Origin of the sequence: Streptomyces actuosus, from assembly GCF_016921115.1 — a bacterium.
GTDB lineage: Bacteria > Actinomycetota > Actinomycetes > Streptomycetales > Streptomycetaceae > Streptomyces > Streptomyces actuosus_A.
The window spans coordinates 57,672-170,379 of sequence record NZ_JAFFZS010000017.1 but is presented as its reverse complement, the minus strand read 5'-3'; the positions used below and the strand labels follow the sequence as shown (position 1 = coordinate 170,379).

103 protein-coding genes, 1 pseudogene and 1 riboswitch (2 of these 105 only partly in view) are annotated in these 112,708 nt (G+C 72.4%); of the genes and pseudogenes, 32 read left to right on the top strand and 72 right to left on the bottom strand.

What is annotated here, in order from left to right; all coding sequences use genetic code 11:
- Window positions 1-111 carry the final stretch of an APC family permease gene (locus JS756_RS21785; protein WP_205384829.1) on the top strand. The gene continues 1,140 nt to the left of window position 1, outside the view, so the window shows 111 of its 1,251 coding nt (coding positions 1,141-1,251); its start codon lies beyond the left edge, outside the window; its stop codon occupies window positions 109-111.
- 369 nt (window positions 112-480) lie between these two features.
- On the opposite strand, the gene JS756_RS21780 is transcribed toward JS756_RS21785, so the two are convergent.
- From JS756_RS21780 to JS756_RS21725, 12 genes are all read right to left on the bottom strand, one after another.
- Entirely contained in the window at window positions 481-873 is a 393-nt protein-coding gene (locus tag JS756_RS21780) for a YccF domain-containing protein (protein WP_205384828.1), read from the bottom strand.
- Window positions 870-1,730: a zinc metalloprotease HtpX gene (gene htpX, locus JS756_RS21775; protein WP_205384827.1), complete on the bottom strand. Its 861-nt coding sequence runs from the start codon at window positions 1,728-1,730 to the stop codon at window positions 870-872. The genes JS756_RS21780 and htpX overlap by 4 nt, the downstream gene beginning before the upstream one ends.
- Window positions 1,731-1,955: 225 nt before the next feature.
- Window positions 1,956-3,479 carry an NADH-quinone oxidoreductase subunit N gene (locus JS756_RS21770; protein ID WP_205384826.1) on the bottom strand — a complete coding sequence of 508 codons (1,524 nt, stop codon included), beginning with the start codon at window positions 3,477-3,479 and terminating at the stop codon, window positions 1,956-1,958.
- The gene (locus JS756_RS21765) at window positions 3,476-5,050 is read right to left on the bottom strand and encodes a complex I subunit 4 family protein (protein ID WP_205384825.1); all 1,575 of its coding nucleotides are present in this window, start codon (window positions 5,048-5,050) and stop codon (window positions 3,476-3,478) included. The genes JS756_RS21770 and JS756_RS21765 overlap by 4 nt, the downstream gene beginning before the upstream one ends.
- A 6-nt stretch (window positions 5,051-5,056) precedes the next feature.
- The gene (locus tag JS756_RS21760; protein WP_205384824.1) at window positions 5,057-7,051 is read right to left on the bottom strand and encodes an NADH-quinone oxidoreductase subunit 5 family protein; all 1,995 of its coding nucleotides are present in this window, start codon (window positions 7,049-7,051) and stop codon (window positions 5,057-5,059) included.
- A complete protein-coding gene (nuoK, locus tag JS756_RS21755; RefSeq protein ID WP_205384823.1) occupies window positions 7,048-7,437 on the bottom strand; it encodes an NADH-quinone oxidoreductase subunit NuoK in 390 nt (129 codons plus the stop codon). The genes JS756_RS21760 and nuoK (JS756_RS21755) overlap by 4 nt, the downstream gene beginning before the upstream one ends.
- On the bottom strand, window positions 7,437-8,111 hold the full coding sequence (locus tag JS756_RS21750) for an NADH-quinone oxidoreductase subunit J family protein (protein WP_205384822.1): 675 nt from the start codon (window positions 8,109-8,111) through the stop codon (window positions 7,437-7,439). Before JS756_RS21750 ends, nuoK (JS756_RS21755) begins: the two co-directional genes overlap by 1 nt.
- On the bottom strand, window positions 8,108-8,887 hold the full coding sequence (locus JS756_RS21745; protein ID WP_205384821.1) for a NuoI/complex I 23 kDa subunit family protein: 780 nt from the start codon (window positions 8,885-8,887) through the stop codon (window positions 8,108-8,110). Before JS756_RS21745 ends, JS756_RS21750 begins: the two co-directional genes overlap by 4 nt.
- 2 nt (window positions 8,888-8,889) lie before the next feature.
- Window positions 8,890-9,858 carry a complex I subunit 1/NuoH family protein gene (locus JS756_RS21740; protein ID WP_205384820.1) on the bottom strand — a complete coding sequence of 323 codons (969 nt, stop codon included), beginning with the start codon at window positions 9,856-9,858 and terminating at the stop codon, window positions 8,890-8,892.
- The gene (locus JS756_RS21735) at window positions 9,855-11,729 is read right to left on the bottom strand and encodes an NADH-quinone oxidoreductase subunit C (protein WP_205384819.1); all 1,875 of its coding nucleotides are present in this window, start codon (window positions 11,727-11,729) and stop codon (window positions 9,855-9,857) included. Before JS756_RS21735 ends, JS756_RS21740 begins: the two co-directional genes overlap by 4 nt.
- Window positions 11,726-12,370: an NADH-quinone oxidoreductase subunit B gene (locus JS756_RS21730; protein WP_205384818.1), complete on the bottom strand. Its 645-nt coding sequence runs from the start codon at window positions 12,368-12,370 to the stop codon at window positions 11,726-11,728. The genes JS756_RS21735 and JS756_RS21730 overlap by 4 nt, the downstream gene beginning before the upstream one ends.
- Window positions 12,361-12,753 carry an NADH-quinone oxidoreductase subunit A gene (locus JS756_RS21725; RefSeq protein WP_205384842.1) on the bottom strand — a complete coding sequence of 131 codons (393 nt, stop codon included), beginning with the start codon at window positions 12,751-12,753 and terminating at the stop codon, window positions 12,361-12,363. Before JS756_RS21725 ends, JS756_RS21730 begins: the two co-directional genes overlap by 10 nt.
- Window positions 12,754-12,960: 207 nt before the next feature.
- On the opposite strand from JS756_RS21725, the gene JS756_RS21720 reads away from it, so the two are divergent.
- The 5 genes from JS756_RS21720 to JS756_RS21700 all read left to right on the top strand — a co-directional run bounded on the left by JS756_RS21720 (window position 12,961) and on the right by JS756_RS21700 (window position 20,844).
- The gene (locus JS756_RS21720) at window positions 12,961-14,214 is read left to right on the top strand and encodes a sensor histidine kinase (protein WP_205384817.1); all 1,254 of its coding nucleotides are present in this window, start codon (window positions 12,961-12,963) and stop codon (window positions 14,212-14,214) included.
- A gap of 230 nt (window positions 14,215-14,444) precedes the next feature.
- Window positions 14,445-15,791 carry a sensor histidine kinase gene (locus JS756_RS21715; protein WP_205384816.1) on the top strand — a complete coding sequence of 449 codons (1,347 nt, stop codon included), beginning with the start codon at window positions 14,445-14,447 and terminating at the stop codon, window positions 15,789-15,791.
- A gap of 563 nt (window positions 15,792-16,354) precedes the next feature.
- Window positions 16,355-17,014 carry a LuxR C-terminal-related transcriptional regulator gene (locus JS756_RS21710; protein WP_307790880.1) on the top strand — a complete coding sequence of 220 codons (660 nt, stop codon included), beginning with the start codon at window positions 16,355-16,357 and terminating at the stop codon, window positions 17,012-17,014.
- Window positions 17,015-17,828: 814 nt separating this feature from the next.
- Window positions 17,829-19,760 carry a 2-oxoacid:acceptor oxidoreductase subunit alpha gene (locus tag JS756_RS21705; RefSeq protein ID WP_205384815.1) on the top strand — a complete coding sequence of 644 codons (1,932 nt, stop codon included), beginning with the start codon at window positions 17,829-17,831 and terminating at the stop codon, window positions 19,758-19,760.
- Window positions 19,753-20,844 carry a 2-oxoacid:ferredoxin oxidoreductase subunit beta gene (locus JS756_RS21700; protein ID WP_205384814.1) on the top strand — a complete coding sequence of 364 codons (1,092 nt, stop codon included), beginning with the start codon at window positions 19,753-19,755 and terminating at the stop codon, window positions 20,842-20,844. Before JS756_RS21705 ends, JS756_RS21700 begins: the two co-directional genes overlap by 8 nt.
- Window positions 20,845-20,952: 108 nt before the next feature.
- Here the strand turns inward: JS756_RS21700 and JS756_RS21695 are convergent, their stop codons facing one another.
- A complete protein-coding gene (locus JS756_RS21695; RefSeq protein ID WP_205384813.1) occupies window positions 20,953-21,357 on the bottom strand; it encodes a winged helix-turn-helix transcriptional regulator in 405 nt (134 codons plus the stop codon).
- Between the two features lie 99 nt (window positions 21,358-21,456).
- Here JS756_RS21695 and JS756_RS21690 point away from each other — a divergent pair, with 99 nt between their 5' ends.
- Together JS756_RS21690 and rarD are read left to right on the top strand one after the other, a co-directional pair.
- Entirely contained in the window at window positions 21,457-22,311 is an 855-nt protein-coding gene (locus JS756_RS21690) for an SDR family oxidoreductase (protein WP_205384812.1), read from the top strand.
- A 167-nt stretch (window positions 22,312-22,478) separates the two neighbouring features.
- Entirely contained in the window at window positions 22,479-23,501 is a 1,023-nt protein-coding gene (gene rarD, locus JS756_RS21685; protein WP_205384840.1) for an EamA family transporter RarD, read from the top strand.
- Window positions 23,502-23,695: 194 nt separating this feature from the next.
- Here the strand turns inward: rarD and JS756_RS21680 are convergent, their stop codons facing one another.
- The gene (locus tag JS756_RS21680; protein ID WP_205384811.1) at window positions 23,696-24,394 is read right to left on the bottom strand and encodes a CGNR zinc finger domain-containing protein; all 699 of its coding nucleotides are present in this window, start codon (window positions 24,392-24,394) and stop codon (window positions 23,696-23,698) included.
- A gap of 21 nt (window positions 24,395-24,415) precedes the next feature.
- Here JS756_RS21680 and JS756_RS21675 point away from each other — a divergent pair, with 21 nt between their 5' ends.
- A complete protein-coding gene (locus JS756_RS21675; protein ID WP_205384810.1) occupies window positions 24,416-24,880 on the top strand; it encodes a VOC family protein in 465 nt (154 codons plus the stop codon).
- A gap of 86 nt (window positions 24,881-24,966) precedes the next feature.
- Here the strand turns inward: JS756_RS21675 and JS756_RS21670 are convergent, their stop codons facing one another.
- The 5 genes from JS756_RS21670 to JS756_RS21650 form a co-directional block, all read right to left on the bottom strand.
- Complete coding sequence (locus JS756_RS21670; protein WP_205384809.1) at window positions 24,967-26,139, bottom strand: tetratricopeptide repeat protein; 1,173 nt, start codon at window positions 26,137-26,139, stop codon at window positions 24,967-24,969.
- Between the two features lie 532 nt (window positions 26,140-26,671).
- Entirely contained in the window at window positions 26,672-27,565 is an 894-nt protein-coding gene (locus JS756_RS21665) for an ABC transporter permease (protein WP_205384808.1), read from the bottom strand.
- A complete protein-coding gene (locus JS756_RS21660) occupies window positions 27,552-28,526 on the bottom strand; it encodes an ABC transporter ATP-binding protein (protein WP_205384807.1) in 975 nt (324 codons plus the stop codon). The genes JS756_RS21665 and JS756_RS21660 overlap by 14 nt, the downstream gene beginning before the upstream one ends.
- Before the next feature lie 62 nt (window positions 28,527-28,588).
- Entirely contained in the window at window positions 28,589-29,845 is a 1,257-nt protein-coding gene (locus tag JS756_RS21655) for a LolA family protein (RefSeq protein WP_205384839.1), read from the bottom strand.
- 788 nt (window positions 29,846-30,633) lie between these two features.
- On the bottom strand, window positions 30,634-31,644 hold the full coding sequence (locus tag JS756_RS21650; RefSeq protein WP_205384806.1) for a polyprenyl synthetase family protein: 1,011 nt from the start codon (window positions 31,642-31,644) through the stop codon (window positions 30,634-30,636).
- A gap of 596 nt (window positions 31,645-32,240) precedes the next feature.
- Window positions 32,241-32,426: riboswitch (cyclic di-AMP (ydaO/yuaA leader) on the top strand.
- Between the two features lie 3 nt (window positions 32,427-32,429).
- On the opposite strand from JS756_RS21650, the gene JS756_RS21645 reads away from it, so the two are divergent.
- Complete coding sequence (locus tag JS756_RS21645; protein ID WP_205384805.1) at window positions 32,430-32,933, top strand: transglycosylase SLT domain-containing protein; 504 nt, start codon at window positions 32,430-32,432, stop codon at window positions 32,931-32,933.
- Window positions 32,934-33,005: 72 nt separating this feature from the next.
- Here the strand turns inward: JS756_RS21645 and JS756_RS21640 are convergent, their stop codons facing one another.
- The 3 genes from JS756_RS21640 to JS756_RS21630 all read right to left on the bottom strand — a co-directional run bounded on the left by JS756_RS21640 (window position 33,006) and on the right by JS756_RS21630 (window position 36,811).
- The gene (locus JS756_RS21640) at window positions 33,006-33,812 is read right to left on the bottom strand and encodes an HAD family hydrolase (RefSeq protein ID WP_205384804.1); all 807 of its coding nucleotides are present in this window, start codon (window positions 33,810-33,812) and stop codon (window positions 33,006-33,008) included.
- Between the two features lie 457 nt (window positions 33,813-34,269).
- Window positions 34,270-35,469, bottom strand: coding sequence for an FAD-dependent oxidoreductase (locus JS756_RS21635; RefSeq protein WP_205384803.1), 1,200 nt, complete (start codon window positions 35,467-35,469; stop codon window positions 34,270-34,272).
- 73 nt (window positions 35,470-35,542) lie between these two features.
- Window positions 35,543-36,811 (bottom strand): carboxylate--amine ligase, encoded by a 1,269-nt coding sequence (locus JS756_RS21630; RefSeq protein WP_205384802.1) that lies wholly within the window; start codon window positions 36,809-36,811, stop codon window positions 35,543-35,545.
- A gap of 223 nt (window positions 36,812-37,034) precedes the next feature.
- On the opposite strand from JS756_RS21630, the gene fahA reads away from it, so the two are divergent.
- Window positions 37,035-38,249 carry a fumarylacetoacetase gene (gene fahA / locus JS756_RS21625; RefSeq protein WP_205384801.1) on the top strand — a complete coding sequence of 405 codons (1,215 nt, stop codon included), beginning with the start codon at window positions 37,035-37,037 and terminating at the stop codon, window positions 38,247-38,249.
- Window positions 38,250-38,527: 278 nt separating this feature from the next.
- Entirely contained in the window at window positions 38,528-39,466 is a 939-nt protein-coding gene (locus JS756_RS21620; protein ID WP_205384800.1) for a M56 family metallopeptidase, read from the top strand.
- A 46-nt stretch (window positions 39,467-39,512) separates the two neighbouring features.
- Here the strand turns inward: JS756_RS21620 and recQ are convergent, their stop codons facing one another.
- Entirely contained in the window at window positions 39,513-41,537 is a 2,025-nt protein-coding gene (gene recQ / locus JS756_RS21615) for a DNA helicase RecQ (RefSeq protein ID WP_240204153.1), read from the bottom strand.
- 229 nt (window positions 41,538-41,766) lie between these two features.
- Here recQ and JS756_RS21610 point away from each other — a divergent pair, with 229 nt between their 5' ends.
- Window positions 41,767-42,414, top strand: coding sequence for a hypothetical protein (locus JS756_RS21610; RefSeq protein WP_205384799.1), 648 nt, complete (start codon window positions 41,767-41,769; stop codon window positions 42,412-42,414).
- 76 nt (window positions 42,415-42,490) lie between these two features.
- Here the strand turns inward: JS756_RS21610 and nuoN are convergent, their stop codons facing one another.
- From nuoN to JS756_RS21540, 14 genes are read right to left on the bottom strand one after another with little or no spacing between them, the layout of a single operon-like run.
- Window positions 42,491-44,140, bottom strand: a complete 1,650-nt coding sequence (nuoN, locus tag JS756_RS21605) for an NADH-quinone oxidoreductase subunit NuoN (RefSeq protein ID WP_205384798.1) — start codon at window positions 44,138-44,140, stop codon at window positions 42,491-42,493.
- Window positions 44,137-45,708 carry an NADH-quinone oxidoreductase subunit M gene (locus JS756_RS21600; RefSeq protein ID WP_205384797.1) on the bottom strand — a complete coding sequence of 524 codons (1,572 nt, stop codon included), beginning with the start codon at window positions 45,706-45,708 and terminating at the stop codon, window positions 44,137-44,139. Before JS756_RS21600 ends, nuoN begins: the two co-directional genes overlap by 4 nt.
- A 5-nt stretch (window positions 45,709-45,713) precedes the next feature.
- Window positions 45,714-47,627, bottom strand: coding sequence for an NADH-quinone oxidoreductase subunit L (nuoL, locus tag JS756_RS21595; protein ID WP_205384796.1), 1,914 nt, complete (start codon window positions 47,625-47,627; stop codon window positions 45,714-45,716).
- A gap of 15 nt (window positions 47,628-47,642) precedes the next feature.
- Window positions 47,643-47,942: an NADH-quinone oxidoreductase subunit NuoK gene (gene nuoK / locus JS756_RS21590; RefSeq protein ID WP_205384795.1), complete on the bottom strand. Its 300-nt coding sequence runs from the start codon at window positions 47,940-47,942 to the stop codon at window positions 47,643-47,645.
- Complete coding sequence (locus tag JS756_RS21585; RefSeq protein WP_205384794.1) at window positions 47,939-48,781, bottom strand: NADH-quinone oxidoreductase subunit J; 843 nt, start codon at window positions 48,779-48,781, stop codon at window positions 47,939-47,941. Before JS756_RS21585 ends, nuoK (JS756_RS21590) begins: the two co-directional genes overlap by 4 nt.
- Window positions 48,778-49,413, bottom strand: a complete 636-nt coding sequence (nuoI, locus tag JS756_RS21580; protein WP_205384793.1) for an NADH-quinone oxidoreductase subunit NuoI — start codon at window positions 49,411-49,413, stop codon at window positions 48,778-48,780. Before nuoI ends, JS756_RS21585 begins: the two co-directional genes overlap by 4 nt.
- A complete protein-coding gene (gene nuoH, locus JS756_RS21575; protein ID WP_205384792.1) occupies window positions 49,406-50,770 on the bottom strand; it encodes an NADH-quinone oxidoreductase subunit NuoH in 1,365 nt (454 codons plus the stop codon). The genes nuoI and nuoH overlap by 8 nt, the downstream gene beginning before the upstream one ends.
- The gene (locus tag JS756_RS21570) at window positions 50,767-53,271 is read right to left on the bottom strand and encodes an NADH-quinone oxidoreductase subunit G (protein WP_205384791.1); all 2,505 of its coding nucleotides are present in this window, start codon (window positions 53,269-53,271) and stop codon (window positions 50,767-50,769) included. The genes nuoH and JS756_RS21570 overlap by 4 nt, the downstream gene beginning before the upstream one ends.
- A complete protein-coding gene (gene nuoF, locus JS756_RS21565) occupies window positions 53,268-54,614 on the bottom strand; it encodes an NADH-quinone oxidoreductase subunit NuoF (RefSeq protein WP_240204123.1) in 1,347 nt (448 codons plus the stop codon). Before nuoF ends, JS756_RS21570 begins: the two co-directional genes overlap by 4 nt.
- Window positions 54,614-55,486: an NADH-quinone oxidoreductase subunit NuoE gene (gene nuoE / locus JS756_RS21560; protein WP_205384789.1), complete on the bottom strand. Its 873-nt coding sequence runs from the start codon at window positions 55,484-55,486 to the stop codon at window positions 54,614-54,616. The genes nuoF and nuoE overlap by 1 nt, the downstream gene beginning before the upstream one ends.
- The gene (locus JS756_RS21555; RefSeq protein ID WP_205384788.1) at window positions 55,483-56,829 is read right to left on the bottom strand and encodes an NADH-quinone oxidoreductase subunit D; all 1,347 of its coding nucleotides are present in this window, start codon (window positions 56,827-56,829) and stop codon (window positions 55,483-55,485) included. The genes nuoE and JS756_RS21555 overlap by 4 nt, the downstream gene beginning before the upstream one ends.
- Window positions 56,826-57,566: an NADH-quinone oxidoreductase subunit C gene (locus JS756_RS21550; protein ID WP_205384787.1), complete on the bottom strand. Its 741-nt coding sequence runs from the start codon at window positions 57,564-57,566 to the stop codon at window positions 56,826-56,828. Before JS756_RS21550 ends, JS756_RS21555 begins: the two co-directional genes overlap by 4 nt.
- Window positions 57,563-58,117, bottom strand: coding sequence for a NuoB/complex I 20 kDa subunit family protein (locus JS756_RS21545; protein ID WP_141309540.1), 555 nt, complete (start codon window positions 58,115-58,117; stop codon window positions 57,563-57,565). Before JS756_RS21545 ends, JS756_RS21550 begins: the two co-directional genes overlap by 4 nt.
- A gap of 13 nt (window positions 58,118-58,130) precedes the next feature.
- Window positions 58,131-58,490, bottom strand: coding sequence for an NADH-quinone oxidoreductase subunit A (locus tag JS756_RS21540; RefSeq protein ID WP_007383963.1), 360 nt, complete (start codon window positions 58,488-58,490; stop codon window positions 58,131-58,133).
- A gap of 798 nt (window positions 58,491-59,288) precedes the next feature.
- Here JS756_RS21540 and JS756_RS21535 point away from each other — a divergent pair.
- Entirely contained in the window at window positions 59,289-60,101 is an 813-nt protein-coding gene (locus JS756_RS21535) for a C40 family peptidase (protein ID WP_205384786.1), read from the top strand.
- Window positions 60,102-60,221: 120 nt separating this feature from the next.
- Here JS756_RS21535 and JS756_RS21530 read toward each other — a convergent pair whose 3' ends face one another.
- A complete protein-coding gene (locus JS756_RS21530) occupies window positions 60,222-61,514 on the bottom strand; it encodes a geranylgeranyl reductase family protein (protein WP_205384785.1) in 1,293 nt (430 codons plus the stop codon).
- A gap of 97 nt (window positions 61,515-61,611) precedes the next feature.
- Between JS756_RS21530 and JS756_RS21525 the strand changes: the two genes are divergently transcribed.
- Window positions 61,612-62,118 (top strand): GNAT family N-acetyltransferase, encoded by a 507-nt coding sequence (locus JS756_RS21525; protein WP_205384784.1) that lies wholly within the window; start codon window positions 61,612-61,614, stop codon window positions 62,116-62,118.
- A 120-nt stretch (window positions 62,119-62,238) separates the two neighbouring features.
- On the top strand, window positions 62,239-62,550 hold the full coding sequence (locus tag JS756_RS21520; RefSeq protein WP_205384783.1) for a PASTA domain-containing protein: 312 nt from the start codon (window positions 62,239-62,241) through the stop codon (window positions 62,548-62,550).
- A gap of 206 nt (window positions 62,551-62,756) precedes the next feature.
- Here JS756_RS21520 and JS756_RS21515 read toward each other — a convergent pair whose 3' ends face one another.
- From JS756_RS21515 to JS756_RS21490, 6 genes are all read right to left on the bottom strand, one after another.
- The gene (locus JS756_RS21515; protein WP_205384782.1) at window positions 62,757-63,452 is read right to left on the bottom strand and encodes a demethylmenaquinone methyltransferase; all 696 of its coding nucleotides are present in this window, start codon (window positions 63,450-63,452) and stop codon (window positions 62,757-62,759) included.
- A gap of 218 nt (window positions 63,453-63,670) precedes the next feature.
- Entirely contained in the window at window positions 63,671-64,117 is a 447-nt protein-coding gene (locus tag JS756_RS21510; RefSeq protein ID WP_205384781.1) for an imidazolonepropionase-like domain-containing protein, read from the bottom strand.
- A gap of 17 nt (window positions 64,118-64,134) precedes the next feature.
- Window positions 64,135-65,334 carry a cyclic dehypoxanthinyl futalosine synthase gene (gene mqnC, locus JS756_RS21505; protein WP_205384780.1) on the bottom strand — a complete coding sequence of 400 codons (1,200 nt, stop codon included), beginning with the start codon at window positions 65,332-65,334 and terminating at the stop codon, window positions 64,135-64,137.
- An 81-nt stretch (window positions 65,335-65,415) separates the two neighbouring features.
- Entirely contained in the window at window positions 65,416-66,150 is a 735-nt protein-coding gene (locus tag JS756_RS21500; protein ID WP_205384779.1) for a prepilin peptidase, read from the bottom strand.
- A gap of 99 nt (window positions 66,151-66,249) precedes the next feature.
- Window positions 66,250-68,100: a serine/threonine-protein kinase gene (locus JS756_RS21495; RefSeq protein ID WP_205384778.1), complete on the bottom strand. Its 1,851-nt coding sequence runs from the start codon at window positions 68,098-68,100 to the stop codon at window positions 66,250-66,252.
- A gap of 136 nt (window positions 68,101-68,236) precedes the next feature.
- Window positions 68,237-69,085: a menaquinone biosynthetic enzyme MqnA/MqnD family protein gene (locus JS756_RS21490; RefSeq protein WP_205384777.1), complete on the bottom strand. Its 849-nt coding sequence runs from the start codon at window positions 69,083-69,085 to the stop codon at window positions 68,237-68,239.
- Between the two features lie 289 nt (window positions 69,086-69,374).
- On the opposite strand from JS756_RS21490, the gene JS756_RS21485 reads away from it, so the two are divergent.
- Window positions 69,375-69,578, top strand: a complete 204-nt coding sequence (locus JS756_RS21485; RefSeq protein ID WP_003992177.1) for a cold-shock protein — start codon at window positions 69,375-69,377, stop codon at window positions 69,576-69,578.
- 147 nt (window positions 69,579-69,725) lie between these two features.
- Window positions 69,726-70,056 (top strand): annotated as a pseudogene (locus JS756_RS36890) (methyltransferase domain-containing protein); the annotation flags it as partial.
- Here JS756_RS36890 and JS756_RS21475 read toward each other — a convergent pair.
- Window positions 70,055-70,612: a DUF6817 domain-containing protein gene (locus tag JS756_RS21475; protein ID WP_205384775.1), complete on the bottom strand. Its 558-nt coding sequence runs from the start codon at window positions 70,610-70,612 to the stop codon at window positions 70,055-70,057. The pseudogene JS756_RS36890 and the gene JS756_RS21475 sit on opposite strands and share 2 nt — an antisense overlap.
- A 216-nt stretch (window positions 70,613-70,828) precedes the next feature.
- Here JS756_RS21475 and JS756_RS21470 point away from each other — a divergent pair, with 216 nt between their 5' ends.
- Window positions 70,829-71,719: a LysR family transcriptional regulator gene (locus JS756_RS21470; protein ID WP_205384774.1), complete on the top strand. Its 891-nt coding sequence runs from the start codon at window positions 70,829-70,831 to the stop codon at window positions 71,717-71,719.
- Window positions 71,720-71,731: 12 nt separating this feature from the next.
- On the opposite strand, the gene JS756_RS21465 is transcribed toward JS756_RS21470, so the two are convergent.
- A complete protein-coding gene (locus tag JS756_RS21465; RefSeq protein ID WP_205384773.1) occupies window positions 71,732-73,660 on the bottom strand; it encodes an AMP-dependent synthetase/ligase in 1,929 nt (642 codons plus the stop codon).
- Window positions 73,661-74,251: 591 nt separating this feature from the next.
- Here JS756_RS21465 and JS756_RS21460 point away from each other — a divergent pair.
- Window positions 74,252-75,109 (top strand): MaoC family dehydratase, encoded by an 858-nt coding sequence (locus JS756_RS21460; RefSeq protein ID WP_205384772.1) that lies wholly within the window; start codon window positions 74,252-74,254, stop codon window positions 75,107-75,109.
- Here JS756_RS21460 and JS756_RS21455 read toward each other — a convergent pair.
- The 8 genes from JS756_RS21455 to JS756_RS21420 all read right to left on the bottom strand — a co-directional run bounded on the left by JS756_RS21455 (window position 75,092) and on the right by JS756_RS21420 (window position 81,585).
- Complete coding sequence (locus JS756_RS21455) at window positions 75,092-75,775, bottom strand: TetR/AcrR family transcriptional regulator (protein ID WP_205384771.1); 684 nt, start codon at window positions 75,773-75,775, stop codon at window positions 75,092-75,094. The genes JS756_RS21460 and JS756_RS21455 overlap by 18 nt on opposite strands.
- 13 nt (window positions 75,776-75,788) lie before the next feature.
- Window positions 75,789-76,085: a DUF4229 domain-containing protein gene (locus tag JS756_RS21450; protein WP_205384770.1), complete on the bottom strand. Its 297-nt coding sequence runs from the start codon at window positions 76,083-76,085 to the stop codon at window positions 75,789-75,791.
- A 61-nt stretch (window positions 76,086-76,146) separates the two neighbouring features.
- The gene (locus JS756_RS21445) at window positions 76,147-76,686 is read right to left on the bottom strand and encodes a GNAT family N-acetyltransferase (protein ID WP_205384769.1); all 540 of its coding nucleotides are present in this window, start codon (window positions 76,684-76,686) and stop codon (window positions 76,147-76,149) included.
- A 50-nt stretch (window positions 76,687-76,736) separates the two neighbouring features.
- Window positions 76,737-77,900, bottom strand: coding sequence for an aminofutalosine synthase MqnE (mqnE, locus tag JS756_RS21440; protein ID WP_205384768.1), 1,164 nt, complete (start codon window positions 77,898-77,900; stop codon window positions 76,737-76,739).
- Window positions 77,901-77,980: 80 nt separating this feature from the next.
- Entirely contained in the window at window positions 77,981-78,436 is a 456-nt protein-coding gene (locus tag JS756_RS21435; protein ID WP_205384767.1) for an Lrp/AsnC family transcriptional regulator, read from the bottom strand.
- Window positions 78,437-78,522: 86 nt separating this feature from the next.
- On the bottom strand, window positions 78,523-79,197 hold the full coding sequence (locus tag JS756_RS21430) for a UbiX family flavin prenyltransferase (protein ID WP_205384766.1): 675 nt from the start codon (window positions 79,195-79,197) through the stop codon (window positions 78,523-78,525).
- Window positions 79,198-79,228: 31 nt separating this feature from the next.
- Window positions 79,229-80,131, bottom strand: a complete 903-nt coding sequence (mqnP, locus tag JS756_RS21425) for a menaquinone biosynthesis prenyltransferase MqnP (RefSeq protein WP_205384765.1) — start codon at window positions 80,129-80,131, stop codon at window positions 79,229-79,231.
- Window positions 80,128-81,585 (bottom strand): menaquinone biosynthesis decarboxylase, encoded by a 1,458-nt coding sequence (locus tag JS756_RS21420; protein WP_205384764.1) that lies wholly within the window; start codon window positions 81,583-81,585, stop codon window positions 80,128-80,130. Before JS756_RS21420 ends, mqnP begins: the two co-directional genes overlap by 4 nt.
- Before the next feature lie 87 nt (window positions 81,586-81,672).
- Here JS756_RS21420 and JS756_RS21415 point away from each other — a divergent pair, with 87 nt between their 5' ends.
- Together JS756_RS21415 and JS756_RS21410 are read left to right on the top strand one after the other, a co-directional pair.
- On the top strand, window positions 81,673-82,071 hold the full coding sequence (locus JS756_RS21415) for a PLD nuclease N-terminal domain-containing protein (protein ID WP_205384763.1): 399 nt from the start codon (window positions 81,673-81,675) through the stop codon (window positions 82,069-82,071).
- A gap of 55 nt (window positions 82,072-82,126) precedes the next feature.
- Entirely contained in the window at window positions 82,127-83,008 is an 882-nt protein-coding gene (locus JS756_RS21410; RefSeq protein ID WP_205384762.1) for a LysR family transcriptional regulator, read from the top strand.
- Here the strand turns inward: JS756_RS21410 and JS756_RS21405 are convergent.
- Both JS756_RS21405 and JS756_RS21400 read right to left on the bottom strand, forming a co-directional pair.
- Window positions 82,905-83,888, bottom strand: coding sequence for a DMT family transporter (locus tag JS756_RS21405; protein ID WP_205384761.1), 984 nt, complete (start codon window positions 83,886-83,888; stop codon window positions 82,905-82,907). The genes JS756_RS21410 and JS756_RS21405 overlap by 104 nt on opposite strands.
- A gap of 398 nt (window positions 83,889-84,286) precedes the next feature.
- Window positions 84,287-84,868, bottom strand: coding sequence for a hypothetical protein (locus JS756_RS21400; protein ID WP_205384760.1), 582 nt, complete (start codon window positions 84,866-84,868; stop codon window positions 84,287-84,289).
- 484 nt (window positions 84,869-85,352) lie between these two features.
- Between JS756_RS21400 and JS756_RS21395 the strand changes: the two genes are divergently transcribed.
- From JS756_RS21395 to JS756_RS21385, 3 genes are all read left to right on the top strand, one after another.
- Complete coding sequence (locus JS756_RS21395; protein WP_205384759.1) at window positions 85,353-87,500, top strand: hypothetical protein; 2,148 nt, start codon at window positions 85,353-85,355, stop codon at window positions 87,498-87,500.
- Window positions 87,500-89,086 carry a type 1 periplasmic-binding domain-containing protein gene (locus JS756_RS21390; RefSeq protein WP_205384758.1) on the top strand — a complete coding sequence of 529 codons (1,587 nt, stop codon included), beginning with the start codon at window positions 87,500-87,502 and terminating at the stop codon, window positions 89,084-89,086. Before JS756_RS21395 ends, JS756_RS21390 begins: the two co-directional genes overlap by 1 nt.
- Window positions 89,087-89,159: 73 nt before the next feature.
- Window positions 89,160-89,600 (top strand): hypothetical protein, encoded by a 441-nt coding sequence (locus tag JS756_RS21385; protein WP_438817336.1) that lies wholly within the window; start codon window positions 89,160-89,162, stop codon window positions 89,598-89,600.
- A 201-nt stretch (window positions 89,601-89,801) separates the two neighbouring features.
- Here JS756_RS21385 and JS756_RS21380 read toward each other — a convergent pair whose 3' ends face one another.
- From JS756_RS21380 to hemL, 8 genes are all read right to left on the bottom strand, one after another.
- Entirely contained in the window at window positions 89,802-90,269 is a 468-nt protein-coding gene (locus tag JS756_RS21380) for an SRPBCC domain-containing protein (RefSeq protein WP_205384757.1), read from the bottom strand.
- Window positions 90,270-90,582: 313 nt separating this feature from the next.
- Window positions 90,583-91,671 carry a c-type cytochrome biogenesis protein CcsB gene (gene ccsB / locus JS756_RS21375; RefSeq protein WP_205384756.1) on the bottom strand — a complete coding sequence of 363 codons (1,089 nt, stop codon included), beginning with the start codon at window positions 91,669-91,671 and terminating at the stop codon, window positions 90,583-90,585.
- A complete protein-coding gene (gene resB, locus JS756_RS21370; protein WP_205384755.1) occupies window positions 91,668-93,362 on the bottom strand; it encodes a cytochrome c biogenesis protein ResB in 1,695 nt (564 codons plus the stop codon). The genes ccsB and resB overlap by 4 nt, the downstream gene beginning before the upstream one ends.
- Window positions 93,363-93,365: 3 nt before the next feature.
- Entirely contained in the window at window positions 93,366-94,136 is a 771-nt protein-coding gene (locus tag JS756_RS21365; protein ID WP_205384754.1) for a cytochrome c biogenesis CcdA family protein, read from the bottom strand.
- A 1-nt stretch (window position 94,137) separates the two neighbouring features.
- Entirely contained in the window at window positions 94,138-94,767 is a 630-nt protein-coding gene (locus JS756_RS21360) for a TlpA family protein disulfide reductase (RefSeq protein ID WP_205384753.1), read from the bottom strand.
- A gap of 66 nt (window positions 94,768-94,833) precedes the next feature.
- Complete coding sequence (locus tag JS756_RS21355; RefSeq protein WP_205384752.1) at window positions 94,834-96,141, bottom strand: polysaccharide deacetylase family protein; 1,308 nt, start codon at window positions 96,139-96,141, stop codon at window positions 94,834-94,836.
- Window positions 96,142-96,331: 190 nt separating this feature from the next.
- Window positions 96,332-97,027 (bottom strand): histidine phosphatase family protein, encoded by a 696-nt coding sequence (locus JS756_RS21350; RefSeq protein WP_205384751.1) that lies wholly within the window; start codon window positions 97,025-97,027, stop codon window positions 96,332-96,334.
- Window positions 97,024-98,370, bottom strand: a complete 1,347-nt coding sequence (hemL, locus tag JS756_RS21345; RefSeq protein WP_205384750.1) for a glutamate-1-semialdehyde 2,1-aminomutase — start codon at window positions 98,368-98,370, stop codon at window positions 97,024-97,026. The genes JS756_RS21350 and hemL overlap by 4 nt, the downstream gene beginning before the upstream one ends.
- Before the next feature lie 384 nt (window positions 98,371-98,754).
- Here hemL and JS756_RS21340 point away from each other — a divergent pair, with 384 nt between their 5' ends.
- On the top strand, window positions 98,755-99,426 hold the full coding sequence (locus tag JS756_RS21340) for a hypothetical protein (protein ID WP_205384749.1): 672 nt from the start codon (window positions 98,755-98,757) through the stop codon (window positions 99,424-99,426).
- A 239-nt stretch (window positions 99,427-99,665) separates the two neighbouring features.
- On the opposite strand, the gene JS756_RS21335 is transcribed toward JS756_RS21340, so the two are convergent.
- From JS756_RS21335 to JS756_RS21320, 4 genes are all read right to left on the bottom strand, one after another.
- Window positions 99,666-100,514, bottom strand: a complete 849-nt coding sequence (locus JS756_RS21335; RefSeq protein WP_205384748.1) for a DMT family transporter — start codon at window positions 100,512-100,514, stop codon at window positions 99,666-99,668.
- 134 nt (window positions 100,515-100,648) lie between these two features.
- Entirely contained in the window at window positions 100,649-103,348 is a 2,700-nt protein-coding gene (locus JS756_RS21330; protein ID WP_307790870.1) for an HAD-IC family P-type ATPase, read from the bottom strand.
- A 34-nt stretch (window positions 103,349-103,382) separates the two neighbouring features.
- A complete protein-coding gene (locus JS756_RS21325) occupies window positions 103,383-103,547 on the bottom strand; it encodes a hypothetical protein (RefSeq protein ID WP_205384746.1) in 165 nt (54 codons plus the stop codon).
- 328 nt (window positions 103,548-103,875) lie between these two features.
- A complete protein-coding gene (locus JS756_RS21320) occupies window positions 103,876-104,319 on the bottom strand; it encodes a DUF7144 family membrane protein (RefSeq protein WP_205384745.1) in 444 nt (147 codons plus the stop codon).
- Window positions 104,320-104,584: 265 nt separating this feature from the next.
- Between JS756_RS21320 and JS756_RS21315 the strand changes: the two genes are divergently transcribed.
- On the top strand, window positions 104,585-105,106 hold the full coding sequence (locus JS756_RS21315) for a hypothetical protein (RefSeq protein ID WP_240204122.1): 522 nt from the start codon (window positions 104,585-104,587) through the stop codon (window positions 105,104-105,106).
- 364 nt (window positions 105,107-105,470) lie between these two features.
- Here JS756_RS21315 and JS756_RS21310 read toward each other — a convergent pair whose 3' ends face one another.
- Window positions 105,471-106,796 (bottom strand): hypothetical protein, encoded by a 1,326-nt coding sequence (locus tag JS756_RS21310; protein ID WP_205384744.1) that lies wholly within the window; start codon window positions 106,794-106,796, stop codon window positions 105,471-105,473.
- Between the two features lie 286 nt (window positions 106,797-107,082).
- On the opposite strand from JS756_RS21310, the gene JS756_RS21305 reads away from it, so the two are divergent.
- Genes JS756_RS21305 through JS756_RS38080 form a run of 3 tightly spaced genes read left to right on the top strand, consistent with a single transcriptional unit; the run spans window position 107,083 to window position 108,263 of the window.
- On the top strand, window positions 107,083-107,568 hold the full coding sequence (locus JS756_RS21305; protein WP_205384743.1) for a DUF1269 domain-containing protein: 486 nt from the start codon (window positions 107,083-107,085) through the stop codon (window positions 107,566-107,568).
- 13 nt (window positions 107,569-107,581) lie between these two features.
- The gene (locus JS756_RS21300) at window positions 107,582-108,130 is read left to right on the top strand and encodes a GAP family protein (RefSeq protein WP_307790869.1); all 549 of its coding nucleotides are present in this window, start codon (window positions 107,582-107,584) and stop codon (window positions 108,128-108,130) included.
- Entirely contained in the window at window positions 108,111-108,263 is a 153-nt protein-coding gene (locus tag JS756_RS38080) for a sulfite exporter TauE/SafE family protein (RefSeq protein WP_368861107.1), read from the top strand. The genes JS756_RS21300 and JS756_RS38080 overlap by 20 nt, the downstream gene beginning before the upstream one ends.
- On the opposite strand, the gene JS756_RS21295 is transcribed toward JS756_RS38080, so the two are convergent.
- Window positions 108,226-108,504, bottom strand: coding sequence for a hypothetical protein (locus tag JS756_RS21295; protein ID WP_205384742.1), 279 nt, complete (start codon window positions 108,502-108,504; stop codon window positions 108,226-108,228). The two genes, JS756_RS38080 and JS756_RS21295, sit on opposite strands and share 38 nt — an antisense overlap.
- Before the next feature lie 310 nt (window positions 108,505-108,814).
- Between JS756_RS21295 and JS756_RS21290 the strand changes: the two genes are divergently transcribed.
- Window positions 108,815-109,675 carry a YhjD/YihY/BrkB family envelope integrity protein gene (locus JS756_RS21290; RefSeq protein WP_205384741.1) on the top strand — a complete coding sequence of 287 codons (861 nt, stop codon included), beginning with the start codon at window positions 108,815-108,817 and terminating at the stop codon, window positions 109,673-109,675.
- On the opposite strand, the gene JS756_RS21285 is transcribed toward JS756_RS21290, so the two are convergent.
- Window positions 109,663-110,961: an MFS transporter gene (locus JS756_RS21285; protein ID WP_205384740.1), complete on the bottom strand. Its 1,299-nt coding sequence runs from the start codon at window positions 110,959-110,961 to the stop codon at window positions 109,663-109,665. The genes JS756_RS21290 and JS756_RS21285 overlap by 13 nt on opposite strands.
- Entirely contained in the window at window positions 110,958-111,884 is a 927-nt protein-coding gene (locus JS756_RS21280; RefSeq protein WP_240204121.1) for an ArsR/SmtB family transcription factor, read from the bottom strand. The genes JS756_RS21285 and JS756_RS21280 overlap by 4 nt, the downstream gene beginning before the upstream one ends.
- 289 nt (window positions 111,885-112,173) lie before the next feature.
- Between JS756_RS21280 and JS756_RS21275 the strand changes: the two genes are divergently transcribed.
- Window positions 112,174-112,708 carry the 5' end (the start) of an MFS transporter gene (locus JS756_RS21275; RefSeq protein WP_205384739.1) on the top strand. 842 nt of this gene lie beyond the right edge of the window, so only the first 535 of its 1,377 coding nucleotides appear in the window; it begins with the start codon at window positions 112,174-112,176; its stop codon lies beyond the right edge, outside the window.

The following is a 112,708-nucleotide window of genomic DNA, read 5'->3' as shown; positions in this document are numbered from 1 at the left end:
TGCGGGGTCCTGGCGTTCTCGCTGCCGGGGGTCTCCGTGGCCGTGGGCGCGGGGATCCTGGCGGTCGGTGTGATCGCGTACGGGGTGCGGGGCAGACTCGGGCGGCTCTGAGCGCTCCGCCGGCAGTGCCGTGACACGACGTCCGTCGACCGCATTGCCGTCGTGGCGGGTCGCGCGGCCGTCCGTGCCCCTGCGGGGTGCTGCCGCCGGGGCTCAGGGGATTTCGCCCCCGCTGCTTGGCGGCCGGCCTGCCCCGGCGACGTCGAGGCACCCTGTCGACACCGGCTGATTGCGCTGTGCTGTCCTGCGATCGCTCTGGGTCATGCGTCCATGATGCGTGCCGCCGCTGACAACCGGGGAGCCCTGTGGACAGTCGGCCGCCTGTGGAGAACCAGCCGGACGACGAGGCCGGCACGCGCGGGGGCGCGGTCGACGCCTCCCGCGCCCCCGTCGAGCGGGCTGCGGGGTGGACGGCTCCGCTCAGCGGCCCGCGAAGGGCTGGTCCGTGCGGACGATCTCGCGGCCCAGCGGGAACAGGGAGACCGGGATCAGCTTGAAGTTGGCGATGCCGAACGGGATGCCGATGATCGTGATGCAGAGCATGAGCCCGGTGACGATGTGACCGAGCGCCAGCCACCAGCCGGCGAGAAGGAGCCACAGTACGTTGCCCAGGCACGACGGGGCGCCGGCGTCGTGGCGTTCGACCGTGGTGTATCCGAAGGGCCAGAGGGCGTAGACGCCGATGCGGAACGCGGCGATACCGAACGGGATGCCGATGATCGTGATGCAGAGCAGGATGCCGGCGGCCAGGTAGCCGAGGAACAGCCAGAACCCGCTCAGGACGAGCCAAATGACGTTCAGGATGGTCTTCACAACGGTCTGCCTGCCATCTTCTCGAGCCGGGCGATACGGTCCGCCATCGGCGGGTGGGTGGAGAACATCCTGGACATCCCCTGACCCGGCCGGAACGGGTTCGCGATCATCATGTGACTCGCGGTCTCGATGCGGGGTTCCGGAGGCAGCGGGAGCTGCTTGGTGCCGGCCTCCAGCTTGCGCAGCGCGCTGGCGAGGGCGAGCGGGTCGCCGGTGATCCGGGCACCGGAGGCATCCGCCTCGTACTCGCGCGAGCGGCTGATGGCCAACTGGATCAGGGAGGCGGCGATCGGACCCAGGATCATGATCAGCAGGAGGCCGAGCAGGCCGGGACCGTCGTCGTCGTCGCGGCCGATGGGGATCAGCCAGGCGAAGTTGACCAGGAACATGATCACCGAGGCTAGCGCACCGGCGACCGAGGAGATCAGGATGTCGCGGTTGTAGACGTGGCTGAGTTCGTGGCCGATGACTCCGCGCAGTTCGCGCTCGTCGAGGATGCGCAGGATGCCTTCGGTGCAGCACACGGCGGCGTTGCGCGGATTGCGGCCGGTGGCGAAGGCGTTCGGCGCCTCCGTCGGGGAGATGTACAGCCGGGGCATGGGCTGCCGCGCCTGTGTGGAGAGGTCCCGGACCATGCGGTACAGCGCGGGCGCCTCGAACTCGCTCACCGGGCGGGCACGCATCGCGCGCAGGGCCAGCTTGTCGCTGTTCCAGTACGCGTACGCGTTGGTGCCGAGTGCCACCAGGACCGCGACGATCAGGCCCGTACGGCCGAAGAAGCTGCCGATGACGATGATGAGTGCGGACAGTCCCCCGAGGAGTACGGCGGTCCTGAGCCCGTTGTGCCGGCGGTGCACGGTACGCCCTCCAAGTCGTGCCGCAGGGGAACCCTTTGCTGGTCGATCTGCGATGCCACTGGCCTCGTGCTGTCACGTCCAGTGGACCCTCCCGTACTGGTCAACGCCAGGCGAGGGGCACTAGTTCCCTTGTGCGGACGGGGGCGGGCGTGGGCCGTCCGGGTGATGGACGGCCCACGGCGGGCCACGGGACCGAGCGCGGCCCGGGAGGGAGATCGACGCGGGCTAGAACAGGCCGGCGCCGGCGAAACGCAGCACCGTCTCGGGCGCGCCCGAGAGAGCGACGGCAAGGACGCCCGTCAGGGTGATGGCTGCCGTCAAAGGGGCGGGAACCCGGTGCGCGACCGGTTCACCCTCCGGCGCGCGGAAGAGCAGCGCCGTCCACTGCAGGTAGTAGAACAGCGCGATCACGACGTTGACCGCCATGGCCACCGCGAGCCAGCCCAGGCCCGCGTCGACCGCCGCGGAGAAGACGGCGACCTTCGCGAAGAGGCCGATGACGCCGGGCGGCAGTCCGGCGAGGCAGAGCAGGAAGAAGGCCAGGAGCAGGGCCGCGAGCGGGTTCTTCGCGTACAGGCCCCGGTAGTCGGTGAGGCGGTTCGCCTCCCGCGCACGGCCCACCAGGGCGGCCACCGCGAAGGCGCCGAGGTTCACCACGCCGTACATGAGGGCGTAGGCGACGGTGGAGCCGACGGCGTTTTCGGCGTCGTCGGTGTAGGCGGAGGCGGCGATCGGGACGAGGAGGTAGCCCGCCTGACCGACCGACGACCAGGCCAGCAGCCGTACCGCACTGTACGCGCGTGTGGGCTGCTGGCGCAGGGCGCCGACGTTGCCGACGGTCATGGTGAGCACCGCCAGCGCGGCCAGGGCCGGACCCCATACGTCGGCGTACGACGGCAGGCCGACGACGGTGACGAGGATGAGGCCGGAGAAGCCGACCGCCTTGCCGACGACGGACAGGTAGGCCGCGATCGGCAGCGGCGCACCCACGTACGTGTCGGGCACCCAGAAGTGGAAGGGCACCGCGGCCGTCTTGAAGGCGAAGCCGACGAGGGTGAGGACGACACCGGTCTGGGCGAGGGTGTGCAGTTGTCCGTCGACGTGCGGGATCCGGTCGGCGACCTGGGTGAGGTAGACGGTTCCGGTGGAGGCGTAGACGAAGCTGACGCCCATCAGGCTGACCGCGGTCGCGGTGACCGAGGACAGGAAGAACTTCAAGGCCGCCTCGGAGGACCGCTTGTCGCCGTGCCGGAGGCCGACGAGGGCGAAGGCGGGCAGGGAGGCGACCTCCAGAGCGACGATCAGCGTGGCGAGGTCCCGGGAGGCGGGCAGGAGGGCGGCGCCCGCGGCGGAGGACAGCAGCAGGAACCAGAATTCGCCCGCGGGAAGCCGCCTTCGCGCGTCCTTCAGCGTGGTGATCGACAGCAGTGCGGTGAGAAGGGCGCCGCCGAGGACCAGGAGCTGGATGACGAGGGTGAAGCGGTCCGCGGTGTAACTGCACGCGTGCGGGTCGCCGGTCAGGCAGAAGGTGGAGCGGTCGCCGTCGAGCAGCGGCAGCAGCAGGAGCGCGGAGGCGGCCAGGCCGGCCACCGACAGCCGGCCGAGCAGCGCCTTCCTCTCCTCGGGGAGGAACAGGTCGGCCACCAGGACGGTCAGCGCGACGACCGCGGTGACGGTGGGCGGGGCAATGGCGAGCCAGTCGACGGACTGGACCAGGGACGCGGCCAGGGGCTGGACCGGGGAGCTCATCGGGTGCCTCCTGCGAGGAGCTGCTGCACGGCCGGGTCGGTCAGGCCGAGGAGGGTCTTGGGCCACAGGCCGGCGACGACGGTGAGGGCGACGAGCGGGGTCCAGGCCGCGAACTCGTAGCCGCGGACGTCGGTGAGCTTCGGGACGTCCCGTGGGAGGGCGCCCATGCAGACGCGGCGGACCACGACGAGCATGTACGCGGCCGTGAGCAGGGTGCCGAACGCGGCGATCGCCATGAAGGTGAGGAACGCGCCGCGGTCGAGGTCGGCTGCGGGGCGGAACGCGCCGAACAGCGCGAGCATCTCGCCCCAGAACCCGGCGAGTCCGGGCAGGCCGAGCGAGGCGACGGCACCGAAGGCGAGGAGGCCGCCGAGGCGTGGCGCCTTCCCGTAGAGCGCGGCTCCGGTCTCCTCGGCCAGCGTGTCGAGGTCGGTGGTGCCGGTGCGGTCCTTCAGCGCGCCCACGAGGAAGAAGAGCAGGCCGGTGATGAGGCCGTGGGCGATGTTGGCGAACAGCGCGCCGTTGACGCCGGTGGGCGTGGTGCTGGCGATGCCGAGCAGGACGAAGCCCATGTGGCCGACGGAGGAGTAGGCGATGAGCCGCTTGAGGTCACCCCGGGCGCCCTGCCTGGCGAGGGCGAGGCAGGCCAGGGATCCATAGATGATCCCGACGACGCCGAACGCGGCGAGGTAGGGCGCGAAGGTGTGGAAACCGTCGGGCGCGACAGGAAGAACGATCCGCACGAATCCGTACGTCCCCATCTTCAGCAGGACGCCCGCCAGCAGGACCGAGCCGACGGTCGGCGCGGCGGTGTGCGCGTCGGGCAGCCAGGTGTGCAGGGGCCACATCGGGGTCTTGACCGCAAGCCCGATCCCGATCGCCAGAGCTGCGGTGACCTGCACGGATGTGGTCAGCGACCCGCCGTTGTCAGTGGCGAGTGCCACCATGTCGAACGTGCCCGCCTTGATTCCGATCAGGAGCAGGCCGAGCAGCATGACGACCGAGCCGAGCAGTGTGTAGAGGATGAACTTCCAGGCGGCCTGGGCCCGTCCCCTGCCGCCCCAGCGGGCGATGAGGAAGTACATCGGGATCAGGACGGTCTCGAAGGCGAGGAAGAACAGCAGGAGGTCGAGGACGGCGAAGGTGGCGAGGGTGCCGGACTCCAGGACGAGCAGCAGCGGGACGAAGGCCTTGGGGCTGGGGCCTGCCGGCATGTTGAAGTAGGAGTACAGCGCGCTCAGGAAGGTCAGCAGCGCGGTGAGGACCAGAAGGGGGAGGGAGATGCCGTCGACGCCGAGGTGGATCCGCACGTCGAGTGCGGGGATCCAGCTGATGTCGGTCGTGGCCTGCATCCTCGACGGATGGTCGTGGTCGAAGCCGAGCACGAGGACGATCGCGGCGACGAGGACCGCACCGGTCACGGTCACACCGTGCCGGAGCACGGCCTGCTCGGGCGACTTCCCCTTCAGCCCGGGCGGGGCCGGCAGAAGGGCTGCGGCGGCGCCGAGAAGCGGGCCGACGACGACGAACGCCAGAAGAAACTGCATCACGGACTCGTTGATATCGATCACGCCTGCTCACGCTCCCGTGGCGACGAGGACGACGGCGACCGCGAGGACGACGGTGCCGGCGAGCAGCGCGCTCACATAGGTCTGCAGATTGCCGGTCTGGGCGCGCCGCACGGCGTCCCCGAGCCCACGCGCCAGGGCACCGGCGCCGCGTACGTAGGTGTCGACGACCTCGCGGTCCAGGAATCGCACGAGACGCGCCGCAGCCTCCACCGGGCGGACGAACAACACCCGGTAGACGGCGTCGAGATGGAAGCCGACGGCCGCGGGCCGGTGCAGCGGGCCGAGCAGCAGCCGCCCGGGGTCGGCCGGGTCGGGGGCGTCGGCTACGTCGCCGTAGGCGGCCGCGTGGCTGGCGATGGCCTCGGCCTCGACCAGGCCCGCGTCGCCCTCCGGGTGGGCGGCGACCGCGCCCAGGGGCACGCGGGCGGCGAGCGCCGTGGTGTGCCGCCAGGCGGCGTAGGTCACGACGACGCCGACCAGCGCCACACCGGTGCCGACGACGGAGGTGGTCAGCGTCGGAGCCAGGTCGTGGCCGTCGAACCAGTCGGGCAGCACGCGGTAGGCGAGCCCGCCGAAGGCCAGGGACGGCACGGCGAGGACCCACAGCACCACGGTCATCGTCAGGGGCTGCCGGCCGTGGTCGGGGGCCTCGACCCCCCGGCCGCGGAAGGCCAGCAGCCACAGGCGGGTCGCGTAGGCGGCGGTGAGGAGGGCGGTGAGCAACCCGGAGACGAGGACGAGCCAGCCCGCGGCGGCGGGCACGGACGCGGTGTGCCCTGCGGAGGCCTGCTCGGCGGCTCCGAGGACGGACTCCTTGGAGAAGAATCCGCTGAAGGGCGGGATGGCGGCGAGCGCGAGCAGCGCCACCGTCATCGTCCAGTACGCGTCGGGGACCCGGTCGCGCAGGTGGCCCATGCGGGACATGGCGGCCAGCGAGTTGGTGCCGGCGGCGTGGATGATCACGCCGGCGGCGAGGAACAGCAGCGCCTTGAAGGCGCCGTGCGACAGGAGGTGGAAGACGGCGGCACCGCGGTCGCCGACGGCGAGGGCGCCGGTCATGTAGCCGAGCTGGCCGATCGTCGAGTAGGCGAGGACCCGCTTGATGTCGTCCTGGGCGAGCGCGGCGAGTCCGGAGCCGGCCATCGTCACCGCGGCCATGGCGGCGAGGACCACGACGGCGGCCGAGGAGGCCTGGAAGACGGGGAGGAGGCGGGCGACGAAGTAGACGCCGGCGGCGACCATCGTCGCGGCGTGGATCAGAGCGGAGACGGGTGTGGGGCCCGCCATCGCGTCGGGAAGCCAGGTGTGCAGCGGGAACTGCGCCGACTTGCCGGCCACGCCCGCGAGCAGCAGCAGCGCGATCAGCGTCGGGTGGTCGAGGCCGCCGTTCGCGACGGTTCCGAGGATCTCGGTGATGCGGAAGGAACCGGTGTCCCCGGCGAGGGCGAACAGGCCGACGAGGAAGGGCACGTCGCCGAGCTTGGTGACGAGGAAGGCCTTGATGGAGGCGGCGCGGGCCTCGGGGGTCTCCCAGTAGTGGCCGACCAGGAAGTACGAGCAGATGCCCATGACCTCCCAGCCGACGAGCAGCACGATCAGGTCGCCGGAGTAGACGACGAGGAACATCGCGGAGGTGAACAGGGAGACCAGGGCGGCGTAGGACGGGTAGCGGGGGTCGTCGCGCAGATAGCCCGTCGAGTAGATCTGCACGCAGGAGGCGACGACGCCGACGAGCACGGCGACCAGCGCGGCGAAGCCGTCGATGTACAGGGCGAGGTCGATGGGCACCGAGCCGGTCGGGGTGAGCTCGGTGGCGGAGTTCACGGCCGCGTCCCCGCCCTGGCGCACGGCGACCACGACGGCGAGCACGAGGGAGGTGAGGGTCGGCAGGACGGCGAGGGGGCGCACGAGTCCGGGCACGGTGCGGCCCAGGAGGAGTCCGGCGGTCGCACCGAGGAACGGCAGGACGGGGACGAGGACGGCGAGGGTGGTCGTGGTCACGCGGAGGCCTCAGCCTTCTCGGCCCGCTCGGCCGCGAGGGCGTCGCTGTCGGAGTCGTCGGGGCCGGGGCCCTCGGCGGTGTCGCGGAGCTTGTCGATGTCGGAGGTGCCGCGGTTGCGGTACACGGCGAGGACGATGGCCAGTCCGATGCCGATCTCGGCGGCGGCGACGGCGATGGTGAACAGGGTGAGCGCCTGGCCGGAGTGCAGGGTGTCCTCGGCGGTACTGCTGAGCCAGACGTCGAAGGCGACCAGGTTGAGGTTGACGGCGTTGAGCATCAGCTCGACCGACATCAGTACGAGGATCGCGTTGCGCCGGGCCAGCACACCGTAGAGCCCGGTGCAGAACAGCAGGGCGGACAGGACGGCGGGAAGGGCGAGGTGCATCAGAGGGCGCCTTCCTGCTCGATCGGGTGATTCCGGGAATCCGGGACGGACGGGGAACTTCCGGCGCCGGCGTGGGAGTTCACAGGGGGAGGGCTCGGCTCCTCCTTCGCCTTGCGGGACAGCACGATGGCGCCGACCAGGGCCGCGAGGAGGAGGACGGAGAGGCCTTCGAAGGGCAGGACCCAGTTCCGGAACAGGCTCTCGCCGGTGACCTCGGTGGAGCCGGCCGGGGCACCGTCCAGATCGATCCAGGTGGCGCGGAAGGCGTCGGCGACGACCCAGACCAGGGTGGCCGCCGCGGCGACCGCCACGATCAGGGCGACCCAGCGGTTGCCCGAGTCGGCGTCCGGCGAGCGGCCGATGGGCGCCTTGGTGAGCATCAGACCGAACAGGAGGAGCACCACGACGGATCCGACGTAGATGAGCACCTGCACCCAGGCGATGAACTCGGCACTGAGCAGGAGGTATTCGACGGCGAGGCCCCCGAGGGCGACCACGAGCCACAGGGCGGCGTGCACCAGTTGCCTGGTGGTGACGGTGACCAGGGCGGCGCCGAAGGTGAGCAGGCCGACGAGCAGGAAGGCGACCTCGACACCCGTCGGAGAGAGGAAGCCGTGGCCCTCGGCGGACGGGGCGGTGGTGGAAGCGGCGGCGACCGCCGCAGTGAGCGTCATACCTGGCCTTCCTGTCCCGGCTCAGGGGTTTCGGAGTCGCGCGGTGCACGGTCGGACCGGGACCGGTCGGGCCGCGGCCTGTCGGACCGCTGCTCGGGGTCACGCGGCTGTTCGGGTTCACCCGGTTGTTCCGAGGCCTTCGGCTTCTCGGAGTCGCCCTGCGCACCGGAGGGCTGCTCGGGGGTGCGGGCCTGCTCGGCGGCGGGCCGCTCGGGACGGGCCGGGGCGGACTCGGGGGGCGGGGTGGTCTCCCGCTGGGCCGCCAGCTTCTCGGCGGTCTTGCGGGCCGCGGTGACCTCCTTCGGTTCCTCCGCGGCGGCGTCGAGGGCGGGCGGGGCCGGGACGGTCCACATCCACTCGCGGAGCTTGTCCCGCTCGTGGGTGAGGTCGCGGATGTCGGTCTCGGCGTACTCGAACTCGGGGGACCAGAACAGCGCGTCGAAGGGACAGACCTCGATGCAGATACCGCAGTACATGCACAGGGAGAAGTCGATGGCGAACCGGTCGAGGACGTTGCGGCTGCGTTCCCGGCCCCCCGGGGTCGCCGCCGGGACCGTCTCCTTGTGGGAGTCGATGTAGATGCACCAGTCCGGGCACTCACGGGCGCACAGCATGCAGACCGTGCAGTTCTCCTCGAACAGGCCGATCACGCCGCGGGTGCGGGGCGGGAGGTCGGGCTGTGTGTCCGGGTACTGCTCGGTGACGGACTTCCTCGTCATCGTGCGGAGGGTGACGGCGAGGCCCTTGGCCAGGCCGGAGCCGGGGAAGGGAGCCATGGCTACCGGATCACCACCTTGACGATGCCGGTGAGGGCGATCTGAACGAGGGAGAGGGGGACGAGGAGGGTCCACGAGAGTTTCTGGAGCTGGTCCTCGCGCAGACGGGGATAGGTCACGCGGAGCCAGATGACGACGAACGCGAGGACGGCCGTCTTCAGCAGGGTCCACACCCAGCCGAGACCGTCGGCACCCCAGGGACCGTGCCAGCCGCCCAGGAACAGGACGGTCGTCAGGCCGCACAGGACGATGATCCCGGCGTACTCGGCGAGGAGGAACAGGGCGAAACGCAGACCGGTGTACTCGGTGTAGGCGCCGAAGATGATCTCCGAGTCCGCGACGGGCATGTCGAACGGAGGGCGCTGCAGCTCGGCGAGGCCGGCGACGAAGAAGACGACCGCGCCGACGATCTGCCACGGCAGCCACCACCACTCGAAGGCGTCGAGGATGCCGGGCAGCGAGACCGTGCCGGCCGCCATCGCCACGGAGGCGGCGGCGAGCAGCATCGGGAGTTCGTAGGCGAGCAGTTGGGCGGCGGTGCGCAGGCCGCCAAGGAGGGAGAACTTGTTGGCACTGGCCCATCCGGCCATGAGCGAACCGAGGACACCGACGCCCATCACGGCGAGGACGAAGAAGATGCCCGCGTCGATCACCTCGCCCACCGCGCCCTCGCCCGGGCCGATGGGGATGGCGAGGAGGACCAGCAGGTAGGGCAGGAGCGCCACGGCGGGAGCCAACTGGAAGATGCGGCGGTCCGCGCCCGCGGGGACGACGTCCTCCTTCTGCGCGAACTTCACACCGTCCGCCACCAGCTGGGCCCAGCCGTGGAAGCCTCCGGCGTACATCGGGCCGAGGCGGCCCTGCATGTGGGCCATCACCTTGTGCTCGGTCTGACCCACGATCAGGGGGAAGGTGAGGAAGACGACGAAGACGACGAGGAGTCGCAGGGCGACGTCGAGCGCGTCGTTCACTGCGGGCCTCCTGCCGGGTGGTCGGGGTCGGGGGTCGACTCAGCCGGACGGTCCGGTGCGGGGTTCTCCGGCGCGGGGTTCTCCGAGTCGGCGGCGTCCCGCACGGGACCGCCCGAAGCGGGGTTCTCCGGCTCGCCTTCCGGCAGACCGCTGTCCGGTGCGGGGGCGTCCGAGTCGGCGGCGTCCCGCACAGCGCCGTCCGAAGCCGGCGTCTCCCGCACGGAGTCGTCCGAGCCGGCGCCGTTCGGAGCCGGGGTGCCCGCAGCAGGTGTCTCCTGCTCGGGGGTGGCCGGCTCGGGCGTGGCCGGCTCGGGGCTCTTCGGAGCGCGGCCTTCCGCGGGCGGGGTGGGCTTCGCCTCCTGGGAGAGGGGCGTTCCCGAGGCTGCGTCCTCCGGGCGGGGGGCGTCCACTGCGGACTGCTCCGCCGGCCTCGGCTCTCCTGCCCCAGGCTTCGGCTCTTCCGCCCCGGGCACCTGCTGCCGCGATTCCGGCGCCGTCCGGTCCGCCTCGGGCTCGATCCGCTGCGGAGCGGGCTCCTGTCGCCCTGCTTCCGGCTCCGCCCGGTCCGCCGATGCCTCCGGCTTCGCCGTGTCCGCCTCGGGCTTCGGGGGTTTCCGTTCCCCCGGTTCCGCCCGGTCGAAGGCCGGGCGGGCGTGGTGCCAGGGGGCGTCGGAGCTGCGGGGTGCTGCCGGGCGGCGGCCGGGCGTGGGCGTCGCCGCAGGGGGCCCGGGCTGCTCCGAGGCCGAGGCGGCGTTGGTCCGGTCCGACCCCGTCGGTGCGCCCGCGTCCGGCGAAGCCGGTGCCGAGGGCGTCCCGGGCTCCGCCGGTGCCGAGGACGCCCCGCTCGCCGTGGGCAGGGCGGGCTCGTCCGGGCCGGTCGCCGTGCCGGCCGCCTCATCCGCCTCGGCGCGCTGGGAGGCCGAGCCCTCGCCGGCGCTTCGGGCGCGCCGGGTGCCGGACGCGCGCTGGGTCGCCGAGCCCTCGGAGGCGCTGCGTGCCCGGCCTGGGCGGGCGGCCGCGTCGGGTGACGAGGTCGGGGCGGCGCCGGCCGGGGTGGCTGTCGGTTCGGTGGACGCGGTGTCGTCGGCGGCGGCCGGTGTCCCGGCAGCGGCGCTCGTGGCCCGGCCCGCGGTCTGGCTCGCCGAGCCCTGCGCGGCGGAGCGCGTGCGCCGGGCGGGCCGCTCCCCTGCGGCTCCCGTGGCCCCGGTGGCTCCCGCCGCTCCTGCCGCACGACCGGCACGGCCGGCACGCCCCGCCGGGCCCGCGCCGCGCGCCGGACGGGAGGGGGCCTCGGGGAGCTGCCCCTTCAAGGGGCCCCACTCGTTGGGGTCGGGGACCCCCGGGGGGAGCATCTGGCGGCGCTTGGGGCCGCCGTGCTCGGACTCCCCCGGTTCCTTGGCGCCGGGCCAGGCCTTGGCCACGCGGGCGGCGAGGACGAAGTCCTTGCGCAGCGGGTGTCCCTCGAACGTGTCGGGCAGGAGGAGGTGGTCCAGCGCGGGGTGTCCGTCGAAGACGACACCGAACATCTCGTGGGTCTCCCGCTCGTGCCATGCGGCACCGGCGTAGACGTCGACGGCCGACGGCAGGGTCGGCGCCTCGTGCGGGACGGTGGTGCGCAGCAGGAGCCGGTGTACCGGGGAGGGCGGCAGGGCGGCGACGTGGGCGGCGACGCGGAAGCCCGTTCCCGGCTCGTCCACCGCGCTCAGCCAGTCGAAGTAGGTGCAGCCGAGCCGGTCGCGGGCCGTCTCCAGCGCCGTGAGCCAGGACGCCGGCGGGACGTCGACGGTGAGGAGGTCGTAGGACTCCTCGGCCGTGGCGTCGGGGCCGAACAGGTCCTCGGTCGCGGCGGGCAGCCAGCCGACTTCCGTCATCGCGTCTCCCCCTGGGGTGCCGGCGGCTGCACCAGTCCGCTCTGCAGCGCCGCGGTGGAGGGGCGTGGCGTTCCGGGGGTGGCGCCACCGTCGCCGTACCGCTCGCCGAGCGACTCGCGGGCGATCTTCTCCTGGAGCTTGAGGATGCCCTGGAGCAGCGCCTCGGGCCGGGGCGGGCAGCCGGGTACGTAGACGTCGACGGGGATGATCTGGTCGACGCCCTTGGTCACGGAGTAGGAGTCCCAGTAGGGGCCGCCGCAGTTGGAGCAGGCGCCGAAGGAGATGACGTACTTCGGCTCGGGCATCTGCTCGTACAGCCGCTTGACGGCCGGGGCCATCTTGTCCGTGACGGTGCCCGAGACGATCATGAGGTCGGCCTGGCGCGGGCCCGGCGCGAACGGGATCACACCGAGGCGGATGAAGTCGTGGCGCGCCATCGACGCGGCGATGAACTCGATCGCGCAGCAGGCGAGGCCGAAGTTGAAGACCCAGAGCGAGTACCGGCGACCCCAGTTCAGGACCACCTTCATCGGTTCGGGGGCCAGTCGGGCCAACGGGCCCAGCCTCCCCCTGCCGGGTGCGGGGGGACCGACGGGATCCGGGAGGAGGACAGGCTCGGGCACCGAGGGGTTCACGTCCATGTCAGGACGCCCTTCTTGTATGCGTACAGCAGTCCCACGGCCAGGAAGCCGAGGAAGATGAACATCTCCACGAGCGTCGTCGCCCCGTAGCCGCGGTCGGCGAAGACCGTCGCCCAGGGGAACAGGAAGATCGAGTCGATCGCGAAGATGACGTACAGGAACGCGTAGACGTAGTAGCGGACCTGGGTGTGGGCCCAGCCCTCGCCGACGGGGTCGACGCCGCACTCGTACGTGAGGAGCTTCTCGGGGGTGGGTACGACGGGGCGCAGCAGGCGGCTCGCACCGAAGGCGACGGCCACGAACAGCACGCCGACGACGGCCAGCAGGCCGACCACCGCGTACGACTGGTAGTAGTCCGCCGCGACGACGGTCGGCTCTCGCAGCGTCTCCCGCAACGTCCGCCCCTCGCTCTCTGCCTTCGACACGTTCGACGATCTGTACGCACGGGAGTCTAGGCCCTGATAAAGAGGCGGTAAGCAGCCCGTCACGGCTTGAGATGCCGGTTCGCGGCAAGGGTGGGGTTTTCCCCCGCCGGCGGAGGGCGGTCGACCTCATGGCGTGGCGCCGGAGCACACGGCACGCTGACCCCTATGACCGCAACCCCGCCGCGCCCACAGCACCCCCCGCGTGATCTGCCGCAGCCGCCGCGCCCGTCGTATCCGCCCCTCCCGGCGGACGGCGGCGAGGAGCGACTGCCGCCCGCGCGCTTCGCGTTCGACGTGCGGACGTGGAAGGAGATCGCGCATCTCCTGGCGAACCTGCCGATGGCGCTGGCGGGCTTCGTCTACGTGACGACGGTGCTGCTGGTCGGCGGTGCACTGACGATCACAGTGGTCGGTCTCCCGCTGCTGGCCCTCGCTCTGACGGGTACACGGCTGCTGGGCCGATTCGAGCGGGGCAGGGCACGGATCCTGCTCGGGGTGCGGATCGAGGAGCCGAGCCGACTGCCGCTGCGCCGGGCGGACGGGGCCCTGGGCCGCCTGTGGATGGCACTGAAGGACCCGGTGGCCTGGCGGACGGCACTGTACGACCTGATCCGGCTGCCGTGGGGCGTACTCACCTTCGTCATCGTCCTGACCTCGCTGTTCGTGCTGTGGCCGGTGCTGCCGTTCCTGGCGCGCGCGCTCAGCAACGTGGACCGGGCGATGGTGCGCGGGCTGCTGGCACCCTCGGACGAGTTGGAGCGCCGTATCGCCGAGCTGGAGTCCGACCGGGGTGTCGTGGTGGACACCGCCGCCGCCGATCTGCGCCGCATCGAGCGGGACCTGCACGACGGGGCGCAGGCCCGGCTGGTCAACCTGGCGATGGGGCTGGGCCTGGCCAAGGAGAAGCTGACGGAGGATCCCGACGCGGCGGCGGCGATGGTCGACGAGGCGCACGGCGAGGTGAAGCTGGCGCTGCAGGAACTGCGGGACCTGGCCCGGGGCATCCATCCGGCCGTGCTCACCGACCGCGGCCTGGACGCGGCGCTGTCCTCGGTCGCCTCCCGCTGCACGGTGCCGGTGAAGGTGACCGCGGACCTGCCGTCGCGGCCCGCCGCGGCCATCGAGGGCATCGCGTACTTCACCGTCTCGGAGCTGCTGCAGAACGTCAGCAAGCACAGCGGTGCGCGCTCGGCGTCGGTGGACGTGTGGCGGTCGGAGAACCGGTTGCTGATCCAGGTGTGGGACGACGGCCGCGGCGGTGCGTCGCTGGACGGCGGGACGGGGATGCGGGGCTTGGCGGAGCGGCTGGACGCCGTGGACGGTCTGTTCGTCGTCGACTCCCCCGCAGGCGGCCCGACGACCGTCACGGCGGAGCTGCCCTGGCGGGACCGGTCCCCCGACCGGGGCTCTCCTTCGTAGGAGGTGGGGAAAACCCCCCGTCCGGAACGCCGACGGACTCCATGGTCCGCCGCCCCCCGACACAGCAGGGTGGGAGGTACGGCAGACGGACCGCCCCGCGGCCGGACCGCGCGCCGGCCGCCCCGCACGACGGCGGACAGCGACACCGCACGACGGACGGCAGGACGGCAGGCGCGGGGACGACGGCGGGCCGGGCGACGGGCGCACGACGAGCAGAACGGACGACGGCGATGGCCATGGGGTACGGAGAGCGGCACCACCGGCAGGGATTCCAGGACGGCGGCGCCCGGCGGCACCGGCTGCCGGCCGCGCTGCGGGCGCCGTTCGAGGCACGAAGCCGGCGCGAGTTCGCGTACGTCATGCTGAACCTGCCGATGGGCGTCCTGCTGTTCACGTACGCGGTGACGATGGTCGCGCTCGGCGCGGGCCTGCTCGTGACCTTCCTCGGCGTTCCGGTGCTGGCGGCGGCGCTGGCCGGCTGCCGTGCTCTCGGGAGGGTCGAGCGGGCGCGGGCGCGCGGGCTGCTGGGGCTGGAGGTGGGCGAGCCGGAGCCGCTGCGGGTGCGTGGAACCGGCCCGATGGGCTGGACGGTCGCGGTCCTCAAGAGCGGCACGTCGTGGCGGCACCTGCTGTACGCGGTGCTGCACTTCCCGTGGGCGGTGTTCTCCTTCTCCGTCGCGGTCACCGTGTGGGCGTACGGCTGGGCGCTGCTGACGTACCCGCTGTGGTTCTGGCTCTTCCCGGTGTACGGCGGCCAGGGCGGCCTGCAGCTGTACGGCGACGAGCAGCACAGCGTCTACCTGGACAACCCGTTCGAGATCACGGTGACGGCGCTGGTGGGGCTGCTGTTCACGCTGGCGTCGCCGTGGATCGTGCGGGCGCTGACGACGGTGGACCGGTTGCTCGTGCACGGGTTGCTCGGGCCGTCTCGGCTGGCGTCGCGGGTGGTGGAGCTGGAGTCCGACCGGGGGGTCGTGGTGGACACGGCGGCCGCGGACCTGCGGCGCATCGAGCGGGACCTGCACGACGGGGCGCAGGCCCGGCTGGTCAACCTGGCGATGGACCTGGGGCTCGCCCGGGAGAAGCTGCGGGAGGACCCGCAGGCGGCGGCTCGGATGGTGGACGAGGCGCACGGCGAGGTGAAGACGGCGCTGCAGGAGCTGCGGGACCTGGCCCGGGGCATCCATCCGGCCGTGCTCACCGACCGCGGCCTGGACGCGGCGCTGTCCTCGGTCGCCTCCCGCTGCATCGTGCCGGTGCGCGTGGAGGTGGACCTGCCGTCGCGGCCGGCGCCGGCGATCGAGGGGATCGCGTACTTCACGGTGTCCGAGCTGCTGCAGAACATCAGCAAGCACAGCGGGGCCCGGTCGGCGTCGGTGGACGTGTGGCGGTCCGCGGACCGGCTGATGATCCAGGTGGCGGACGACGGGGTGGGCGGCGCGGACACCGCTCCGGCCGGCGGGTCCGGGCTGGCGGGGCTGGCGGAGCGGCTGGACGCGGTGGACGGGATCCTCCTGGTGGACTCGCCGGCGGGCGGGCCGACACGGGTGACGGCGGAGCTGCCGTGGCGGGGCTGACCGTGCCGCCGTACCGGGCGGGGCACGGCGCCCCGTGCCCCGCCCGGTGCCCGGTCCCGCCGGCCTGCCTCTCCCCACGCCCCCTCCGGACGGCCGGACGGCCGTCCCGGCACCGGGAGGCACCGACCCGCCCGGCCCACGGTCGCGGCCGCTCACCGGCCCACCCGGCCCCGCCGGCCTTCCCCTGGCCCCGCCTGCGGCTCTTCCTCGGACCTGCGTACGGCTCATCCCGTGGCCCCTGCCGGCCGCCCGTTCCGCGGCCTCCCCGCGCCCCGGGAGACCGGCAGATCGGCACACCGGACGACCGGGAGGAGACCGGGAGACCGGCCCGGGGACGCGCCGCCACCTGCTCGGCACCGAGTCCGGGAGGCCGGCCCGGCCGGTCGCCGCAGCCGGCTCCGGGGCGTCCGCGGGACGGCGGCCCGCCGGTCGGCGTCCCGCAGCGGACGCCCTGATCTCCTCAGGAACGCACCGCACGGCGACAGCCCGTTCCCGATGCTGGAATGCTGGAGGTGTTGCCGGACCGCGTGCGTACGGGGGAGCAGAGGATCGTGGAGAACAGGGTGCGGGTGGTCATCGCCGAGGACTCGGTGCTGCTGCGGGAGGGGCTGACCAGGTTGCTGTCGGATCTCGGGCACGACGTCGTGGCCGGTGTCGGGGACGGCGAGGCGCTGGTGAAGACGATCACCGAGCTGGACGCGGAGAACGCGCTGCCCGACGTGGTCGTCGCCGACGTGCGGATGCCGCCCACGCACACCGACGAGGGCGTCCGGGCCGCCGTGCAGCTGCGTCGGGCGCACCCCGGGCTCGGGGTGCTGGTGCTGTCGCAGTACGTGGAGGAGCGGTACGCCACCGAACTTCTGGCCGGTTCCAGCCGCGGTGTGGGCTATCTGCTCAAGGATCGGGTGGCCGAGGTGCGGGAGTTCGTGGACGCGGTCGTACGGGTGGCCGGGGGTGGGACGGCGCTCGACCCCGAGGTGGTCGCCCAGTTGCTCGGCCGCAGCCGGAAGCAGGACGTGCTGGCGGGGCTGACCCCGCGGGAGCGGGAGGTCCTGGGCCTGATGGCGGAGGGGCGGACGAACTCGGCGATCGCCCAGCAGTTGGTGGTGAGCGACGGGGCGGTCGAGAAGCACGTCAGCAACATCTTCCTCAAGCTCGGCCTGTCCCCGAGCCAGGGCGACCACCGGCGGGTCCTGGCAGTACTGACCTACCTCAACTCCTGAGGAACCCCGACCGGGCCCCGGGCACGGCCCCGCCGCACCCCGGCCGCCCGCCCGGGCGCAGGGACGCCGGGGTGTCCAGGTGTCCGGACGCCCGGGCGTCCGGGCGTCCGGATGTCCAGGTGAGGGCCGGGACGGTCACCGGGCACCCGGCGGCTGCGTCGTCCCGGCCGAGCACCGCCTCGGCACCGGCCCTGCACCGCCCGGACACCCCCACCCGACGAGCCCCGCCGACCCAACGGGCCCGCCCTCCCGACACGACACCACCCACAAAACGGGCCCCCACCCGCCCGACACGCCCCGGCCGCCCCGATCAGCCCCGACCGGCGCCCGTCGAAGCCGCTGCCCCGTCCGCTCCTGGCGGCACCTCGCCGAAACCGCAGCCCGCACGGTTCGCGTCCTCCCGAAGAGAGGTACATCACAGACCCTTCCGCGCAGAAGAGGGCACAACGATGCGCATACGGGCACATGGCCGCACACTCGGGCACTCGACGTCTCAGCAGGTCGGAGCGGCGCGCCGCGCCCGGACCCACCCGCGGGACGACGTGAGGAACAGGCCGTTCGGCCGTGCCCGGACCAGAACCGAACCGGAATCCGGAACCCGGCCGGCCGTGCCGGGGTCACGTACCGCCGACGCCGCGATCATGTCGTGCCGGTGTCCCGGGCGTGCCACCAAGCGGAGCCATGGCGCGCGGCCCTGTCGTGTCCGTGATGCGAAAGACCAAGGGAAGGCAGCCCTTAGAGACGTAGGGTTGATATTGGGAGGGCCTGTGGGAAGGCCCCTGCCCGACAGCCGCCTCGAGGGAGGTCCAGTTCAGTGACCAGTCAGGTCAGCAGTCCAGCGGAGCAGACCGACACCACCGTCGTAGGAGAGCAGCGGAAACCGGCCGGGACGAAGAACGTCCGCCGGCTGGACCGGGTGATCATCAGGTTCGCGGGGGACTCGGGCGACGGGATGCAGCTCACCGGCGACCGGTTCACCTCGGAGACGGCGTCCTTCGGCAACGACCTGTCGACCCTGCCGAACTTCCCCGCCGAGATCCGTGCGCCCGCGGGAACCCTGCCCGGCGTCTCCTCCTTCCAGCTGCATTTCGCCGACCACGACATCCTCACCCCGGGCGACGCGCCGAACGTGCTGGTCGCGATGAACCCTGCCGCCCTGAAGGCGAACGTGGGGGATCTGCCGCGGGGCGCGGAGATCATCGTCAACACGGACGAGTTCACCAAGCGGGCGATGCAGAAGGTCGGGTACGGCACTTCGCCCCTGGAGGACGGCTCCCTCGACGGCTACAGCCTGCACCCGGTGCCGCTGACCACACTGACGGTCGAGGCACTGAAGGAGTTCGATCTCACCCGCAAGGAGGCGGAGCGCAGCAAGAACATGTTCGCGCTCGGTCTGCTGTCGTGGATGTACAACCGGCCGACGGAGGGCACCGAGGCGTTCCTGAAGTCGAAGTTCGGCAAGAAGCCGGACATCGCCGCGGCGAACATCGCCGCGTTCCGGGCGGGCTGGAACTTCGGCGAGACGACGGAGGACTTCGCCGTCTCCTACGAGGTCGCCCCGGCCGCGACCGCGTTCCCGCCGGGCACCTACCGCAACATCTCCGGCAACCTCGCCCTGGCCTACGGCCTGATCGCCGCCTCCCGTCAGGCCGATCTGCCGCTGTTCCTGGGCTCCTATCCGATCACCCCGGCCTCGGACATCCTGCACGAGCTGAGCCGGCACAAGAACTTCGGCGTCCGCTCCTTCCAGGCCGAGGACGAGATCGCCGGTATCGGTGCCGCGCTGGGTGCCGCCTTCGGCGGATCGCTGGCGGTGACCACCACCTCCGGCCCGGGTGTGGCGCTGAAGGCCGAGACCATCGGGCTGGCCGTGTCCCTGGAGCTGCCGCTGCTGGTGGTGGACATCCAGCGCGGCGGGCCGTCCACCGGGCTGCCGACCAAGACCGAGCAGGCCGACCTGCTGCAGGCGATGTACGGCCGCAACGGTGAGGCGCCGGTCCCGGTGATCGCGCCGAAGACGCCCGCGGACTGCTTCGGCGCCGCGCTGGAGGCCGCCCGCATCGCCCTGGCCTACCGCACCCCGGTGATGCTGCTCTCCGACGGCTACCTGGCCAACGGCAGCGAACCGTGGCGGATCCCCGACCTGGACGAGCTGCCCGACCTGCGGGTGCAGTTCGCGCAGGGCCCGAACCACACCCTGGACGACGGCACCGAGGTGTTCTGGCCGTACAAGCGCGACCCGCAGACCCTCGCCCGGCCCTGGGCGGTCCCGGGCACGCCGGGGCTGGAGCACCGCATCGGCGGCATCGAGAAGGAGGACGGCACGGGCAACATCTCCTACGCCCCGGCCAACCACGACTTCATGGTGCGCACCCGCCAGGCCAAGATCGACGGCATCGACGTCCCGGATCTGGAGGTCGACGACCCGGAGGGCGCCGCCCGGGCCCTGGTGCTCGGCTGGGGCTCGACCTACGGGCCGATCACCGCGGCCGTCCGGCGGCTGCGCACGGCCGGCGAGTCGATCGCGCAGGCCCATCTGCGCCACCTCAACCCCTTCCCGCGCAACCTCGGCGACGTACTGAAGCGCTACGACAAGGTCGTGATCCCCGAGATGAACCTCGGGCAGCTCGCCACCCTGATCCGGGCCAGATACCTGGTCGACGCCCACTCGTACAACCAGGTCAACGGAATGCCGTTCAAGGCGGAACAGCTCGCCACGGCGCTGAAGGAGGCCATCGATGGCTGAGACGAACGGTGCGTCCAGGCAGGGCACGGGCACGGTCGAGGCGCTCTCGCTCGTGCCCAGGGCCGAGGCCAGACAGTCGATGAAGGACTTCAAGTCCGATCAGGAAGTGCGCTGGTGCCCCGGTTGCGGCGACTACGCGATCCTCGCTGCCGTGCAGGGCTTCATGCCCGAGCTGGGTGTGGCCCGGGAGAACATCGTGTTCGTCTCCGGCATCGGCTGCTCCTCCCGTTTCCCGTACTACATGAACACCTACGGGATGCACTCGATCCACGGCCGGGCCCCGGCCATCGCCACCGGGCTGGCGGCCAGTCGGCGCGACCTGTCGGTGTGGGTCGTCACCGGCGACGGCGACGCGCTGTCGATCGGCGGCAACCACCTCATCCACGCCCTGCGCCGCAACGTCAACCTCAAGATCCTGCTGTTCAACAACCGGATCTACGGCCTGACCAAGGGGCAGTACTCCCCCACCTCCGAGATCGGCAAGATCACCAAGTCGACGCCGATGGGGTCGCTGGACGCGCCCTTCAACCCGGTGTCACTGGCCCTCGGCGCGGAGGCCTCCTTCGTGGCCCGCACGATCGACTCCGACCGCAAGCACCTGACGGAGGTGCTGCGGCAGGCCGCCGCACACCCGGGCACGGCGCTGATCGAGATCTACCAGAACTGCAACATCTTCAACGACGGCGCCTTCGACACCTTGAAGGACAAGCAGCAGGCCGACGAGGCCGTGATCCGGCTGGAGCACGGTCGGCCGATCCGTTTCGGCGGTGAGGAGGGCTCCCGCGGCGTCGTCCGCGACCGGGCGACCGGCGACCTGAAGGTGGTCGACGTCACCGCGGAGAACGAGGCGGAGATCCTGGTCCACGACGCGCACGCCGCGTCCCCGACCACCGCCTTCGCGCTGTCCCGGCTCGCCGACCCCGACACCCTGCACCACACGCCGATCGGGGTGTTCCGCTCCGTGGACCGCCCGGTCTACGACACCCGGATGGCCGATCAGCTCGACACCGCGGTCGAGCAGAAGGGCAAGGGCGACCTGGCCGCTCTGCTCGCCGGCGGCGACACCTGGACGGTCGTCGGCTGAGCCGGCGTCCACGCACCGCACGACTGCGGCCCGGGCCACAGGGCCCGGGCCGCAGCCGCGGGGGGACACCGCGGCCGCGGACACCGCACCCGCGAGGTCGTCCCACCCTCACCCGCGAGGCCCGGGCCGCTGAGCCCGGGCCTCGTCGTATGCCCTGCGGGCCTCCTCGACCTCGGCCGTGCGCCGGTCCGTCCACAGGGCCAGCCCCCTCACCTGCTCGGCCGCCTCGCGCCCCAGGCCGGTGAGCGAGTAGTCGACCCGCGGAGGGATCACGGGCTTGGCGTCGCGGTGGACCAGGCCGTCGCGCTCCAGGGTCTGCAGGGTCTGGGTGAGCATCTTCTCGCTGACCCTGCCGACGGCCCGGCGCAACTCGCTGAACCGGTAGGAGCGCTCCAGCAGGCGCATCAGCACCAGGACACCCCAGCGGCTGGTGACGTGCTCCAGCACCTGGCGCGAGGGGCACATCCCGTCGCCGTCGGCCTTCCAGCCCGGCACTCCGGTACTTACTTCCATGCCAGTACCTTACTTCAAAGTGGGTACTTTCAAACAGTTAGCGCACTTCCTAGGGTTAGTTCCGAACGTCATCGAGACACCCCTAGGAGATCCCGCGCCATGAGCATCGTCATCACCGGAGCCACCGGAAAGCTCGGCCGTCACGTCGTGGAGCAGCTGCTGGAGAAGGTCCCCGCGGACCGGATCACCGCCGTCGTGCGCGACCGGGCCAGGGCCACCGACCTCGCCGAGCGCGGCGTACGGCTCGCCGTCGCCGACTACAACGCGCCCGAGACCTTCGACGGCCTCTTCGCCCCCGGCGACAAGGTGCTGCTGATCTCGGGCAACGAGTTCGACAAGGGCCGCCCGCAGCAGCACAAGGTCGTCGTCGACGCCGCTCGGGCTGCCGGCGTGGCCCTGCTCGCGTACACGAGCGCGCCGGGGACCCTGACCGCCGCGCTCGCCGACGACCACCGCGCCACCGAGGAGATCCTGGTGGGCTCCGGCGTGCCGTACACGCTGCTCCGCAACGGCTGGTACCACGAGAACTACACCGAGAACCTCACCCCCGTCCTGGAGCACCACGCCGTCGTCGGCGCGGCCGGCGAGGGGCGCGTCTCCTCCGCCTCGCGGGCCGACTACGCGGCCGCCGCCGTCGCCGTCCTGACCGGCGAGGGGCACGAGAACCGGACGTACGAGCTGGGCGGCGACACCGCCTGGGGCCTCGCCGAGTTCGCGGCGGAGCTGAGCCGCCAGACGGGCGAGGAGATCGCCTACACCCCGGTGTCCGTCGACACCTTCGCCGACATCCTCGCCGGAGCCGGACTGCCCGCCCCGCTCGCCGCGATGCTGGCAGCCGTGGACGCCTCCATCGAGAAGGGCGAACTGGTCGTCTCCACCGGGGACCTGTCCCGCCTGGCCGGCCGCCCGACCACGCCGCTCGGCGAGGCCGTCGCCGCCGCACTCAAGGGCTGACCCACCCCCTCTCCGCCTGTCATGACCGTATAGCGATACGTGCATGACAGGCGGGGGTGCTCGGCGCTACCTTCGTTCCGGCGGACGGACAGGGAGAGGGAGGGCCGGTGGGCGCATCCAAGGGCGAGCGGCACATAGGACTGCTGAACGGCTTCGCGGCCTACGGGATGTGGGGGCTCGTCCCCCTGTTCTGGCCTCTGCTGAAGCCCGCCGGCGCGGTGGAGATCCTCGCCCACCGGATGGTGTGGTCGCTGGTCGTCGTCGCGGTGGCGCTGGCCGTCGTACGGCGGTGGGCCTGGGCCGGTGAACTGCTGCGGCAACCGCGCCGACTGGGGCTCGTCGCGATCGCCGCGACCGTGATCACCGTCAACTGGGGCGTGTACATCTGGGCGGTGAACGCCGGGCACGTCGTCGAGGCCTCCCTCGGCTACTTCATCAACCCCCTGGTCACCATCGCCATGGGCGTACTGATCCTCAAGGAGCGACTGCGGCCGGTGCAGTGGGCGGCGGTCGGTGTGGCCGCCGGCGCGGTCACGGTCCTGACCGTCGCCTACGGCCGCCCGCCGTGGATCTCGCTCTGCCTCGCCTTCTCCTTCGCCACCTACGGCCTCGTGAAGAAGAAGGTCAACCTCGGTGGCGTGGAGTCACTCGCCGCGGAGACCGCGATCCAGTTCCTGCCCGCGCTCGCCTTCCTGCTGTGGCTCACCGCCCACGGCCACTCGACGTTCACGACCGGCGGCGCCGGCCACGCCGCCCTGCTCGCGTCGACCGGCGTCGTCACCGCGCTGCCGCTCGTCTGCTTCGGCGCGGCGGCGATCCGGGTGCCGCTCTCGACGCTGGGGCTCCTGCAGTATCTGGCGCCCGTCTTCCAGTTCCTGCTCGGCGTCCTCTACTTCGGCGAGGAGATGCCGCCCGAGCGCTGGGCCGGTTTCGCACTGGTGTGGCTGGCGCTGGTGCTCCTCACGGCCGACGCGTGGCGCGCCTCGCGCAGGGCCCGGATCAGGATCAGTGCCAAGAGCGGGAACGGTGCCGGGAGCGGGAACGGCGCCCGCGGCACCGCCGTGGCGGCCGGTGGCGGCGCGAGGACGGACACGGCCGTGACGGCCGGTGCCGCCGGCGCGGCACGCGTCGCGGAGGGCCTGCCTTCCGCGTCCGGCACGGACCCGCTGGACGCGGGCACCAGGCCGTAGCTCGGGCGGAGCGGCGGGGCCCTGCGTCGCCCTCGGCCACGGCCGGGGACACGACGCCTCGCTCCCGCCGCATCCCTGCAGCCAGTCCCCTCACCCCCGCCGCCCCCGTGGCACGCCGTCGCGGCCTCGTCCGGGCAGGTTCCCGGGCCGCCCGGCTCCGACCCGGCCCCGACCGCGCCCGGGTCGGTTCGGGGTCATCCCGCGCCCGGATCCCCCTCCCGTGCGGACGTGCGGGCCCGGTGAGCCCGCACCTTCGCGCGGTTGCCGCAGCGCTCCATCGAGCACCAGTGGCGGCGGCCGGGGCGGGAGGTGTCGACGAACAGCAGGTAGCAGTCGCGGGCCCCGCACTCGCGGACCCGGCCCGCGTGGGGCCCGCCGAACAGGTCCACCGCGTCGCGGGCGACGGTGGACAGCAGCTGGGCCCCCGTGGCACCGGGCGCCCAGACGCGCGCGCCGTCCGAGGTCAGCTGGGAGACGAGAGGCGGACCGGCAGCGACCGCGTTGACCTCCTCGACATGCTCGGGGCGCAGCGGACGGCCGTGGGCGCGGTCGGCGGCGAGCAGGAAGAGAGCGTCGCGGAACGCCCGAGCGCGCTCGACCTCGGCCGCTGTGACGGTCGGCCGCAGCCCGCCCGGCAGCCTGCTGCGGTCGGCCCAGGCGACCAGGTCGGCCGGCCCGTGCAGCACCTCGTGGCGGGCGAAGGCACCCGGACCGCCCGTGGTCAGCAACTCCAGGCAGAGCGCCCCGGGGTCGAAGCGGTACGGCTTGCCGTCGTGCGAGACCAGCGTCAGCCCGGTGTCCGCCGCGGCCTTTCCCGGAGCCGTCGCCGGCCGTAGCGGTTCCTGTGCCTCTTCCCCCGGCTCCTCCGGCGTTTCCGTTGCCCGCACACTCATGTAACCAATATAACTGGTTACATGATTCCGACACCCACGCCCCTGCACTGGAAGCTCGTGCTCGACGCCGCCGACCCTCACACCCAGGCCGACTTCTGGGCCGCCGCCCTGCACTACGAGGTGGAGGACAACAGTGCGCTCGTGGAGCGACTGCTGCAGCTCGGCGCGCTGCCCGGTGCGGCCACCGTCGAGTTCCACGGCCGCCCCGCCTTCCGGGACCTGATCGCGGTGCGCCACCCCGACGACCCCTTCGACGAGGACACCGGCACCGGGCTGGGCCGGCGGCTGCTGTTCCAGCGCGTACCGGAGCCGAAGACCGTCAAGAACCGGCTCCATCTCGACCTGCACGCCGGCCGGGAACGGCGCGACGCCGAGGTGGAGCGGTTGGAGGGGCTGGGCGCGAAGGTGCTGCGGCGGGTGCAGGAACCGTCGGGCGCGTGGGTGGTGATGTCCGATCCGGAGGGCAACGAGTTCTGCGTGCAGTGAGCGGCGGCACCCCGCCGGAACGCCGCCGCCCCATCGGAACACCGCCGTGCACGGCGGGAGGACTCGGGCGGGAGAGGCCGGAGCCCTCACCGCCCTCCGGCGGCGGCACGTCCGGCGAGCCGGGTCATCCGGGCACGCGCGAAGCCCAGTTGCTCGATGTCGTCCGCGGCGGGACCCGCCACCGCGCTGAGTTCCACCCACAGTTCGAGCAGGTCACGGCCGAGGTCCAGGCCCTGCGCCGGGTCGCGCACCGCGCGCCATGCGGTGGCCGCGCTCTGCACGTTTCCGTAGGCGGCCTCCGCGTCGCGGGCGCGGTGGTGGATGCGGGCCAGGTCCAGGGAGAGGTGGAACGCCCGGACCGGGTCGCCTCCCAGGTAGGCAATGTAGGCGGTGAGGGCGCGCAGCCGCAGCACCTCGACGTGCTCCGCACCCAGCGCCCTCGCGGCCTCCGCCACGGCACGGTCGGCGAGTAGGGCGGCCTCCGGTATCCGGCCCGACCTCACGGCCTCGTTGATCTGCGCGACCGCCGCCACGAGCGCGGGCGGGGCCCCGGCACCGACGGCGGGCTCCTCCGCGAGCACGGCTTCGGCGACGGCGTCGAAGCCGCGGGGCGGAGCGGTTCCGGCGGCGGTTTCGACGGCAGCCGGAACGGTCCCGACGGCGGAGGCGAAGCCGGAGGCGGCACCCGAGCCCGCGTCGGCGCCGGTCACCGGAGCGGAGGCGAAGCCGGCGTCGGCTTCGGGCTCGCGGACGAGGGCGGGGACGGACGGCGGGAGGGAGACGGGGGCGGAAGCAGGGAAAGGAAGAACACCAGCGGCGGGGGCAGGGGCGACGTCGGTGGCCCGCACGCTCCCGGCGCCGTTCGCAGCACGCGCGCCCTCCGAGCCGTCCGCGGCCCGCGCGCCCTCGGCGGGTGTCCCGTGGGGCGCGGTGAGCGGCTCCCCCGTGAGGTGGCTCGAGCCGTCGACGTCGACGCGGAGCGGGACGACGCAACCGACCCGCTCGTCGTGGATGGTGACGTGCACGGAGCGGCCGGCGGCGAGGGCGATGCGGTGCAGCTGCCCGAGAACGGCGCGCTGGATCTCCTCACCGTGGCCCGCGACGACCGGCACTCCGCCGATCCACGCGCGCGGGGCCCCGGGCCCGGCGGCCGGGACATGGACGTCGAGCGGGGCCGCGGCCGATCCCCCGGCGGTCGCCGTTCCCGCGTCCGGCTTCGCTTCCCGGTCCTCGCGGCCGAGTCGAGACTTCGCTTCCATCGTGCCTTTCACCGTTCCCCGCGCCCCTCTCGCCGCCAGAGCCGTGACGGCCCTCCGTGCCTTGGCGCCATACTCCGTTCCTGCACGTGCTTCCAAGTCTCGCCGGTCACTCCCGGCGACGGCGTCACCACAGCGTCACAGACTCGTCCCGAGACCTCCGGCCGAGACCCGAGCACGCGCACCCCGACCGTTCCACCCCCGACTCCCGACGGCTCCCGCACGGGGAGGAACAGCCGCCCGCGGGGTCCTGACCCCGTCGACCGGTCGCGGTCTCCGGGCGGTCACTGCCTCCGGCTGTCGGTCCGACCGGCCACGAGACCGCCTGCCCCCAGGACCGCCTGCCCCCAGGTCCGCCGGACCCTCGGACCGCCCGGCCCTCGGACCGTGAAGCCGCACGCCGTCGGACCGTGAAGCCGCACGCCGTCGGACCGTGAGGCCATCGGACCGTGAGGCCGGACGCCGTCGGACCCTGAGGCCGTCGGACGGCGAGACCACACGCCGTCGGACCGGCCGCCCGTCGAGGCGTCCGCCGTCAGGCCGTGATGTCCTTCCCGGCGAATCGGGCCCAGGCCGCTGAGCCGAACACGGCCGCGTACAGGGCCTGCAGGCCCAGATTGCGCTGCAGGTCGTCCCACTGGACCGGGTCGCGCATCAGGTCGGCGAAGGACAGCCAGTAGTGCGAGAAGAAGTACGGCCCGAGCGCGTCCAGCTGCGGGATCTGGTCGAGGATCTGCACGGTGATCAGCAGGCCCACGGTCGTCGCCATCGCCGCGATGCCGCTGCCCGTGAGCGTGGAGACGAACAGGCCGAGGGCGGCCACACCGACCAGCGACGCGGCGACGACCAGTGCGATCAGCAGGGCCCGGCCCAGCCCGTCGGCGAGGCTGATCCGGGTGCCGGAGATGGTGGTGAGATCGCCCAGCGGAAACAGCAGAGCCCCCACGGCGAGCGCCGACACGGCGACGACCAGGGCGGCCAGCAGGCAGAACACCAGAGTGGTCGTGTACTTGGCGAGCAGGAGCCGGGTGCGCCCGGCCGGGGCGACCAGCAGATAGCGCAGGGTGCCCGCATTCGCCTCACCGGCGATCGAGTCCCCGGCGATCACTCCGACCGCCATGGGGAGGAAGAACGGCAGGGTCGCCGCCAGGGCTGCGAACACCAGGAACAGACCGTTGTTGGTGACCTGCGAGATGAACGCCGGCCCGTCTCCGCCCCGATGACCGACCGACGAACCACCACGGGTCTCGATCTTCACCGCGATCCCCACCAGCACCGGCACGACGGCCAGCACGCCCAGCAGCGCCAGGGTGCGCCAGCGCCGCAGCGTGATGACGAGTTCGCTGCGGAAGAGCCCGAGACTCCACAGCGGCCCGGGCGTGCGGCCGGCGTGTGAGCCCTCGGCCGGAAGGGCATCAGCCCGCGACATCGAATCCCTCCCCGGTGAGGGCGACGAACGCGTCCTCCAGCGAGGCCCGTTCCACCCCGAAGCCGCGCACCCGGACGCCGGACGCCACCAGGGCGGCGTTCAGCTCGGCCGGTTCGCGTTCGGGCGGCTCTCCCGACACCTGCTCCTCGGTCACCACGACGTCCGCCACGCCCTGCTCCTTCAGTACCCGTGCCGCCTCGGACGTGTCCGGCGTGGTCACCACCAGCCGCCCGCGGGCGCGTGCCGCCAGCTCGGCGACCGGGCCCTGGACGACGAGCCGCCCCTGGGCCATGACGGCCGCGTGACTGCACACCTGCTCGATCTCGTCGAGGAGGTGGGAGGAGAGGAAGACGGTGGTGCCGTCGGCGGCCAGCTCACGGATCAGGGCGCGGATCTCCCGCATCCCCTGCGGATCCAGCCCGTTGGTCGGCTCGTCGAGCACGAGCAGCCGGCGCGGCTGGAGCAGTGCCGACGCGAGCCCCAGGCGCTGCTTCATGCCCAGCGAGTACGCCCTGGCCTTCTTGCCCGCGGCGGCCGTCAGCCCCACCCGCTGCAGCGCCGCCGCGACCCGGGCGCGCCGGGTGCGGGGGTCGGCCGTCGGATCGGCGGCGTCGTAGCGCAGCAGGTTGTCCCGGCCGGAGAGGAAGCCGTACAGGGCAGGCCCCTCGATGAGCGCGCCGACCTGCGGCAGTACGGTGCGGGCGGCACGCGGCATGGGGTGCCCGAGCAGCCGCGCCGCTCCGGAGGTCGGTTCGATGAGCCCCATCAGCATGCGGATGGTGGTGGTCTTGCCTGAGCCGTTCGGACCGAGGAAGCCGAAGACACTGCCCGCCGGGACGCTCAGGTCGAGCGCGTCCACGGCGAGTTGCCCGCCGCGGTAGCGCTTGGTGAGCGCGCGGGTGTGGATGACGGGATCGTCCACCCCGCCCACCTCGGTCTCCGCGGCGGACACAGGGCCCATGGGCTGCACTCCTCGACGGTCGACGGCCGGTTCCGACGGTCACGCCACGCGCAACGGCCCCGTCACCGACCGGCGTTGGCGGCGCGAACCAGCGTGTCCTTGTCCACCGTACCGACGTAGACCTTGCCGTCGTCGGTGATGAGGGCATTGACCAGGCGCGTGGAGAAGACGGTGCCGGAGCCGAACTTGCCGCTGACGTGGTCCCCGAGCGAGTCGAGGAAGCCGCCGAGGTCACCGCCGGCCTCGGAGCCCGAGGGCACGCCGGAACCGCCGGTGTCGAAGGTGGCGACGGTGTTCCATCCCTTGCCGAGCATCTTCATCCCGTCCAGTCCCTTGGCGAGGCCCTTGCCGGACTCGGGGCCTGCGGGGCCCGTTCCGGCCCGCTCGTGGGTGTCGCCCTCGGTGACCTGCGCGCCCCGGGGAGGGGTGAAGTCGAACGTCGACGCGGCCGGCGCGGTGAAGCCGACCTTCGTGAAGCCGACGTCGACCACGGCCGCACCGCCCGCGGCCGGAGTGAGCGTGAACTTCAGGGGCATCCCGGTCTTCGCGTCCACGGCGATGCTGATCGCGCCGACCGTCGTGCCGGACTGCTTGGGCTTGATCAGCAGCTTGTAGGCGTCGCGTCCGGCGACGTGGACCGTGCCGTCGACCGTGACGGAGGTCGTGTCGTCGACGGACCTGAGTGCCTCCGCGGCGAAGTCGCGCGGGGTGGCGGGCAGTCCGTCCCGACGGTCGGCGCCCCGGTTCCCGTTCTTGCCGGCGTCCTTGCGGGAGGCGTCGTCGACGGTGGAGTGGTAGACCTCGTCGGACTCGCTGTCGTAGCCCCACACGTCCTTGCCGTTGTGGATGAGGCTGTACTCGGCCGCGTCCTCCAGCAGCGACACCTTCTGGCGGTCCGGCCCGTCGGTCGCGACCCGCAGGGTGTGCGACCCGGACGCGAGTTCGGTGAGCCTGGCCGAGGGGTCGGCGGGGGAGCCGTCGCCCCCGGCCTTCGGCCCCCGGCCGGCACCGCCGACCCCGGAGCCGAGGCTGTTGCCCAGACCGCCGAGGTCGGGGAGCCCGAGGTCCGTGTTGATCCTCACCGTGCCGGACAGCTGCTGCTCGTCCGACGCGGCGATCTTCTCGATGAGCTGCTGCGCGCTGATCTCGGGCAGGTCGGGGTCACCGGAGTCGGCGAGCGCGGGCACGATCCCGATCGTCGCCGCCGCCACCCCCACCACCGCGACCGGGACGACGTAGCGGGAAGCCTTGCGCCGCCCCGCCCGCAGGTCCTCGGCCTCGCCCGCGGTCCTGCTGTCGTCGGACTCGTACGGTGCCATGTGTGCCATACCTCCGTAGTCGGCGGCGACTGTCCGTCCGTCTCGCGCCGGAGCGCACGGATCCCACCAAGCCGCCATTCTCACCCGAATCGGTGAAGTTCGGTGTCTTCCGTGCTCTCCATCTGACCAAATCAGTCATGAGGAAGCGTCAGCCCCCGGGCTCAACTCCGCGTAGTTCTACGGTATGACGCGGAGCGCAGAGGATCCGCCGTCCCGTAGGGGGTGCGGGGCGTGAGGACGGGGTGGCGGGGTCGACGAGAGCGGCGGCCGAAGCGGCCCGAGGCCGGGGCGAGGAACCCGGGCGGGCGAGGTGGGAGCCGGGGCCCGCGGACGGCGCCGGGGCGTGGTGCGGGGCCGAGGCCCGGGCCCGGAACGCGGGCCCGGAGCCGGGGGGTCGAGGCCGCGACGCGGCGCCGGACGTGGGGCCGGGTGGATCGGGATCAGGTCAGAGGGTCACGAAGATACGGGCCAGGGCCGGCGCGCGGACTGCGCGTACCGCCGGATTCCGGGTGCGGAGCGGGCCGGGCGTGCGCGCCTCTCGCGGTCGAGCCGCGCAGCCGCCGAGCGGGAGAGTCCCCGGCCCGATCGGGCACCGGGCGGACAGTGCGCGCGGGCAGGGCTGGGGCGGACGAGCGCCGAGGGCGAGCGCCCTCGGGGCCCGCAGGGCAGAGGGGCTGAGGGGCGCCCCGCCGCCCGGGCGGACGAGCGCGGGGCGGCGGGCAGGTACTCCCGGGGGCGCGGCGCAGGGCGCCACTCGGGTCAGCCCGCCCGGCGGACGACCGCGCGGCTCAACCGGCCCGGTGGACCACCGCGTCGCACAGCTCCATCAGCGCGAGCTTGGCATCGCACTCGGTGAGCGGGCCCAGCGCGGCCCGGGCCTCCTCGGCGTACCGCACGGTGTCCTTCCGCGCCTGCTCCAGCGCCGGGTGCGCCCGCAGTGCCGCCAGCGCCTCCGCGTGCCGGGCGTCGTCGCTCAGGTCGGAGTCCAGCAGCTCGCACAACGCGACGTCCTCGGCGAGCCCGAGGCGGGCCGCCCGTTCACGCAGCCGCAGCACGGGCAGGGTCGGGATCCCCTCGCGAAGATCGGTCCCGGGAGTCTTCCCGGACTCGCGGGAGTCGCTGGCGATGTCGAGCACGTCGTCGGCCAGCTGGAAGGCGACGCCGAGCCGCTCCCCGTACTGCGTCAGGACGTCCACCACGGTCTCGTCCGCTCCGGACATCATCGCCCCGAACCGGCACGACACGGCCACCAGCGATCCCGTCTTGCCGCCCAGCACATCCAGGTAGTGCTCGACCGGGTCCCGCCCGTCCTGCGGGCCGGCCGTCTCCAGGATCTGCCCGGTCACCAGCCGCTCGAACGCCACGGCCTGCACCCGCACCGCCTCCGGGCCGAGGTCGGCCAGGATCTGGGAGGCACGGGCGAAGAGGAAATCGCCGGTCAGGACGGCCACGGAGTTGCCCCACCGGGTGTTCGCGCTGGGCACTCCGCGTCGGACGGACGCCTCGTCCATGACGTCGTCGTGGTACAGCGTGGCCAGGTGGGTCAGCTCCACGACCACGGCCGACGGCACGACGCCCGGGGCGTAGGGGTCACCGAACTGCGCCGCGAGCATCACGAGCAGTGGCCGGAACCGCTTCCCGCCCGCGCGCACCAGGTGCTGCGCCGCCTCGGTGATGAAGGGAACCTCGCTCTTGGTGGCCTCGAGCAACCCTTCCTCGACAGCCGTCAATCCGGCCTGGACATCGGCTTCCAGAGCCTGGTCCCGCACGCTCAGCCCGAACGGCCCGACGACGGTCACGAGGGGTCTCCTGTCTGCTGGTGTCTGCTGGCGATTACACGGTTTGTCGATAGGTCGCTGCCATCACTCGCCAGCGTATCCGGTCACCTTTCGATCACCGATAGGCCCCACGGTTACAGGCCAGGCGGTATCGGATCACGCCCGTTATGTTCTTGATCGGTTGATAAGGACGGACATTCATCGACTTACCAGGAAGTAATTCCCCTGGGCGACCACGCCACTCTCGAATCCGAGGCGACCCCTCCTTCACTTAACGGACAACTGCCATGAGAACGACCCACACCCCCCACGAGGTTCCACAGCAGGCCCGACACCCCACCCCTTACAGGCAAGTTGAGCCGTTTGCCCGTTTCAGCACCCTTGTCGACCAAGGTGAGTTGGCTCACTCGAAAGGCCGAACCCGGCGCCGCCCCCTCCACCCCTTTCGCCGCGCCCCGTCGGCGAGTTGAGCCTTGGCAGCCGCAAAGGATCAAGCAGGCCAAATCCCCCTGATCATGACTACTCGGGGCGTTGAGTGAATCCGGTACTTGTTCCCGACATGTGCTCTCGCATACGTTCCCGGCCTGTCGGGCGGACGCCGAATCCTGCCGCCGCCCGTTCCACCATCGACGCAACCACTCACGTGCGGCAGGAGCGGGGGACCCAGGTAAGTCGCCGGGCCGGGCGTCTTCGGACGCGCCGGACCGGCTCGGGGTGAAGTCGACCGCCCGCAGGGCGGTTCGGCCGGGCACCTCCCAGCCCGAACCCGACAGCTCACCTCGCAGGCGCCGGAGAGGAACTTCGCCATGCCTGCTGCCGGTCAGCTCCGCCCGTCCCGCACCTCCCGTCTCACCCGCGCCCTCGCCGCGGCCGGGACGGGCGCAGCCGTCCTCGCCCTCCCGCTCCTAGGCGCGACGAGCGCCTCCGCGGCCACCCCGGCGACCACGGCGTCGTCCACCGCGACCGCGTCGACCACCCTCGCGGGGTACCCCAACAACCTCGACGGCTGGATCCGCGAGTCGCTGGCGATCATGGCCGAGGAGGGCATCCCCGGCTCGTACAACGGCATCTACCGCAACATCATCCGCGAGTCCTCGGGCAACCCCAACGCCATCAACCTCTGGGACTCCAACGCCGCGGCCGGCACCCCCTCCAAGGGCCTGCTGCAGGTCATCGACCCCACCTTCGCCGCCTACCACGTGCCCGGCACCGCGTACGACCCCTACGACCCGGTCGCCAACATCACCGCCGCCTGCAACTACGCCGCGGCCCGCTACGGCTCCATCGACAACGTGTTCGGCGCCTACTGATCCCGGCACGCCCAGGTAGGCGGCGGCTGCTTCCCCGGCAAGGGCCGCTCCCGGGGGAAGCAGCCGCCACGCCTACGGAAAGAGCCGTTCGAGGACGACGGCGATGCCGTCGTCCTCGTTCGACAGGGTGACCTCGTCCGCCACCGCCTTCAGCTCGGGATGGGCGTTGGCCATGGCGACGCCGTGGGCCGCCCAGTCGAACATCGGGATGTCGTTGGGCATGTCCCCGAAGGCCAGTGCCCGCTCCCGGCGCAGCCCGAGGTGTTCGGCGGCCAGCGCCAGCCCGGTCGCCTTGGTGATGCCGCACGGCTGGAGCTCCACGGTGCCCGGCCCGGACATCGTGACCGTGGCGAGGGAACCCACCACCGCCCGGGCCGTCGCGGCCAACTCGTCGTCGGACAGCTCGGGATGGCGCAGCAGCACCTTGCTGAGGGGCTTCCCCCACAGGTCGTCGCGCCGGCCGACCCGCACCGCCGGCAGGGTCGGACGGGGCATCCGGTACCCGGGTTCGATGAGCGTGAGCCCGTCGACGCCGTCCTGGTCGACCGCGGCGTGCACCTGGCCGACCTCCGCCTCGATCTTGCCCAGCGCGGTCTCGGCCAGCTCCCGGTCCAGGGTGACCGACCACAGCAACCGGTCCGCGCCCGCGTCGTACACCTGCGCGCCCTGACCGCACACCGCGAGTCCCGTGCAGCCGAGGCCCTCCAGCAGCGGCCGTACCCGGGGCGCCGGGCGGCCCGTCACCACCAGGTGCCGGGCCCCGGCCGCCGTGGCCCGCACGAGTGCGGCGAGGGACCGGTCGGAGGCGGTGTCGTCGCCGCGTAGGAGCGTTCCGTCCAGGTCCGTGGCGACGAGTGAATATGCGGTGGGTGCGGCCATGATCCGAGAATACGGACACCGCAACCCGCCCGTTCACGCTGCCCGGGACTCCGCTCCGCCACCCCCTGCCCCACCGGCCACGCCCCCGCGCCCACCGGCCGCGACGGCCGGTGCTCCCGCCGTGGGCCCGGCCCTCGCCCCTCCCGCCGACAGCGGTCGCCGGCCACGGGCCCCGTGGCCGGCGACCCGCGCGGCACAGATCGCGCGGGGCAGCGCCCCGGGGCTCGGACCCCGCGGACGGTCCCCGAGGACTCAGGACCCGTGGACGTCCTTCGCCGGCACGCCCCCTGCGGATCGGCGGCGGGCGCAGGCGGGGCCGGCCGGGTCCGAGGAGTCGGCGGGTCCGAGGAGTCGGCGGGTCCGAGGAGTCGGCGGATCCGAGGAGTCGGCGGATCCGCGGAGCGGGCGGTGCCGGTGAGCGGTCACTGCGGCGCGCGGGGCCGAGGGTCCCGGGGCGTCATCCGTGCGCTGCCGCCAAGTGCCCGGCCAGGCGCGGCGAGGCGAACTCCGTGCCGCACACGAAGCGCATGACCGGACCGTAGGACGCCGCGGCGGGCAGGCCCGTGAAGTACAGGCCCGGCACCGACGACGCGTAGCCCGCGCCGAGTACCGGTGTGCCGCGGCTGACGGCCAGTTCGGTGCGCAGCTCGTGGCCGAGGAAGTCCATCGCCGCGATGTCCACCCGGTAGCCCGTCGCCGCCATGACGTGGTCGGCGGACAGCTGCTGCACCCCGCCCGCGTGCGTACGCACGGTGAGCACCGTGCGGCCGGCCGCCGTCTCCATGCGGACGACCCGGTCCACCTCGCTGACCTCGACCTTCCCCTCGAACCGGCCGCGCAGCCACCAGGCGCCGAGAGGACCGAGGACCCGGCGGACGAGCAGGTGGCGCAGCCCGGCCGGCAGGAAGCGGTAGGGATGCGGGTAGTAGCTGAGCGCCCACAGCGACCAGGCCCGGCCGAAAGGGGACTCGGGGCGCAGCCTCGGCTGCTCCCAGGGCGGTGCGCCGAAGGCGACCCTGCCGCGGGCGACGACCCTCACCCGGGCACCGGCCTCGGCGGCCAGCACGGCCGTCTCCAGGGCGGACTGGCCGGCGCCGACGACGAGCAGTTCCCGGCCGGAGAAGCGGCCGAGATCGTGGTGCTGACTGCTGTGCGAGAGCGGGCCGGTGGGGCTCGGCCCGTCCGCGGCGCCGGCAGCCAGCTCTCCGGGCAGGTGCGCGAGCCCCGACAGGCCGGTCGCCACCACGACCGCGCGGGCCGTGAACGACTCCCCCGAGTCCAGCTTCAGTTCGAACCCCGGCCGGCCCGGAGCGCGGTCGACGGAAATTACCCTGACCCGCTCCAGCCCGGGCACCAGGCTCTGCTGGAACCACTGCCCGTAGTCGATGAAGGTCCGCACGGGGATGATGTCCTCGTCCGTGACCAGGCGCGGGATGTCCGCCGCGTCGCAGTAGTCGACGAGGGTGTGCCCGGGCCGCGGGGCGTCGATGTCGGAGGCGGCGGGGGTCGACTTGAGGAGCATTCCGGCGGGCATGTGGTCGCGCCAGCTGACCATGGGCTCGCCGAAGACCCGCACCGGGATGCCGCGTGCGCTCAGATGGGCAGCGGTGGACAGGCCGAACGGCCCCGCACCGATGACTGCTACCGGTTGAATCACGAAGTCCCTCCCCAGGACGTCACATCGTCACCTCGTGGCCGGCGCGGACCGGACGAACCACCCGAGGGCAGCGCTAGGAGCCCGAACCGGTGCTGCTGCCGCGGCGGTTGGTGCGCCACAGCTGATACAGGTGCTTCGCGCCCGGCCGCACGAAGCGCGCGAGCATCGTGAGGAACGGCAGCGGGTCGTCACCCGCGAGCCAGGCCAGCTCCGTCCCGGTGGGCCGTGCCGGCGCGTGCGGCGTCGTGTAGCCACTGCGGCGGTAGGCGAGCAGGGCCGGCAGGTCGATGTTCTCCACGATGTAGCGGTGGCCGTCCCGCTGTTCCCCCTCCGGAACCGGGCGTCCGGTCAGGTCCAGGTGCATGGCGCGTACGACGTCGACGCCCCACTCGTTCTCGAAGAGCCGGAACTGGGCGCCCATGCGCGGGTTGAAGTCGAGGAGCTTGTACTGTCCGTCGCGCCGGTCGAAGCGCAGGTCGAGGTCGATGATCCCGGCGAAGCCGATCTGCTTGATGAAACGTGCGGCGAGGTCGGCGAGTTCCGGATTGTCGACGGCGTAGGCGTTGGCCGTCATGCCCGCGTGCGGCGGCCAGGAGCGGACCTTCACCCCGGTGAACATCGCCAGCGGCACCGAGTCCCGGTCGAAGTAGGCGTGCACGATCCAGTCCTCGGCGTCCTCCCTCGGCAGGTACTCCTGGAGGATCACCCCGGGGTGCTCGCCCCAGCCGCGGGCCAGGTCGAGCAGGCCCGCGCGGGTGGCGATCCGGGTGGTGCCGTTCACCGCGGGCTGCGACCGCCGCAGGAACGCCTCCCGGTTCTTGGCCACCACCGGGAAGCGGGCCTTCTCGGCGAACGCCTCGATGTCGTCGTAGGACCGCGGGAAGGCCGCCGCGGGGCTGGCGATGCCGTGCTCGGCGCACAGTTCGTGCAGTTGCTGCTTGCTGGCCAGGCGGCGCGGGAGCAGCGGGTCGACCCGCGGGAAGAGGAAACGGTCCGCGAGCGCCTCCTGGTTCTCGGCGATCAGGACCGCCGCCTCCTCGTCGGTGGGGACGAGCACCGCGGGCCTGCCGATCCGGCGCCCGATCAGCACAAGCCCCTCCACCAGGCGCTCCGGTTCCTCGGTGCCCGTGGTCCGCCAGGTGAACGCCCGGCTGAGGTATCGGGACGCGGCGGCCGGTGTGCAGCGGTCCTCGGTGATCGCGTACATGGGCACACCCAGCCGGCCCAGACTGCGGATCGCGCCGACCCCACCGTGATGCAGCGGATAGTCGCCGAACTTCACGATGAGCCCCGGCACCTCGGGGTCGGCCTCGAACGGCGTACATGTGGTGCTTCTGGCCACCGATCCCCCCAATGTCCCCCCAGCGGAGCGGATGTCCCCGGTCCGCGTTCCCCGCAAAGGACGCTAAGCCGGAACTGTCACCTCCGACAAGACGAATACGGACATTGCCATATCTTTAGGCACTGCCCAAGACAGCCGACCCCGCCGTAACGTGTGCGGGAACCACATGGACCACACGGCACGTCTGCCGTGTCCGACGTGCACGAAAGCGAGGCTGCACCGCATGCCCCCCTTCGACGTCCCCGAGGGCGACCCCTTCGGTGTGCACAACCTTCCCTACGGCGTCTTCTCTCCCGCGGACGCTCCCTCCGAGCGGAGGGTCGGCGTCCGGCTCGGCGACCACGTGCTCGACGCGGGTGCGGCGGCACGGGCACTGGGCTCCCCGTACGCCGAGCTGCTCGGCCGGCCCACGCTGAACGCGCTGCTGGGCGCGGGCAGCACGACCTGGTCGGACGTGCGACGCGCGCTGACCGGGTGGGTGACGGTGCCCTCCCATCGGGACGTCATCCAACCGCTCTTCCACTCCCTGTCCTCGGTCACGCTCCGTCTGCCCTTCGAGGTCGCGGACTACGTCGACTTCTACGCCTCCGAGAACCACGCCCGGAACGTGGGCCGGATGTTCCGCCCCGACGCGGCGGACTCGCTGACCCCGAACTGGAAGCACCTGCCCATCGGCTACCACGGCCGCTCCGGCACGGTCGTCGTCTCGGGCACGGACGTCGTCCGCCCCGCGGGCCAGCGCAAGGCGCCCACCGACCCGGCGCCCGTGTTCGGCCCGTCGGTCCGGCTGGACATCGAGGCCGAGGTCGGATTCGTCGTCGGCACCCCCTCGCGGATGGGCGAGCCGGTCGCGCTCGGCGACTACCGCGAGCACGTCTTCGGACTGTGCCTCCTCAACGACTGGTCGGCCCGCGACATCCAGGCCTGGGAGTACGTCCCCCTCGGCCCCTTCCTCGGCAAGTCCTTCGCCACCTCGGTGTCGGCGTGGATCACGCCCCTGGAGGCGCTGGAGGACGCCCGCGTCGCACCGCCGGAGCGGACGCATCCGCTGCTGCCCTACCTGGACGACTCCGCGGAGGAGCCCGGCGGCTACGACCTGCGGATCTCCGTCTCCGTCAACGGCCACGTCGTCTCCGAGCCCCCCTTCTCCACCATGTACTGGACGGCCGCCCAGCAGCTGGCCCACATGACGGTCAACGGCGCTTCGCTGCGCACCGGCGACCTGTACGGGTCGGGCACGGTGAGCGGGCCGGAGGAGCGGCAGCGCGGCTCCCTGCTGGAGCTGACCTGGAACGGCCGCGACGCGCTGGAACTCCCCGACGGCAAGCGCACGTTCCTGGAGGACGGCGACGTGGTGACCCTGTCGGCGTGGGCTCCCGGCCCGGGCGGCGCCCGCGTGGGCCTGGGCGAGGTGACGGGCCGGATCGTGGCGGGCTGACCACACGCCGACCTGCCGGAGGACGGCGCCGCCGGCGGGCTGACGCCGCGCCGCCGTCCGGTCATACTGGCGGCGGGTGCGCTCACACCGCGTACCCGCCGCCGACGGCCACCGCCGCGGCGGCTCGCCGCCGTCCACTCTGCGCACGCCCCGGCACCGGCCCTCCCGGCGCCTCCCGAACCCCGCCCACGGCACGACCGCTCCACCCGCACTCTCCGCGCCCCTGCCCACCGTCGCCTCCCCCGCCATCTCACGACCAGGATCCGGAGCCCGCCGGCATGACCGTCTGCCTGCTCCTGCTGAGCGCCGTCGCACTGACGGCCGCCGTACCGGTCCCACGCGCCCTGACCCGGGCGGCCTGGCCCGAGCGGGAACCGGTCGTCGCCCTCTGGGTGTGGCAGTGCCTCGTCGCGACCGTCCTGCTGTGCTGTCTGACGGCCCTGGCCCTGGGGGCCGCCGCCGTCTTCCACACCGTCCGCGCCCAGGTCTTCGCGCCCGCTCCGCCGGCCGTGACCGAGGCCTACGACCTGTCCGCCGCACCGGTCTGGGCGGCCGTCCTCACCCTGCTGCTGGCCTGCGGTGCGGCCTGGACCGGTGCGATGCTCGCCCGGGAACTCGTCGAGGCCCGCCGGCGCCGCGGTCTGACCCTCGCCCACCTGCGCGAACGCGCCCCCGACCTGCCCGCCGGGCTACCCGCCGCACGCGGTCCGCTGCTGGTGCTGGAAGACGAGTATCCCGACGCGCGATGGCTGCCCGGCCACCCGCCGCAGCTGGTCGTCACCACCGGTGCGCTGCACCGGCTCACCACCCACCAGCTCGACGCGGTCCTCGCCCACGAGCGCGGTCATGCCCGCGCCCACCACGACTGGCTGCTGCACCTGTCCACCGCGCTGGCCACCGGCTTCCCCCGCATCCCCCTGTTCTCCCATTTCTGCGACCAGACCCACCGTCTGGTGGAACTGGCCGCGGACGACACGGCGTCCCGGCGCTGCGGCCACCTCACCACGGCCCTGGCTCTGATCGAACTGAACCAGCACCGAGGCGTCCTGTCGTGCGACTCCAGCCGCCGCCTGCTGGGCGAGCGGGTGGACCGCCTCCTCGCGCCGCCGCCCCGCCTGGGCCGGCGCCGCCGCGCCCTGACGACGACGGTGGCTGCGCTGGTCCCCCTGCTGCCTCTGCTGATCACGTTCGCCCCCGGGCTGTCGGCCCTGGCATGAGGAAGCGCCGCGCCCCCTCCACGGGGCGGCGAGGGACGGAACGCCGCTAGACCCACATGTCGGGCTCCGGCTCCTCCTCGGGCCGGTCCCCGGGCTCGGGCTCCGCCCCGGCGTCGACCGCCGGCGCCGCGCCGTGCCCCGCGCCGGGCGGCCCGCCCAGCTCGGCCAGCACCTTGAGCACGCCCTCCCCGTAGGTCGCCAGCTTCTTCTCGCCCACGCCGCCGACGCCGCCGAGCTCCTGCACGGACGTCGGCCACAGCGTCGCAATCTCCCGCAGCGTGGCGTCGTGGAAGATGACGTAGGCCGGAACACCCTGCTCCCTGGCCTGCTCGGCGCGCCAGGCCCGCAGGGCCTCGAACGCGGGGAGCAGTTCCTCGGGCAGTTCGGCCACGGCGACCGACTTGGCCCGGCGCCCCGCGCCCGCGGAACCGGAGGAGCCCGAGCGGGACGCGGCCGGCCGCTCCGGCTCCTTGCGCAGCGGCACCTCCCGCTCCCGGCGCAGCACCGTGGCACTGGCGTCGGTCAGGACCAGGGTGCCGTACTCCCCCTCGACCGCGAGCAGGCCCTGGGCCAGCAACTGGCGGACGACACCGCGCCATTCGCCCTCGGTCAGCTCCTCGCCGATGCCGAACACCGACAACTGGTCGTGGTCGAACTGGATGACCTTGGCGGTGCGCTTGCCCAACAGGATGTCCACGATCTGCACCGCTCCGAACTTCTGGCCCCGCTCGCGCTGCAGCCGCACCACCGTCGACAGCACCTTCTGCGCCGCGACCGTGCCGTCCCAGGTCTCCGGCGGGGTCAGGCAGGTGTCGCAGTTGCCGCAGCCGGCCCGGTCCGCGTCCTGACCGAAGTAGGCCAGCAGCTGGCCGCGCCGGCACTGGGCGGTCTCGCAGAGCGCGAGCATCGCGTCCAGGTGGGCCTGGGCCCGCCGCCGGAAGGCCTCGTCGCCCTCACCGGACTGGATCAGTTTGCGCTGCTGGATGACGTCGTTCAGGCCGTAGGCCATCCAGGCCGTCGACGGCAGGCCGTCCCGTCCGGCACGGCCCGTCTCCTGGTAGTAGCCCTCGACGGACTTGGGCAGGTCGAGATGGGCGACGAAGCGGACGTCCGGCTTGTCGATGCCCATGCCGAAGGCGATGGTCGCCACCACGACCAGGCCGTCCTCCCTCAGGAACCGGGCCTGGTGCTCGGCCCGCACGGTCCCGTCCAGGCCGGCGTGGTACGGCACCGCCGCGATGCCGTTGCGGGTGAGGAACTCGGCCGTCTTCTCCACCGAGTTGCGCGAGAGGCAGTACACGATGCCCGCGTCACCGGCGTGCTCCTCCCGCAGGAAGGCCAGCAGCTGCTTCTTCGGGTCCGCCTTCGGGACGATCCGGTACTGGATGTTGGGCCGGTCGAAGCTCGCCACGAAGTGGCGGGCCGACGGCATGCCGAGTCGCTCGGTGATCTCCTGGTGCGTGGCGTGCGTCGCCGTCGCCGTGAGCGCGATCCGCGGCACGTCCGGCCAGCGCTCGCCCAGCAGGGACAGCGCGAGGTAGTCGGGCCGGAAGTCGTGTCCCCACTGGGAGACGCAGTGCGCCTCGTCGATCGCGAAGACGGAGACCCTGCCGCGGGAGAGGAGGTCCAGCGTGGAGTCGAGGCGCAGCCGCTCCGGCGCCAGGTACAGCAGGTCCAGCTCACCGGCCAGGTACTGGGCCTCGACCACCCGCCTCTCGTCGAAGTCCTGCGTGGAATTGATGAACCCGGCCCGCACCCCGAGCGCGCGCAGCGCGTCCACCTGGTCCTGCATGAGCGCGATGAGCGGTGAGACCACGACGCCCGTACCGGGTCTGACCAGGGCCGGGATCTGGTAGCACAGCGACTTGCCGCCGCCGGTCGGCATGAGCACCACGGCGTCGCCGCCGGCCACCACGTGCTCGATGACGGCTTCCTGCTCGTCGCGGAATGCCTCGTACCCGAAGACCCGGTGCAGCGTCGCCGACGCCCGGCTCGCGGTCGCTCCCGCCGCCTCGGTGTCTGGCGTCCCGCTGGTGCTTGACATCACGCCGATCCCGCCCGTCCCGCCCATCGTCCTGCCCCCCGCGCGTCGTCCCTCGACCACTGCCTCCACGATAGGGGTCGCGACCGACAGCGCCGGAGTTGTCCACAGGACCGGTCGGTCACGTTCGGAAGTCATTCGAATGGCCTGCGTCACATGGCGGGCCCCCGGCGGGCCGGGACATGCTGCTCGGGCGGGACAGGGCAGCCCATCGCCCGTCTCTGTCCCCCGGTCCCCCGTCCGCCCAAGGAGCCGCAGAATGTCCCCTCGGCCACGCAAGGCCGCCGTCGCCTTGGCGGCAGCCGCAGCCCTCTGTCTGACCGCCGCACCGGCACGCGCCGCGGCGGATCCCGGTCCGTTCGTCTGGACGCAGCTGACCGGCACCTACACGGCGACCGGCGCGTACGCCCACGAGCCCTACGCGGTCCGCGGTGGATTCGTCCGCTCCGACATGTGCGTCACCGGCGGCACACAGGGCGCGCTGGGGTACGTCTACCTCAACGAGGCGCACATCGGTTCCCTCGACCCGGCCGCCCCCGCGGCCCTGGTCTACGCACCCGGCCCCTTCGGCACGCGGGAGCTCGCGGCGGTGGAGTGGGTCGTCAAGGACAGCGGCCAGGCGGCCCCGGAGCTGTTCGGCCGTACCTTCGCCTCGGACGTGCTGCCCGGCTACTTCACGCTGGCGGCCTGGATCTACCGGACCGACCCGGACGGGCTGTTCGCCCCGTGGAACCCCGCCGTGTCGTGCCCGGCGGCCCCGGCCGGAACCAGCGGCACGGCGGGCGCCCGGGGCGCCGGGGACACCATCTCGACCGCCGAGGACGCGGCCGCGGATCCCGAGCACTCCCGCACCGGGACCGTGGGCCTGGAGCAGGAGCTCGACACGCTGTTCGACTCCCTGCTGTGACCCGGGCGCCGTCCCGGAACGCAGCGGACCCGGCCTCCGTGCGGGGAGGCCGGGTCCGTGCTGCACGCCGTACGGGTCAGCGCACGAACACTCCCGCCTGGCTCGCCAGGTCCAGGAAGTACTGCGGTGCCACACCGAGCACGAGGGTGACCGCCACGCCGACCCCGATCGCCGTCATGGTCAGCGGCGACGGAACGGCGACCGTGGGTCCCTCGGGCCGCGGCTCGCTGAAGAACATCAGCACGATCACGCGGATGTAGAAGAACGCCGCGATCGCCGACGAGATCACACCGATCACGACCAGCGGGGCCGCGCCGCCCTCCGCCGCCGCCTTGAACACGGCGAACTTCCCGGCGAAGCCGGAAGTCAGCGGAATGCCGGCGAACGCCAGCAGGAACACCGCGAACACCGCGGCGACCAGTGGCGAACGGCGGCCCAGGCCGGCCCACTTGGACAGGTGGGTGGCCTCGCCGCCCGCGTCCCGCACCAGCGTGACCACGGCGAACGCGCCGATCGTCACGAACGAGTACGCCGCCAGGTAGAACAGGACCGACGAGATCCCGTCCGGCGTGGTCGCGATGACACCCGCCAGGATGAAGCCGGCGTGAGCGATCGACGAGTACGCCAGCAGACGCTTGATGTCGGTCTGTGTGATCGCCACGATGGCGCCGCCGAGCATGGTGACGATCGCGACGCCCCACATGACCGGGCGCCAGTCCCAGCGCAGGCCCGGAAGGACGACGTACAGCACCCGCAGCAGCGCGCCGAAGGCGGCCACCTTGGTCGCCGCCGCCATGAAGCCGGTGACGGGGGTCGGCGCGCCCTGGTACACGTCCGGCGTCCACATGTGGAACGGCACCGCGCCCACCTTGAACAGCAGGCCCATCACCAGCAGCGCGGTGCCGAGCAGCAGCAGCGCGTCGTTGCCCATGGTCCCGGCCAGCGCGGGGTCGACGTCGGTGACGGTTCCGTCGACGACCCGCGCGATCGTCGCGTACGACACCGAGCCGGAGTAGCCGTAGAGCAGGGCGATCCCGAACAGGGTGAACGCGGAGGCGAACGCGCCGAGCAGGAAGTACTTGACCGCGGCCTCCTGCGACATCAGCCGCTTGCGGCGGGCCAGCGCGCACAGCAGGTACAGCGGCAGCGAGAAGACCTCCAGGGCGACGAAGAGGGTCAGCAGGTCGTTGGCCGACGGGAAGACCAGCATGCCGGCCACCGCGAAGAGCAGCAGCGGGAAGACCTCGGTCGTGGTGAATCCGGCCTTGACCGCGGCGCGCTCGCTGTCGCTGCCCGGTACGGCCGAGGCCTGCGCGGCGAAGGAGTCGACGCGGTTGCCGTGGGCCTCCGGGTCCAGGCGCCGCTCGGCGAAGGTGAACAGGCCGACCAGCGCGGCCAGCAGGATCGTGCCCTGCAGGAACAGGGCCGGTCCGTCGACCGCGATCGCGCCCATCGCCGCGATCCCGGCCTTCGTGGTGCCGTATCCGTCGGCCGCGAGCGCGACCACCGCGGCGAAGGCGGCGGTGAGCGCGACGGCGGAGACGAGCACCTGCGCGTGGTAGCGGGACCTGCGCGGGACGAACGCCTCGACGAGCACCCCGATGACGGCGGCACCCACGACGATCAGGGTGGGCGACAATTGCCCGTATTCGATCTTCGGCGCGTCGATCTTCGAGATCGGGTCGGCCGCGGTTGTCCACAGGCTGTGGACGGCTGCTGCGCTCACTTGGCCGCCTCCACCTCGGGCTGGGGGTCCTTCTTGTGTACGTCGGACAGGGTCTGCTGGACCGCCGGATTGACGATGTCCGTCACGGGCTTCGGGTAGACGCCCAGGAAGAGCAGCAGGACGACCAGCGGGGCGACGACCACGAGCTCGCGCACCCTGAGGTCGGGCATGGCCGAGACCTCCGGCTTCACCGGCCCGGTCATCGTCCGCTGATAGAGGACGAGGGTGTACAGCGCGGCGAGCACGATGCCGAACGTGGCGACGATGCCGACGGCCGGGTAGCGCGTGAACGCGCCGACCAGAACCAGGAACTCACTCACGAACGGGGCCAGCCCCGGTAGCGACAGGGTCGCCAGGCCGCCGATCAGGAAGGTGCCGGCGAGCACCGGGGCGACCTTCTGCACACCGCCGTAGTCGGCGATGAGCCGCGACCCGCGCCGCGAGATCAGGAAGCCCGCGACCAGCATCAGCGCGGCCGTCGAGATGCCGTGGTTGACCATGTACAGCGTTGCGCCCGACTGGCCCTGACTGGTCATCGCGAAGATGCCCAGGACGATGAAGCCGAAGTGGGAGATCGACGCGTAGGCCACCAGCCGCTTGATGTCGCGCTGGCCCACGGCGAGCAGGGCGCCGTAGATGATGCTGATCAGTGCCAGGACGAGGATGACCGGCGTCGCCCACTTGCTCGCCTCCGGGAACAGCTGGAGGCAGAAGCGGAGCATCGCGAAGGTGCCCACCTTGTCGACGACCGCCGTGATGAGGACGGCGACCGGCGCGGTGGACTCCTGCATGGCGTTGGGCAGCCAGGTGTGCAGCGGCCACAGCGGCGCCTTCACCGCGAAGGCGAAGAAGAAGCCGAGGAACAGCCAGCGCTCGGTGCTGGTCGCCATGTCGAGCGTGCCGGCGGCGCGGGCCTGGGCGATCTCCTGGAGGCTGAAGTTCCCGGCGACCACGTACAGGCCGATCACCGCGGCCAGCATGATCAGACCGCCGACCAGGTTGTAGAGGAGGAATTTCACCGCCGCGTACGACCGCTGGGTCGACGCCGCCTTCTCGCCGTGCTCGTGGGCACGGTCCCCGAAGCCGCCGATGAGGAAGTACATCGGGATCAGCATGGCTTCGAAGAAGATGTAGAAGAGGAAGACGTCGGTGGCCTCGAAGGAGAGGATCACCATCGCCTCGACGGCGAGGATCAGCGCGAAGAAGCCCTGGGTGGGCCGCCACCGCCTGCTGCCGGTCTCCAGCGGGTCGGCGTCGTGCCAGCCCGCCAGGACGATGAACGGGATCAGCAGGGCCGTGAGCGCGATCAGCGCCACGGCGATGCCGTCGACGCCCAGCTCGTACCGCACCCCGAACTCGGCGATCCAGGCGTGGGACTCGGTGAGCTGGTAGCGGTCGCCGCCCGGGTCGAAGCGCACCGCGACCGCGACCGCGAGTGCGAGAGTGGCGAGGGTGAACAGCAGCGCCAGCCACTTGGCGGCGGTGCGCCGCGCGGCCGGTACGGCGGCGGTGGCGATCGCCCCCACGGCCGGGAGCACCGCCGTCGCTGTCAGCAGAGGAAAGGACATCGGTATCAGACCGCCCTCATCAGCAGGGTGGCGGCGATGAGCAGGGCCGCACCGCCGAACATCGAGACCGCGTACGACCGCGCGAAGCCGTTCTGCAGCCTGCGCAGGCGCCCGGACAGGCCGCCGACCGAGGCCGCCGTGCCGTTGACGACACCGTCGACCAGGGTGTGGTCGACGTAGACCAGGGACCGCGTGAGGTGCTCGCCGCCGCGGACCAGGACGACGTGGTTGAAGTCGTCCTGCAGCAGGTCGCGCCGTGCGGCCCGGGTGAGCAGCGAGCCGCGCGGGGCGACGACCGGGACGGGGCGGCGGCCGTACTGGGCCCAGGCGATGGCGACGCCGACGACGAGGCAGACCATCGTCCCGCCGGTGACGGCGGCGGCGCTGAGCGGGGAGTCGCCCTCGGCGTGGCCGGTGATCGGCTCCAACCAGTGCAGGAACCGGTCACCGATGCTGAAGAACGCACCGGCGCCGACCGACCCGACGGCCAGCACGATCATCGGGATCGTCATGCTCCTGGGCGACTCGTGCGGGTGCGGCTCGTGGCCCTGCGCGTCGGGCTGCCAGCGCTTCTCGCCGAAGAACGTCATCAGCATCACGCGGGTCATGTAGTACGCCGTGATGGCCGCGCCGAGCAGGGCGCAGCCGCCGAGGATCCAGCCCTCGGTGCCGCCCTTGGCGAAGGCCGCCTCGATGATCTTGTCCTTGGAGAAGAAGCCGGACAGGCCCGGGAAACCGATGATGGCGAGGTAGCCGAGACCGAAGGTGACGAAGGTGATCGGCATGTACGTGCGCAGGCCGCCGTAGCGGCGCATGTCGACCTCGTCGTTCATGCCGTGCATGACGGAACCGGCGCCCAGGAACAGCCCGGCCTTGAAGAAGCCGTGCGTCACCAGGTGCATGATCGCGAAGACGTAGCCGATCGGGCCGAGGCCCGCGGCCAGCACCATGTAGCCGATCTGCGACATCGTCGAGCCGGCCAGCGCCTTCTTGATGTCGTCCTTCGCGCAACCGACGATCGCACCGAACAGGAGCGTGACCGCTCCGACGACGGTGACGACGAGCTGGGCGTCCGGCGCGCCGTTGAAGATCGCGGCGGAGCGGACGATCAGGTAGACGCCCGCGGTCACCATCGTCGCGGCGTGGATGAGGGCCGAGACCGGGGTCGGGCCCTCCATGGCGTCCCCGAGCCAGGACTGCAGCGGCACCTGGGCGGACTTGCCGCAGGCGGCGAGCAGGAGCAGCAGGGCGAGGGCGGTGAGCTTGCCCTCGGTGGCGTCCGCGGCCAGGCCGGGCTCGGTCTGGGTGCCGAGGAGCGGCCCGAAGGCGAAGGTCCCGAAGGTGGTGAACATCAGCATGATCGCGATCGACAGGCCCATGTCGCCGACGCGGTTGACCAGGAAGGCCTTCTTCGCCGCGGTGGCCGCGCTGGGCTTGTGCTGCCAGAAGCCGATGAGCAGGTAGGAGGCGAGACCGACGCCCTCCCAGCCGACGTACAGCAGCAGGTAGTTGTCGGCGAGGACGAGCAGCAGCATCGCCGCGAGGAACAGGTTGAGGTAGCCGAAGAAGCGGCGGCGGCGCTCGTCGTGCTCCATGTACCCGACCGAGTACAGGTGGATCAGCGAGCCGACGCCGGTGATGAGCAGGACGAACGTCATCGACAACTGGTCGAGGCGGAAGGCGACGTCCGCATGGAAGCCCTCGACCGGGATCCAGCTGAACAGGTGCTGGGTCAGCGTCCGCTGCTCCGCGTCCCTGCTCAGCAGGTCGGAGAAGAGGACGAGACCGAACACGAAGGAGACGGCGGACAGCAGGACGCCGATCCAGTGGCCGACGGCGTCGAGACGGCGGCCACCGACCAGCAGGACGGCCGCTCCGAGCAGGGGCGCCGCGATGAGCAGCGCGATCAGGTTCTCCACGATTCTTCCGACCCCTTACAGCTTCATCAGGCTGGCGTCGTCGACCGAGGCCGAGTGGCGGGAACGGAACAGCGACACGATGATCGCGAGCCCGACCACGACCTCCGCTGCGGCGACGACCATCGTGAAGAACGCGATGACCTGGCCGTCGAGGTTGCCGTGCATGCGGGAGAAGGTGACGAACGCGAGATTGCAGGCGTTCAGCATCAGCTCGATACACATGAAGAGCACGATGGCGTTGCGCCGGATCAGCACCCCGGTGGCGCCGATGGTGAACAACAGGGCTGCTAGATAGAGGTAGTTGACCGGGTTCACTGCGACGCCTCCTCGGTCCGCTTGAAGGTCGCCGGTGCGACCGCCTTCCGCTCCAGGCGCTCCTCGGCCCGCTGCTCCAGCGCCCGGAGGTCGTTGAGGGCCTCCATGGAGACGTCGCGGATCTGGCCGCGCTCGCGCAGCGTCTTGCTGACGGTCAGCTCGGAGGGGGTGCCGTCGGGCAGCAGGCCCGCGATGTCCACGGCGTTGTGCCGGGCGTACACGCCGGGGGCCGGCAGCGGCGGGATGTACGTCCCCTCGCGCACCCGCTGCTCGGACAGCTCGCGCTGGGTCCTGGCCCGCTCGGTGCGCTCGCGGTGCGTGAGCACCATCGCCCCGACGGCCGCGCTGATCAGCAGGGCGCCGGTGATCTCGAAGGCGAAGACGTACTTGGTGAAGATGAGGCTCGCCAGGCCCTGCACATTGCCGCCCGCGTTGGCCCGGCCGAGCCCGTCGAACTCCTTCAGTGAGGCGTTGGCGATGCCGGCCACCAGCAGGATGCCGAAGCCGAGCCCGCACACGAGGGCCAGCCAGCGCTGGCCCTTGACGGTCTCCTTCAGGGAGTCCGCCGCGGTCACGCCGACGAGCATCACCACGAACAGGAACAGCATCATGATCGCGCCGGTGTAGACGATGATCTGCACGACGCCCAGGAAGTAGGCGCCGTTGGCGAGGTAGAACACCGCAAGGACGATCATGGTGCCGGCGAGGCAGAGGGCGCTGTGCACGGCCTTCTTCATGAAGACGGTGCCCAGGGCGCCGATCACCGCGACCGTGCCGAGGACCCAGAACTGGAAGGCCTCTCCGGTGGAGGTGGAGTAGGCGGCGAGTGTCGCGCTCATCGGCGGACCACCCCCTCGGACGCGGACTCGTCCGCGCCGGAGGACGGCTCCTCCGGGACCTCGCCCTTGGAGAGGGCGACCTGCCGCTCGGTGCCGGGCGCGGCCTCCGTGACCAGGCCCCGGTAGTAGTCCTGCTCGTCCATCCCCGGGTAGATGGCGTGCGGGCTGTCGACCATGCCCTCTTCGAGGCCGGCGAGCAGCTGCTCCTTGGTGTAGATGAGGTTGGCGCGGCTGGAGTCGGCCAGCTCGAACTCGTTCGTCATGGTCAGCGCGCGCGTGGGGCACGCCTCGATGCACAGGCCGCACAGGATGCAGCGGGCGTAGTTGATCTGGTAGACCCGGCCGTACCGCTCGCCGGGCGAGTAGCGCTCCTCGTCGGTGTTGTCGGCGCCCTCCACGTAGATGGCGTCGGCGGGGCAGGCCCAGGCGCACAGCTCGCAGCCGACGCACTTCTCCAGGCCGTCCGGATGGCGGTTGAGCTGGTGCCGTCCGTGGAACCGCGGAGCCGTGGTCTTCTGCTGCTCCGGGTACTGCTCGGTCAGCCGCTTCTTGAACATGGCCTTGAAGGTCACGCCGAAGCCGGCCACCGGGTTGAGGAAACCGGGCTTGGTCTCCTTGGGCTCCTCAGCCATCGGACGCCTCCTTTCCATCCAGCGGTCCGTCACTGTGAGTATCGGTCCCACCACTGACAATGAGCTCCCGCTCCCGGTGCGGGCGGCGCCGCGGCACCGCCGGCAGCTCCTGACCGGGCAGCGGTGGTACGGGGAATCCACCGGCCATCGGGTCGAACCCGGCGGGCGGGGCGGCGGGTTGCCCGGTGTCCTTCGCCTTCTGCCGGAACAGGTCGGCGACGAACGACAGGAGCAGCAGGGCGAGGACGCCGCCGCCCACGTAGAGGGCGATGTCGGCGAAGTCGTAGTTCTCGTTCCGCAGGGTCCGCACGGTCGCGACGAGCATCAGCCAGGCCACGGAGACCGGGATGAGGACCTTCCAGCCGAGCTTCATCAGCTGGTCGTAGCGGACACGGGGCAGGGTGCCGCGCAGCCAGATGAAGAAGAACAGCAGCAGCTGCACCTTGACGACGAACCAGAGCAGCGGCCACCAGCCGTGGTTGGCACCCTCCCAGAAGGTGCTGACCGGCCAGGGGGCGCGCCAGCCGCCGAGGAACAGCGTCGTCGCGACGGCCGAGACCGTCACCATGTTCACGTACTCGGCGAGCATGAACATCGCGAACTTGATGGACGAGTACTCGGTGTTGAAACCGCCGACCAGGTCGCCCTCGGACTCCGGCATGTCGAAGGGGGCGCGGTTGGTCTCTCCGACCATCGTGACGATGTAGATGATGAAGGAGACCGGCAGCAGGACGACGTACCAGCGGTCCTGCTGCTGCTCGACGATCGCCGACGTCGACATCGACCCGGAGTAGAGGAACACCGACGCGAACGCGGCGCCCATGGCGATCTCGTAGGAGATCATCTGCGCGCAGGAGCGCAGGCCGCCCAGCAGCGGGTAGGTGGAGCCGGAACTCCAGCCCGCCAGGACGATGCCGTAGATGCCGACCGAGGCGACCGCGAGGACGTACAGCATCGCGATCGGCAGGTCGGTGAGCTGCATCGTGGTGCGGTGGCCGAAGATCGAGATCTCGTTGCCGGCCGGGCCGAAGGGGATCACCGCGATCGCCATGAACGCCGGGATGGCGGCGACGATCGGGGCGAGGACGTACACCACCTTGTCCGCGCGGCGGACGATGACGTCCTCCTTCAGCATCAGCTTCACGCCGTCGGCCAGGGACTGGAGCATTCCCCACGGGCCGTGCCGGTTGGGGCCGATGCGCAACTGCATCCAGGCCACGACCTTGCGCTCCCACACGATGGAGAACAGCACGGTCACCATCAGGAACGCGAAGCAGAAGACCGCCTTGATCGCGATCAGCCACCACGGGTCGCGGCCGAACAGCGACAGATCCTCGGCGGCGAGGTACGGGCTCATGCCTCCACCTCCTGGGGGGCGTCGGCGGCGGACACGGCCGGGCCGATGCGGACGAGGGAGCCGGGCAGCACCCCGGCGTCGGAGGCGACGCCGCCGCCGACGGAGTTCAGCGGAAGCCAGACCACGCGGTCGGGCATCTCGGTCACCTGCAACGGCAGTGCGACGGACCCGGCGGGGCCGCTCACGGCGACGACGTCGCCGTCCTTGACGCCCGCCTCGGCGGCGGTCGCGGCCGACACGCGCGCGCGTGCTGCGTGCCGGGTCCCGGCGAGCGCCTCGTCCCCCTCCTGCAGGACACCCAGGTCGAGCAGGAGACGGTGACCGGCGAGGACCGCCTCCCCGGCGGCGGGCCGCGGCAGCGACATCGCCGTCTCCCTCGGCCCGGTGGCGCGCGGTCCGTCCCACGCGCCGAGCCGGTCCAGCTCCGCGCGGGCGGTGCCCAGGTCCGGCAGGCCGAGGTGGACGTCCATGGCGTCGGCCAGCATCTGCAGCACGCGGGCGTCGGTGGGCGCGACGCGGCGGGTCATCTGGTCGGGCTTGAGCGCGGCCTCGAAGAAGCGGACCCGGCCTTCCCAGTTGAGGAAGGTGCCGGCCTTCTCGGCGACCGCCGCGACGGGCAGGACGACATCGGCGTGCTCGGTGACCTCGCTGGGCCGCAGCTCCAGCGAGACCACGAAGCCGACCTCGTGCAGCGCCGCACGCGCGCGGGCCGGATCGGGCAGGTCGGCGACCTCGACCCCGGCGACGAGCAGGGCCTGCAGTTCACCGCCCGCGGCGGCCTCGACGATCTGGTCGGTGTCGCGGCCGTAGCGGTGGGGCAGTTCGGCGACGCCCCAGGCCGCGGCGACCTCCTCACGCGCGCGGGGGTCGGTGGCCGGGCGCCCGCCCGGCAGCAGCGACGGCAGCGCGCCCACCTCGACGGCGCCCCGCTCTCCGGACCGCCGGGGGACCCACACCAGCTCCGCACCGGTCGCGGACGCGGCGCGCAGTACGGCGGTGAGCCCACCGGCGACTCCGGCCAGCCGCTCCCCGACGACGATGACCGCGCCGTCGGCGCGCAGTGCGTCGGCCGCGCCGGTGCCGGAGTCCTCCAGGCCGACACCGCTGGCGAGGGCGTCCAGCCATTCGGTCTCGGTGCCGGGAGCGGCGGGGAGCAGCGTCCCGCCCATCTTCTGCAGGCCGCGCGTCGCGTGGGTCGCCAGGGCGAACACCTGCTGCCCGTGCTTGCGCCAGGCCTTGCGCAGCCGCAGGAAGACGCCGGGCGCCTCCTCCTCGGACTCGAACCCGACCAGCAGGACCGCCGGGGCCTTCTCCAGCGAGGTGAAGCCGGCGCCCGTGCCGTCGAGGTCCCTTCCGCGGCCGGCGACGCGGGCGGCGAGGAAGTCGGCCTCCTCGCTGCTGTGCACGCGCGCGCGGAAGTCGATGTCGTTGGTGTCGAGCGCCACGCGCGCGAACTTGCTGTAGGCGTAGGCGTCCTCGACGGTGAGCCGCCCGCCGGTGAGGACGCCGGTCCGGCCGCGGGAGGCGAGCAGCCCCTGCGCGGCGATCTGCAGCGCCTCGGGCCAGGACGCCGGCTGCAGCTCGCCCTCGGCGTTGCGCACCAGGGGCGTGACGAGACGGTCCCTCTGCTGCGCGTACCGGAACGCGAACCTGCCCTTGTCGCAGATCCACTCCTCGTTGACCTCGGGGTCGTTCGCGGCGAGCCGCCGCATGACCTTGCCGCGCCGGTGGTCGGTGCGCGTGGCGCACCCGCCGGAGCAGTGCTCGCACACGGACGGCGAGGAGACGAGGTCGAAGGGTCGGGAGCGGAAACGATATGCCGCGGAGGTGAGCGCGCCGACCGGGCAGATCTGGATGGTGTTGCCGGAGAAGTACGACTCGAACGGGTCGCCCTCGCCGGTGCCGACCTGCTGGAGCGCGCCCCGCTCGACCAGTTCGATCATCGGGTCGCCCGCGATCTGGTGGGAGAAGCGGGTGCAGCGCGCGCACAGCACGCAGCGTTCGCGGTCGAGCAGGACCTGCGTGGAGATCGGGACCGGCTTCTCGTAGGTGCGCTTGCGGCCCTCGAAGCGGGAGTCGGCCTGGCCGTGGGACATCGCCTGGTTCTGGAGCGGGCACTCGCCGCCCTTGTCGCAGACCGGGCAGTCCAGGGGGTGGTTGATGAGCAGGAGCTCCATCACCCCCCTCTGCGCCTTCTCGGCGACCGGCGAGGTGAGCTGCGTCCTGACGACCATCCCGTCGGTGCAGGTGATGGTGCAGGAGGCCATGGGCTTGCGCTGGCCCTCGACCTCGACGATGCACTGCCGGCAGGCGCCGGCCGGGTCGAGGAGCGGATGGTCGCAGAACCGGGGGATCTCGATGCCGAGTTCCTCGGCGGCCCGGATGACCAGAGTGCCCTTGGGCACGCTGATCTCGATGCCGTCGATCGTCAGCGTCACGAGATCTTCCGGCGGGACCGCCGCCTCTCCTCCGTCCGAGGGAGCGCTGGTGGTCACAGTCATGCGTTCACCTCCGTGCGGTCGGCCCAGGCCGTCGACCTGGCGGGGTCGAAGGGGCAGCCGCGGCCCGTGATGTGCTGCTCGTACTCCTCACGGAAGTACTTCAGCGAGGAGAAGATCGGCGAGGCGGCGCCGTCGCCGAGGGCGCAGAACGACTTGCCGTTGATGTTGTCGGCGATGTCCGCGAGCTTGTCGAGGTCGCTCATCGCTCCCTTGCCCGCCTCGATGTCCCGCAGCAACTGCACCAGCCAGTAGGTGCCTTCACGGCAGGGTGTGCACTTGCCGCAGGACTCGTGGGCGTAGAACTCGGTCCACCGGGTCACGGCGCGCACGACGCAGGTGGTCTCGTCGAAGCACTGCAGGGCCTTGGTGCCGAGCATGGAACCGGCGGCGCCCACGCCTTCGTAGTCGAGGGGGACGTCGAGGTGCTCGTCGGTGAACATCGGCGTCGAGGAACCGCCCGGCGTCCAGAACTTCAGGCGGTGGCCCGGCCGCATGCCGCCGCTCATGTCGAGCAGCTGGCGGAGCGTGACGCCGAGCGGGGCCTCGTACTGGCCGGGAGAGGCGACGTGGCCACTGAGCGAGTAGAGCGTGAAGCCCGGGGACTTCTCGCTGCCCATCGACCTGAACCATTCCTTGCCGTTCTTCATGATGGCGGGAACCGACGCGATCGACTCGACGTTGTTCACCACAGTGGGGCACGCGTAGAGGCCCTCGACGGCGGGGAAGGGGGGACGCAGCCGCGGTTGGCCGCGGCGGCCTTCGAGCGAGTCCAGCAGTGCGGTCTCCTCACCGCAGATGTACGCGCCCGCGCCCGCGTGCACGGTGAGTTCGAGGTCGAGTCCGCTGCCGAGGATGTTGCTGCCGAGGTATCCCGCCTCCTGGGCCTCGCGCACGGCCTCGTGCAACCGCCTGAGAACGGGGACGACTTCACCGCGCAGATAGATGAACGCGTGCGAGGACCTGATGGCGTGGCACGCGATGACGATGCCCTCGATGAGGCTGTGCGGGTTCGCGAAGAGGAGCGGGATGTCCTTGCAGGTCCCGGGCTCCGATTCGTCGGCGTTGACAACAAGATAGTGCGGCTTTCCATCTCCCTGGGGGATGAACTGCCACTTCATCCCCGTCGGGAATCCGGCGCCGCCGCGCCCGCGCAGACCGGAGTCCTTGACGTACGCGATCACGTCGTCGGGCGACATGGCGAGCGCCTTGCGGAGCCCCTCGTACCCCTCGTGCCTCCGGTAGACGTCCAGGGTCCAGGACCTGTCGTCGTCCCAGAAGGCCGACAGCACGGGCGAGAGGAGCTTCTCGGGGCTCGTGTCCTTCAGTTCGGGTGCCAACGTCATCACTCCCCCTCCTCGGCGGCAGGCCCGGCCGGGTGGGACGGGTCGGATGCGGACGTCTCCCGCGACGCGTCGTGGGAGACGGGCTGCTCGGCCGGCGAGGGCTCGGGCGCCTTCCGGTCGCGCGGCTCCTCGTGGGGCCCGCCGTCGCGCGGATGGACCACGCGCGCGGCGGCGGTCTCCCCCTTCGCCAGGCGGAGGCCGACCAGTGACGCCGGTCCCGCGCTGCCGCTCTCCTCGACGGCCCCGGGCCGCTCGTCGGGGAAGCCGGCCAGGATCCGCGCGGTCTCCTTGAAGGTGCACAGCCGTGCTCCGCGCGTCGGCGCCACGGGCCGTCCCGCCCGCAGGTCGTCGACGAGGCGCCTGGCGCTGTCGGGGGTCTGGTTGTCGAAGAACTCCCAGTTGACCATCACGACCGGCGCGTAGTCGCAGGCCGCATTGCACTCGATGTGCTCCAGGGTGACCTTGCCGTCACCGGTCGTCTCGCCGTTGCCGACGCCCAGGTGCTCCTGGAGCTCCTCGAAGATCGCGTCGCCGCCCATCACCGCGCACAGCGTGTTGGTGCAGACCCCGACCTGGTAGTCGCCGCTCGGCCTGCGCCGGTACATGGTGTAGAAGGTGGCGACGGCGGTGACCTCGGCCGTGGTCAGGCCGAGGACGTCCGCGCAGAACCGCATCCCGGTGCGGGTGACGTGCCCCTCCTCGGACTGCACCAGGTGCAGCAGCGGAAGGAGCGCGGACCGGGAGTCGGGGTAGCGGGAGACGATCTCCCGCGCGTCCGCCTCCAGCCGGGCCCGGACGTCGTCCGGATACGCGGGCGCGGGCAGCTCGGGCATGCCCAGGCTGACGCCACGCTCGGAAGAAGAGGTGGTCACCGGTCGACGCCTCCCATCACGGGGTCGATGGACGCGACGGCGACGATGACGTCGGCGACCTGGCCGCCCTCGCACATCGCCGCCATGGCTTGCAGGTTGGTGAAGGACGGATCGCGGAAGTGGACCCGGTAGGGACGGGTGCCGCCGTCGGAGACGACGTGCACGCCGAGCTCGCCCTTGGGCGACTCGACCGCCGCGTACGCCTGTCCCGGCGGTACGCGGAAGCCCTCGGTCACCAGCTTGAAGTGGTGGATCAGGGCCTCCATGGAGGTGCCCATGATCTTCTTGATGTGGTCGAGGGAGTTGCCGAGCCCGTCGGGCCCCAGGGCGAGCTGGGCCGGCCAGGCGATCTTCTTGTCGGCGACCATGACCGGGCCGGGCTGGAGCCGGTCCAGGCACTGCTCGACGATCCTGAGCGACTGGCGCATCTCCTCCAGGCGGATCAGGAAGCGGCCGTAGGCGTCGCAGCTGTCGGCGGTCGGGACGTCGAAGTCGTACGTCTCGTAGTCGCAGTACGGCTGGGACTTGCGCAGGTCGTGCGGCAGGCCGGTGGCCCGCAGGATGGGGCCCGTCGCGCCGAGGGCCATGCAGCCGGCCAGGTCGAGGTAGCCGATGTCCTGCATGCGGGCCTTGAAGATGGGGTTCCCGGTGGCGAGCTTGTCGTACTCCGGGAGGTTCTTCTTCATCTTCTTGACGAACTCGCGGATCTGGTCGACCGCGCCGGGCGGCAGGTCCTGGGCGAGTCCGCCGGGGCGGATGTACGCGTGGTTCATCCGCAGGCCGGTGATGAGCTCGTAGAGGTCGAGGATCATCTCGCGGTCGCGGAACCCGTAGATCATGATCGTGGTCGCGCCGAGCTCCATGCCGCCGGTGGCGATGCACACCAGGTGGGAGGACAACCGGTTCAGCTCCATCAGGAGCACCCGGATGATCTTGGCCCGCTCGGTGACGTCGTCCTCGATGCCGAGCAGCCTCTCGACGCCGAGGCAGTAGGCCGTCTCGTTGAAGAAGGACGTCAGGTAGTCCATGCGCGTCACGAACGTGGTGCCCTGCGTCCAGGTCCGGTACTCGAGGTTCTTCTCGATGCCGGTGTGGAGGTACCCGATGCCGCAGCGGGCCTCGGTGACCGTCTCGCCCTCGATCTCCAGGATCAGGCGCAGCACACCGTGGGTGGACGGATGCTGCGGACCCATGTTGACGACGATGCGTTCGTCGTCGGCACGGGCCGCGGACTGGACGATCTCGTCCCAGTCGCCGCCGGTGACCGTGTAGACGGTGCCCTCGGTGGTCTCGCGTGCCGAGGCGGAGGCCGCCGAGGCGTCGGATGCGTGGGAAGTGCTCACGAGTACGACCTCCGCTGGTCCGGAGCCGGGATCTGGGCGCCCTTGTACTCGACGGCGATGCCGCCGAGGGGGTAGTCCTTGCGCTGCGGGTGGCCCTGCCAGTCGTCCGGCATCATGATCCGCGTCAGGGCCGGGTGCCCGTCGAAGACGATGCCGAAGAAGTCGTAGGTCTCGCGCTCGTGCCAGTCGTTCGTCGGGTAGACGGAGCACAGCGACGGGATGCGCGGGTCGCTGTCGGGGGCGCTGACTTCCAGGCGGATGAGCCGGTTGTGGGTGATCGAGCGCAGGTGGTAGACGGCGTGCAGCTCGCGGCCCTTGTCGTGCAGGTAGTGCACGCCGCTGACGCCGGTGCACAGTTCGAAGCGCAGGGCCGGGTCGTCGCGCAGGGTGCGGGCGACGCGGACGAGGTGCTCGCGTTCGATGTGGAAGGTGAGCTCGTCGCGGTCCACGACCGTCTTCTCGATGGCGTTGCCGGGGAGCAGACCCTGCTCCTCCAGCGCGCCCTCGAGTTCGTCGGCGACCTCGTCGAACCAGCCGCCGTAGGGCCGGCTCGCCGGTCCCGGCAGCCGGACCGAGCGGACCAGCCCGCCGTAGCCCGAGGTGTCTCCGCCGCCCGCCGCACCGAACATGCCGCGCTGGACGCGGATCTCCTCGCCGCCCTGGCCGCGCTGGCCCGGCAGGTTCGACGCGCTGAGGTCCTTCTCGGGGTTGACCCCGTTGCCTTGGGCGTCGCTCACCGCAGCAGCCCCTTCATCTCGATGGTGGGCAGGGCCTTGAGCGCCGCCTCCTCCGCCTCACGGGCCGCCTCCTCGGCGTTCACGCCGAGCTTGGAGGTCTGGATCTTGTGGTGGAGCTTGAGGATCGCGTCCATCAGCATCTCGGGCCGCGGCGGGCAGCCGGGCAGGTAGATGTCGACGGGGACGACGTGGTCCACGCCCTGGACGATCGCGTAGTTGTTGAACATGCCTCCGGAGGAGGCGCAGACGCCCATGGAGATGACCCACTTGGGGTTGGGCATCTGGTCGTAGACCTGCCGCAGGACCGGCGCCATCTTCTGGCTGACCCGGCCCGCGACGATCATCAGGTCCGCCTGGCGCGGCGATCCGCGGAAGACCTCCATGCCGAACCGCGCCAGGTCGTAGCGACCGGCGCCGGTGGTCATCATCTCGATGGCGCAGCAGGCCAGGCCGAAGGTGGCGGGGAAGACCGACGCCTTGCGCACCCAGCCCGCGGCCTGTTCGACGGTGGTCAGCAGGAATCCGCTCGGCAGCTTTTCTTCGAGTCCCATGTCGTAAGGCCCCTCAGTCCCATTCCAGGCCGCCGCGCCGCCACACATAGGCGTAGGCGACGAAGACGGTGAGCACGAAGAGCAGCATCTCCACGAGCCCGAACACACCCAGGGCGTCGAAGGTGACGGCCCACGGGTAGAGGAAGACGATCTCGATGTCGAAGACGATGAAGAGCATCGCCGTCAGGTAGTACTTGATGGGGAAGCGCCCGCCGCCGGCCGGCGTGGGGGTCGGCTCGATACCGCACTCGTAGGCTTCGAGCTTGGCGCGGTTGTACCGCTTCGGACCGATCAGCGTGGCCATGACCACGGAGAAGATCGCAAAGCCTGCCCCGAGGGCTCCCAGTACGAGGATGGGCGCATACGCGTTCACCGCTCCTCGCTCCTCTCAGTCGGCACTGACTGCTGGCGGTTTGCATCAGGCCCACGTCCGCCTCATCAGCCCCTCGAACCCCGCCCGCCCCGGCGAAGATCGGGAACATGTGAAGCAGGTCACAAGCCCAACCGCGTGCATCTTATGCCCGCAGGTCTGTGATCTGCGACACGGGGTATTGCACGACCTTTGTGATCTCCACCACCTGACGAAGGATCATGAAGCCGGATGAGCGGTGATCTTCGTACAGGAAGCGTCCGAGTAATCACCAGAGGTGACATTTTCGCTCGTCATGGCAGCTCAGAAGGGTCGTCTCCATATCAAGAGACTTCCGCTGCATGCAAATTGGTGTTGGACGCGGCGCCTTGCTAGGAGACGCGTTCACACATCAGGGGGAGCCGGGTGGGTCGATGTGGACGCGTGCACGCGTTCACGAAGTCCGGCGGTCGCGATCCGGCCGCGATCCGGCCGCGACCCGAACGCGGCTCCACCGCGACCCGACCGCACCTCGCACACGGGACGCGACCGGCATGGTGACCGTTCCGTGACCTCGGCCACATCGACGAGAGACCCATGAGAACCGGGCTTGGCCATCGACCTCAACCGGTGGTAGGCGAGGGGCATTTCGGGCGTAATGACGAAAGTACGTGATCAAAGGCGTGTTGACGGGCGTCCGTAATGTCCGTTACGGCGTCAATAAGAAACGACACGCGCGGGATTCGGGGCTTCCGTTGAGCAACTGTGGCGGACCACACGTTGCTTGAAGGTATGGAGGAGCCCCTGATACCCGTAGTAGCCATGTCCCACACCGCTCACATACGCAGCCACCGGAAGCCCCGCCGCAGCGCGTCGAAGATCGCGATGCGGGCCGGAGTTGCCGGTGGCGTCCTCAGCACCCTGGCAGTGGCCGGTGCGTCCGCTTCGGCGAGCGCCGCCGAGTCCGAGACGACGCAGACCCTCGAACTGCCGACCCTGACGGCCGACCTGTCCGCACAGGTCGCCCGGTCCGCGGAGGCCACGCAACTGGCCGCCGCCAACTTCGAGCTGCAGGCGGAGCGGGACGCAGCCGCGGCGAAGGCCGCACAGCAGGCCGAGAAGAACCTCGCCGAGGCCAAGAAGAAGGAGGCCGAGGCCAAGAAGAAGGCCGAGGAGGACGCCCGCAGGGCCGCCGCCGCGCGGGCCTCGCGCAGCAGCGAGCGGGTCGCCCTCGCCGCCCCCGCGGCCTCCAGCGCCTCCACGAGCGCGTCGACGGCCACGGGTTCGGCCGCCGCGGTGGTGGCCTTCGTGAAGGCGCAGGTCGGTGACGCCTACGTCTCCGGCGGCACCGGCCCCAGCTCCTGGGACTGCTCGGGCCTCGTCCAGGCGGCCTTCAAGCAGGTCGGCGTCGACCTGCCGCGGGTCTCCCAGTCCCAGTCCACCGCCGGCACCCAGGTGTCGCTGAGCAACCTTCAGCCGGGCGACATCCTCTACTGGGGCGGCGCGGGCAGCGCGTACCACGTGGCGGTGTACGTCGGCGACGGCATGTTCGTCGGCGCGCAGAACCCGTCGTCGGGTGTCGTCGAGAAGCCGCTGTCGTACGACCCGCCGTCGGGTGCGGTGCGGGTGCTCTGACGCACGTCCCCGCCCCGTGCGGCACGCACGGGGCGGTGTCACGGAGGTACGGCGAAGGGCCGCAGCCGCTCGGGGGCTGCGGCCCTCGTCGGCTCTCGGGGAGCCGGCACCGGGCCGGGCTCAGGCCTTGGGAGCCACCCTGCTCAGGCCGTTGATGATGCGGTCCATGGCGTCGCCGCCCGTCGGGTCGGTGAGGTTGGCCAGGAGCTTGAGGGTGAACTTCATCAGCAGCGGGTGGGTCAGGCCGCGCTGAGCGGCGATCTGCATGACCTTCGGGTTGCCGATGAGCTTCACGAAGGCGCGGCCCAGGGTGTAGTAGCCGCCGTAGGTGTCCCTGAGCACGCGCGGGTAGCCCTGGAGGGCGAGCTCGCGCTGCCCGGGCGTGGCCCGCGCGTGCGCCTGGACGATGACCTCGGCGGCGAGCTGCCCGGACTCCATGGCGTAGGCGATGCCCTCGCCGTTGAAGGGGTTCACCAGTCCGCCCGCGTCACCGACGAGCAGCAGCCCGCGCGTGTAGTGGGGCTTGCGGTTGAAGGCCATCGGGAGGGCCGCACCGCGGATCGGGCCGGTCATGTTCTCCGGCGTGTAGCCCCAGTCCTCCGGCATGGAGGCGCACCAGGCCTTGAGGACCTCGCGCCAGTCCAGCTCCTTGAAGGAGTCGGAGGTGTTGAGCACGCCCAGGCCCACGTTGGACGTGCCGTCGCCCATGCCGAAGATCCAGCCGTAGCCGGGCAGGAGGCGGTCCTGGGCTCCGCGCCGGTCCCACAGCTCCAGCCAGGACTCCAGGTAGTCGTCGTCGTGGCGCGGGGAGGTGAAGTACGTCCGGACGGCCACGCCCATCGGGCGGTCCTCACGGCGGTGCAGACCCATCGCCAGGGAGAGGCGGGTGGAGTTGCCGTCGGCGGCCACCACCAGCGGCGCGTGGAAGGTGACGGGGCGCTTGTCCTCACCGAGCTTGGCGGTCACGCCGGTGATGCGGCCGGTGCGGTCGTCGACGATCGGGCCGGAGACGTTGCAGCGCTCGTACAGCCGCGCCCCCGCCTTCTGCGCCTGGCGGGCGAGCTGCTCGTCGAAGTCGTCGCGCTTGCGGACCAGGCCGTAGTCGGGGAAGGAGGCGAGATCCGGCCAGTCCAGCTGGAGGCGCACGCCGCCGCCGATGATCCTCAGGCCCTTGTTGCGCAACCAGCCGGCCTCCTCGGAGACGTCGATCCCCATGGCCACGAGCTGCTTGACGGCCCGCGGCGTGAGCCCGTCGCCGCAGACCTTCTCGCGCGGGAACTCGGTCTTCTCCAGAAGGAGGACGTCGAGCCCGGCCCGTGCCAGGTGGTACGCCGTCGTGGAACCGGCCGGGCCCGCGCCCACGACGATCACATCGGCGGTGTTCTCGGAGAGGGGCTCGGTCACGACGGTCACGGCGGGATCTCCCCAAGTTCGAAATACGTGTGCCGACGGGCACGGGACATGGGCAGTCTATTCAGCAGCATGGATCGACCGGCTGAAGGGCTGCCCCGTGAACCGAACTCTCCCCGTGGTACGGCTGCGTGTCCCCACCGACGAGGACGCCGTCGCCTGGCACCGGGTCTTCGACCACCCGGACGTCATGGAGTTCCACGGCGGGAGGACCGCCGAGCTGTCCGTCTACGAGGAGCTCACGGCGCGCCAGCGCCGGCACGACGCCGAGCGCGGTTTCTGCCTGTGGACGCTGCTGGACGAGGAGGACCGGGTCGTGGGGTTCACCGGCGCCCAGCCGTGGCCGTGGGAGTGGGGGCCGGCGGGCGAGATAGAGATCGGCTGGCGGCTCGGCCGGGAGCACTGGGGCAGGGGCTACGTCACAGCCGCGGCCCGCATGACGCTGGAGCGGCTGCGCGCCGCGGGCGTGGGCGACGTGGTGGCGATGGTCGACGCCCGCAACCGGCGCTCGATCGCGGTGGCCGAGCGGCTGGGCATGCGGCTCGCGGAGACCTTCACGACGCCGGCCTCGCAGCGGCAGGGGCACTGCTACCGCCTGGAGTTGTGACTGACAGTCACCGACTGTCACAGAAAGACACCTCGCCCTTCCGGGTGGCAGGCGCGGACGGCTACCCTGCCGGTACCGCTGGGGGTGACATCTGTGCCCATAACACCCAAGACACCCGAAGTGCGTGTGCCGAGGCTGGTCGGGCTGATGGCCGTGGACGCACGGCAGGCGGCCCTGTCCCGGGGCCTCCTCGTCAGCGCACCGGACCGGCCCGACTTCCACCTCGCCGTCGTCGACCATGTCGTGCGCCAGTACCCGCAGCCCGGCTCCGAGGTGCCGCGCGACTCCGTGGTGTACGTGTGGTTCGACTTCGGGGAGGGCGAGGGCGGTGGGGGCGTGCGCGAGCCCCGCGTCCCGCCTCCACCCCACGGCGGGGTGCAGCGGGAGCTGGACGAACCGGGCCGCCTCCACGTGGTCCTCGGCTCCCCCTGAGGCCGCGGGCCCGCCCCGAGGACACGGCCTCCGGGTTCCCGCCGGCCGCGCCGCGGCCCTGCTCTTCCCGCGGCCCACGGCCGTCACTCCCCCCACACCGCCACGGGCCTCGCTCCCCTGCGGGCATCGGGGCTCGCTCCCCGCCGGGTGGCAACTCCCGGCGCCGCGTGGAACGAAGGGCCCGGCTCTCCGCGGAACCGAAGGCCTCAGCTCTCCTTGAAGCCGCGGTGCAGCGTGACGATCCCGCCGGTCAGGTTCCGCCAGGCCACCTTCGACCAGCCGGCCTTCTGCAGCAGCTGCGCGAGGGCCGGCTGGTCGGGCCAGGCGCGGATGGATTCGGCGAGGTAGACGTAGGCGTCCGGGTTGGAGGACACCGCGCGGGCGACCGGGGGCAGGGCGCGCATCAGGTACTCGGTGTAGACGGTCCGCAAGGGCGTCCAGGTCGGGTGGGAGAACTCGCAGATGACGATCCGCCCGCCGGGCCGGGTCACCCGGTGCATCTCGCTCAGCGCCGTGTCGGTGTCCTGCACGTTGCGCAGCCCGAAGGAGATCGTCACCGCGTCGAAGGTGTCGTCCTTGAACGGCAGCCGGGTGGCGTCGCCCGCGGTGAGCGGGAGCCAGGAGTGCCGCTTCTTGCCGACCTGGAGCATGCCGAGCGAGAAGTCGCAGGGGACGACGTACGCCCCGGTGCGGGCGAAGGGCAGCGAGGAGGTGGCGGTACCGGCGGCGAGGTCGAGGACCTTCTGCGCCGGGCGGGCGTCCACGGCCTTCGCCACTTCCTTGCGCCACAGCCGGGTCTGGCCCAGGGACAGCACGTCGTTGGTCAGGTCGTACCGTTCCGCCACGTCGTCGAACATCGAGGCGACTTCGTGCGGCTGCTTGTCCAGGGATGCGCGGGTCACGCCGCCATTCTTGCAGGGCGTTCGGCAGGGGCGGGCGCCGGCTTCCTCCTCCCGGCCGCGCCCACCCGTCCGCACGGCGGCACGGGCCCGGCGGGCGGGACGAGGCCGAGCGGGAACCGGCGGTGTGGGACCGGGCCGAGCGGGCCACGGCCACTCCGCCGGAGCCGACGGGAGACGGTGCCGGCCGACGGGCGGGTGAGGTGCGGGCCGACGGCCCCTCAGCGGCGCCGGTGGACCAGGCGCCCGGCGCAGACCGTGGCGATGCAGGCGCCGTCGGCGTCGAGGACGGCGAGGTCGGCGCGGCCCGCGTCGGTGATGAGGGACGGCCGGGCGTGTGGGAGGACCAGCAGGTCGTTCCGCTCGGCGGCGGCCCGGAGTCCGGGCGCGTCGAGGTGCTCCTCGACGACCGCCGTCGCACCCGTCTTCAGTACCGCGTGGACGCGTTCCCGGGGGGTCGGCGCGTCCGGGAGCGGCCCGTCGTGGACCCGCCCCGGGCCCAGCGCACCGGGCCACGTGCGCACCCGTGCCGTCGGCCACCGCTCGCGCAGGTCCGCGAAGGCGCCGAGGGCCACGACCCGGTCCCGCGCCACGACCACGGCACCGGCGCCGACCGGTGCCAGATCCCAGCGGGAGTACATCTGGTCCGCAGTGTGAATGGTCTCCAACCCGAATCCCGGAGAGGTCAGTTGGACGCCAGCAGCTTCAGCTCCGGATGAGCCGTGCCGCCCTCGATGGCCGTCGAGGAGATGTGGGAGACGACGCGGTCGTCGACGGGGTCGTTCGCCGGGTCGTCGTGGACGACGAGGTGCTCGTACGTCGTGGAGCGCTGCGCGGGGACGCGGCCGGCCCTCCGGATCAGGTCGATGATCTCCAGCCGGTTGGAGCGGTGCTTGGCACCGGCCGACGACACCACGTTCTCCTCCAGCATGATCGAGCCGAGGTCGTCCGCGCCGTAGTGCAGGGACAGCTGGCCGATCTCCTTGCCGGTGGTGAGCCAGGAGCCCTGGATGTGCGCCGTGTTGTCGAGGAAGAGGCGGGCGATCGCGATCATCCGCAGGTACTCGAACATCGTGGCCTGGGTGCGGCCCTTCAGATGGTTGTTCTCGGGCTGGTAGGTGTACGGGATGAAGGCCCGGAAGCCGCCCGTGCGGTCCTGGACGTCGCGGATCATCCGCAGGTGCTCGATGCGCTCGGCGTTGGTCTCGCCGGTGCCCATGAGCATGGTGGAGGTGGACTCCACGCCCAGCCGGTGCGCGATCTCCATGATCTCCAGCCAGCGCTCGCCGGACTCCTTCAGCGGGGCGATCGCCTTGCGGGGCCGCTCGGGCAGGAGTTCCGCGCCGGCGCCGGCGAACGAGTCCAGACCGGCCTCGTGGATCCGGGTGATGGCCTCCTCGACGGTGACCCCGGAGATGCGGGCCATGTGCTCGACCTCGCTCGCCCCCAGGCTGTGGATGACGAGCTGCGGGAAGGCGTCCTTGATGGCCCGGAAGTGCTTCTCGTAGTACTCGACGCCGTAGTCCGGGTGGTGGCCGCCCTGGAACATGATCTGGGTGCCGCCCAGTTCGACGGTCTCGGCGCACCGGCGCAGGATGTCGTCGAGATCGCGGGTCCAGCCCTTGCCCGTGTCCTTCGGGGCGGCGTAGAAGGCGCAGAACCTGCACGCCGTGACGCACACGTTGGTGTAGTTGATGTTCCGCTCGATGATGTACGTCGCGATGTGCTCGGTCCCCGCGTACCGGCGGCGGCGCACGGCGTCCGCGGCGGCGCCCAGCGCGTGCAGCGGGGCGTCGCGGTAGAGGTCGAGCGCCTCCTCGGGGCTGATCCGCCCACCGGCGGCGGCACGGTCGAGCACGGACTGGAGGTCGGCCTTCTCGGTCACCGGGCGTCCCTTTCGTCAAGGGGTGTGGACGGACCGAACCAGCCTACGCCAGGCGTTTCGCCGCACCCGCTCCAGGCCGAGTCACGCGCTGTACGCGCCCACCAGCACCCCCGCGAGCGCCCCGGCGGCCATGAACGGGCCGAACGGGATCGCCGTGCGGCGTCCGGCCCGCCCCGCGAGGACGAGCACGCCCCCGAACAACGCCCCGAGGAGGAAGGCGGCGAAGGTGCCGAGCAGCACCGTCCCCCAGCCGTACCAGCCGAGGACCGCTCCCGCGCCGAGCGCCAGCTTCACGTCGCCGAAGCCCATGCCGCCCGGGTTGATGCGGAACAGCAGGAGGTAGCCGGCGCCCAGGGCGAGCGCGCCGTAGAGGGCGGTCGGCCAGTTGCCGGCGTGCTCGGGCAGCAGCGCGGCGAGGCCGAGCAGGCCGAGTGCGGCGGCGGCCAGGGGCAGGGTCAGCACGTCGGGCAGCCTGCGCACCCGCATGTCCACGGCGGTCAGCAGGACCCCGACGGGTGCGAGCAGCAGCCAGGCCGCCAGTTCCGGCCGGGTGCCGGTGGCACCGGCGAGGGCGGCGCAGACGAGGGCGGTCACGAGGAGCAGGGCCGGGGTGCCGGGGCCGTACCGGGCATCCGCCGCGGGGCACTGTGCGCATCGTGCCCGGCCGAGCCATCCCGGGACCGGGTGGCCGGACGGGCAGGCGGCCCGCCAGTCCTCCTCGGCGGGCACGGAGAAGCGGTGGACGGCCCGCGGCAGCAGGCCGCCCGCGACCGCTCCCCAGGCCGCGGCCACGGCGATCACGGCCAGATCGTCCATTCGTCCCCCGTCCCCCCGCCCTCTGCCCTCTGCCCCTCGGCATCCGGGCTGTCCCGCACCCGGGCCGTCCCGGTCGGGCCGGTCGCCCCTGCGGCAGACCTACCCCTCTTCGATCTTCGACATCCGCGCGACGGGGTTCCCCGACGCCGAGCTCTCCGACCGGTAGACGAGGTCGCCGCCCTCCGGCACGAGGTGGACGGTGCTGCGTCCGCGGTCGCATCCGGCGTGGTTGGTGTCGGCCCCGACGGACGACACGACGAGTTCGGTCTTCGTCACCTGCCGCAGCGTGAGGATGTCGGTGCAGACGCCCCCGAGTTGGTCGGTGTTGCGCACCTCGCCCACCTTCCCGCCCACGGCCGCCTGCCGGACGGTCACCCGGAAGGTGCCCATGGGCAGCGCGCCGCCCAGCCCGGTGCCCTGCCCCTGCCAGGTCCCGAGGTAGCGGGTGGGGACGGCGCCCGCCACGCCGGACGCGCCGGTCGACGGGCCGCTCGACGTGTCGCGCGAGGCGCTGTCCGGCGGTGTGGCCCCGGCGTTGCTGCCACCTGTGTCCCCGCCACCGGGCAGCAGGTCCAGGACGAACACCGAGCCGACCGTCACGGCCGCGAGCACCCCGGCGACGGCGAGGGCCACCGCGCAGCTCAGCCGCCGGCCCCGGCCGCCCTCGCCCGGTGTCGAGTCGGCGGCCACGCTGACCGAGAGCCGCCCCGGAGCCCGGGGCGGTACGACGGTGTCCCGCGCGCCGGATGCGGCGGGCGGCACCGCGCCGCCGGGCGGAGGCACGGCGGACGCGGGCGGCACGGCGTCGCCCGGCGGGGGCGCGGTGGCCGCCGACGGGCCGCGTTCGGTGGAGTGGGGCGACATGACGGGCGGCGGACCGAACCCGGCGGCGCCGACGGGCGCGGAACGCGACGCCTCCGTCCCGCCGGCTGTTCCGGCGGGGCGGGTGCCTGCGGTGGGTCCGGTCCCGCCCGGCCGTTCCGCGGTCTCCGCCACCAGGTCGCCGAACCCGACGGGCCCGGACGTCCGGTCCGGGCCCTGCCCGGGGCCGGCCGCCGCCTCCAGGTTCAGCAGTTGCACGGCGCTGCGGCTCACCTGCTCCACCAGGGCACCCGGCAGCCAGCCGCCCGCGACCAGGCGGGCCGCGCCCTCGGGGGCGAGCCTGCGGGCCACCTCGGCCGGTGCCGGGCGGGCCGCCGGGTCCTTGGCGAGGCAGTCCGCCGCGAGCTCCCTCAGCTCGCCGGCGAGCTCGCCGAACCGGGGCGGCTCGTGGACGACCTTGTAGAGGAGGGCGGCGGAGGAGTCCCCCGGGAAGGGCGGCGTGCCGGTCGCGGCGTAGGTCAGGACCGCGCCGAGGGAGAAGACGTCGGCCGCGCCCGTGACGCCGTGCCCCAGGATCTGCTCGGGGGACATGTAGCCGGGTGAGCCGACGGAGACGCCGGTGGAGGTCAGGGAAGCGCTGCCGTCGGTGGCACGGGCGATGCCGAAGTCGATCAGCAGGGGCCCGTCGAGGGTGAGCAGGACGTTGGACGGCTTCACGTCCCGGTGGACCAGCCCCAGGTCGTGGACGGCCACGAGCGCCTCGGCGAGCCCCGCGCCCAGCGCCCGTACGCAGGCCGTGGGCAGCGGACCGTGCCCGGCGACCGCTGCCGCGAGCGAGGGCCCGGCCGCGTAGGCGGTGGCGGCCCACGGCACGGGGGCGTCGGGGTCGGCGTCGAGCACCGGTGCGGTCCAGGCGCCGCCGACCCGGCGGGCCGCCTCGACCTCGCGGCGGAAGCGGGCGCGGAACTCCTCGTCGAGCGCGAAGTGCGGGTGGACGGCCTTCACGGCGACCGTGCGCCCGCCGGCGCTGCGGCCCAGGTACACCCGGCCCATACCGCCGGAGCCCAGCCGGCCGAGCAGCCGGTAGGGGCCGATCACGGTGGGTTCGTCGGCTGCGAGCGGCTGCATGGCGTGGTCCCTCCCCCGTACGCCGGTCGACGTACGCCTCGTCCCCCGTGGGCGCGTCACTGCCTGCACAGGGTAGTGGCGTCGACGGCGCGACTCACGGGCGGAGCGGAGGGACGCGGGCGCGCGCGGCGGGTCCTCAGGGGCTGAGCAGGTCCACCCGCACGTCGGCGGGGAACCCGGTCGTCGGGCCGACCCGCCGCGCGAACTCGGCGACGGCGGCCAGCTGGGACGGGCCGAAGCTGAAGTCGAGGGTGGTGAAGTACTGGGCCAGGGTCTCCTCGTCGAAGGCCTCCCAGCGGGCGGCCTGCTCGGCGACCTTGCCGACCTCCTCCAGGGAGAGGTTGCGGGAGGCGAGGAAGGCCTCGTGGACCCTGCGGGTGATGACCGGTTCGCGCTCCAGGTAGTCCCGCCGGGCGGCCCACACCGCGAACACGAACGGCAGCCCGGTCCACTCCTTCCACAGCTGCCCGAGGTCGTGCACGTCGAGTCCGTAGCGGGGCCCGTCGAGCAGGTTGGCCCGCAGGGCGGCGTCCCCGATGAGCACCGCGGCGTCCGCCTCCTGCATCATCAGGCTGAGGTCGGGCGGGCAGGTGTAGTAGTCGGGCCGCACGCCGAAGCGTTCCGCCAGCAGCAGCTGGGCGAGGCGGACGGAGGTGCGCGAGGTGGAGCCGAGGGCGACGCGGGCGCCGTCGAGGTCCTCCAGGGGGACCTGCGAGACGATCACGCAGGACATCACCGGGCCGTCGCAGCCGACGGCGATGTCGGGGAAGGCGACCAGCCGGTCGGCGTTCCTCAGGAACTCGACCAGGGTGACGGGGCCGATGTCGAGGTCTCCCCGCACCAGCTGCTCGCTGAGCTTCTCCGGGGTGTCCTTGGTGAGCTCGAAGTCGAGGAGCGTGCCGGTTCTCGCGAGCCCCCAGTACAGGGGCAGGCAGTTCAGGAACTGGATGTGGCCGACACGCGGCCGGGTGCGAGAATGGTCCACATCGCGAGACTAGACCTCCCCGCCCGGACCGCTCCCGGCACCCCCACCGCCAAACGGGTGCGCCGCGATCAAACATCCGGGTGAAGTGATCTTGACCTCTATTGCTTCCGGCGCCCCGCGTGCTAGGCTCGCCACAAGTTGCAGTTTGGTTTCCCTTGCAGTACAGAGCCTGCGGAGCATGTGACCGCGGGCTCTAGTCGTTTTCAGAAGAATGCAGTTGTGCAGCATGACGTGTTTTCACACTTGCAGGTTCTGGAGCAGGGCGACCCTTTGAGCCCAAGGAGGGCTTATGGCTACCGGAACCGTTAAGTGGTTCAACGCCGAAAAGGGCTTTGGTTTCATCGCCCAGGAAGGCGGCGGCCCGGACGTCTTCGTTCACTACTCCGCGATCAACGCCTCGGGTTTCCGCTCCCTCGAAGAGAACCAGCAGGTTTCCTTCGACGTGACCCAGGGCCCGAAGGGCCCGCAGGCGGAGAACGTCACCCCCGTCTGACCCCAGCCTCGATCACTCCATGATCGCAGCCTGAGAGCAGTACCCAAGGAGCCCCGCGCCGTTCGGCGACGGGGCTCCTGCCCTTTCCGCCCCCCGTGCGGCCCCGGGACCTCACGGGCCGCGGTCGCGGGCCGAAGGGTCCCGCCCATGACCGATGCCCTCGACCCGCCCGTGCCCGCCGCCCGGGACGCCCGCACGACCCACGCCCTGGCGTCCACGCGCCTCTTCCACGACGCCGTCGCCGAGGACTACGCCGACCCGTTCCGCGCGGCGCCGGAGGGCCGGCCCCTGGACCGGGCGCTGCTCTCCGTGTTCGCCGGGCTCGCCGCCGAGGGCGGGGGCACCGTGGCCGACCTGGGGTGCGGCCCCGAGGCGGATCACGGCGCACCTCGCCTCGCTCGGCCTGCCGGTGTACGGGCTGGACCTGTCGGAGGCCATGCTGGCGGTCGCCCGGCGCGAGAACTCCCGGCTGCGGTTCAGGGTCGCCCTGCGGAACCCAGGACCGTGCGGCAGTCGTCCCACGCGGCCTCGCTCAGCAGGGGCCGCAGCCGGGTGAAAAGGGCCAGCAGACCGGGTCCGTGGCGGTCGCGGAAGGCCGGGTTCCCGGCCGCGAGGTCGATCTCGTTCGCGGCGGTGAGCTCGGCGAAGTCGCTCAGCTCGGCGCGGGAGGGCGTGTCGGCCGTGCCCGTGAAGCGGTCGTGGAAGCGGACGTCCGGACCGCCGAGGGTGGCGTACGTCGCCTCCCGCGCGCACCCCGCGTAGCGCCGGACGATCTCCTCGGCCGCCTCGCCGATCACCGCCGCCAGCTCGGCACGGCGGTCGAGCGGGAGCAGTGCCTCGGGAAAGCCGTCGGTCCCGTAGCAGGCATGGCACAGGCCGGCCGTCTGCAGGTCGGGTCTCGCGCCCCACTGCGCGAGACGGGTGCGGACCCGGTCGAGGTGGGCGAGGAGGGTGCCGCCGGGGTGGGGGATGCGCTCGGCCCCCAGGTCCCTCAGGAGCGCCCGGGCGCGGTCGGTGCTGTTCGGGGTCGGCACGGCGCGGGACTCCTCTGCTGCGGCACGGGTGGCGCGAACGTGGTGGGTCGGCACCCGCTCCCCTCCACCGGCCGGTCCGGACGTCGGCGCGGAGGCGGGAGCGGGTTGCCGCCCTGGGCCCGATGGAGATCGTCGCGGAGGAGCCGAGTCCCAGTCAATCCTTGGATTTTGTCATCCGACCCAAGACTGACCTTTGATCGGCATACGGTGGCCGACATGACCCTCGACGACCTGCGCGTGTTCGTGGCCGTGTGCCGTGCCGGCAACCTCAGCGCGGTGGCCCGCGACCTGGGCTGCACCCAGTCCGCGGTGAGCCAGCACGTCAAGCGGCTGGAGCGGGAGACCGGTGTCGCGCTGCTGGAGCGGCAGCCGCGCGGCGTCGTGCCGACCCAGGCCGGGCGGGTTCTCGCGGACGCGGCGTCGGAAGGCATCTCCGCGCTCGATCTGGCGGTGCGCCGGCTGCGGTCCCTGGCGACCGGCGAGAGCGGTCAGGTGCGGGTGGCGACCGGGCCGACCACGGTGCGGCACTTCATGTCCGACGCGGTCGTGTCATTCCGTCGCCGCTGCCCCGAGGTCAGCCTGGAGTTCCGTACGGTCAGTTCGGGCCGCGACGGCTTCGACGCACTGGCCGACGGCACGCTGGACCTGGCGTGGATCACGCTGCGGCCGCCGGTGCGCGGCATCGAGCAGCGAGCGGTGATGGAGCTGCCGTGGACGCTGGCGGTGCACCGGGACGACCCGCTGGCCGGGCGGACGCGGGTGGACGCGGCGGACCTGCGCGGGCTGCGGGTGATACGGCTGCCGCCGAACTCGGCCTCCGCCGCGCATCTGGAGGACGCGTGCCTGGCCGCGGGCGTGCGGCTCGACCAGGACACGAGTGTCGCCGACTGGGGCACGGCCCTGCTGCTGGCCGAACTGGGCGTCGGGCGGGCGGTGGTGCCCGCGATCCCCGGTGTGCGGGAGCCGGGGGACGGGACGGTGCGGATGATTCCGCTGCCGGCGCTGCGTCCGCTGCCGGTCGGGTGGGCGGTGCGGCGGTGGGACGCCCTGAGCCCGGCGGCCCGGGCGTTCGCGGACACGGTGGTGGAGCACCGGTGCGCGGGCTGAGCCCTCCGCGGCTCAGCGGTCGTACAGGGCCTCCACCTGCGGGGCGAAGTCCCGCAGGATCGCCGCCCGCCGCAGTTTCATGGACGGGGTCAGATGGCCGGCCGCCTCGGTGAAGTCCGTCGGCAGGACAGCGAAACGGCGGACGGACTCCGGCCGCGAGACCAGCCGGTTGGCCTCGTCGATCGCGTGCTGGAACACCGCCGTCAGCTCGGGGTCGTCGACGAGCCCGTCCGCCGGGAGGGGGTGCCTGCCGTTCATGCGGCGCCAGTGGCCGACCCCCTCCAGGTCCAGGGTGATCAGCGCGGAGACGTAGGGGCGGCCGTCACCCAGCAGGATGACGTGGGAGATCAGGGGGTGCTGGCGCAGCCAGTTCTCCAGCGGGGCCGGGGCGACGCTCTTGCCGCCCGAGGTGATCAGCATCTCCTTCTTGCGGCCGGTGATGGTCAGATAGCCCTCGTCGTCCAGTTCGCCGAGGTCGCCGGTGGCCAGCCAGCCGTCCCGGGTCGCGGGGACCACTCCGCCCGCCGCCGGGTCCCAGTAGCCGCGCAGCACGTGCTCGCCGGCGACGAGGATCTCGCCGTCGGCCGCGATGCGCACCCGGGTGCCGGGCAGTGGCCAGCCCACCGTGCCCAGACGGGGTTTGAGGGGAGGCGTCACCGTGGTCGCGCCCGTGGTCTCGGTCAGGCCGTAGCCCTCGTAGATCTCGATACCGGCGCCCGCGTAGAAGGCCGCCAGCCGGCGGCCCAGGGGGGAGCCGCCGCAGATCACGTACTTCACCCGGCCGCCCATGGCGTTGCGGATACGGCGGTAGACGAGCGGGTCGTAGAAGGTGCGGGCCGTGCGCAGGGAGCGCGTGGGGCCGCCGCCCGTGCCGGTCTGCCGCGCCTCGACGGCCTCGCCGTAGCGGCGGGCGACCGCGGCCGCCCGGTCGAAGGAGCTGACCCGGCCGCCCGCCTCGGCCTTGGCGCGGGCGGAGTTGAAGACCTTCTCCAGCATGTAGGGGATGGTCAGCAGGCAGGTCGGCCGGAAGGCCGCCAGGTCCGGCAGCAGGTCCTCGGCCTTCAGGCTCGGCGCGTGCCCGAGGCGGACGCGGGCCCGGACGCAGGCCACGGCGACCATGCGGCCGAAGACGTGGGACAGGGGCAGGAAGAGCAGGACCGACGCCTCCTCGCCGGTGCGGGCCTTGAAGACCGGGTGGAGCAGTTCGATGGCGTTGTCGACCTCGGCGAAGAAGTTGCCGTGGGAGAGCGCGCAGCCCTTGGGGCGGCCGGTCGTGCCGGAGGTGTAGATCAGCGTCGCCAGCGTGTCCGGGACGAGCACCCCGCGCCGTACGGCGACCTCCTGGTCCGCGACGGTCGCCGCGCCCAGTTCCGCCAGGCGGTCCACGTGCCCCTTCTCGACGATCCACAGGTGGCGCAGGCCGGGCAGTTGTTCACGCTCGGGGCCGAGGGCGGCGGCCTGCGCGGCCGTCTCGGTGATCAGGGCCACGGCGCCCGAGTCCTGGAGGATCCAGCGGGTCTGGAAGACGGAGGAGGTGGGGTAGACGGGGACGGTCACCAGGCCCGCGGCCCAGGCCGCGAAGTCGAGCAGGGTCCACTCGTACGTCGTGCGGGCCATGACGGCGATGCGGTCGCCGGGCGCGAGCCCCTCCGCGATCAGCCCCTTCGCCACCGCCAGTACCTGCGCGGCGAACCGCGCCGCGGTCACCTCGTCCCATCGGCCGTCCGGCTCCTTGCGGCTGAGGACCACGGCGTCGGGGGCCGCGTCGGCGTTGTCGAACGGCAGGTCGGCGAGCGAGCCGTGCCGCGCCGGGTGGGCGAGGGGCGGCACGGAGGCCTCCCGGACGGCTCCGTCCAGCCGTTTGGTCTCGGGCGCCACGAGCACGGGGCCCCGGCTGCCGAGGTCGGCGAAGACGGCGTCGGTCGGGTGGGGGGTGGACACGGGCGGCTCCTGGGGCGTGCAGCGCGGGACCTGCTTGCTGCCTGTCGTACGTGTCCGGCGCGGCGGGGTGTTCACCTGCGGCGGCCGGAGACGGGTTGCCCGCGGTCGGAAAGGGGATCGTACGGCGCCCCTGTGGGGGCGTTGTGCGGGTTCCGGGACGGTCCGGAGCCAGGGCCGTGCAGCCTCCGGGCTGATGCGAGGAACGTGCGCACGAGGCGTGGTTCCTCTGCGGCACCATGGACTTACCTCCGGTAACCTTACTTCAGAGTAAGGACTTTGGTCAGCAGTCTCACGCAGATCAGGAAGGGCGTCCGGCATGACCGACCGCCATCCGGCCTCCACCGACACCGCGCCCGGCCACGCCCCACCACGGCGCCCCGGGCGGCCCTCACCGCCCCACCGCCGGCCGCCCGGGCGTACCCGCGCCGCCGCGGGCGCCGGCACAGCTGCGGCGACGGGCGGTCGGGAGGCCGGACCCCCGTCCCGGCGCGGGCCCGCCCGAGCGGCGTCCGCCGCGGCCCGCCACCGCGCCGCCGCGGGCGCCGCTCGGAACGCCGCGTGGACGGGCGGACCGGAGCGGGTGGGGGCGTCGTGAGCGCGACCGACGTCCTGGCAGGTCCCCCCGCGCTCGCACCCCTGCTGGCGCGCGGGGTGCTGCTGTCACCGTTCAAGCGGCCCCACCCGGGCGCGCCCGCGCCGCGCACCCGGGTCGTCCTGCCGGAGCTGCGGATCGACCTCGCCCGGCTGGCGGCCTACGAGCGGGTGTGCGGCTTCGCCACCGGGGACGACGCACTCCCGGTCACCTACCCGCACGTGCTCGGATTCCCGCTCGCCATGCGCCTGATGAGCGCACGGGACTTCCCGCTGCCGCTGCTCGGGCTCGTCCACACCTCGATCGGCATCATCCGGCACGCCGCTCTCGCGGCCACCGGGGTGTACGAGCTGTCCGTGCACGTCCCGCACCTGCTGCCGCACCGGCGCGGCACCGAGGCGACCGTGGTGACGGAGCTGCGGGCCGGCGGGGCCGTGGTGTGGGAGTCGACGAGCACCTATCTGGCGCGGCACCGCGGGGCCGGGGTGGCAACGCCCGCCGGGCAGCCGGGCGACGTGCCGGGGCCGCTGCCCGACCTCGCCCGGTGGAGCCTGGCCGGTGACGTCGGCCGTCGGTACGGTGCCGTCACCGGCGACCGGAACCCGATCCACCTCCACCCGGTCGCCGCCCGCCTCTTCGGCTTTCCGCGGGCCGTCGCGCACGGCATGTGGACCGTGGCCCGCTGCCTCGCCGCGCACGGCACGCCCGAACGGGCCGCGGTGCGGGCGCGGTTCAGGGCCCCGGTGCTGCTGCCGGCGACGGTGGCGTACGCGGCGCAGGGCGGGTGGTTCGAGCTGCGGGGCGGCAACGGCCGCGTCCATGTGGCCGGGGACGTGACCTCACTCGGCCGGCGGTGACCAGCTCCGGCCGGCCATGAGGTCGCCGAGGCCCGCCCAGGCGACGTTCATCAGCGTGGCCGCCGTCTGCCGGGCGGTGACCCGGTCGGTGGTGTTGGCCCAGGCGGCCAGCGACTCGGCGGCCCCGACGAGCGCCTCGGCGAGCCCGGCCGCCGCCTCCTGCTCGGCCAGGCGGACGCGCCGCGTGTCCGCGCTGCCGGCCTCGCCCGAGCAGGGGGCGCCCTCGTCGCGGGCGGTGGCCGCGACGAGCTGCGCCACGAAGGCGACGATCTCCGACCGCATCGCCGCGACCTCGGCGGCGAAGGGCTCGCCGTGCGTGCGGGCGTGGAGATGCAGCACCGCCCAGGCGTCGGGGTGCCGGGCGGTGTGCGTGAAGAACGCGAGCAGTCCGTCCCACAGGCGTCGGTCGGCGGGCCGCTCCGGGTGGACGGCCGCGCGCACGGCCGCGGCGAGGGCGGCGGCCTCGCGGCGGATGACGGCCGAGAAGAGGTCTTCCTTGGAGTTCAGGTACAGGTAGACCAGCGGCTTGGAGACACCGGCCAGTTCCGCGATGTCGTCCATCGAGGCGGCCATGTACCCGCGCTGACCGAAGATGCGTACGGCGGCGTCCAGCATCTGCTGTTCACGGACGGCACGCGGCATCCGCTTGGTCTTCACGGCACCCATGGGGCAAGGGTAGTTACGAGGCCCCCTGGGCACGGGCCGTGTCGTCGGCCAGGTCCTCCTGGCTGCGGTTGGCGTCCAGGTTGGCCTTGGCCCGGTCCACCCGCTGCACGATCCGCTCAGAGGCCCGGTCGCGTTCCTTGCGCAGCACGACGAAGCTGATCGGCGCGGAGATCACCATCGACAGCAGGACCATCCACATGCCGTTGGAGGCGCCGAGGCCACGCGGGACGATCCCCGAGTGGACGAGGCCCCAGACGACCACGAGGCAGCCCGCGAAGACTCCGAGTCGCATCAGTGTGTAGCGGAGCATCTCAATCCACTCTTCCGATTCCAAACGGGGCAACGTCCAGTGAAGCACGCCGTCCGGTCGATCACGGCGGCGGGTGCCGGCTCAGCGGCAGCAGCATGATCACGTCGTCGCGGTCGTCGCCGGGCGCCACGCGGATCGCCCCGGGGATCCGGCCGACCTCCTGGTAGCCGCAGGACCGGTAGAACCGCTCCAGACCGAGCCCGCCGCGGCAGGTCAGCCGGATCGCCTCGACGCCGTCGAAACCGCGGGCCGCGTCCTCGGCGGCGGCCAGCAGGGCGCGGCCGTGCCCCATGCCCTGGAACCGGGGGTGCACCATGACGGTGTACAGCCATACCCAGTGGGTCATGAGCCGGTGGGTGTTGAGGCCGACGAACGCGCACGCCGCGACCCCGCCCTCCTGGTCGAACCCGACGAGGAGGCGGTTGCGGCCCTCCGCCATCGCCACGAGGTGCCGCACGAGCTCCGGCCGGATCTCCTCCCGGGTCACCGGCGGCACGAACCCGACGGCGCCGCCCGCGCGGGTGACGTCGGCCCACAGATCGAGGATCCCGTCACGCAGATCGGGCGTGACGGCCGGGTCGAGCACGTGGGCGAGGGCCATGCCGCGATCGTAGCCATGGCGCCGGGCCGCGGGTCGCGGGCCGGGAACGGTCAGACCCGCATCGGCTGCGGCGACTCCCTGCGCTGCGGGTCGGGACCCTCGTACTCGCGGATGACCTCGTACCGCGTGTTCCGCTCCACGGGGCGGAAGCCCGCGTCCCGGATCAGCTCCAGCAGGTCCTCGCGGGTCAGCTTGTTCGGCGTGCCGAAGTTGTCGGCATCGTGGGTGATCTTGTACTCGACGACCGAGCCGTCCATGTCGTCGGCACCGTGCTGGAGGGCCAGCTGGGCGGTCTGGACGCCGTGCATCACCCAGAACACCTTGACGTGCGGGACGTTGTCGAAGAGCAGGCGCGAGACCGCGAACGTCTTCAGGGCCTCCGCGCCGGTCGCCATCTGGGTGCGTGCCTGGAGGCGGTTGCGGACCTTGCCGTCCTGCATGTCGACGAAGTCGTGCTGGTAGCGCAGCGGGATGAAGACCTGGAAGCCGCCGGTCTCGTCCTGGAGCTCGCGCAGGCGCAGCACGTGGTCGACGCGGTGCCGCGGCTCCTCGATGTGGCCGTACAGCATGGTGCACGGGGTCTTCAGACCCTTCTCGTGCGCCAGGCGGTGGATCCGCGACCAGTCCTCCCAGTGGGTGCGGTGGTCCACGATGTGCTCGCGGACCTCCCAGTCGAAGATCTCCGCGCCGCCACCGGTGAGGGACTCCAGGCCCGCGTCGATCAGCTCGTCGAGGATGTCGGAGGCGGACAGGCCGCTGATCGTCTCGAAGTGGTGGATCTCCGTCGCCGTGAACGCCTTCAGCGACACGTTCGGCAGGGCGGCCTTCAGCTCACGCAGCGAGCGGGGGTAGTAGCGCCACGGCAGGTTCGGGTGCAGGCCGTTGACGATGTGGAGCTCGGTGAGGTTCTCCGACTCCATCGACCGGGCCAGCTTCACGGCCTCCTCGATGCGCATCGTGTACGCGTCCTTCTCCCCCGGCTTGCGCTGGAAGGAGCAGTACGCGCAGGAGGCCGTGCACACGTTGGTCATGTTGAGGTGCCGGTTGACGTTGAAGTGCACGACGTCGCCGTTGAGCCGCGTCCGCACCTCGTGCGCCAGGCCGCCCAGCCAGGCCAGGTCGTCCGACTCGTACAGCGCGATGCCGTCCTCGCGGGTCAGCCGCCCACCGGAGCGGACCTTCTCCTCCAGCTCGCGCTTGAGCCCGACGTCCATGCCCACACCCTTTCTCCGACGGATCCGCCCACGGTACTCCCCCGGCTCCGGGGGGCCGGCACCGCCGTACGGCCTGCGCCCTACACCTCTTCCGGCAGCTCACCCACGCGGTTCTCCCACTTCGTGGAGAGCACGATCGTGGTGCGCGTGCGCGAGATGCCCTTCGTCCCGGACAGCCGGCGGATGATCCGCTCCAGGCCGTCCACGTCCGGGGCACGCACCTTGAGCATGTACGAGTCGTCGCCGGCGATGAACCAGCAGTCCTCGATCTCGGTGAAGTCCTTCATCCGGCCGGCCACGTCCTCGTGGTCGGCGGCGTCGGACAGGGAGATGCCGATGAGGGCGATGACGCCGAGGCCGAGCGAGGCGGCGTCCACGGTGGCGCGGTAGCCGGTGATGACGCCCGCCGCCTCCAGTCGGTTGATGCGGTCGGTGACGCTGGGGCCCGACAGGCCGACGAGGCGCCCCAGCTCCGCGTAGGAGGCCCGGCCGTTCTCTCTCAGGGCCTGGATGAGCTGCCTGTCCACCGCGTCCATGCGATTCGAAGCCTTCCGCTGAAAAGGTGAGAGGGGGTCTGAGTGGTTCCTGCGGGCCGGTGTGCGGCGCGCTGTCGTGGCAGGGCTCATGAGCTGCGGGTTCCGCCGCCCAGCTCGCCCTCCCACCGGCGGTACAGGCCGTGCGGGACGCCCGCCGCGTCCAGGACGCGCCCGGCGACGAAGTCGACCAGGTCCTGGATGTGGGTCGCGCCCGCGTAGAAGGCCGGCGAGGCGGGCACGACGCTCGCGCCCGCGTCGTCCAGTGTCACCAGATGACGCAGTGTCTGCCCGTTGAGGGGGGTCTCCCGTACGGCCACGACCAGTCGGCGCCGCTCCTTGAGGGTGACGGAGGCGGCTCGCTGGAGGAGGTCCTTGGACAGCCCGAGCGCGACACCGGCGACGCAGGCGGTCGAGGCGGGGACGACGATCATCCCCCGGGTGGCGTACGAGCCGGACGAGGGGCCCGCGGCGAGATCCCCGGCGTTCCAGTACCGCACGCCGCCGAGGTCCGTCTCGAAGGTGTCCGGTCTGCCGTCCGCCCCGCGGGCCAGCCACGCCCGCAGGTCGCCCTCCCAGTGCGCGTCCCGGAAGGAGATGCCGGTCTCGTCCAGCAGGGTGAGCCGCGAGGCCCGGCTGACCACCAGGTCGACGCTCTCGCCCGCGGCGATCAGGGCCCGCAGCACGGCGGCCGCGTAGGGCGTACCGGACGCTCCGGACACCCCCACGATCCAAGGCGTGCGCTGCGGCTGTCCTGCTTTCATGGTGTCGAGCCTATCTGTCAGCTCTGACGGTTCAGACCGTGAGTCCGCGCACCAGCAGGTCCAGCAGCGCGCACACGAACAGGGCGATGCCGATGAAGCCGTTGACGGAGAAGAACGCCCGGTTCAGCCGCGACAGGTCGTGCGGGCGGACGATCGTGTGCTCGTAGACGAACGCGCCGGCGACGATCAGCAGGCCCAGCCAGTAGAAGGCGCCGGCGCCGGTGGCCACGCCGTACCAGGCGAGCAGGGCCGTGGTCACGGCGTGGCAGACGCGCGCGCCCCGGATCGCCGCCGGGACGCCGAACCGGGCCGGTACCGACAGGACACCGGTCTCACGGTCGGTCTCGACGTCCTGGCAGGCGTAGATCAGGTCGAAGCCGCCGATCCAGACGCCGACCGCGAGGCCGAGGATCACCGCGTCCCAGGACCAGGTGCCGGTGACGGCCAGCCAGCCGCCGACGGGGCCCATGGCCTGGGCCAGGCCGAGGATGGCCTGGGGAAAGTTCGTGAAGCGTTTGCCGTACGGGTAGACCACCATCGGGATCACCGCGACGGGGGCCAGGGCGAGGCAGAGCGGGTTGAGCAGGGCCGCGGAGACGAGGAAGACCACGAGGGCGATCAACGCGCCGGTCCAGGCGTGCCGCACCGACATCGCGCCGGTGACCAGCTCGCGCTGGGCGGTGCGCGGGTTCCGCGCGTCGATCTCCCGGTCGATGATCCGGTTGACCGCCATGGCGAAGGTCCGCAGGCCCACCATGCAGACGGTGACCAGCAGCAGCCGGCCCCAGTGGATGTTGCGGTCCAGCTGGAACATCGCGGTGAGCGCGGCGATGTAGGCGAAGGGGAGCGCGAACACCGAGTGTTCGATCATCACCAGCCGCAGGAACGCCTTGGTGCGACCCGGCTGGGGGATGGCAGCGGACGCCGAGCTCACAGGCCGTACTCCTTCCACCGGCGGTCCACCAGCGCCGCGGTCGCTGCGTCGGACTCGACCATGTCGGGCCAGCCCCCGTCGCGCGTGTAGCCCTCCTCGGGCCACTTCCGGGTGGCGTCGATGCCCGCCTTGCCGCCCCAGAACTGCTGGTAGGAGGCATGGTCGAGGTGGTCGACGGGACCTTCGACGACGGTGAGGTCGCGGGCGTAGTCGGTGTTGCCGAGGGCCCGCCACGCCACCTCGTGCAGGTCGTGCACGTCGCAGTCGGCGTCGACCACGACGATGAGCTTGGTCAGGGACATCATGTGCGCGCCCCAGACGGCGTGCATCGTCTTCTGGGCGTGCTTGGGGTACTTCTTGTCGATCGAGACGATCGCGCAGTTGTGGAAGCCGCCGGCCTCGGGCAGGTGGTAGTCCACGATGTCCGGGACGATGATCTTCAGCAGGGGCAGGAAGAAGCGTTCCGTGGCGCGGCCGAGGGGTCCGTCCTCCGTCGGCGGCCTGCCCACGACGATCGACTGGAGCAGCGGGCGGCGCCGCATGGTCACGCAGTCGATACGCAGGGCGGGGAACGGCTCCTGCGGCGTGTAGAAGCCGGTGTGGTCGCCGAAGGGCCCCTCCGGCAGCATCTCGCCGGGCTCCAGCCAGCCCTCCAGCACGACCTCGGCCTGCGCGGGGACCTGCAGCGGCACGGTCTTGCAGTCGACCATCTCGATCCGCTTGCCGGCGACGAATCCGGCGAACATGTACTCGTCGATGTCGCCGGGCAGCGGGGCGGTGGAGGCGTAGGTCACGGCGGGCGGGCAGCCGAAGGCGATCGCGACCGGCAGCCGCTCGCCCTTGCGGGCGGCCACCTGGTAGTGGTTGCGGCTGTCCTTGTGGATCTGCCAGTGCATGCCGATGGTGCGCTTGTCGTGGCGCTGGAGGCGGTAGAGGCCGAGGTTGCGGACCCCGGTCTCCGGGTCCTTGGTGTGGGTGAGTCCCAGGTTGAAGAAGGAGCCGCCGTCCTTGGGCCAGGTGAACAGGGCGGGCAGTGCCTCCAGGTCGACCTCGTCGCCGTGGAGGACGACCTCCTGCACGGGGGCGTTGTCGGGCTTGACCTTCTTCGGCGGGACGTGCGCCATCGCGCCGAGCTTGCCGAAGGCCTCGCGGACACCGACGAACCCGTGCGGCAGCTCGGGCTTCAGCAGCCCGCCGATCCGTTCGGAGATCTCGGCGTACGACTTCAGGCCCAGTGCCTTGAGCAGGCGGCGGTCGGTGCCGAAGACGTTCATGGCCAGCGGCACGGCGGAGCCGCGGACGTTCTCGAAGAGCAGCGCCGGCCCGCCGGACTTCTGCACGCGGTCGACGATCTCCCCGACCTCCAGATACGGATCGACCTCGGTCTTGACGCGCTTGAGGTCGCCTTCGCGTTCCAGCGCCCTCAGCAGGGAACGAAGATCGTCGTAAGCCATGCGTCCCAGTATCCGGCACGGACTACTCTGACCCCGTCACCGGGGCCGTCGCACGCCTCACGCCGTCTGCTGGGGGATCACCCGTCCATGCTCAGGTATCTGCCGTTCCTGCTGGTGCTGGCGCTGTGGATCTACGCGTTCATCGACTGCCTGAACACGCCCGAGGAGGAGGTGCGCGGGCTGCCCAAGGTCGTTTGGGTGATCATCATCCTGCTCTTCGGTGAGGTGCTGGTCGGGCCGATCGCCTGGCTGGTGGCCGGCCGGAACCGCGGCCGGCGCTCGGCGAGCGGCGCCACGCCGGCCGAGTGGCACCGCAACCACCGCGCGTCCTGGGTCGCCCCCGACGACAACCCCGCGTTCCTGAACTCCCTCGAGGAGGGGAACAAGAAGGACGGGGAACTGCTGAAGCAGTGGGAGGCCGACCTGCGCCGCCGCGAGGAGGAGTTGCGCCGAAAGGAGCGCGGCGAGGATCCCCACAGCGGCTGAGGCCGGGGACGACCGAGGACATCCGTGAGCGAGTGAGGACGGCCGGGGGCACCTGATGGAACTGCGGCTGCTGGTCACCTTCGAGAAGGTCGCGACCGTGCTGAGCTTCACCCGGGCGGCGGCCGAACTGCGGTACGCCCAGTCCAGCGTGACCGCGCAGATCCGCGCCCTGGAGTCCTCCCTCGGCGCCGAACTGTTCGACCGGCTCGGCAGCCGCATCCGCCTCACCGAGGCCGGGGAGCGGCTGCTGCCCTACGCCCGGCAGATGATCGAGCTGGCCGGCGAGGCCCGCGCGGCGGTCGCCGGCGCCGAGGAGCCCGCCGGCACGCTCGCCGTCGGCACGATGGAGTCCCTCACCAGCTACCGTCTGCCCCCGCTGCTGGAGTACTTCCACCACCGCTATCCCCGGGTCCGCCTCTCGCTGCGCCCCACCCTCGGCGACGAGACGCGGCGGGCGCTGCGGCAGGGCACGTACGACCTCGGTTTCCTGATGGAGGAGGAGACCGAGCACACGGGCCTGGAGAGCGAGGTCCTCACCGCCGAGCCGCTGGCCCTGGTGGCGGCACCGGGTCATCGGCTGCACGGCACCGAACCGGCCGTCGGGGACCTGGTCGGGGAGGCGCTGCTGGCCACCGAGCCGGGGTGCGCCTACCGGGATCTGTTCGAACGGGAGCTGACGGCCGCGGCCCCCGTCTCCTTCCTGGAGTTCGGCACGATCGAGGCCACCAAACGCGCGGCGGCGGCCGGCCTCGGCGTGTGTCTGCTGCCGGAGGTGACCGTCGCCGCCGAACTCGCCGAGGGTTCGCTGGTGCGCCTGGAGTGGACGCCGCCGTTCACGCTTCGCACGCAGCTGGCATGGCGCTCGGGGAAGCGGCTTCCGGCGCATGCGCGGCTGTTCGTGGAGCGGGCGCGGCAGTTGCTGGCCGAGCAAGGGTGACCCTCAGGCCGGCCGCCACGATCAGGGGGACGCCGAGCGCCTGGACGGGCCCGATGTGGTGGCCGTACACCGTCCAGTCCGCCACCATCGCCACCGCCGGGTAGACGAAGGCCAGGACGGCGATCTTCGCGGTGGGCAGCCGGGCGTAGGCGGCGTACATCAGGACGTACATCACGCCGGTGTGGATGATGCCGAGCCCGGCCAGCCAGGCCCAGTCCCAGCCGGTGATCGCGTTCTGTGCGGCCGGGGCCAGGCCGAGCGCCCGCGGGAGGGCCGGGACGGCGACGAACGGCAGCAGCAGCGGGATCCCCACCACGACCTGCACGAGGGCGACGAGGTGCGGCCGTACCCCGGTGATCCGCTTGGTGACCAGCGTGGACAGCGCGTACAGCAGCGCGGCGAGCAGGGCCTGCCCGATGCCGAGGACGTAACTCCCACCGCCCGCGAAGTCGCCGGGATCGACCCCGGACACCAGCACCAGTCCCGCGAAGGCGACGGCGATCCAGCCGGCCTTCCCCGCGGTGAGCCGCTCCCGGAAGAGGAGGGCGCCCAGCAGGACGACGTAGAACGGCTGCGTGTGGTAGACGACGGTGGCGACCGAGATCGACGTGTTCTCGTACGAGGTGAACAGCAGCACCCAGTTGAGGACGATGAACACCCCGCCGAGCACCGCGAGCCCGAAGGTGCGCCGGGTGAAGCCGTGGCCGCACAGCAGTCCGCGGGCGGCCGCGTAGCCGCCGAGGGCGAGCGCCCCGAACAGGACCCGGAAGAAGACGGCGTCGAACGGCGCCGCGCCCGACTCGACGACGAAGACTCCGAGGGTGCCGGAGAGCACCATCGCGGTCGTCAGCTGGGCGGCGCCCTTGGTTTCGGAGGTCATGCCCCGGACGCTACGAGCGGGCGCCGCCGCAGGTCCACGGCCTGCCGGGGCGTCCTGCCGATGGGGTCATCGACGGTACCGATGGGGCGCCGGGCGCCGTCCACCGCGGCCGATCGCCGTCCGCTGCGGCCGGGCACCGGGCCGGCGCATCGCCCGGGCCGCGACGTCTCTTCGCCCGGCGCCGAGCCGACCGGGCCCGGCGCCCGTGGAGGACCGGTGGCGCAGGCACCCGCGGGAGACGCGGCGCACCCGCTACCGGTGGCGCTTCGCGGACCGTGCCGTGCGGGAGCGGGCGGGCCCGGCGGCCGAACTCCCGGAGACGCCGCGCCGGCCGCGGGCCGCCCGGTCGTCGCGGGAGCGGCGTACCGGGGACCGCAGGGTGACGGCCCGTGCGACGGTCACGCCCCCCGACCGCCCTCGTCCACGTCGTCCGCGTCGTGCCCCTCGTCCCCCTCGTCAGGGCGGCGCCCGTCACCGCCCCTGCGTCCGTCCCTGCGCCTGTCCCTGTCCCTGCCCTCGTCCCTGTCTCTGCCCTCGTCCCTGTCTCTGTCTCTGTCTCTGTCTCTGTCTCTGTCTCTGTCCGAGGCTCGGTCCCCGGCGTCGCCCCTGTCCCGGGCGGCGCCGCGGTCCCCGGCCTGCTCCTGGGTACCCCACTCCCCCACCTCGACCTCCAGCCGGGTCAGTTCCATCTCGTCCAGGACCGACTGCAGGGTGCGGCCGGAGGCCTGGGCCTCGCGTTCGATCTCGACCGCGGCCCAGCCGGTGAGCGTCATGGCGAGGAGGCGGAGGCCGTCGACGCCGTACCGGTCCAGGACACCGTCGGCGACGAGGAGGGCCTCCTGGGGGACGCGTTCCTCGGGGTAGAGGCCGGCGACGCGGCGGAGGAGGCTCACCGTGATGCGGATGATCTCCGGGGCGATGGCCGCGAGTCGCTCGTCCTCGTCCGTGTCGACGGGGTCCTTCTGCTCCATCGGCTCCATCAGCTCCTCGCTCCGCGCGTAGCGCCGTCCTGGGGACCGTACGGGATCAACATCCGCATCACGTCTCTTCACACGAACCATCCGCAACCTTCGCACCGTTGGCGAAACGACATACCCCGCCTCCGGTCCGTCGGCCCCGCCCGCCCGGCCGGGTCCTCCGCCCGGCGGATCCGCGCGTGCGAGACCGCCCGAGTCCTGCCCCCTGCCGACCGGACCGAATCCGGGCACCGGGCGGTCGGCCGCGTACATGGCGCGCACGACCCGGTTCGCGGGTGGCCGTCCCATGCCATGGGCACTTTCATCGGAACGGCAGCCCCGACCACCCCGGCACCCCCAGCCGCACCTGCTGTCCCGGCGTCGGCCAACGGTCGCCCCGATCCCGGTCATGTTCGTAAGCCGGTGGGCATCACGCGACCTAGTCCGAATCAACTCCCCCTCTTTACTCTGAGGTTGGGCAGGATGGCCGCATCAGGGGGGAGACGCGGTGAGCAGTCGTTTGCATGGACGCGGGGCGCTGTTCGACGCCGAGCCGGCGGGGCTCGTGCCACGGCTGGTGGGCGTGCGGCCGCACGAGCTGCGGGCCGTGGAACCCCAGGAGTGCGCGAGCCAGGAGGAGTTGCCGCTCCTGGTGCTCTCCGGCGGGCGCGGGATGGGCAAGACCGCGGTCCTTCAGGAAACGTTCAGCGCCTACCAGGTCACCCGCCCGGGCAGGCAGCTGCGGCACACCCCGCTGGCCCTGATCGACTGTGAGCAGGAGGCGTTCGCCCGGCCCCGCCCCGAGCAGGCCCCCGAGGCGTGGTCGCCCGTGTCGCAGGCGCTGCTGATGCTGGCCGAGCAGCTCGGAGAGCGGGTCAAGCACGCCGGGGAGGTCGTCTTCCCGAGGCTGATGGCGGGGCTCGTGGCGGTGGCCGCCTCCGGCTGGCGGGACGCGGACGCCGAGCGCATCCGGCGGGAGCTGAGCCGGATCCTGCTGCTCAACGAGGGCGGGGCGGGCATCACCGGGCTGGCCGGCCGGTGGGCGGGGCGCGTGGTGTCCAAGGTGATCGCGGCGACCAGCGGGCAGGCCCCGTTCGTGGCGGCGGCGATCGAGGCGACCCTGGAGTCGGTGACCGAGGGCTTCGCCGGGCGCCGCCGGCAGAAGTCCTCGACCTGGTACCGGACCTATCCGAACGCGGGCGGCAACGCCCAGCGCGGACTGATCCTGCTGTCCCAGCACTTCCGGGCCGGCTCGCCGTCCCGGGAGCACGCCGAACGTCGGCTGGTGCGGGCCCTGCTCGCCGACCTCACCGAGGCGTACACGGGGCTCGGGTCGCGGCTGCGGCGGCTGGGCCGGCCGCTGATCCTGCTCGACAACGCGCACACCGGCCCGGGGCCCGGGCTGATGGAGGCGGTGCTGCGGGACCGGGCGGAAGGTTTCGCCGACGAGGTGGCGTTCGTCGTCGCCGTCCGCGGACCCGATCATCCGGTACTGCACGGCGCGCCCCGGCTGGAGCTGGCGGAGGTGGCCCGGCGCACCGACTGGCGGCCGGACACCTCGCCCGCGTCACGCGCCCTGGTCGTCCCGCTGCCAAGGCTGTCCGCCGACGACACCCTGCACATCGTCGGAGCGGTGTGCGAGACCGCCGGAACCCCGGCCGAACTCCCGCGCGCCACGCACCGGCTGACGGGCGGCAACCCCCTGGGCATCGACCTGCTCGCCGAGGCGGCCCGGCAGCACCCGCAGCGGGCGGACTCGCTGGGCCGGCTGCTCGTCACGCCGCTCGCCGGCGAGCGGGGCCCCGGCGAGGCGCGGCCCGTCTACAGCGCGTTGCTGGAGAAGCTGGTGCCCGGCGACCGCCTGGAGGAGCTGACCGTGCTGGCCGCGGCGCACGACCTGGAGTCGGCCGTCGCGTTGGCCGACGCCCGGTTGCCGGCCGACTTCGGCTCCGCGGGCGTCCGCACTCTCCAGGCGCGGCTGGCGGCCGAGGGGCTGCCGTCGGTGCCCGGGCACTTCGCGGGTGACCCGTTCGTGCGCACCCTGCTGCTGCTCCGCCTGCACGACGGGCAGGACGGGCACGGCAAGTGGCGCGAGGTGCACGAGACGCTGATCGCGCACTACTCACCCGACGGCGACGCCGACAGCCCCGGCGACCCCGCGCAGGCCCGCCACCGGCTCCACCACGAGCTGTGCCTCGGCGACACCTCGGGGGCGGTGGCGCATCTGCGGGACACCTTCTCCACGCTGGACGCGCGGATCTGGCTGGACACGCTGTGCTTCCTGGCCGCCGCACCGTACTTCCACGCGCACGACGAGGACGGCCGGGACTTCGACCGGCCGGACGACCGGCGCGCGGCGACCGCCCTGGACCACGCGGGCACCCGGCAGCCCGCGCCCGAGGGCACGGACCCCGTGCTGCACCAGCGGGTGCGGCGGCTGCTGCACGCCGCGTGGCAGCTGTCGGACCCGCTGGTGCTGCCGGACGAGCGGGTGTGCGAACGGATGCGGTTCGAGCTGCTGCAACTGTGCGACCTGCGCGAGGAGGGCGGCGCGCTGCTGTGGCAGGCGGCCCAGGAGTGGCCGCGGGACGCACGGGCCGGACGGCCGCTGCGGACGCCGAAGGACGAGACGGACGACCCGGACGGGGAGGCGTGATGGCATCCGGAGGAAGGACCCGCGCGGCAGCCTGGCTGCGGGAGGTCTGGGAGATACGCCTGTACCGCTACCTGGCCCTGCTGGCGGTGGGAGCCCTCGCGGTGGGCCTGTACTTCGCCGCGGTCGCCCTCCTGCACGACGACCGCGCGTGCGCGCCCGGCGTCTCGCGGCCCGAGGGCAGCTCGGACTGCGTCGGTGTGACGAGTACCGCGTACGACTTCGGCCGCAAGGAGCTCCGGGACACGGCGCGGGCCATCGACCGGGAGAACCGGGGCCTGGAGAAGGGCAGTTACGTCACGGTCGCGCTGATGTTGCCGTACACCGCCACCACACCGTCGACGCTGCGCGACGTCCAGCACGAGCTCCAGGGCGCCTACCTGGCTCAGTGGCGGGCCAACCACGGCTCCAACGGCGAGAAGCCGCTCATCCGGCTGGTGCTCGCCAACCCGGGAGCGACCGGCGACCACTGGGAGCGGGTGGTCGACCGGCTGGAGGGGATGACGAAGGGCGACGACCGGCTGCGGGCGGTCTCCGGGATCGGCATGAGCACCGAGAACAACCGGCTGGCGGTGGCCGAGCTGACCCGGCGCGGCATCCCGGTCGTCGGCTCCTCGATCACCGCGGACAACCTGGCCAACGGCCAGGACGGCGAGGACCCCTTCCCCGGCCTGGCCCGCGTCTCCCCCACCAACACCGACGAGGCCCGGGCCCTGGCCTCCTTCGCGAAGGTGAGCGCGGGCAGGGCGTTGCTGGTGTACGACAAGCCGGGCGACCCCTACACGCGCACGCTGCAGCAGTCGTTCGCCGCGCTGATCGAGGGCTCGCCGTACGAGCCGCAGCCGTTCACGCCGCCCGACGACCGCACCCGGGAGGGGACGACGGCGGGCACGTTCCGGCAGATCACCTACCTGGTGTGCAACACCGCGCCGCAGACCGACACCATCCTCTTCGCCGGCCGCCACACCCAGCTGCGGCAGTTCGTCAACGCGCTGGGCGCACGGGGCTGCCAGGGGCGGAGGTTCACCGTGCTGACCGGGGACGAGGGCTCCTACCTCAGCGGCGACAGACAACTGGACGCCGGCGCCCTGGAACACAATCTGTCGGTGCGCTACACCGCCCTCGCCCACCCCGACGCCTGGACCCACAGCCCGCCGGCGACGGGCGGCTCGGCGCACGACGCCGAGGAGCTGACCGACCTGCTGGTGAAGGCCCGGCGCGCCCCGGTCGGGCCGATCGGGGACGTCGTCCTGGACGACGGCCAGCTGATCATCGGCTACGACGCGATGCGGCTCGCCGTGCACGGCATCCGCGAGGCCACGCCCGAGGGGAGGACGGACCCGCCTCTCGCGGACGTCGGCCTCCAGTGGCCCCAGGTCAAGGGCCGGCAACTGCGGGTGGACGGAGCGAGCGGCTGGATCTGCCTCAACGCGCACGGCAACCCGTACGACAAAGCCGTGCCCATCGTCGAACTCTCCCCCGGCGGCGGTTCCCGATTCGTGAGAATCGCCTGGCCGGAGGGAAAGCCGCCGAGTGAGGAGTGTCTGACCCCTCCGCCTGCGGACCGGGGTGCGGCGCATTCGCCTTGACGCTCAAACTCCCGTTCGATTACGTTCCTGGTCGACCATTCCATCGACCATTCTCAACATTTCATCGAAACGGGTGGGGATGAACATCTCGCTGCACAAGAGGTCCGCGAAGGCCCTGGGGACCGTCGTCGCCACGGCGGGGCTGCTCCTGGGTGCCGGCGCCGGCACCGCCGCCGCAGGACCGTCGGGCGTCACCTTCAAGGCGGGCTCGATGCAGAGCGACGGCTCGCGCTCGATCTCCGTCCACCGCAACGGCCACTACGTCGGAAAGGGCTGGTGGAAGGCGAACGGGGACACCCTGTACGCCACCGACTCCTACGCGGACGGGTACGGTGTCTCCGCCTACCTGGGCACCGCCCCCGTCCGCGTGGCCGACACGCTGGGGCACCACTCCCCGTACACGAAGTCCGTGGGCGGGAACCTGCGCGAGGACCGGCGCTACACCTTCTGGGTCTGCATCGGGAACAACAAGGCCGGCCTGACGTGCTCCGACATCTACACGGTCACATCCTGACGGAGAACGAGCGCCCGTGAATTCCTGACCACGCATTCACGAGAATGCGTCCGGGGCGCGCATCCGGGGACATGCATGCAGGGACGGCATTCATCGGCGCGCGTCCGGGGCGTGCATTTTCGGCAGTGATTCCCGTGCCGGGAGTTCGGCGTGGGAACACCGGACCACGGCTCACCGGTCGCGGATCTCGGCCGGAGTGGATCACACGGGTCCCGGCCCGGATGTTCCACCCCGGCCGTTTCCGGGGCGGGGCCCGTCCTCGGTGCCCGTACCCGCGCCCAGCCGCGCGATGAACGTCTCGAACCGGGCCCGCCAGGACTGCTCCGTCTCCGCCTCGCCCTGGAACTCGTGCGTGAACCGCAGCACCGTGCCGTTCGGCTCGTCGCGCTCCAGGTGGAAGCGGATCCGACCGCCCCCCTCCACGGTGTACTCGGCGACCCGGTCCACGTCCCAGGCGGTGACCGTCCCGGCCCCCAGACCGCGCAGCGCGACGATCCCGCCGAGCCGCGGCTCCAGGACATCGACCTCGGTGAACCAGCCCGCCAGCCCCTCCGGCGTACTCAGCGCCGGCCAGACCGTCTCCGTGGGCCGGGAGAGCCGCACCAGCAGGTGCAGGATGCGGGTGTTCCCGTGGGTCTGGCTGGTGCCCTGTTCTATGGCTCCGGTCATGACACCAGCCTGACCCCGGCCCGGCGATTCCGCACCCCTTGCCGCCGCTGACCTGCCCCGTAGGGCGCGGCGCGGTCGGGAGGGCGATGCCCTGTGCCGCGACCGGGAAGGTTCACCGGCTCGCGAGGGAGCTTCCCGGTCGCGGCACCGGTGCCGCGGCAGGCGACGTTCGCCCGTCGAGGAGCGGCGCCCGGTGCGTGCTCCCGGTGTGCCGGCCGGAAGCCCTCGTACCGGGATGTACTCGGGCTTTCGTCCGGTGCGGCGAGAGTGCGTGCCGGGCGCCGCGACGGGGCGAACGTCGCCTGCCGCGGCACTAGACCCCGGCGTACGAGTGCTTGCCGGAGACGAAGATGTTGACGCCGTAGTAGTTGAACAGCCAGCAGCCGAAGGCGATCAGGGCCAGGTAGGCCGCCTTGCGGCCCTTCCAGCCTGCCGTGGCGCGCGCGTGCAGGTAGCCGGCGTAGGCGACCCAGGTGATGAAGGACCAGGTCTCCTTCGGGTCCCAGCCCCAGTAGCGGCCCCAGGCGTCGCCCGCCCAGATGGCGCCCGCGATGATCGTGAAGGTCCACAGCGGGAAGACGGCCGCGTTGACGCGGTACGCGAACTTGTCCAGGGAGGCCGCGGCGGGCAGCCGGTCCAGGACGGAGTCGGCGAAGGTGCCGGGCTTGCCGCCGCCGGCCAGCTTGTTCTCGTACGCGTCCTTGAAGAGGTAGAGGATCGTGGCGACCGCGCCGACGTAGAAGACCGCGCCGCACAGGATCGCCGTCGAGACGTGGATGTACAGCCAGTACGAGTGCAGGGCCGGGACCAGCTGGTCGCTCGCCGTGTACAGGACGGTGACGGCGAGACCGAGGTCGAGCAGGACCGTGGTGGTCAGGAACAGGCCGAGCCAGCGCACGTTCTTCCTCAGCGCCAGCAGCACCAGGTACACGCCGACGGCGACCGTGGAGAAGGTGATGTTGAACTCGTACATGTTGCCCCACGGCGCCCGCTGCACGGACGCCGCGCGGGCGACCACGCCCGCCAGCTCCACCAGGAAGGCCAGCACGGTGAGCGAGATCGCGATGCGGCCGTAGAGGTCGCCCTGCTCGTCACCGCCGTGCGCACCGGGACCGTCGGGCACGTCCCGCGCGCCGGCCGCGGACCGCACGACCACCTCGGGCCGCTCCAGCACGGCGGTACCGCCCGCCTTCTTCACGGTGACGGCGGGCGCCCCCGCCGTCCTGCGTGCCTCCGGCCGGTCGGTGAGCGCCGCGGCCGTACGGCCCACCTTGCTGCGGCTGCCGAACAGCCACTCGGCGATGTAGGCGAAGAAGGCCAGGGTGTAGACGGCCATCGAGGAGTAGATCAGCACATTGCTGATGCTCGCGAGGTGTTCGTTGGTGGCGGCGGCGACAGTCACTGCTGCTCAGCCCCTTCGGCAGGTACGGAGACATCTGAGGGGTCGTCGTCGGGCTCGGCAACGCCCGGCGCCTGGTCGTAGAGGGTCCCGGCGAGCTCACCCAGCTCCTCGGGCACCTTGGCGGACTCACTCCGGCCGAGGCCGGCCATCTCGACGACCGTGACACCGTCGTCGCCCCGGACCGCGCGCACCCAGACGCGGCGGCGCTGGATGAACAGGGAACCGGCGAGACCGAAGATCGCGCCGAGGGCGCCGACCAGTGCCCAGCCGCTGCCGGGCTGCTGCGTGATCTGGAAGTTCGCCCACTCCTTGGTGCCCTCGTACGTCACCGAGCCGGCGCCGTCCGGGAGCTCCATGGTCTGTCCGGGCCTGAGGTTCTTCCTCAACTGCCGGCCCTTGTCGTCCTCGAAGCCCTTCATGTGCGACTTGTCGAGCTTGTACACGCTCTGCGGGATGCCCGAGTCGACGCCCAGGTCGCCGTGGTAGGGCTCCAGGTTCAGCACCGGGTTCAGCAGGGCCGGGAAGGAGGAGGACACCTCGTTGCCCGCCACGTACGTCGGCAGCAGGAAGGCCTTGATGCCGAGCTGGTCGGTGGCGCCCTGAGCGTCCCGGTAGCCGTCGAGGACCTTGATCACGCCGGACGAGGTGACGTTGGAGTCCAGCGGCAGCAGTGGGACCGGGCCGCTGAAGACGACGTCGCCCTTCCCGTCGCGGACGGTCACCACGGGCGCGTAGCCGTGGGCGGTCAGGTAGACCTTCGAGTCGCCGATCTCCAGGGGGTGGTTGACCCGGACGACGGTCTTGCGGTCCTTGCCGTAGGCGCCCTCCGCGTAGGTGAGCGCGGCCTCGAAGGTGCGCGCGGTGCCCTTGTTGGGGCCGGAGGTCTCGTACGTGCCGGTGAACTCGTCCAGGGTGAAGCTGAACGGCGTCAGATCATCGGTGGTGAAGAGGTTGCCGGACTTGAAGTCGTCGTAGTCGATCAGGGTGTCGGAGAAGCCGTTGCCCTCGACGAGGAGCTTGTTGCCCTCGGACTTGAACAGCTGCCCCCAGGCGAACGCCACCAGCATCACGATGAGGGCCATGTGGAAGGCGAGGTTGCCGACCTCGCGCAGATAGCCCTTCTCCGCGGCGACGGCGTCACCGGCGAGGTGCGCGCGGAACCGCTTCCGCTTCAGCAGCGCGAGCGCCGCCTCGCGCACCTCCTCGGGCTCGGCCCCGGTGCGCCAGGTGGTGTACGCGGGCAGCCGGGTCAGCCGCTTCGGCGCGCCCGGCGGGCGACCGCGCAGCTGGCCGACGAACTGCCAGGTGCGGGGGACGATACAGCCGATGAGGGAGACGAACAGCAGGATGTAGATCGCGGAGAACCACACCGAGCTGTAGACGTGGAACAGGCCGAGCCTGTCGTAGGCCGGCGAGAGGGTGGGGTGGTCCTTGCGGAACTCGGCGACCTTGGTGATGTCGGTACCGGTCTGCGGGATGAGCGAACCGGGGATGGCCGCGAGCGCCAGCAGCAGCAGGAGCAGCAGGGCCACCCGCATCGAGGTCAGTTGCCGCCAGAACCAGCGGAGCCAGCCGATGACGCCGAGGGTCGGGCCCCCCGGGGAGGACTCCTCGGGGACGGTGGACAACTGGGAACCGGCCTCGCCGAGCTCCTGGTCCCGGGGCCCGTCGGGCGCGGTGGTCTTGCTCATGGATCAGATCCCCACAGTGAATCCGCCGGACCAGGACTGGAGGTCCTGGACGAGGATGTTCCAGACACCGGTCAGCAGCAGCAGACCGGTGACGATCATCATCGAGCCACCGATCCGCATCACCCACACGTAGTGGCGCTTGACCCAGCCGAAGGCGCCGAGCGCCTTGCGGAAGGCGACCGCGGCGAGCACGAACGGCACACCGAGGCCGAGGCAGTAGGCGACGGTCAGTATGGCACCGCGGCCCGCGCTCGACTGCTGCGAGGAGAGCGCGAGGACGGAGGCGAGGGTCGGTCCGATGCACGGCGTCCAGCCGATGCCGAAGAGCGCGCCGAGCACGGGCGCCCCGATCAGTCCGGCCACGGGCCTGCGGTGGAAGCGGAACTCGCGCTGGGTCATCCAGGGCATCAGCCCCATGAAGAACACGCCCATGAGGATCATGAGCACGCCCAGCACCTTGGACAGCACGCCCTGCTCCGCCTTGAGCGTCGCCCCGAAGTAGCCGAACAGGGCGCCGGTGGAGACGAAGACGGCGGTGAAGCCGAGCACGAACAGGGAGGCCCCGGCGACCATCCGCCCGCGCCGGGCCTCGGCGAGGTCGGTGCCGGTGACCCCGGTCACGTACGACAGATAGCCCGGGACGAGCGGCAGCACGCAGGGGGAGAAGAAGGAGACGAGGCCGCCGAGGACCGCGATGGGCAGGGCGACCAGCAGGGCGCCGTTGAGCACCGTGCCGTTGTAGACGTCCGAGGCGAGCGGGATGAGCGCGCTCACGTCACTTCTCCGCGAGGACGGGAGCGATCATGGACCGCAGCTTCTCCTCGCTCAGCGCGGCCAGGGAGCGGGCGGCGATCCTGCCGTCCCGGTCGAGGACCAGTGTGGAGGGGATCGCCTGCGGGTTGAGCGTGCCCTTCTTGAAACGGAGCATCAACTTGCTGCTCGGGTCGTACAGGCTCGGGTAGCTGACGCCGAACTGCTTCTCGAAGGCGAGGGCACTACGGACCTGGGGGTCGGCGACGTTGATGCCGACGAACTGCACGCCCTGGGACTTGAGGTCGGAGTAGACCTTCTCGAAGTTGGGGGCCTCGGCGCGGCAGGGCGCGCACCAGGAGCCCCACACGTTCAGGACGACGACCTTGCCCTTGAAGGAGGAGACGGCGATCTGCCGGTCGTCGATGGTCCTGCCGGACAGGTCGGGGGCCGGGTCGCGCTTGCCCTTGGCGACGGTGGAGATGCCGTCCTCGCCCATGATGAACTTCGTGTCACCGCCTCCGCCGGAGACCCCTCCGGAGCCGCAGGCGGACACGAGGAGCGCCGCGACGGCGGCACCGGCGGTCGTCAGGGCGGCTCGGCGCGTGCGGATCCAGGGGGTCGGGCGCAGGGGGGCGCGACTGGCGGCACTCATGTGAAAAGTTTCGCATGTCCGATCCGGGGATCTTGCGCACCCCCCTTGCGGGGGGAAACCCGCATTTCAGGCGGCGTTCTGGCCCTCCGAGCCGGAGTCCTGCCCGGTGGTCTGCGCACCCCCCAGGAACGCCTTCCAGCCGCCGGTCGGCTGCTGCCCCACCTCCAGGGTGCGCAGTTTCGCCAGTACCTGCGGACGCTGCACGTCCAGCCAGTCGGCGAACTGGCGGAAGGAGACCAGCCGTACGTCGGCGCCCTTCTCCTTCTCGCGCGCCATACGGGTGAGGGCGTCCTCGACGGCGTCCATGTAGATGCCGCCGTTCCACTGCTCGAAGTGGTTGCCGATGAAGAGGGGCGCCCGGTTCGTCCGGTATGCCCGCTCGAATCCCCCGACGTACGAGCGGGCCGCCTGCCGCCGCCACCCCGGGTAGTTGTGGGCGGGGGCCTTGGTCGAGTTGATCGACTGGTTGGCGAGGATGTTGTAGTCCATCGAGAGGACCTCGAACCGGTGGCCCGGGAAAGGTATCTGCTGCAACGGCAGGTCCCATATGCCCTGCTTCTTCGCCGGCCACACCTGACGACCGCCGGGCGAGGAGGCGTCGTAGCGCCAGCCCAGCTCGCGCGCGGTGGGCAGCAGGTTGTCCTGGCCGAGCAGGCAGGGGGTCCGGCCGCCGACGAGTTCCTTGTCGTAGTCGAAGGGCAGCGAGGGCAGATCCGTCCAGCCCGTGTTCGTGCGCCACTGCTTCACGAAGGACTTGGCCTGGTCGATCTCGCTGCGCCACTGCCGGGGCGTCCAGTGCGCGACCGAGCCGTGGCTCTCGCCGCAGAAGTGGCCGTTGAAGTGGGTGCCGATCTCGTGGCCCTCCAGCCAGGCGCGGCGGACGTTCTTCAGCGTGGCCTTGATGTGCTCGTCGGTCAGGTAGCCGATGGCGGAGGCGCCGCGGGGGTTGTTGGGCGGGTCGTACAGCCGCTTCTTCGCCTCGGGCAGCAGATACAGGCCGGAGAGGAAGAAGGTCATGCTCGCGCCGTGCCGGCGGGCGAGGTCGAGGAAGCGCGGGAAGAGCCCGTTGCCGACCTCCCCCGCCCCGTCCCAGGAGAAGACGACGAACTGGGGCGGCTCCTGGCCCGGCTCCAGTGGCTCGGGTGCGTGGGGCTGGTGCGGCTGCTTCCCCGTGAACGACGTGGAGCCGTCGCCGATGGGGCGCGCGGCAGCGGGGCTCCCGGAGGGTTTCGCGCCGGCGTCGCCGGATCCGGAACCGCCGGCCCCGCCCCCGCCGTCCGACGAAGTGGAGCCGCCGAGGCAGCCGGTGAGTCCCGCAGCGGCGGCGGCTCCCGCGCCCAGGCCGAGTAGTCCCCTTCGGGAGAACGTGCGCATGTGATCCCCGATTCGTCGCGTCCATGGGTGTCACACAGGGAGAGGGCGCGACGAACGGGGAGGTTCCGATCGATCACCTGACTTTCATACGAATCCCGCAACGAATGTCACGAAACCGTCTCGCGGTGCCGGCCCGCCGCACGGCCGGCGAGGGCTGCCCCGCGCCGGCCCGGAGGGCGTGGGGCGCGCCCTACGCGCCGAAGGCCTTGTCCTTGCCCTTCACCGGCTTGGCACCGGCGAGGAGATGGGCCGGGACGAGATCGCGGGCGGGCTCGGTGTAGCCGACCGAAACGATCCTGTCGCCGCGGTAGGTGAAGGTCGTCAGCGAGGCGAGGGTGCACTGCCGCTTGCGCGGGTCGTGCCACAGCCGGCGCCGCTCGACGTACGACCGCACGATCCAGATCGGCAGCTGATGGCTGACGAGCACCGCTTCGTGCCCGCGCGCCGCGTCCTTCGCCGCGTCCAGCGCCCCCTTCATCCGCACCACCTGGTCGACGTACGGCTCGCCCCAGGACGGCTTGAACGGGTTGACCAGGTGCTTCCAGTTCTCCGGCCGGCGCAGCGCCCCGTCGCCGACGCCGAACGTCTTTCCCTGGAAGACGTTGCCGGCCTCGATGAGCCGCCCGTCGGTGGCCACGTCCAGCCCGTGCGCGGCGGCGATCGGCGCCGCCGTCTCCTGCGCCCGCTCCAGCGGGGAGGCACACACGTGGGTGACGTCGCGGGAGGAGAGGTGGTCGGCGACCCGGTCCGCCATCTTCCGGCCCAGCTCGGACAGGTGGTAGCCGGGCAGCCGGCCGTACAGGACACCATCCGGGTTGGCGACCTCGCCGTGCCGCATCAGGTGGACGACGGTGATGTCGCCGCTGTTCGAGGACGTCGTGCTCATGCTGCCGTGGCCTCCGCCGCCGCTCGGGCCGCCGCCGGAAGGGCGTCGGCGATCCGCTGGATGGCCCGTTCGTCGTGGGCCGCGGACACGAACCAGGACTCGAAGGACGACGGCGGCAGGTAGACGCCGTTCGCCAGCAGCGAGTGGAAGAACGCCGTGTACCGGAAGGACTCCTGGGCCTTGGCGTCCTCGTAGTCGCGCACCTCGCGGTCCGTGAAGAACACCGAGAACATGTTGGAGGCGGTCTGCAGCCGGTGCGCGACGCCCTCCTTGGTGAGCGCCTCCGTGACCAGGGACCGGATCTGCGCGGAGACGGCGTCGACGGTGTCGTACGCCGCGTCGTCCAGCAGCCGCAGCTGGGCGAGCCCGGCGGCGGTGGCGACCGGGTTCCCGGAGAGGGTCCCGGCCTGGTAGACGGGCCCGGCCGGCGCGAGGTGGGCCATCACGTCGGCGCGACCGCCGAAGGCCGCGGCCGGGAAGCCGCCGCCCATGACCTTGCCGAAGGTCATCAGGTCCGGTTTCACCCCGTCGACGCCGTACCAGCCCGCCCGGCTGGTACGGAAGCCGGTCATGACCTCGTCGGAGATGTACAGCGCGCCGTTCTTGTGGCAGGCGTCCCGCAGCCCCTGGTTGAAGCCGGGCAGCGGCGGGACGACGCCCATGTTGCCGGGCGAGGCCTCGGTGATGACGCAGGCGATCTCGCCGGGGTGCCGGTGGAACGCCTCGTGCACGGCCTCCAGGTCGTTGTACGGCAGCACGATGGTGTCGCCGGCCTGGGCACCGGTGACACCGGGGGTGTCGGGCAGCGCGAACGTGGCCACGCCGCTGCCCGCGGCGGCGAGGAGCGAGTCCACGTGCCCGTGGTAGCAGCCGGCGAACTTGACCACCTTGGGGCGACGGGTGAAGCCGCGCGCGAGCCGGATCGCGGACATGGTCGCCTCGGTGCCGCTGCTGACGAGCCGTACCTGCTCCACCGGCTCCACCCGGGCGACGATCTCCTCGGCGAGCGCGACCTCGCCCTCACCGGGCGTACCGAAGGACGTGCCGCGGGAGACGGCCTCGTGGACGGCGGCGAGGACCTCGGGGTGGGAGTGGCCGAGGATCATGGGTCCCCAGGAGCACACCAGGTCGACGTACTCGCGCCCGTCGGCATCGGTCAGGTACGGTCCGCTGCCGGACACCATGAACCGGGGCGTGCCGCCCACGGCGCGGAAGGCGCGCACCGGCGAGTTCACACCGCCCGGCGTGACGGCGGATGCGCGGTCGAACAGCGCCTGCGAGGCGGGCGCTTCGTAGGGGTAGGGCGCCGGTGAGGGCGCTCCCGAGGAGGGCGTTTCGCTCATGACCTGCGACTTCTCCGACCTTCTCCGACTTGCTCGGACTCCGGTTGCTGGGTGACCTCCTCAGGGTAGGCCAGGGGCGCTCACGCGCCGCGGGCGCTGCCCGGTGGCCGCACACCCCGGGCCACCGGTGACAACGCGCGGGGACAACTGGCGATCAAGCTCCGAGGACGACCGGTGATCTGCGAAACTGAGTGGCGATACACACAGCCTTGAACACACGGCCCGCGTGGGACGTGATGGTCAGGGACTGGGCAGGTCCTGCGATCCTGTGGACAGATGGTTCACCGCACGTTTCGGCGGGCGGCCGCGGGGGAGGTCACTGACACGATGATCGGGTTGCGCGGCGGGGGCCACGCGTCCTAGAAAAAGCAGTCGGGTGGAGATATGCATCGCGGTGGCGGACTGGGCGAGGGGACTGACGACCTGGGTCCTCGACGTGCCCGGCGGGGAAGGCACCGACGCGACGCGGAGGGAACAGCCGAAGCAGATCAGGAACAGGGCGCAGTGAGTGAGCCCGAGCCGTCGGACCGGTTCGACCGGCGTTTCGATCATCAGGTCGACCGCCGGAGCGACCGCCGGAGCGATCGGCTCCGGACAGGGAGCAGAGATGGTGGTCGGGTGGGGGTGACGTACAAGTACTTCGGTGCGCCCGACGGCGCGACCGCGGCCCGCGTCCCGATCTCGATGCGCCCTGAGGAACTCGGCGGCGACGAGCTCGGCATGAACGGCATGTTCACCAAGATCAAGCCCGAGACGATGGCCGCCATGGTGCTGACCGGCATCGAGGGCGTCCCGCTGCACAAGGTGCCGCCTCTGGAACTGGTCGTCCTGCACCCCGACTACGCCGTGGTGAAGCTCCCCATGACGGTCGTGGACCCCCTCCGCGACATCGGCGAGGAGGCGGTGGGCGCGGCGGCGTTCATCTGGTCGACGGTCCCGGACCGCGGCGGCCCGCGCGACGCGTTCAACGTGTACCAGCTCCTGCACGAGTGGCAGGACTTCAGCCACCGGCTGCACGAAGCGGGGCATCAGCCGTATTGCCTGGTCTGGCCCTGAGCAGGGGTTTCGCGGGTTCGGGCGGGGCTTACGGCCTCCGCCCGCTTCGGGTCGCGGTCGCCGCGGCCCGTCCCGGGCGGGCATCGGCCGCAGGGCCGTGCGCGTGACGCGGCGGTGCCCCGGGCGACCGGGGCCGGGCCGGGCGGGTGAGGACGCGATGAGCGCGCTCGGCGGGCGCCCGGGGTCGGGTGTGTGCCGGTGCGGGGCTCCTCGGCCACGGGTGACGGGTGGGCCCGCGCTCAGGTGCGCACCAGCGGGGACCTGTCCAGGATGACGATGCCGGTCACGGCCAGGACCGCGCCGAGGACCTGGACGGCGAGGTGTCCCGACGAGGCCAGGCGTTCGTGGAAGACGGCGGCCCCGATCAGGACGGCGCCGATCGGCTCGATCGTGTCGATGAGGGGGAGGCTGACCGCCAGGGACCCGGCCTGGAACGAGCTCTGCGCCAGCAGCAGGCCCGCTCCCCCGGCCACGAGCAGCGCGTACGGCTCCCAGTGCGCCAGGGCGTGCAGGCCCCGATCGCGGAAGAGGTCCGCCGCACTCTTCGTCAGCGCGTCCAGCAGGGCGAAGAGCAGCCCGGCTGCCGCCGCGTACACGCCCGCGCGGACCCGGCCGAAGGCCCGCAGGCCGACCGGCACCAGCACGGAGACGCAGACCGCGACGACCACCAGAAGGGGCAGCCAGTCCCCGGGACCGGGCTGCCGCTCCCCCTCCGCGTAGGGCAGCACCACCAGGAACGCGGCCACTCCGCCGGCGGTGCACACGCCACCCGTCACCTCCCGCCCGGTGAGGCGCCGGTGCCGGCGCCGGGCGATGAGCGGCAGGGCGAAGAGGAGGTCCGCCGACGCCAGGGGCAGGACGAGGACCAGCGGGCCGAAGGCGAGCGCCGCGCCCTGGACGACGAAGGAGACCGCCGACAGGGCGATGCCGGCCAGCCACCGGGGCCGGCGGGCCAGCGCACGGATCAGGCCGGGCCGCAGGGACTCCTCCTCCGGCACGGCCGCGGCGGCCTCCTGCTGGAGCACGGCGGCCACGGCGAAGCAGCAGGCGGCCAGGAGCGCTGCCGGCACGGCGAGGGCGAGGGCCATGATCACAGGATGCTCGCCGGGCGGAGCGGCCGCACACCGGTAACGGACGGCCTGCGCCGGACCCCGGACCACCGCGGGAGCGGCGCCGCTCCCGATGTGCGCCGGGCACCACGGACGGGCGGGGCCGGGGCCGGCTACCCCGGCGGGCGGCGCAGGCGCTTGTCCGCGGCCACGACGAGGGCGGTGAGCACGGCGATGCCGAGGATGCGCAGCCAGGCGCCGCCGGAGATCGGGGTCGTGTGGAAGAGGTGGTTCAGGGTCGGGAGGTAGGTGAGGGCGAGTTGTCCGGCCGCCTGGGTGAGGACACCGCCGGTGATCCACGGGTTGGTGAACAGGCCGAGGCGCCAGGCCGAGCGGCTCAGGGAGCGGCAGCTGAAGAGGTAGAACGCCTCGACCGTGACGAACAGGTTCACCGCCGCGGTGCGTGCTTCGGGCAGGCTCGCGCCCATGCCGCGCTCCCAGGTGAACAGCCACCAGGAGCCCGCGACGAGCAGGGCCGAGACGAGCAGGACGCGCACCGCGAGAGCGCCGGTGAGCAGGGGGCGGGCCGGGTCGCGGGGCGGCCGGTTCATGATGCCGGCCTCTTTGGGTTCGAAGGCCAGCATGAGGCCGAGGGCGACGGCGGTGGTCATGTTGATCCACAGGATCTGGGTGGGCAGGATCGGCAGGGTGCTGCCCAGCAGGACGGCCACCAGGATGACCAGCCCCTCGCCCATGTTGGTCGGCAGGGTCCACACGATGAACTTGGTGAGGTTGTCGAAGACGCCCCGGCCCTCCTCGACGGCGGCCTCGATGGTGGCGAAGTCGTCGTCGGTGAGGACCATGTCGGCGGCGTCCTTGGCCACCTCGGTGCCGCCGCGCCCCATGGCGACGCCGATGTCGGCCTGGCGCAGGGCCGGGGCGTCGTTGACGCCGTCGCCGGTCATGGCGACCACCTGCCCGACGTCCTGGAGGGCGCGCACCAGTCCGAGTTTCTGTTCGGGCGAGACGCGGGCGAGGACGCGGGCCCGGTCGACCGCGCCCGGGTACTCCCCGGCGGGCAGAGCCGTCAGATCCGCGCCGGTGAGCACCTGCCGCTCGTCCGTGTCCCCCGGGTCGAGCAGTCCGACGCTCTCCGCGACGGCGGACGCGGTCGCAGCATGGTCCCCGGTGATCATCTTGACGGTGACACCGGCGGTGCGGCAGGCGCTGACCGCGGCGCCGGCGGCGGCGCGCGGAGGGTCCAGCATGGCCTGGAGTCCGGTGAGCACCAGCGTGCCCGACAGGTCCTCCTCGCCGAGAGCGCCGGCCTTCGCTGGGGCGGGTGGCCGCATGGCCGTGGCCAGGACCCTGAGGCCGCGCGCGGCCAGGCGCTCGGCGGCGGCCGCCACCGCCGCGGGGTCGAGCGCCCGGAGGCTGCCGTCGGCGGCCATCTGACGCCGGCACAGGGCGGTGAGCCGTTCGACCGAGCCCTTGGCCAGCACCAGGTGGTCGCCGGTGCTGCCGTCACGGTGCAGGGTCGCCATGTACTGCCGCTCGGAGCTGAAGGGGATCGTGTCGATGCGGGGGTGACGCTCGGCCACCTCGTCGGCGGGCAGTCCGCCCTTCGCCGCCGCGACGAGCATCGCCCCCTCGGTGGGGTCGCCCAGCAGTTCCCAGCGGCCGTCCTTGGCGGTGAGGACGGCGTCGTTGCACCCGGCGCCGGCCAGCAGGCACCACCGCAGGGCCCGGTTCGCCTCGACGGCGGCGGCGGAGCCGTCAGGGCCCAGCACGGCGCCCTCGGGCGCATACCCGGAGCCCGTCACCTCGCAGGAGGCATCGGGTGTCCACACCGTACGCACCGTCATCTGGTTCTCGGTCAGTGTTCCGGTCTTGTCCGAGCAGATGACCGTGGTGCTGCCCAGCGTCTCCACGGCGGGGAGCCTGCGGATCACCGCGCGCCGCCGGGCCATCCGGGCCACACCGATGGCCAGGGTGATGGTGACCGCGGCGGGCAGGCCCTCCGGGATCGCGCCGACCGCCAGGGCGACCGCGGCGGTGAAGGTCGGCACCGCGTCCTGCCCGCGGGCCAGACCGATCGCGAACGTCAGCGCGGCCAGGGCCAGGATCGCCACCGTCAGGATCCGGCTGAAGGCGGCGAGTTTGGCGGTCAGCGGAGTCGCCACGGTCTCGGCGGCCCCCACCAGGCGGTGGATGGCGCCCAGTTCGGTCTCGGCGCCGGTCGCGACGGCGATCCCGGTCCCCCGCCCGCCGGTCACCAGGGTCCCGGAGTGCAGCATGTTCCGGCGGTCGGCGACCGGGGTCCGCGGGTGCAGCACGACCTCGTCCTTGGCCACGGGGACGGACTCGCCCGTCAGCGCCGACTCGTCCACGCGCAGGTCGTCGGCCCCGACCAGGCGGATGTCGGCGGGCACCCGGTCACCCGCCTCCACCCGCACCAGGTCCCCGGGGACCAGGTCGGCCGAGGGCGTCCGCCGTTCGCGGCCCGCGCGCACCACGGTCGCCGTGGTGCGCACCATCTCCCGCAGGCCCTCCAGCGCCGTCTCCGCCTTCGACTCCTGTACCAGCCCGACGAGCGCGTTCACCAGCACCACGCCGAAGATCACCGCTGAGTCGACATGGGCCCCCAGGGCGGCGGTGACGGCGCCCGCGGCCAGCAGGACGTAGATCAGCGGATGGTGGAACTGGCGCAGGATCCGCCACAGCAGGCCCCCGCCGGCCGCCGGGGGAAGCACGTTGGGCCCGAACCGCTGGAGCCGCCGGGCGGCCTCGTCGGTGCCCAGCCCGGCACGGGCGTCGGTCTCCAGCAGCAGCACCACCTCACGCGCCACCAGCGCGTGATGCGCGTTCGCCACCGGCGGAGAGGCCTGCCCGGGTGCGCCGGCGGTCTCACGGCCGGGCATCGGAGTCCCGCACGGCGGCGACCGGGCGGTGGGCGTGGTACGGCGCGGGCACCGCCGTCGGCCCGCGCAGCCGCGCCCGACGAACGGCGGCCGTCACCGCCTCCGGGCCGGCGGGGGAGGTGTCGGCCCCCATCACGATCGGCGGGCTCACGGAAGGCCCCCGCGCCCGCGGAGCGCCGCGGGGGCCGCAGGGCGCCGGGGCTCCGTCCGTCCGCCGCGGGCGCCCGGGGACCTGGCGACGACGCGCGGGCACCTACCGTCGCGGGACACGGTGCTCGTCATCGGCAACGCCGCCTCCGCCCACGGTGTCTCCGGCCCCGGAACCGGGCCGGCCGCCTCGGACCGTCTGTTCCCGCCCCACCGCGCAGCCGCCGAACGGCCGGGAACGCGACGTCGGGCGGCGTGGGCCCCACGGCCGGCCGCCCGACGATGCCCGCCGGGAGGGAGGGGGCCGGTGAGGCTCTGGACGGTCCCGTGGATCAGCGGGGCGCCGTGCTCGGCCGGTAGACCGCCAGGGCCCAGATGACGAAGACGTTGATCGCCATCATGATCACCGACCAGACCGGCGCGTACGGCAGGAACATGAACTGGCTGATCAGGTTCAGCGAGGCGAGCACGATGCCGACCGCGCGGGCCCAGCCGGCGCCGACGAGGATGCCCCAGCCCGCGAACACGGCGATGACACCGAGGATCAGCAGGATCCAGCCCCAGCCGGTGAGGTTGATCTTGTAGACGTAGTCGCCGATGCGGGCGTAGACGTCGTCCTTGGCGATCGCGGCGACGCCCTGGAGGACGCCCAGGACCCCGTAGACGAACAGCAGAACACCGGCGAACGTGGCGCCGCCGGTGACCCAGGGGCTGTTCCCGGTGGAGGTGGACCGGTAGCCGCCCGAGGGTGTCTGGGGGTGGGACTGCGTGGCCATGGACGTCCTCCGTTCTCGCAGGGCGGCCGGCTTCGGCCGCCGTCCGCCTGGCCTCTCCCTCCACCTTCCGCGCTGCGTACCGGATCGGCCACCGGAGTCGCACGGCCCGCGTACGGAAGGTGCGCCCGCCGCCTCCGCGGGCCCGTTGGTGTGAATCACCTGCCCTTCCCTGTCCCCTGGGCGGTCCCCTGGGCGTGCGGCCGGTGCCGGGCGGCACTTCACTGAGGTGGAGTGCAGACCCGAGCAGGCGGAGACAGGAGGCGGCATGGCCGGACAGGTGACGCGTGGCACGACGGTGGCCGTGCTGGCGGTGGTGCTGGCCGCGGGGCTGAGCGGCTGCTCGGACGACGGCGGAGGCGGCACGTCCGACGCAGCGAGCAAGGCGGCCTCGGCGGCCTCGTCCGTGGGCGCGGAAGTCACCGCGGCGGCCTCGTCGCTGGCCTCCCAGGGCGCCTCGGCGCTCGCCTCGGCCACCGCGGAGGTGGGGCGGACGCTGGAGTCGATCAAGAACGGCATCGACGCCAAGGACGACGTGAAGCTCGGCGAACCGAGCACGGACGACAGCGGGCGCACCACCGTCACCGTGACGGCGGACAACACCGCGGACAGCGAGCAGTCCTTCGCCGTCCAGGTCGACTTCCGCAACAGCGACGGGAAACTGCTCGACGTGGTCGTGGTGACCGTCTCCGACGTGGCCGCCGGGTCCTCCGGCGAGGCGACGGCGCGCAGCACCCACACCCTCTCCGGAACCGTGAAGGCCGACGTCGGGGCCGCCCTGCGGTACTGACCGCAGGGACGGGCCGAAGACCGGCCCGCGGCCCGTCCCGCCCGGTTCGCGGGGGTGGGCCGGGCGGTTCCCCGGTGTCCGGGACCGACTCCCCGGTTCCGGACCGCGGTGTCCGGGACCGATCACCCGGTTCGGGGCTCGGTCCCCGGGGGCCGACTCCCCGGTTCCAGGCCCCCGGTCTCCGGCTCCTCGGTCTGCGGAGCCGGTCCGTCCTCGGTCTCCGGCTCCGGGCTTCGTCCCTCGGCTCGGGCTCCTCACCGGCCCTCGTCCGGACGGCCCCCTCCACGACGGCAGGGGCCGTCCGCTGTGCTCGTGACGGGGTGCGCGGGTCCTCCGCGGGCGGTCACCACGCGGTGAGCCGGTCTCAGGCGGCCGCGTGGTCGGGGTGCTGCCCCGGGTGCTGCTCGTCGGCCGCCTCCGGAGCGGCGAGGAACTCCACCACGGCCAGCAGGAACAGCAGCAGCAGCGCCAGACCGACGACCACCCACCCGGTGGGGTAGGACCACAGCAGATACACCAGGACCACCACGGCCACCAGTGTCCAGGTGATCCAGGTGCGGTAGCGCCGTACGAACGGTCCCACCGGGCCGGTGCGCATACCGGCCCGGTCCGCCGTGGTGCGCACCGCGCCGATGCCGGAGGTCCACAACCCCCGCACCAGTCCCGCGCGCCGCCCCGGCCCCGTGAGCCAGGCGCCGAGGGCGATGACGACGCCGAGGGCGATGACCACCCGCACGGAGGTCTGGAGGAAGCGCGTGAGGGTGTCGTACACCGCGCCCGCCGCGTCCTGCGAGATGTCGGCCGGGAGGTGGTCGAGGTAGATCACGCGGAAGATCCGCAGCCCGACGCCGAGCAGGAGGACAGCGAACGCGGCGGCGAGGGAGGCCGCGACCAGTGCTCTGCGGCGCCGGACCGCGAGGAGGACGCCGGCGGCGATCAGGAGGACGGCGATCACCGGCAGCCAGTTGCCGGCGAGTTGCAGCAGCCGGACGTACGTCTTGATCTTGCCGATCTGGTCGGACCGGACGAGGGTGAAGTTCGTGTGGATCTCGGGGATGCGCCCGACGACGGTCAGGCCCTGGTCGACCAGACGCTGCTTGACCTGGTCGATCAGGGGCGCGAGGTCGACGGTGACGGTGTCGTTCGTGAGCTCCACGGCTCCGCCGCCGCTGCCCGTGAGGGCCTTCTCGACGGCGCTGTGCACACGGCGGTTGGCCTCGATCCACAGCGTCCGGAAGGCGTCCGAGGCGACGATCGCCTGTGCCCTGTCCTCCACGAAGCTGCGGAGCGCTCCCTCCAGGGAGTCGGCGAGCGGGCCCAGCGCCTTCTCCACCAGCGGCCGGTCCTCGACGGGAAGGTCGGCGAGCAGGGACTGCAGGTCGATCCTCGCCATCAGCGCGTCGGTGGCCCGGTTGGCGACGGCGGCCTGGACATCGGGGTTGGAGGCCAGCGGGGCGACGGTGGCGACATAGCGGTCGGTGTCCCCGACCTGGTCGGCGGCCCATGCGGCGACGACGGCCAGGGGAGCGAGGATGCAGCCGATGATGAGGAGGACCGCGGCGAGGAAGGAGCGGCCCCGGTGCCGCGGCGGCCGGGCCCCCTCGCTCTCCAGGGCGGCCACCCGGGCCCGCAGTTCCTCCAGTTCGCCTTGTTCCGCGTTCTCGTCCGGGAGTCCGTTGCCGTCCGCCACCCGTGCCTCCTCGTCGAACCGGCCGCGCCGTCGCCGCGGCTGCGCCGCAGGCCGTCACCGCGGCCGTTCGGCCGCCGATCGCCGCGATCGCTGCGACCGCTCTTCTGCCAGCGCACCGTCGCGAGCGCTCGCGCGCGAGCAGAGGTAGGCCGTTGGGGCTATTTCAGGAGGGTTCTCAATCGCCTGTGAGGACAAATGGCTGATGGCCCGACATGCGCGCCATGTCGGGCGCGCGTTTACTGAGGGGCATCCATCGCAACCGGCAGTCATGTCCCGGAGGACGTCCATGGCCACCCTGACCGTCTGGAAGTTCGATACGCCCGAGGGCGCGGAAGCAGCCGAGAACGGCCTGCTCCAGCTGCAGAAGCAGGAGCTGATCAAGGTCGTCGACGCGGCGGTGGCCAGTTGGCCCGAGGGCGCGAAGAAGCCGAAGACCCGTCAACTGAACAGCCTCACCGGAGTGGGCGCCCTGTCGGGCATGTTCTGGGGCATGCTCTTCGGCCTGATCTTCCTGATGCCCCTGTTCGGCGCCGCCGTGGGTGCCGCCGCGGGCGCGCTCGGCGGCAAGATGAGTGACGTCGGCATCGACGACGACTTCATCGACTCGGTGAAGTCCCAGGTGACACCGGGGACGTCGGCGCTGTTCCTGCTGTCGCAGGACGCCGTCGTCGACCGTGTGAAGGAGGCCTTCGCCGGCGGTCACGCGCAGCTGATCCAGTCGAACCTGGACAGCGAGCAGGAGGCCAAACTGCGCGAAGTCTTCGCCGAGTAGGCCGGGCGCCGCCGTGCTGGACGCGATCGGGCAGATGCTCGCCCCGGCCGTCGGCATCGCCATCAGCCCCGTCCCGCTGATCGCCATCGTGCTGATGCTGTCCGCACCGCGCGGGCGGGGCAACGGCATCGCGTTCGCGGCGGCCTGGACGCTGTCGCTGTCGGTGCTGGTCTGCGCCGTCGTCCTGCTGGGCACGGGGGCGTCGGCCGAGGGCGACGACGGCCCCGCGCAGTGGACGTACTGGCTGCACCTGGCCCTCGGCCTGCTGTTCCTGCTGCTGGGCGCCCGGCAGTGGCGGGAGCGACCGCGGGACGGGCAGGCCGCCGCGACGCCCGGCTGGATGCGGTCGATCGATTCCTTCACCCCGGCCCGGGCGGCTGTTCTGGCCGCGGCGCTGGCGGTCGCCAACCCGAAGAACCTCGTGCTGGCCGTCAGCGGCGCCGTGGGGATCGCCGGGGCCGACGCCACTGCGGGCGGCCGAGCGGTCGCCGCGGTCCTGATGGTGCTGATCGCCTCCCTGTGCACCCTAGGTTCCCCTCGGGGTGTACCTGGCCGGGGGTGACCGGTCCGCGAGCGTGCTGGCCGGGTGGAAGGAGTGGATGGCCGCGCACAACGCCGCGATCATGACGACGCTGCTGGTCGTGCTCGGCGTGAAGATCATCGGCGACGCGGTGAGCGGCCTGGCCACGGGTTGAGCCGCCACAGGCTGGGGTTGGCGGTGTCGGGGCAGTCCCGGTCCAGGAATCCGCAGGCGTCGAGGTCCCACACGGTGCGCCCGTCGGCGTCGGGGATCACACTCTGCCGCGCTGTGCCCATGAAGCCGCGCCGCGCGTCCTCCAGGTCCCGGGTGTCGTCGAAGGCGGATCGGTCCCGGACACCCTGGTCGGCCGACGCGATCGCCGGCTCCGCCGCCCGGGGCTCGGTGCTCTGGGACAAGTCGGTCTCCCTTGCTGAGGACGCTGCCGGCCTACGGCGGGGCGCTCTGGGCCAGTGCCCCCGCCCCGGCCCGCCCCCAGGGCCGGCACGAGCGGGCGTAGGCCGGGCGGGGAAGGGGCGTACGCCGGCAGGACGTACTCCGCCCGGGGGAATCGGGTTCCGCGACGGTGCCGTCGGGAACGCGGCTCACCCCACCGCCTCGGTACGGGCACCGAAGCGGCACCCCCGATCGGGCCGGCACCGCTCGACGTCGGCGGTGGGCGGCACCTTGACCGGCCTTCGAGGGCGCGGTGCACCGGTGGGAGGCGGCATGGCGTGGACGGCGCGGCTCAAGCGTCTGCGCGACCACGCCGAGCGGCGCTTGCCCGTCGTGACCACGCTGACGGGCCGTCTGCTGTCGGCGAATCTCCTCGACGCGGCGACCCGGCTCGCGGCTCAGGCGTTCCTCGCCGCCGTGCCCCTGCTGTTCGCCCTGGCCGCGTTCACCCCGCACAGCGTCCGCGAGCAGTTCCTGGCTTCGCTGCGCACCATGTTCGGTCTGGCCGGCCGGTCCGACCAGGCGCTCCAGGAGGTGCTGGGGGACTCCACCGACGCCGCCCTGCGCGAGACGACCGGCATCGTCGGGCTGGTGGTGGCGCTGGTCTCCGCCACCGGTTTCAGCAGGGCCATGGCCCGGGTCTGCGAGCGGGCCTGGGGTCTGCCGAGGGCCGGAACGCGGATCGCGGCCTGGCGCTGGGTGGTCTGGCTCCTGGTGCTGGTGCCGGCCGTGCTGCTGCTGGGCCCCCTCCGCGACGGCCTCGGAGCCGGCATGTGGCTCGGCGCCCCGCTCGTCCTCCTGGCGAGCACGGGCGTGTGGCTGTGGACGCAGCACCTGCTGCCGGCCGGCCGCGTGTCCTGGCTGCCGCTGCTGCCGGGCGCGCTCCTGGCCGCGGCCGCCACCAGCGCCCTCGCGCTGACCGCGCGGCTGTACATGCCGACCGCGCTCAACCGCGCCCTGGGCGAGTACGGCTCCCTCGGCCTGGTCCTCACCGTGCTGTCCTGGCTGATCGTCCTCTGCGCCGCGGTCACCTTCGCGGTGACCATCGGCGCCGTCCTGGCGGTGGAGCCTCCGCTGGACCGGTTCCTGGCGCGACCGGGCGACGACACCGGCGCGGACGATCAGCGGCGGTAGGCGGTGGCGGCGACGGCGGGCAGGACGGCGAGCGCGAGCACACCGCAGGTGAGCGCGAGCACCGGATAGCCGGCCTGGGCCATGACGACGCCCGAGCTGAGCCCGCCGGTGGCACCGGCGACGGCGATGGACACGTCGACCATGCCCTGGGTCCGGGCACGGGTGGCGAGCGGCACGGCGTCGGTGATGATCGCCGTGCCGGAGACGAGGCCGAGGTTCCAGCCGAGGCCGAGCAGGACCAGCGCGAACGCGAGGAGCGCGACGGAGTCCCCGGGCGCCGTGGCGGCGACGACACCGGCGGCCAGCAGGGTGATCCCGGAGGCCACGGCGATCGTCAGGGCGCCGTCGGAGGTCCCGCCGCGTGCCCTGCGCCGGGCGCGGGCCCGGTCCACGAGCCGGCCCGTCAGCGGCGAGGGCAGGTACATGGCTCCGATGTGGAGGGCGATCACCACGCCCGCGGCGCCGGTGCCGTGACCGTGGTCGTGCAGATGGACCGGCGTCATCGTCATGATCGCGACCATGACGAGCTGCGACAGGACCATGACGAGCGCCCCGAGGAGCACGCCCGGGCGTGCTCCGCCCGCGCGGTCGGCGGCCTGCGCGGTGTCGTCGGGGGCGCCGCTCTCCCCGCCCGCGGCACGGGTCCGGGCCAGGAGCAGCGGATCGGGGCGCAGCCGGACGGCAAGGACGAGCGCGGCGAGCGCGTAGGCGGCGCCGGACAGCAGGAAGGGGCCGGCCAGGAAGGGGATGCCGAGGGTGGCGGCGAGGCTGCCGGTGGGTGCGGCGAGGTTGGGGCCGGCGACGCCGCCGAGGGTGGTGGCGACCAGGACGGTGGACACGGCTCGGGCACGGTGGTCGGGCCGGGCGAGGTCGGCGCCGGCGTACCGGGCCTGGAGGTTGGTCGCGGAGCCCGCGCCGTAGACGAACAGGGCGAGGAACAGCAGGACCGGGCTGTCCAGGACGGCGGCGACGATGACGCCGGCGGAGCCGGCGGCCCCCGCGAGGTATCCGGCGGCCAGGCCCGGGCGGCGTCCGCGGGCCTGGGAGACACGGCCGACGGCGACGGCGGCGAGCGCGGATCCGGCCGTGAACAGGGCGCTGGGCAGACCGGCGAGGCTGGTGGTGCCCAGCATGTCCTGCGCGAGGAGGGCACCGACGGTCACGCCGGCGGCCAGACCCGCCCCGCTGAGGACCTGGGCGGCGACCAGCACGCGCAGAACGCGCCGCTGCGCCGGGTCGGCGTCGGATGTCGCGGCCGGTGCGCCGGCGGGAGCGGTGCCGGTCACGCCCGCTCCCCGTTCTCGACGCCCGTCCCGGCCGCACCGGTGGTCCCGTCGTCCGCGCCCACGCCCCCGGCGGACGAGCGGCCCGCGTCGGCGGCCCCGGCGGGCCCGTCCCCCGCGCCCGCTTCCCCGGCGAACTCATCGCCCGGACCTGCGGCACCGGCGGGCAGGTCGCCCGCCTCCGGCGCACCGCCCGGCGCCTCGCCCGCGCCTCCGCTCTCGACGGGCTCACCGGCGAGGCGCCATTCGAGCATGCCGTCGTGGAGGCGGATGGCCCGCCGTCCGCGGTCGGTCAGCAGCCGCACCGCGTCGTGGGCGAGGGCGCAGTACGCGCCGCGGCAGTAGACGACGATCTCCGTCGTCCCGGGCAGCTCTCCGATCCGGTCGGCCAGTTCCCCGACGGGGATGGAGATCGCACCGGGGACGTGCCCGGCGCGGTACTCCTCCGCCGGCCGCACGTCCAGCACCACGACGTCCCGGGCGGCCACGCGGGCCCGCAGCTCCGCGCGGCCCACCTCGGCCGCGCCGTCGTGGCCGAGATAGGCGTCCCGCGCGCCGGGCACGGCGGCCTGGTGGTTCTCGGCGACCGTGCGCAGCAGCGCGAACAGGCGGGCCACGTCCTCCCCGGCGAGGCGGTAGTGGATGCGCACGCCCTCACGGCGGGTGGCGACGAACCCGGCCTGCTTGAGGGTCTGGAGGTGGGCCGAGGCGGTGGTCAGGTTCAGTCCGGCCGCCTTCGCCAGGGCGTCCACGGTGCGCTCGCCCTGGGCGAGCAGGTCGAGCAGTTCCAGGCGTTTCCCGCTGGCCAGCGCCTTGCCGCTGGCCGCCAGCGCCTCGTACAGCCGCGCCTTGGCGCCGTCGCGGGCGCTGGGCGCCCGATCCTCCGGCGCGCCGCCGGCAGCGCCGCCCTCCGCCGCGTTCCTCATCCTGCTCCTCACCGTGTCCGCCTGCGCCGGCGCGCCCCTGGGGCCCGCCCCGCGGCACTGCCGCCGGGGACGGCTCCACACCACCACCAGGGACATCCTCCATAAATCCATGGAATAGTATAGAGGGCCGGGGGGTGCCGTGACCAGACGGCATTCCGCATCCGCGCCCCAGGAGGATCCGACCGATGGGCTTCGCCGAGGACCACCCGATCCACCCGACCGGACCCGGCGGCCTCGGCGACCCCGGTGGCCCGGTCGAGGGCACCGGGTGGCCACCGGAGGAGGGCGCGTGACCTCCGCGCGCCCCCGGAACCCGGCCGGGCGGGAGGCCGCGCCGGCCCCGAGCGGGAGCGGGCCGCGCCTGGGTCTGCGGGCCAACCTCGCCCAGTTCGCGCTGCTCGTCGCCGTCAACGCGCTCGTCGGCGGCATGCTCGGCCAGGAACGCGTCGTCCTGCCCCTCCTCGCCGACCAGGTCTTCGGCCTGTCCGCCTCCACCGCCGGACTGACGTACATCGTCGCCTTCGGCGCCACGAAGGCCGTCACCAACTTCTTCGCCGGCACCCTCTCCGACCGCTACGGACGCAAGCCGGTCCTGGTCGCCGGCTGGCTGATCGCGCTGCCCGTGCCGCTGCTGCTGATCTGGGCGCCGACCTGGGGATGGGTGATCGCCGCCAACGTGCTGCTCGGCCTCAACCAGGGCCTGACCTGGTCCACCACGGTCATCATGAAGATCGACCTGGTGGGCCCGCAGCGCCGCGGCCTGGCGATGGGCTTCAACGAGGCCGCCGGATACGTCGCTCTCGCCGCCACCGCGATGACCACCG

What these genes read in the sequence shown, in the direction of transcription:
- JS756_RS21470 (WP_205384774.1), top strand. Translation starts at nt 70,829, where the DNA reads ATGACCCTCGACGACCTGCGCGTGTTCGTGGCCGTGTGCCGTGCCGGC.
- JS756_RS21770 (WP_205384826.1), bottom strand. Translation starts at nt 3,479, where the DNA reads ATGAGCTCCCCGGTCCAGCCCCTGGCCGCGTCCCTGGTCCAGTCCGTC.
- JS756_RS21445 (WP_205384769.1), bottom strand. Translation starts at nt 76,686, where the DNA reads ATGGCCCTCGCCCACGTGCTCGACCCGGCCGTCACGCCCGATCTGCGT.
- JS756_RS21670 (WP_205384809.1), bottom strand. Translation starts at nt 26,139, where the DNA reads ATGGAAGCGAAGTCTCGACTCGGCCGCGAGGACCGGGAAGCGAAGCCG.
- JS756_RS21290 (WP_205384741.1), top strand. Translation starts at nt 108,815, where the DNA reads ATGGCGTGGACGGCGCGGCTCAAGCGTCTGCGCGACCACGCCGAGCGG.
- JS756_RS21350 (WP_205384751.1), bottom strand. Translation starts at nt 97,027, where the DNA reads ATGAGCACGACGTCCTCGAACAGCGGCGACATCACCGTCGTCCACCTG.
- JS756_RS21585 (WP_205384794.1), bottom strand. Translation starts at nt 48,781, where the DNA reads ATGAGCGCGACACTCGCCGCCTACTCCACCTCCACCGGAGAGGCCTTC.
- JS756_RS21745 (WP_205384821.1), bottom strand. Translation starts at nt 8,887, where the DNA reads ATGGCTCCCTTCCCCGGCTCCGGCCTGGCCAAGGGCCTCGCCGTCACC.
- JS756_RS21730 (WP_205384818.1), bottom strand. Translation starts at nt 12,370, where the DNA reads ATGGACGTGAACCCCTCGGTGCCCGAGCCTGTCCTCCTCCCGGATCCC.
- JS756_RS21700 (WP_205384814.1), top strand. Translation starts at nt 19,753, where the DNA reads ATGGCTGAGACGAACGGTGCGTCCAGGCAGGGCACGGGCACGGTCGAG.
- JS756_RS21600 (WP_205384797.1), bottom strand. Translation starts at nt 45,708, where the DNA reads ATGTCCTTTCCTCTGCTGACAGCGACGGCGGTGCTCCCGGCCGTGGGG.
- JS756_RS21430 (WP_205384766.1), bottom strand. Translation starts at nt 79,197, where the DNA reads ATGAAAGCAGGACAGCCGCAGCGCACGCCTTGGATCGTGGGGGTGTCC.
- hemL (WP_205384750.1), bottom strand. Translation starts at nt 98,370, where the DNA reads ATGAGCGAAACGCCCTCCTCGGGAGCGCCCTCACCGGCGCCCTACCCC.
- JS756_RS21535 (WP_205384786.1), top strand. Translation starts at nt 59,289, where the DNA reads ATGTCCCACACCGCTCACATACGCAGCCACCGGAAGCCCCGCCGCAGC.
- JS756_RS21410 (WP_205384762.1), top strand. Translation starts at nt 82,127, where the DNA reads ATGGAACTGCGGCTGCTGGTCACCTTCGAGAAGGTCGCGACCGTGCTG.
- JS756_RS21380 (WP_205384757.1), bottom strand. Translation starts at nt 90,269, where the DNA reads ATGACCGGAGCCATAGAACAGGGCACCAGCCAGACCCACGGGAACACC.
- JS756_RS21335 (WP_205384748.1), bottom strand. Translation starts at nt 100,514, where the DNA reads ATGGCCCTCGCCCTCGCCGTGCCGGCAGCGCTCCTGGCCGCCTGCTGC.
- JS756_RS21675 (WP_205384810.1), top strand. Translation starts at nt 24,416, where the DNA reads ATGATTCCGACACCCACGCCCCTGCACTGGAAGCTCGTGCTCGACGCC.
- JS756_RS21305 (WP_205384743.1), top strand. Translation starts at nt 107,083, where the DNA reads ATGGCCACCCTGACCGTCTGGAAGTTCGATACGCCCGAGGGCGCGGAA.
- JS756_RS21280 (WP_240204121.1), bottom strand. Translation starts at nt 111,884, where the DNA reads ATGAGGAACGCGGCGGAGGGCGGCGCTGCCGGCGGCGCGCCGGAGGAT.
- JS756_RS21400 (WP_205384760.1), bottom strand. Translation starts at nt 84,868, where the DNA reads ATGGAGCCGATGGAGCAGAAGGACCCCGTCGACACGGACGAGGACGAG.
- JS756_RS21500 (WP_205384779.1), bottom strand. Translation starts at nt 66,150, where the DNA reads ATGGACGATCTGGCCGTGATCGCCGTGGCCGCGGCCTGGGGAGCGGTC.
- JS756_RS21690 (WP_205384812.1), top strand. Translation starts at nt 21,457, where the DNA reads ATGAGCATCGTCATCACCGGAGCCACCGGAAAGCTCGGCCGTCACGTC.
- nuoH (WP_205384792.1), bottom strand. Translation starts at nt 50,770, where the DNA reads ATGAGCCCGTACCTCGCCGCCGAGGATCTGTCGCTGTTCGGCCGCGAC.
- JS756_RS21545 (WP_141309540.1), bottom strand. Translation starts at nt 58,117, where the DNA reads ATGGGACTCGAAGAAAAGCTGCCGAGCGGATTCCTGCTGACCACCGTC.
- JS756_RS21610 (WP_205384799.1), top strand. Translation starts at nt 41,767, where the DNA reads ATGTCCCCTCGGCCACGCAAGGCCGCCGTCGCCTTGGCGGCAGCCGCA.
- JS756_RS21640 (WP_205384804.1), bottom strand. Translation starts at nt 33,812, where the DNA reads ATGGCCGCACCCACCGCATATTCACTCGTCGCCACGGACCTGGACGGA.
- JS756_RS21485 (WP_003992177.1), top strand. Translation starts at nt 69,375, where the DNA reads ATGGCTACCGGAACCGTTAAGTGGTTCAACGCCGAAAAGGGCTTTGGT.
- JS756_RS21390 (WP_205384758.1), top strand. Translation starts at nt 87,500, where the DNA reads ATGGCATCCGGAGGAAGGACCCGCGCGGCAGCCTGGCTGCGGGAGGTC.
- mqnE (WP_205384768.1), bottom strand. Translation starts at nt 77,900, where the DNA reads ATGGACGTCGGGCTCAAGCGCGAGCTGGAGGAGAAGGTCCGCTCCGGT.
- rarD (WP_205384840.1), top strand. Translation starts at nt 22,479, where the DNA reads ATGTGGGGGCTCGTCCCCCTGTTCTGGCCTCTGCTGAAGCCCGCCGGC.
- JS756_RS21735 (WP_205384819.1), bottom strand. Translation starts at nt 11,729, where the DNA reads ATGACGGAAGTCGGCTGGCTGCCCGCCGCGACCGAGGACCTGTTCGGC.
- JS756_RS21415 (WP_205384763.1), top strand. Translation starts at nt 81,673, where the DNA reads ATGCTCAGGTATCTGCCGTTCCTGCTGGTGCTGGCGCTGTGGATCTAC.
- resB (WP_205384755.1), bottom strand. Translation starts at nt 93,362, where the DNA reads ATGAGCAAGACCACCGCGCCCGACGGGCCCCGGGACCAGGAGCTCGGC.
- fahA (WP_205384801.1), top strand. Translation starts at nt 37,035, where the DNA reads ATGCCCCCCTTCGACGTCCCCGAGGGCGACCCCTTCGGTGTGCACAAC.
- JS756_RS21750 (WP_205384822.1), bottom strand. Translation starts at nt 8,111, where the DNA reads ATGACGCTCACTGCGGCGGTCGCCGCCGCTTCCACCACCGCCCCGTCC.
- JS756_RS21360 (WP_205384753.1), bottom strand. Translation starts at nt 94,767, where the DNA reads ATGAGTGCCGCCAGTCGCGCCCCCCTGCGCCCGACCCCCTGGATCCGC.
- JS756_RS21720 (WP_205384817.1), top strand. Translation starts at nt 12,961, where the DNA reads ATGACCGCAACCCCGCCGCGCCCACAGCACCCCCCGCGTGATCTGCCG.
- JS756_RS21655 (WP_205384839.1), bottom strand. Translation starts at nt 29,845, where the DNA reads ATGGCACCGTACGAGTCCGACGACAGCAGGACCGCGGGCGAGGCCGAG.
- nuoI (WP_205384793.1), bottom strand. Translation starts at nt 49,413, where the DNA reads ATGGCTGAGGAGCCCAAGGAGACCAAGCCCGGTTTCCTCAACCCGGTG.
- JS756_RS21355 (WP_205384752.1), bottom strand. Translation starts at nt 96,141, where the DNA reads ATGCGCACGTTCTCCCGAAGGGGACTACTCGGCCTGGGCGCGGGAGCC.
- JS756_RS21715 (WP_205384816.1), top strand. Translation starts at nt 14,445, where the DNA reads ATGGCCATGGGGTACGGAGAGCGGCACCACCGGCAGGGATTCCAGGAC.
- JS756_RS21665 (WP_205384808.1), bottom strand. Translation starts at nt 27,565, where the DNA reads ATGTCGCGGGCTGATGCCCTTCCGGCCGAGGGCTCACACGCCGGCCGC.
- JS756_RS21680 (WP_205384811.1), bottom strand. Translation starts at nt 24,394, where the DNA reads ATGAGTGTGCGGGCAACGGAAACGCCGGAGGAGCCGGGGGAAGAGGCA.
- JS756_RS21315 (WP_240204122.1), top strand. Translation starts at nt 104,585, where the DNA reads ATGGCCGGACAGGTGACGCGTGGCACGACGGTGGCCGTGCTGGCGGTG.
- nuoK (WP_205384823.1), bottom strand. Translation starts at nt 7,437, where the DNA reads ATGCACCTCGCCCTTCCCGCCGTCCTGTCCGCCCTGCTGTTCTGCACC.
- JS756_RS21435 (WP_205384767.1), bottom strand. Translation starts at nt 78,436, where the DNA reads ATGGACGCGGTGGACAGGCAGCTCATCCAGGCCCTGAGAGAGAACGGC.
- JS756_RS21695 (WP_205384813.1), bottom strand. Translation starts at nt 21,357, where the DNA reads ATGGAAGTAAGTACCGGAGTGCCGGGCTGGAAGGCCGACGGCGACGGG.
- JS756_RS21570 (WP_205384791.1), bottom strand. Translation starts at nt 53,271, where the DNA reads ATGACTGTGACCACCAGCGCTCCCTCGGACGGAGGAGAGGCGGCGGTC.
- JS756_RS21320 (WP_205384745.1), bottom strand. Translation starts at nt 104,319, where the DNA reads ATGGCCACGCAGTCCCACCCCCAGACACCCTCGGGCGGCTACCGGTCC.
- JS756_RS21405 (WP_205384761.1), bottom strand. Translation starts at nt 83,888, where the DNA reads ATGACCTCCGAAACCAAGGGCGCCGCCCAGCTGACGACCGCGATGGTG.
- nuoF (WP_240204123.1), bottom strand. Translation starts at nt 54,614, where the DNA reads ATGACGTTGGCACCCGAACTGAAGGACACGAGCCCCGAGAAGCTCCTC.
- JS756_RS21420 (WP_205384764.1), bottom strand. Translation starts at nt 81,585, where the DNA reads ATGGCTTACGACGATCTTCGTTCCCTGCTGAGGGCGCTGGAACGCGAA.
- JS756_RS21495 (WP_205384778.1), bottom strand. Translation starts at nt 68,100, where the DNA reads ATGCAGCCGCTCGCAGCCGACGAACCCACCGTGATCGGCCCCTACCGG.
- JS756_RS21455 (WP_205384771.1), bottom strand. Translation starts at nt 75,775, where the DNA reads ATGGGTGCCGTGAAGACCAAGCGGATGCCGCGTGCCGTCCGTGAACAG.
- JS756_RS21645 (WP_205384805.1), top strand. Translation starts at nt 32,430, where the DNA reads ATGCCTGCTGCCGGTCAGCTCCGCCCGTCCCGCACCTCCCGTCTCACC.
- recQ (WP_240204153.1), bottom strand. Translation starts at nt 41,537, where the DNA reads ATGGGCGGGACGGGCGGGATCGGCGTGATGTCAAGCACCAGCGGGACG.
- JS756_RS21340 (WP_205384749.1), top strand. Translation starts at nt 98,755, where the DNA reads ATGCATCGCGGTGGCGGACTGGGCGAGGGGACTGACGACCTGGGTCCT.
- JS756_RS21450 (WP_205384770.1), bottom strand. Translation starts at nt 76,085, where the DNA reads ATGCTCCGCTACACACTGATGCGACTCGGAGTCTTCGCGGGCTGCCTC.
- JS756_RS21660 (WP_205384807.1), bottom strand. Translation starts at nt 28,526, where the DNA reads ATGGGCCCTGTGTCCGCCGCGGAGACCGAGGTGGGCGGGGTGGACGAT.
- JS756_RS21620 (WP_205384800.1), top strand. Translation starts at nt 38,528, where the DNA reads ATGACCGTCTGCCTGCTCCTGCTGAGCGCCGTCGCACTGACGGCCGCC.